We start from the raw sequence: 115,343 nt of genomic DNA, 5'->3' as shown, positions 1-115,343 counted from the left end.
TTCGATTTAACATTTATCTGCCTCCTTATCTCAGTTGAAGAATCGTGTTAAAGGTGTCGTTCGCCGCTTGCATGATGCGTGATGATGCCATGTAAGCTTGCTGAAACTTCATCATATTTGCCGCTTCTTCATCTAAATTAACGCCGGATATAGAAGCGATTCGCTCTTGTGCCGACTCTTTCTCTAATCTCGCGACGTCTGTCAGTCGAGAGGCGGTCGACATTTTAAGACCCACATTGGTATTTAGGTCATGGTAGATATCCAGAACCGTTGACTCACCATCATTGAGTTTTTTGTCTGTCTGGATATTCTGCATTTTTAATAGGTTACCGTTGTCACCTTCTGAGGGGACAAGGTTTGCCGTAAACTTGTCGTTCGGCAAAGCGCCGCCGCTAATGGTAAAGGTGGTGCCTTGAACTGTGACCGGGCCTGACGGTGGATATTGCTGAGGCTGTAGCAACACATTCCCCTTAGTATCTGTAACCGCAAACTCTTGACCTGTCGGAGAAACCACTACTTCAAACTCTCTAAGACTACCTGCTGCGTTAATTTCAAAGGTTGCACTGCCTTGTGCAAATGTGGTGGAAGCTTCATAACTTTGCGCTGCGATATCAGCTGGGTCATTGGTCTCCATCTGCATCTGAGCCGCGCCACTGCGCGTAGGGCGAATCAACACTCTTTCGCCCGCTTCTAATCCATTGCGTATTTCTATCCTGACCCCGTCCACCAATATTTCATTACCGACGACAGGCACAACGCTCTGTTCGCCATCCGGTCGAGTAATGTAGTAATCACTGCCGTTGTACTGCAATGAATACTGGCCACCGATGATTTTGCTTGTATCCTCGATAAACACCGCGAGATCAGCTTGTGAATTGGACGAAGTTACAACCCGTGATTTGGCAACCACTTCTGAGTTCACATCTGTGAAAATCAAACCACCTATGTTTCCTCTTAGGTCCAAACCTTGATCTTGAAGCTTGTTCACTTCATAAGAAAAGGTGGTTGCCAACTTACCTAGTTCGTCGACCAAGTGTGGCAGATGCTTATCTCGCATCTCCAGCATAGCGCCAATCTTTCCATCGATATCTTTACTGGTTATGGCTTTAACCCCTTCACCTTCGATCATTGCGAGGCGGCGCTGCTTTACATCGGGATAGCCATCTAGCATGGTCAACTGACTGGCCTCTGTACCAGAGACTAGAGTATGACCATTACCAATATGAATATTAAAACCTTCGGCATTAGCTCGAGGTGTCACCGTCACTTTAGTGAACTCGGACAGTTCTGCTACCAGCTTTTCGTGTTCGTCCATTAAATCGTTATGAGGACCGGGAGTGCGCATCATTAAGCGGTGAAGATCGCGGATCTCCAGCGCCAACTGGTTCATTCTTTCGATACCTAAATCGAGCTTTCTTGCCGTATTGTCTGATTGCAAACGAATACTTTCGTGGAAGTCATTAAAGTTTTGCGTAACCAGCCCTGCTTTCTCCAAAAGGACTTTTCGCGCACCGACATCATTTGGGCTATCAGCTAATGACTTGACCGCATCAAACCATTCGTTCATGTTTTCTGGGATTTTCTTGGAAGCAACCGAAGAAAGCATTCCAGATAGCATCTCTAGGTTTTCTTCTGTATCGCGTTTGAAAGCATAGCTAGTGGTCGACAAGTTGAGTTCGTTAACGGCAAACTGATCCCAAGAGCGGCGAACATTGTCCACATGCACACCCATACCATAGGTCTGGCCTCCGTATTGGCGCGGTGCATTCGTGCCTTGGATAACGGACTGGCGGCTATACCCCTCTGTATTCACATTAGAGATATTGTGACCTGTTGTATTGAGTTGTCTCTGAGCTGTCAATACGCTTTGCGTACCTAAATTCAGAAGATCAGACGCCATACTGCCCCCGGGTTAGTAAAAAAATCAGTGTTAACTGAAAGACTAACCAGTATTTTGCAAATTATGTGCCAAAGAATTATCGAAGAGAAAATAAAGGAAGACCCGTAGAACACGGGCCTTTAAAATTACATGTTATCAATGCGTTGCTTAACGCGGAGTACTTTGTCGGCGTACTGTGGATCAGTGGCATAACCCGCTTTGTGTATGCCGTGGATAAAGGACTCTGAGTTACCGCCGTGCTGAAGAGCCGTTGTGTATCTTGGGTTCTCTTGTAAAAACTTCACATAGTCTTCAAAGCTGTCCTGATAGTTAGCATAAGAGCGGAACGCTGCTCGCTCTTGTACTGGAACGCCTTGATGGTACTCCAGAGTTTGCGTGGCCACTTTACCGCCTTTCCAGCTTCTATCCGCTTTGATATTAAACAGGTTGTTACTGTTGCCTTGTGAGTTCTGAACCATTTTTTGCCCCCACCCGGTTTCTAGCGCCGCTTGCGCTAAAAGCAGTGAAGGATCGACGCCCAAGGTTTGTGCCGCGCGTTGTGCATAAGGTGACAAAGACGCAACAAAGCTTTCTGGGCTATCGAAACTAATTCCATCTTTGTCAACGTTTGTAGGAGCTGTTGAAGCTTGTACTGCCCTTGCCTCTTTGACGCGATTGACTCGTTCCATTATCTGTTCAAAGTTTTGCGTTTGATTTGCCGCGTTTTGATTCTCTACCTTGCCGCTACTCAGTTGAGCAACGATCATGTCAGCAAGTCCTAACGAGCCACTGGCACTCAGCTCACTCGACATTTGCTCATCGAGCATTTGACGGTAAAACTGCTGATTCTGGCTGTCCATTAGGCCGGATTCAAAGCTGGCGTTCGCATCTCGCATCGATTTAAAGAGCATAGAGGTAAAAATCGATTCAAACTGTTTAGCAGCCGATAGCAATGCTTTTTCTTCGCTGCCTTCTTCGCCGTTTACAGCTTGCTGACGCAGTTTATCCAAACCTGATATATCGTGGATAAAGCCGATGTCATTTCCGTTGTTAATCATCGCTCTCTCCTTAGATAATAATTAGCTGGCCTTCGATAGCGCCTGCTTGCTTAAGGCTTGTAAAATCGCCATTAAGTCTGAAGGGGCAGCGCCAACTTCATTCACCGCTCTAACGAGGTCGTCTAGTGTCAGGCCGGGTTCAAACTTGAACATTTTTCCCTGCTCCTCTGATACTTCAATATCCGTATCAGGAACGACGACCGTTTGGCCACCAGCAAACGCATTTGGCTGGCTTGCGTTAAGGTTTTCTTTGATCGCAACTGTCATACCACCATGAGTCACGGCAGCCGGCTTTAAACGCACGTGCTTGCCGACAACGATAGTACCAGTGCGCGAATTGACAATAATCTTTGCCGAACTGTCTGCGGGTTCAAACTCTAAGTTTTCTATCGCAGATAAAAAAGCCACTCGCTGAGTAATATCTCTTGGCGCGCGAACTCGAACAGATGTTGCGTCAATTGCCGAAGCCATATTTGGACCAAGGAAATTATTGACCGCATCTGCCATTCGTTGTGCGGTGGTAAAATCAGATTCTAAAAGATTGAAAGTGATAAAGTCGCCACGTCCAAAAGGGGAAGGAATTTCTTGCTCGACGATGGCACCATTTGAAATCATACCCGCTGTTGGGTTGTTACCAACGATTTTAGAACCGTCTGCACCCGAAGCACTAAAACCACTGACGACTAAATTTCCCTGTGCGATGGCATAAATTTGCCCGTCTAAACCTTTTAGCATTGTCTGCATCAAGGTGCCACCTCGAAGGCTCTTAGCCGAACCAATCGATGACACGGTGACGTCTATGGTTTGCCCCTGCTTTGAAAAAGCGGGGAGTTCAGCAGTCACAATGACCGCCGCCACGTTTTTACTCTTTGGTTTAGTGCCTGGCGGCAATTGAATGCCAAAATTTTGCAACATGGCATTAAAACTTTGATCGGTAAATGGGGTTGACTCACCAGTTCCGGGAAGACCAGTAACCAAGCCGTAGCCAACCAATTGGTTACTTCTGACCCCAGCAACTTGTGCCACGTCTTTGACTCGTGCCGCTTGAGCACTTGTTACCACTAAACACAAGCTGGTCAGTATCAGAAATAACTTTTTCATCGCATCTACCTTTCTTTAATCTATCAGTGCCAAAACTTCGACTTTCTGCCTTGGCTATAGAGCGACATTAAAGAATCGTGCCAAGAATCCAGGTTCTTGCATATCTTGATTAGTTCCAGTACCTGAATATTGAATTCTAGCGTTAGAAATACGATTCGACGCTATGGTGTTATCGTAGTCAATATCGTCGGGACGAATCGTACCGCTTAATCGAATGTATTCATCACCAGCATTCAGTGTGAGCCACTTTTCACCGCGGATCACTAGGTTGCCATTTGCCAATACTTCGATAACTTCAACCGTGATCGAACCCGTTAAGCTGTTACTTTGATTAGCCGCTGAGCTGCCACTAAAATTGTTGTCGTTGCTCAGGTTATAAGAGAAATCGTAGTCGCTGATGGTGACTGGTCTACCACCAACTTCTAATGGATCCATTGAGGCGTCATTGCTCTTTGAAAGATCCGCATCCGCACTTTTAGCCGCTTTGGTACTTTCCGATAGTGTGACAGTAATAATATCGCCAATTCCGCGCGGTTTTGAATCATCATATAAACTGCTAGCTTGCGCTCGATTAAACAGTGACCCTGTTTCTGCCGCGTAATGCTCTGGCTCGTGTTTAGGGTGAATTGGTGCCCAAGCTGGATCACCAGCGATGGGGTCAGAGCGACCTCTAAGCGTATCAACAATACCGCTGCTTTCTTCTTCGGCTTTGTCACCTTCTACCGCATCAACCGTTGTGGTACCTTGGACGACATCTGGCGTTTCTACTGGTGGTTCCAACATTGAACAACCCGATAAAATGGCAATCATCACCACTAAAATTAAACGAATCATAGCTCTCACCCTACCCCAATGATTACAGTTGCTGATTAACAAAGCTCATCATCTTATCTACCGCAGAGATGACTTTTGAGTTCATTTCATAGACGCGCTGAGCTTCAATCATATTCACCAGCTCTTCAGTGACATTCACATTCGACGTTTCTAACATCGATTGGCGGATCTCACCAAAACCATCCAAGCCCGGAACGCCTTCTTGTGGATCACCACTGGCACCGGTTGGTAGATAGAGGTTTTGACCTATGGGTTCTAGACCGCCGGGGTTAATAAAATCTACCGTGGTGATTTGACCTAATACTTGGTTGTCCTGCTGGCCTCTTACCCGAACAGATACTTCGCCATCATTGCCAACCGTAATACTAATAGCATCATCGGGGATCGCAATTTCTGGTTCGACTGCATACCCAGCACCAGAGGTGACAATCACACCTTCGTCATTGACGGTAAACTGACCGTTGCGCGTGTAACCTATATTGCCGTCAGGCATTAAGATTTGGAAAAAGCCGTCACCTTCAATCATCATATCCAGACTGTTAGTTGTCGTCTGCGTATTGCCTTGAGTGTGCACTTTTTGTGTCGCTACCACTTTGGAACCCGCACCTAACATAAGACCACTAGGCAGTTCAGTGTTTTGTGACGACTGACCTCCAGGTTGATTGATGTTTTGGTAAAACAGATCTTCAAACACCGCGCGGCTTTTTTTGTAACCAACGGTCGAGGCGTTTGCCAAGTTGTTTGAAATCGTTGAAATATTGGTTTGCTGGGCATCTAAGCCCGTTTTACTTACCCATAACGCCGGATGCATATCTCTCTCCTAAATCTGTTTAGCTAGTACGAAGCAGCGAGTCGGATGCTTTGTCCATCTCTTCTGCGGTGCTCATCATCTTCACTTGCATTTCAAATTGTCTCTGCAAGTCGATTAGGCTTGTCATTTCGCCAATGGCGTTGACGTTGCTCCCTTCAAGAGCACCCGTGAGCAGTTTTACATCGGCATCCGCTTCGTATGCCGCATTAGGATTTTTGGAACGGAACAGTCCGTTAATATCTTTGAATAGGGATTGGTTGTTGGTCGAAGTCAGTTTGATTCGGTCGACGATTTCTATCGCATCAGCAGGTGCCCCTTGTGGTACAACTGAAATAGTACCATCTGCACCAATTTCAACTTTGCTCACTGGGATAGGCAATGTGATTGGTGCCCCGGTTTCCCCTAGAACCAAATTGCCGTTGCCGCTGGTGAGTAATCCATCGGCTTCAATTTTAAGGTTACCGTTGCGAGTCAGCCCTTCTTGACCTGTTTTGTCCAGTACAGAGATCCAACCGTTACCTTGAATGGTCACATCAAGATCTCGACCTGTAGTGATGACACTACCTTGTGAGAAGTTATGTCCTGGGCGCTCTGTCATGCTGAACACACGAGTTGGCAAACCGTCGCCGTATGCCTGCATCGAACGGGCTTGCGCCAAATCAGCACGGAAGCCCGTGGTACTGACGTTTGCCAAGTTGTTCGCTCGCAGTTGTAGTGCTTGCATATTTTGCTTAGCGCCACTCATGGCTAAAAACAGAGAACGATCCATTACTTTACTCCAATGATCACTATTCTAAGGTCATTAAAGCAATTGGTGTGCCAGTTTTTATTTTCTTTATTTTTCAGATAGATAGACAAAAAGAGGGAGAGATAAGGCATGCTTGCCGCTAGGGAGGCAAGAAAAGCAAGCCAGTGTTTGCCACCGGCTTGCCCTTTCAGACGATTGCACGATAAGGAGATTATCGGATTTGCAGGATGTTTTGTTGTGTCTGGTTGTGAACTTCTAATGAACGAGAGTTCGCTTGGAAGTTACGCTGAGCTGAAATCAAATCCACCAGTTCTTGAGTCATATCGATATTCGACTGCTCCAAGGTACCACTGCTAATCGTACCAAAAGAACCTTTGTTAGATTCACCCCAGATCTTATCACCAGAGACTGCGTTGCATCCCACTGAGTACCACCTTTTTTGTCAAGACCTTGCTCGTTAGCCACTCGCACTAGAGCTACGCGACCTAGAGTAATGTTCTGACCGTTAGAGTAAGTACCCAATACGCTACCGTTCTCATCAAAATCGACTTTGGTCAGGAAACCTGTTGTCGCACCATCTTGATCAAACTTAGTCAGTTCAAAAGGAGCGGCAAACTGAGTTGCTGAGTCTAAACCAAAAGAGAGGGTTTGGTTTGCATCAGCACCGTTTAGATCCACCGCATTTGGACCTACACCAATCGCTTCTGAAACAATATTTTGTCCGTTATTTAAGCTAGCTAACGTACCGTCATTGTTAAACTTCATGGTATGACCGATATGGCCCGTAGGTGTTGTTGCGTCACCACCAACGATGTTGACAGGCTTCTCACCAACTTTATCAGTAATGGTGTAGTAGGTTTGCCACGTATTAGCTTGAGTTTGATCTTTCAAGTAGTACGTCGTCATTTTATACGCTTGCCCCATCGAGTCATAAATCGTCGATGATGTTGAGCGGTTGTACGTTTCTGGATCGGTAAAGTCAAACAGCGCAGGGTCTTTTAGCTCACCGTTTGCCGGCAAGTTAACGCCGACACCAATGTTTGCCGTCTGTTTTGGTTTACCGAACTCCGCTGGAATGTTAATAGGCTTTGGCTCGTATGAAAGCACATCACCCGTATCCTTGTTCACTTCATAGCCCAACAAGAACTCATCATTGGCCGAAACCATGTAATTGTCCTTGTTTAGGTGAAATGCACCGTTACGGGTTAGCTCGTTCGTTTGAGGGACAAGTCTGTCTTTCGCTACTGCGAAGAAACCTGTACCACCCACACGTAGATCCATTGGGTTGTTTGTGTATACGCTTGAACCCTCGTGGAACTGTTGAGCGACCTTCGCTGCTTGCACACCTTGACCTGGAGTCGTTTTAGCATGTGTGAACAGCGAGTTTGAATACACATCACCGAACTCAGCACGAGACTCCTTAAAGCCAAAGGTATTGGCGTTCGCGATGTTGTTACTGGTTGTATTTAGATCCAGTTGTGCCGCGGACAAGCCGCTTAATGCAATATATGACATTCCAAAATCTCCTATCTAGCCAGCGTAGTTACGCTTTGCCAACTTCTAGTACTTCAGCAAGTCGAACTGGCGACTCAAAGCCAGCCAGATTGAGCAGTACATTACCATCACCATTTCCAAGCAGAACACTGTTGACGTTCGCATAAGTCGAAACATCAAACTCTTTGTTCGCACCTTCCATCAAACCCGAGGCTTTCACCTTGTATTTTCCGGCAGGCAATGGATTACCATTTTCATCGTTTCCGTCCCATTCAACGCGGTTATCACCAGCGGCTTAGCGCCCACATCGAAGGTTCTAACCAACTGGCCAACTTCGTTTTCTATTCGGACAAACAAGTTGTCGATAGATTGAGGAAGCTTAACCATAGCGGCCATTCCCGCATTTTGTTGTTTAACACCTGCTGCACCCGGTACGAGTACATCACGACCGACTAAAGTCGACGCTTGCAGGGCTTGGTTTGATGTCATAGACGTATTAAGAGTCTCAAACTGGTTGTTCATCTTGCCTATGCCATCGACGGTGGCAAATGATGCCATCTGTGCAATCATCTGGTCATTGCTAACCGGCTTAAAGGGATCTTGCTGAGCCAACTGCTTGGTGAGAAGGGAAAGAAAATCTTCTTGTTTAAGATCTTGTTTACCCGTGGTCTCATCTGGCTTTTTCTGATCCTGTAAGGCTTTAAGCTGGTCAACATAGGACAAGCCGCTTTGACCAACGTTATTAATATCAGCCATACGTTACTCCCCTTATTGACCCATCTGCAGCGTTCGCAGCAGCATTTGTTTACTTGCATCTGCCACTTGCACATTCGTTTGATATGAGCGAGAAGCAGAAATCATGTTGGCCATCTCTTCCATAACATTGACGTTCGGCTTGTAGATATAACCTTCGTCGTTTGCTAAGGGGTGATCAGGGTTGTACTCCGCATTGAGCGGTTTATCGCTTTCTACAATTCCCAAAACCTGAACTGGCACCGTATGGTCACTGTTATACTTTGCCTTACTTAACTCTGCGCCGAATACGGCATGGCGAGCTTTATAAGTGTCTTTAGCGGAACTAGAAACACTGTCGGCATTCGCTAGGTTACTTGAAGTCGTATTTAGACGAACAGACTCAGCACTCATTGCAGACCCTGTCACATTGAATACATTGAATAAGCTCATCTATTGACTCCCTTTAATAGCCTTAGTTAAGTTTTTGAATTTACTTCCTAAGAAGTCCAGTGACGCTTGATGACGAATCTGGTTTTGCATAAACAAGTTACGCTCTAGATCCACATCTACAGTGTTGCCATCACCGGTATCAGGTTGGGTAGGAAGACGATAAAGTACCTCCCCAGTCACTCTTGAAGAGGCAGGAATGTGCCGACTATCGGTACGATTGAGACCAATACTTGCCTCTGACGTTGCCGCTTGCAGCGCACGCTTAAAGTCCATTCCCTTTGATTTGTATCCAGGGGTATTCGCTTGTGCAATGTTGGTTGAGATAACCTCTGCATTGCGCTCACGGACACCAACAGTGTGTTGATGGATACCCAAAGCATTGTCAAATGAAATAGTCATAATTGCCTCTACAAATAAAAATGACCGCTACTGATTATGATAAAAGCAATATGTGTACCAACTTTTAAAAAGCATTCACTTTTTGCTTTCACCCTTGTTTTATAAGCAAAAGTTAAGCCAAGAACGAAATGTGCTCTTTGCCGCTTTGCCGGAATGTCACCCAATATATATAGCTTAGCGGCAACAAAAAGCCCAGTCATAAGACTGGGCTTAGATATCGACTACTGCGCTGTAGTCACTATTTTAACTTGTAGATGATTCCTGGATTACATCTCACCATTTCAAATCGATCGGTCAGGCCAGTTAAAGACTCAGAGGCCCCTAACAATAAATAACCACCGGGATTGAGGCTGTTTGCCATTTGATTCAGTACTTGAGACTTCATATCTGGAGAGAAATAGATCAGCACATTACGGCAGAAGATGATATCGAACTTGCCTAACAGTGCGTAACTATCCATCAAGTTTTGAGGACGGAAGTTAACTAAGCGCTTGGCGTTGTCTTTGATCTTCATACGGCCATCGCCAGCATCTTCAAAGAAAGTACGACGACGTTCCGCAGATAGGCCTCTGCCCAAGGCTAAGTTGTCATAAACCCCCGCACGACACATGTCTAACATACTTGCTGAGATATCCGTTGCCGTGATCGACACATTAGGCAGCATGCCTGGTTTTTTCTGCTGAGTCTCTAAAATGGTCATCGCCATTGAGTAAGGCTCTTGGCCAGACGAACTCGCCGCAGACCAAATTTTTATTGGGCGCTTCGTCGCAGCAATCTCAGGTAACAGGCGATCAGAAAGCACTTGGAAGGGATAAGTATCCCTAAACCACAGGGTTTCATTAGTAGTCATGGCATCAACCGCCGCTACTCTGAGCTCTCGGTTTCTACCAGTAACCACGTCTCGCAACAAATCAGATAACGACGTAAGCTTGAATTTTGTTACAAGCGGGCTTAAACGACTGCGCACTAAGTATTGCTTACTGTCTCCCAATACAATTCCGCATTGAGACTCTAAAAAACGACTGAAGTCACGATATTCTTGATCGCTTATTGTTATCGCTGTCATTAATTTCTCTTATTCTGGCGTTACTGCAGCTTTTACTGCATTCCCGAGTTCATCAGGATTAAACTTCGCGATAAAGGAGTTAGCTCCCACTCGTTCAACCATAGCTTGGTTGAAGACACCGCTGAGTGACGAATGTAGAATAACATAAAGATCTTTCAAATCAGCATGTCTGCGAATTTCTGCAGTTAAAGTATAGCCGTCCATCTCTGGCATTTCGATATCTGATATCACCAGTGAGATTTGATCGTAGATACTGCCCTCTGAAGCCATCTCTATTAACTTGTCGTAGGCTTCTTTGCCGTCTTTTACAGAGACCACTTCAAACCCTATTGAGGTAATCGCTCGTTCAACCTGCTTACGCGCTACGGTCGAGTCATCTGCAATGAGAATACGACGAACAATCGGTTTTTCCACTTCGGCTTCGGCAATCTCTTGACCAATGCTTTCGTCCATCGATTCATCCATTGGCGCAATTTCTGCAAGGATTTTCTCGACATCGAGAATTTCAACCAACTCGTTATCAATGTTTGTCACTGCGGTCAGATAGTTTGCCTTACCCGAACCTTCAGGTGGAGGAAGAATCGCTTCCCAGTGCATATTGATAATGCGTTCAACTGAAGTAACCAAGAACGCTTGAATAGTACGGTTGAACTCGGCGATAACAACGAAACACTTTTCTACATCGGTGGTGGGTTTACCACCAATAGCAAGGCTTAAATCGATGACAGATACAGTGTGGCCACGAATATGGGCAACCCCTTTGACAAGTGGGTGTAAGTTGGGCATCGAAGTAAGCTTAGGACATTGTAATACTTCTTTAACTTTAAATACGTTAATACCATAACGCTGTCGTCCCATTAGACGAAACGTTAATAGCTCTAATCGGTTTTGACCGACGAGTTGTGTCCGCTGATTCACCGAATCAAGAATCCCCGTCATAAGCTCATCTCCATCTCAAACTTTCTCGCGAAAAAGTGGTAGTCTACGGTAGACATGAAAAATTAGAGAAACAGAATGACATATCCTAAATCATACATGTGCTCACATTCCATAACTAAGTGTAGAGCTTTCTATAAATTTTTTTCTAAGTCTATCGGCATTTTATTTATTTTCTTTAGTTTTTCAGCACTCTCAGCCACTCAAAACCAGATCGAACTCATTCAAAAAGCCGCCGAAGAATACATTGTTTCCAATGTTGAATGGCCTGTAAATGGTACTTTAGAAGCAAAAGCTTCTAATATTGATACCCGAGTGCACGCAACAGATTGTCCCGAAGGGATCGCCGCTTCATCTAGTTCGACTAACCCGACATCTAGCAATATCACCGTACTTATCGAATGCCCTTCCGACAGTTGGCGCGTCTATGTTCCATCAGATTGACCAGAACAGGACCGCAGGTCACGGTCAACAGCCCAATCAGCCGAGGACAAATTATTACTAAGCAAAATGTTACTATCAGTATGGTAGACTTGCAGCGGTACAGGCGGCAAGGATTTTCCTCGATAAATCATGTGGTCGGAGCGAAAACAAAGAAAAACTTACGCACTGGTGACATTATCGAAGCTAACGATATATGCGTAGTTTGTCGCAATGAAACAGTTGTAATAAAAGCGTCGAATCCGGGTATGACGATCACAACTAAGGGTCTTGCCTTGTCCGATGGTGGCTTTGGTGAACAGATCAGAGTGAAAAATAGTAAATCCAACCGTATAATTGAGGGAACAGTCACTGCAATTGGTGAAGTCACCGTTCGATTTTAGCGATTAGGCAAAGAAGTGAATAAAAATATTAAAGTTATTTCTCTTCGTGTCGATAGTGACAGTACAGGTAATTGATTAAAGCATAAGGCTAGTATATGGCAGGCATTGATAACATACGCTCTGGGCAAACGGTTACGACTTCTACGCGTAACTCTGCACGTAGCGAAACAAATGCAACCGGTAATTCAGAAAGTGCAAAAAAATCCGGAGTTGCAAAGGACGCAGTATCACTGAGCACTCAAGGTAAAGCAGTAGGTGAAATGCACAACCAAATGGTAAGCCAACCAAGCTTCGACAAAGCAAAAGTGGCCGCCATCAAAGAAGCTATTGCTAATGGCTCTTATACAGTTGACCCTGAAAAGTTAGCTGACAACATGATCAAGTTTGAAAAAGAACTTGGTGGACTGTAATACCAATCAATGTGAGTCTGCGGTATGGCTGCATTAGAAGGATTAGTAGAGTTCCAACTTAAAAACGCCGAAGATCTTTCTTCCCTATTGGAGAAAGAGAAGCACGCTATTACCTCAAGAACTGCCAAAGATATTGAAACACTAGCCAAAGAAAAAATAGCGTTAATCACTCAACTTCAGCAAACAGATGAAAGAATTGCCCGTCATCCAGATATCGAAACGTTAAAAACCGACCCCCATCTCGCAGACCTGACCGGAAAAATTCAAAACCTTATTGCCGAGTGTCAGTTAGCCAACCAAGTCAATGGTGAAGCCTTACAACGCGCTCAGCTCAGCTTTAACAAACTCAATAACCTGATGAAACAGAGCCAAGGAAAACTTGGCATGACCTATAATGCCGAAGGTCAAACGAAAAATGTTTCCACGTTGGGGACTAACCTCAAAGCTTAAATCAATTAAACCTCCAAAAAAAGAGCGGCTTTAGAAGCCGCTTTTTTTATTCGGAGATAGAGTGGAGAGTTAGAACAGAGTCTGCTGTCGCTTTTCAGGTACTTGCTGAATTTCGCCATAGTCTCTCAGTTTGTTCATCTTCTTGATGTCCAAACGAAGCTCAGTGACATAACTGTCGCCAACTTTATAGCTGCGTACGACTTCTGCTCCGCGAATAACGCCATCTACCGCTCCTGAGGTCAGTTCGGTACCCAGTCTCTGGTCTTTTAAGTCAGCACGACCACTCACCCTCATGCCATAAACCTGTTCAGCGAGTTCTCGATAAGCATCAATCTTAGATGCGCGCATCGCTCGCACTTGCTTCTCTTCTTCGTTGCGCCCTTTCTGCTCGCTGATGCTGGCATAACCAACTGACGTCAACCAATCACCTTGATCAATTGGTGTTAAAGGCTGACAACCGACCATCACAAGAGCCATGAAAATAAATAGTAATGTTCTCATGGTTCCTCCTATGGGCGCAGAATAACTGTCATTGGTTGAGTCATCGTTGGATCAGAGCGGATCAGCACGCCATCTTGGGTGCGAATGCTATTCAGGGTATCTAAATCTCGACCAATTCTATCAGCTGGCAAGAAGCCTTGAGCCGACGCGACCACAACGCGAGATTGCATACCAACCACACGCGCATTAACCAATACGCCGCCTTCTTGACGCAACATAGTACCGGTCAGTACGTACTGAATATCTTGCTCTTGAGCTAAGTCTTTCCAGTCTCGGCTAAAGGCAAAATCGCCTTGCTGAGTAACTTGAATAGAGCCAGTTGTTTTAAAATCAACCACCTTAAAGCCACGGCGTTGGAACTGGTGGATAAACCCTTCAGAAACCGAGTTCCCTAACCAGTTGGTCGCATCCATGTTTTGCAGGTCTACAAAAGAGGTAACCGCTATAGGTGTTCTCGCCGAGACGCTGGTATTAGAAACCATCAAGTCTTCCGTCATACTTTCGACAAAGAAGTCAAGAGTATGACGCGGACTTTCAATCAGCATAAATTGTGAACCCGAATACGGTTCTTTACCGTTGTATATTGGCGCATAGGCACAAGCGGTTAAAAACAGTACGGGTACAAGTGATAACCATTTTTTCATTCTCTAATCTCCGATACAGACTGGTATCTCAATGCTCAACTTTTGTCTCTCGTGCTAAAGTGGAACATTCCTTGCTTTTGTAAAACTGTTCATGTTTAAAAGCGATACCAAAATCAGTTAAGAATTGATAAGCAAAAACTATACCCAAATGGCGAACACGATGAAAAAATGGTTATTAAGTTTCTTTTTAAGTAGCTCTACACTCCTATACAGCGGTCTATCTCACGCTGGTTGGTATGAGGTAACGGGTATGGCTACAGTCGTTTCTTCCGAAGAGGTGGCACGCGTACACGCTCTTGAAGATGCTCTGTACAAAGCCATTAGTTTCTCAGGTGCTGATATAGGCAGTATCGCCAATTTGCGACCATTTTTAGAAAGCAACCGGACAGAGTATCAGTTTGCCAATCACGAAGTGCGCTATATTGTCATCAACGAGCAAGAAGTTCGCCGCAATGTCATGGTTGTTAAGGCAAGGATTGACATTTACCCATCGGCAACAGGTTGCCACGTGAGCCAATACAAAAAGACCTTTCTAGTTGGCAATATCGACCTCGTCTCTCCCCAGCAAGCGGTAATGGGGCAAGTTTACAAAATTGGTGATGACTTTGCCCAAGTGATTAACCGACAGCTCGACGCCGAATCCTCGAGCTTTGTATCGGTAGGGACCACGGACTACGAAATTAACAAGCGCTACCCTGATAGATTAAAAATGATCGCAGAGGATACCGGCGCTCAATACATCATCGGTGGCGTCATCACCGACTTAACGGCAACAATTGAACAAAAGACATTTAGTGACGATGTAATCAACCGACAATTTGCCCTTGAAATGACCGTATTCGACGGTAAAACCGGCAGTGAAGTTTACAACCGAAACTATCGAGAGGTGGCGCGGTGGCCGTTTGCAAAAACCAGTCAAGTCGATACCAAAAGCGCTCGATTTTGGGCCTCTACCTACGGGGATATGATGCTAAGAGTCAGCCGTAATATTATGCTAGACCTAGAGTCTGAGGTCTCTTGTAAAATTACCCTACCAGAGGTCGTCGCCAAATGGGACAACGTCATCACGATAGATTTAGGACGTATACACGGTGTGGAGGAAGGTGACAAGTTACAAGCGTGGCATACAGGATCCTTTATCGACCAAAAAGGATTGCCAAGAAACAAAGTGACTCAAACAGATATTACCCTAACGGTTTCTCGGGTATACGAAACGGAAGCGGAGTTGAAAGTTGATCAACCTGAGTTAGCGGGAAGCATTCAAATCGGTGATGTAATGCATAAATTACTGAATTGATGAAACTTTATACTTAACATCTAAACTTATTAACGTAAGATGTACGCCGTGCTCCCGTGGCACAGCTGGATAGCGCGGCCCCCTCCTAAGGGGCAGGTCACAGGTTCGAATCCTGTCGGGAGCGCCAATTTAACAAAGCCAAGCTCCTTTGAGCTTGGCTTTTTAACACTATGCGTACAGTGGTTTGTCGTAATCAGACGCTTCATCGGTATAGGCTGTTACCTTCACATCTTCTACCAAGCCATTTTCTGCCTGAACTTGTGTTTCAAAGAAGTTGTGAATTTGGAATCGTCGACCATGTGCCGCCCACGCTTCTCCATCTGCCCAAATTTCATTAAACACAATGCTGTACTCATTTCGTGTCGCACTCGGGTGATCTATCTGGCGCGTCACTATGTATTGAACGCAGCCCTCTTCGCGAACAGAGTCCGGCTCTAGTGCTTTCAAAACTTCAAATAGTTCATCTTCCTTTCCCGGTTTTGCTTTGAACTGAGCAAGTACATACACTCTATTACTCATAATTTTTTCCACTAATCATTACAACTTGAATAAAAGTACCAAATATAAATTTTTAGTGAAACCCAAAATCCAAATACGGTTTTTGCCATCGCGGATCAACCAAATAATGACAATTAAGAATATTTAATCTTTTCACTAAACGTTGTTAATCCCGCCTCCAGTACAATGCAAACAGTTACTTAATCTTATGATAATTATCTGTTTTGTAAGGAATAGTTATATTCACCTTAGGTTTTAGTAGCTTTTTAAACGGTTTCCCCCTAAATAACCGTTAAAGGCTCGCCCTAGTCAGGCGAGCCTTTCTTGTCTTTAAACAAATCCAAAATATATACAATTGCGTTACTATAGGCTTCGGAAAGGAGTCAAGTGCATGAAAATATTAATTATTGAAGACGACAGCACCACTAGAGAGTTCGTGGCAAAAGGCTTACAAGAGCATGGCTACTCGGTTGATCAAGCCGAAGATGGTAAAAAAGGCCTTATGATGGCACTAAGTAGCGAGTATCAGCTCGTGATCTTAGATCGCATGCTTCCATATTTAGACGGAATGAAAGTATTAGCTGCTATTAAAGCCGCTCAAGAAAGCCTTCCGGTACTCATTTTAAGTGCGATGGACAGTATTGAAGATCGGGTCGATGGTCTTCAGGCGGGCAGCGACGACTATTTGATCAAACCTTTTGCCCTTGCTGAACTCATCGCTCGTGTCGACATTATAATTAACCGCCAACGGGGTCTTACTTCTGAAAATACCAAGCTCGCCTACGATTGCCTACAAATCGACCTGCGCGCTCACCGCGTTACCTGTAATGATAAAGAGCTCTTGCTTCAGCCAAAAGAGTTCCAACTCATTCAGTATTTTATTGAGCACAGTGAGCAAGTGGTATCTCGTATGCGTCTCTTTGAGGCGATTTGGAGTTATCACTTTGATCCTAAAACCAATGTTATCGATGTCCATGTAGCCAATCTTCGTAGGAAGCTCGAAGAAGCGGGATGTACAGACCTACTCCACACGGTAAGGGGGGCTGGGTATGTCCTTCGTCGATGACTATGCCCTCACCCGTTCGTCCATATTTAAGATTTTAATCATGCTCTTTTTGGTTGTGGCGATCATAAACATGTTCGCCATACGCCAAGTGTTTGTTGAGTCGGACGAATTTCACCGCAACCAACTAGACAAGCAACTAGATGAAGAAATTCTGGAGTTTAAATACTCTGCTCGGTATGGCGACGGCATTGTCGTTCAATTACTTAACACAAAGAAATATAGTGAAACGCCTTTCACTTACCGCTTAATTGAAAACGACACCCCTCCTCCGCAATCTCTCTATCCTGTTTCCTATTTTATGCAGCGGCAAACAACTATACCGTTAACAGAAAAATACCGATTGGATATTGCTGTTAAGTCTGATTTTTTGGAGTCCTACCGAAGTGCATTAATTCCTTTGGTAATGTCGGGTATCGTGCTACCCACTGCGATTATGTTAGTCGCAGCCGTCGTGTTTACCATTATGATTTTGCGCAAACTAGAGCGAGTAAACAGTGCAATGAACAGGGTATTATGCGGTGAGCGCTCCGTGAAAATCCCTGTCTCTCAGCAAGATGATGAGTTCGACATCCTCGCCATCCACCTCAATTTTATGATTGAACAGATGGCGAAAAACGAAGCGACCTTAAAATCGTTAACCGTAGGTCTTGCGCATGATATGCGTACTCCTATGGCTCGATTAAAGCTGAGGTTGGAAGAGATGCTAGCCCGGCAAAATCTCACCCTTGAAGAAGAGGACCAAATCTCCGCTTGCCACGAAGAGTTAGAGCTTATTTTATCTTTGTTCAATAGCATGTTAGAAATTGCTCGTTTAAACAGTGGACAACAAAACATTGAACACCAAGCTATTGATTTAGGTAAAATTGCTCATGACGCCATGGAGTTTCTGTTGCCCCTCGCCGAGCAAAAAGATCAGATCTTAATTTATAGACACGACCAAACTTGTTTAGTGAATGGCGATCGCTCTCTTCTGTTTAGAGCCGTCTTTAACCTTATCGATAATGCCGTCAAATACACCCCTAAAAATGGTACTATCGAAGTGTTTATCGACTCTCTCGGGGTAACGGTAGCTGACAACGGTATCGGCATACCTAAAGATGAAATGCACAAGGTTTGCAAAACCATGTATCGCGCAGATAAGAGCAGAACCCAACAAGGCAATGGTATCGGACTATCATTAGTGGAAGCCGTCGTGCGAAGACACAAAGCTCGACTAATTATGAAACAAAACAATCCTGGTTTACGCGTTCGTCTTCTATTTGAACAGTAACTTACCATTTCATATAAATACCGGACAAAGCCCTATTAAGGGCTTTTTTATCAGGCAATTTCCCGTATACCTCGTTGCAAAAGATCAAACCTAAACTCTCCTTTTCTTTACTTCCGGCCATCGAATGCCAAAGTTAAAAAAGCCCCAAGCTGTTTCCAACTTGGGGCTTTTACTATTTCTGATTAATTATACTGCAGGGATCTTTTCCATTGCTGAGGCAACAAGTTCAGCTTCTGCACCGATGATAACCTGAAGGTTTTTCTCACCGACGTGAACGATACCCATTGCACCAAGCTCTTTGATGCGTTTTTCGTTGATGACAGACTTGTCTTTCAACGTTAGACGCAGACGAGTGATACAGTAGTCGATGCTTTCTAAGTTAGCGTGGCCACCCAACGCTTCTAAGTATTGAACGGCAACACCATCGATGTCAGTTTTACCCGCTGTCGCTTCACTTTCAGCATCGTCACTTTCATCTTCACGGCCTGGAGTCTTAAGGTCGAACTTGATGATAGCGAAACGGAATACTGAGTAGTATACGAAGGCAAAGACTAGACCTTGTGCGACCAGCATAAACGGTTTGTTTGCCAATGGCGTAGAGAACGACAAGATAAAGTCAATCATACCACCACTGAAGCCAAAGCCTGCCATCCAACCCATCGAAGCGGCGACGAACATAGATAGAGCCGTCAATGCTGCGTGGATAACAAATAGCACTGGTGCTGCAAACATAAAGGCAAACTCGATAGGCTCAGTTACACCTGTAATAAATGCAGTACCACCAGCAGCAAGCATTAATGAACCCACTTTCGCTTTGTTTTCTGGCTTAGCACATTGATAAATTGCAAAACCAGCCGCAGGAAGACCGTAACCCATTACTGGGAAGAAGCCTGCCATGTACATACCTGTTTCACCAAGTGTACCTTGACCACTCCAGAAGTTGCCCAGATCGTTGATACCAGCTAGGTCAAACCAGAAGATTTGGTTAAGTGCGTGGTGCAGACCAGTAGGAATAAGTAGACGGTTGAAGAAACCAAACAAACCAGCACCTGCGGCACCTAAATCTACAAAACTCTTACCAAACGCAACAAGTGCTCCATAGACTGTTGGCCAGATAACCAGAAGGAACAAGCTCAGACCCAATGACATGAAACAAGTCAACAACGGTACAAATCGTTTACCACTAAAGAAGGCTAGGACCGCTGGGAATTGTACATTTGAGTATCGATTGTAAAGTTCACCAGTAATAACACCGACTAGAACACCAATAAATGGGTTCGCGCGTTGGCTAAACGCCAAAGTGTCTTCTGTACTCATAAGATCAGCGGTAACGCCTGTAAACTGGCCGCTAACTGCTGGATCAAGTAATGTGTTTACAATGGTTAAGCCCACAAACGCAGAAAGCGCAGCTGCACCGTTGTTATCTTTTGCAAGTCCGTACGCTACACCGAGGGCGAAAAGCCAACCTTGTGCCCCTAATATTGCATTACCTGCTTGCCCAAGGAAGATACTTACCGCATTGCCCCCTTCCATTGCATAGTTTAAACCAATCAACAACGCCGCTGCTGGCATCACTGCGATAGGCACCATAAGCGCCTTACCGATTTTTTGCAGATATCCTAGAATATTCACCTTTATATTCCCTCTGTTATTTTTGTAAAGGGGCAGGCACAAGCTCGACCGGAGTGTAGTTTGATTTACCTATGCCTGCCCAATTTGTTAAGTGACTGATTTAGTGAGATGAAACCAAGCACTTTTTGTCCTAAATAGATTACGAAACGAAGGATTAATGGCCTGTTGGCAGTAGATTAACTTTTGTTAATTAAAAGCAAGCAAAGCATACGCAGGTCGCATTTTTACCTTCCGTTTCATTTGCCCTATAGATTTTGAACATCAGCAGACTTCCTTTTCATACTTTCAAAATCGCTTTTTATTGCTTACGCTTAATTTGTTAATATTTTTATCACTTATCACTATGGCAAAAAGCAATCTGATAACAAATACAGGTCATAGGTTTATCTCTAAAGCCCAAACCGCCTACAAGATCCATATCCACACCCCCGATGACACTGTGCTTCATCGCTCTGTTGGCTATGTGAAAATCGGTGAAAAAAAGGGACTAAAGAAAGCTATTCACTTAAGAAATGAGCTTGGAAAAGCCATGTGGGGAAAATTTTGGCGACGTCTATTAAAAGATCCCTATCTAATGACACGCCTGCCACACTCCCTTGAACCTAAAATTATCTTTAAGCCCAGGCCAACCAAAAGTGATCCCAAAGCGAAAGATGAGTGTTACATCGCGGCGTGGAGGCAATACGACGATAAGGGTAAGCTGGTCTACAAAAGCGTGGTGTGCTCGATCAATAAACACGGAAGACTCGGAGCCTATACAAAAACCAAAAAAGCACTTTTAGAAGCAAACAAAGAGAATATTGAAATTCTTGAGTTTATGGGCAGGTTGAACAGTATTGATCTCAAATAGAGGCATTCGTTTAGGCGAGTGCCCCATTTTGCACTCACTAGTACGAAACTAAAAAGCCCAAGTGCTTTCACACTCGGGCTCTCATTAACAGATACAAGCTAGATTGAGTTAAGCGTTCGCTTCTCTCTCAACGATAAAGCCAATAGCCATTTTAATTCGTGCAATCACTCGCTCTTTACCAACAAGCTCCATCACGGCATCGACTGAAGGAGACTGACCACCACCAGTTACCGCAACTCGCAATGGCATACCAACTTTGCCCATACCGATCTCTAGCTCTTCACAAACCGCAGCGATCACGTTTTGCTTAATGCTTTCTGTTGTCCAATCTTCAAGTTGTTCAACCTTTTGCAAAGCTAGCTCTAGTGGCTGCTTTGCCACGCCGCGCAAGTGTTTTTTCGCAGCACCAGCTTCAAACTCAGAAAAGTCCTGATAGAAATAAGCAATTTGATCAGCAAGCTCGACCAATGTATTACAACGCTCACCCACTAACGAAATAACGTCTGTAATTGCTGGGCCGTTGTCCGTTTTAAGTGCGCGCTGGTCTAAATGCCATTGAAGGTATTTTGCTACGTACGCTGGATCTGAGTTCTTGATGTAATGGTTGTTTAACCAAAGTAACTTATCAGTATTAAATGCAGACGCTGACTTAGAAATCGCGTTTAAGCTAAACAGGTCAATCATCTCTTGCTCAGAGAAGATTTCTTGGTCACCATGCGACCAGCCCAAGCGAACTAGGTAGTTGTTTAATGCATTCGGCAAATAGCCTTCATCGCGATACTGCATCACTGATACAGCGCCGTGACGCTTTGATAATTTAGCGCCGTCATCACCAAGGATCATTGCACAATGTGCAAATACTGGTACTGGCGCACCCAATGCTTGGTAAATATTAATCTGGCGAGGTGTGTTGTTAATGTGGTCTTCACCGCGAACAACATGAGTAATGCCCATGTCCCAATCATCAACCACAACACAGAAGTTGTAAGTAGGAGAACCATCAGTACGACGAATGATAAGGTCGTCAAGTTGGTCATTGCTGATTTCGATACGACCACGGATTTGATCATCAAAAACAACCGTCCCGTCTTTTGGATTGTTAAAGCGAATAACACAAGCATCACCATCTTTAGCCGCTTCGTTTGCCGCTTTGATTTTAGGGTGATTCGCATCGTAGCGTGGCATTTCTTTATTTGCTTCTTGCTCGGCGCGTACTTCGTCTAACAGCTCTTTAGACGCGTAACACTTATAGGCCTTGCCTTGTGCTAAGAGTTGATCCACGAGTTCGTTGTAGCGCTCAAAACGCTTAGTTTGGTAGTAAGGGCCTTCATCCCACTCCATACCCATCCAGCTCATTCCTTCAAGGATTGCATCTACTGCTTCCTGAGTGGAGCGTTCTAGATCCGTATCTTCAATACGCAATACAAATTCACCGCCCTGATTTTTAGCATAAAGCCATGAGTAGAGCGCTGTACGTGCACCACCTACGTGTAGGTAGCCTGTTGGGCTAGGAGCAAAACGAGTTTTGACCGTCATTTATCATACCTTGGTTAACTATACTGGTGGATACAGAGGTCGTCGCCTCTGTATCCCAATTTGCGCGCTATTTTAGCATTGCTACGCAAATCTACAATCAGTGGTTAATATGTTTTACCGCCCAAGATACAAACTCTTGTCTTTGCTCTGGTGTCATTTCTAAGAAACCTTGCTCCATATTGAAAAGTGATTGCGCCACTTCTGCTGGAGTGTCATCGGTTACTCTTGTTGTTGCTTCTTTCTTTAAAGTACTTTTAGGAGCAATAGAAGCTGGGCTTCCCGATAGGTTGTACTCAACCAACATAGCGTCGTAATCCTTAAAAATGCCGAATGATTTATCGATAATCACGTCCAGCTTTTTACTGACCTCTTGTCCTCTGCTGGAGATTTTCACATCGACATTATTATTAAAACGTTCTACATCTCTTTCGGAACGAATGGCAAAAGGACTCTCTAGCGTTAAGGTTTCATCGTTAGCTTCAAATACCAGTACAATTGGGTTTGAGTTAAACTTAGACTTACCGCCATTACCATCAACCATAGAGGTCACTCTCACCAATATCTGATTGATGCCATTTTCAATTTTTAGATCCCCAGCCCCTTTTTTAGGGACATTGTTAATCTCTTGATTCACCGCCAATATTTCGACACGACTATCCGTTTGAATGGTGATATTTGCCCAAGCCGATGTGCTTAAAATTAAAAAAGTGAGTGCTAGCGTAATTTTTTTCATTATGTCCCCGTTATGAGCAAGTTCTGAAAACTAGTAAAGCGGGCCATAGGCCCGCTGAATTAATCAGTGCGATTAATAAATTAGAATGTCCACTCTGTACCAACGCGAACCATTAGGTCATCGTAATCTGTACCTGCGTAGCCATTACCAGTGCGGTATGTACCACTGTGTTGAGCAATACGCAAGAAGGTGTATACAGAATTGAACGAGTAACCAAACTCACCACTTACTGTCGTGAAGTCAAGCGTTTTGTCTGATTCTTTATCTGTCTTACCGTCTTGGTCAGCATAACCTAGGCGGAAATTCATATTACCCATGTAGTAGTTAGTCTGGATAGAGAATGCATCGATCTCACGCTCTCTGTAAGCGCCGCCAGCTTCATTCGCTTCGAAGTCACCAGTTTTGTATGCACCGTGTAGGTTCCAGTTGTCCGTCATGCGGAATTCAAAACCAGCAAAGTAACCTTCGGTGTCACCGATTAGATCTACTTTGTTAATAGTGTCGAACTTAGTGTCTTCCGCTAATTCAAACGCAGCGTGCAGCGTCAGTTGATCAAGAGGAGTAACCGAGATTGAACCGCCAAAGAAGTTGGAGTCTTTGTCGTTTGAGCTACCGTTACCAGCTGCTAGGCTAAATTTAACAACATCGCTAAAGAACGGAGAATCGTAACGCGCCATTTGGCTCTTACGGTCGAAGTTGAAACGCTCACCTGCACGCCATCCACGGTCAAAAGTCATAGATAGGTTAGATGCAGAGTACGGCCAATCCACTAGCTCGTACATTGGAGTTAGCATACGACCAAAACGCACCGAACCCCAATCGTCACCACGCATACCAACGAAAGTATCGCGGTTACCAAGTTTTGCACCTTCGTCCAAAACCCAGCCAGATTCAATTTGAACAAACGCTTCTACGTCGTCAGTCATCGCTTTAGCAGCGCGGAAACCAACACGTGACTCGTTCTCAAATACGATGCCGTCTTCAGTGACTTCTTCACCTGCATCGTTGAATTTCTTTGAACCATAATCCACTGCTGAGATAGAAACGATACCGTAAACTTCTACGTTAGCATCATTTGGTTCACCAATAACGTAAGCATTCGCTGTACCCGCGGCCATGGTAGCAGTTGCGATTGCTGCGCCTAAAAGTGTTTTCTTAAACATATCAATTAACCCTAGTTTGTTTATATTTTTGTTTTTCCAGCCCCCGCATCACGCAGTCGTCAACACCTTGTTTTGCGGGGGACTATTTATGGACGAGGAGCATGTTGGCAAACTTTTTTCGGGTTAAAAAATCTATCGAGAATTTGTCTGATCCGCTTCAAAATCAACAAATCAAAAAATACATAAAACAAGTTAAAACAAAAACTTATGTCATTTTTGACAAATTATACAAACGTCAATTTTGGCCAAAATTCACCAGCTACTAACAAATCACACGTTTTTAGGTGAGCGACATCACGCACATTTTTTATCGTTTTACGGAACTTTATCTCTATAGATATTTATATTTGAACTGCTTCGCATTTTTCTATGCGGCAAGAGTCTTAATAAATGAAGTGAGAAACGCGCAGTTAACCCTTGACCTTACCCTTGCTGGAAGGTTTAAGCTGTCAAAAGTGAAATATAAGGACGAGAAAATGCAGCAAATTACTATGCCTTTGGCTGGGTTAAATTGTATGGGGTGTGCTCGAAAAGTAGAAAAGGCCCTTTTAGCAAATCATAAAGTTTCCTTGTCAGAGCTTTCTCCAAGTTCTGTTGAGGTAAAAAGTAATGAAACGTTTGCAGATATGGCGTTAACTATCTCTGAGCTCGGTTATCACGCTGGCCATCACTACCAGTTGAATCTCAGTGGTCTAAACTGCCAAAGATGCGTTGCTAAACTTGAAAATACACTAACTCAAAACTTTGACATTGGAGAGTTTTCAGCATCGAAAACCTTCTTGTCCTGTTACTCGATTCTGTCACAAGAACAGCTTATAGATCTTATTGCCTCTTTGGGTTATCAGGCTCAACCATTTTCCGAGGTAGAAAATACCGCGCCATCACAACCGAAAGAAGATAAACCTGAAGCGGCGGCTAACAAGGCTGTGGCTGGTGAACTTTCAGAAAGCTATTCCTTAATTATTGAAGGTATGACATGCGCTAGTTGTGTAGCATCAGTAGAATCTGCGTTGATGAGTGTTCCAAATGTCACGTCAGCGCAAGTTAATCTCGCTGAAAGTACCGCCATCGCTTGGGTGGTACAAAAAAGTAAAGAAACACAAAATGCGATAATCAAGGCCACTTCAAGTGCCGGCTATATAGCCGAAGTTTTAGAAGACCCGCAGATTCAACAGAACAAGCAATTAGAAGTTCAGCTTAAACTAAAAAAATCACATTTAAAAAATGCCACCTTAGGAATGTCCGTTGGTGCCCCTCTAATGCTGTGGGGTATGTTAGGCGGGAGTATGATGATTCAAACTCAAGGTGATCAAATTGGCTGGGGACTGATTGGAATAGTGTGCCTGCAGCTACTCGCGACTGCTGGACGTTCCTTCTTCGTTAACGCTTTCAAATCGATTACCTACAAGCGAGCCACCATGGATACCTTAGTTGCGCTAGGTACTGGTGCCGCTTGGTTTTACTCCATGTTGATCGTCATGTTTCCCGACTGGTTCCCAGCTCAGGCCCGACACGTCTATTTTGAAGCGAGTGCGATGATTATTGGACTGATTTCTCTTGGCCACTATATAGAAGCAAAAGCCAAAGCAAAAACTACTCGCTCTTTACAAGCTTTGCTCTCTTTACAGCCTAAAGAAGCCACTGTTATTGAAGGTGGTAAAGACAAAGTTGTTGCCATCGATACCATTGCGATTGGCAATCACATTCGAATCAAACCTGGCGATAAAGTGCCCGTCGATGGCAAAGTGCGATCGGGAGAGAGTTATGTCGATGAGTCCATGTTAACTGGCGAGCCCATTCCAGTAAGTAAAAGCATCGGTGATTCACTTTCTGCTGGAACCATTAATCAAGACGGTGCGCTTATCATCGAAGCGGTTGGGGTTGGCAACCACACTATGTTGGCTCGAATTATCACTATGGTTCGAAAAGCGCAAAGTAGTAAACCTCAAATAGCCAAACTCGCAGACCAAATTTCAGCGGTTTTTGTCCCCATTGTCGTCGTTATCGCGATTATCTCGGCCATAGTCTGGTACTTGTATGGCCCAGATCCCAAAGCAAGTTACATGTTAGTGGTCACTACTACGGTTTTAATCATCGCTTGTCCCTGTGCCTTAGGTCTTGCGACGCCCTTGTCGGTCACGGTCGGTATTGGTAAAGCAGCAGAGAAAGGCATTTTGATTAGAGATGCCGAGGTACTTCAGTCTGCAAGTAAAATCGACACGGTTGTATTTGATAAAACAGGAACGCTCACTCAAGGTAAACCAGAAGTGCAGTTAGTAGTAAGTGCTGACATAACACAAGGTGACTTGGTGCGCTTTGCCGCAAGTGCAGAGCAACACTCTGAGCATCCACTTGCCAAAGCGGTATTAAGATACGCCAAAGAGCAAAAAACACCCCTTGTCGATAGCCAAGACTTTATCAACAGAAGGGGGAAAGGTATTTCCGCAGTTGTTGAAAACAAACAGATAGAGGTGGTTTCACTTGCCAACGTTATCGAACGAAACATTAGTCTTAAAGAATTAGAAACAGAAATTGAAGAGAGTATTGATAACGCTTGGACACCGGTTTGTGTACTAATCGAAGGTGGGTTAGCCGGTTTTATTGCCATCTCAGACCCTGTTCGCCCCGACGCTAAACAAACGATAAAGCACCTTCAGCATATGGGAATGACAACCATAATGTTAACGGGCGATAACCAAAAGGTCGCCTCAGCTATCGCTGCTAATTTAGGTATCGATCAGGTGATATCCGAAGTGCTTCCCGATCAGAAAGCGTCTCATATCGACGCCTTAAAAAGCTCAGGTAAGATCGTCGCCATGGTGGGTGATGGAGTGAATGACGCTCCAGCTCTTGCAACCGCCAATATTGGCATTGCGATGGGCAGTGGCAGTGACGTTGCAATCGAAAGTGCTCAAGTCACTCTTCTCAACTCTTCTCCTATACTGATAGCGAATGTCATCGAGCTTTCAAAAGCAACCGTGAAAAACATGAAGCAAAACTTGTTTGGCGCGTTTATTTACAACTCTCTTGGCATCCCGATTGCCGCTGGAGTCTTGTATCCGCTGTTTGGATTTTTATTAAGTCCAGTAGTCGCAGGCGCTGCTATGGCACTGTCGTCGATTACTGTTGTGAGCAATGCTAATCGCCTCAGATTAGCCAAAATATCAGAACCTTTACAGAGGTCAAAATGAAAACAAAACCTTTAATCCTAATCGCACTATCAGCCTTCTCTTTTAATGCGCTGGCCAGTGAAGTGATCAATCACAAATCCCCCTATTGTGGATGTTGCGGCGAATGGACCAAACATATGCAAGAGTCCGGCTTTAATGTTACTGAACAGCTCCATAAAAATATGGACCCAATCAAACAAAAGTATGGCATCACATCACAGCTTGCATCCTGTCATACCGCAGTGATTGATGGCTATGTTTTTGAGGGTCACATCCCAGCGGCTGATATCGAAAAGTTTTTAGCTAACCCTCCTAAAAATGCACGTGGATTGGCGGTACCGGGCATGCCAATGGGCTCTCCTGGTATGGAGTACGGTGACAAAAAACACGAATATGTGGTTTACGCTTTTAATGAGTCAGGGCAAGTATTCGAGTTTAACCGCTATTCAGGCAACTAAAAAAAGGCCATTTCGGCCTTTTTTGCTAGATTATATAGACCAAATAACAATTCGTTTATTTGGTCTGATTTACCAACTCGGCAAACAGGGATATATGTTGCTCGTCATCGTTCAGACAAGGGATATAGCTAAAGCTCTCGCCCCCCGCTTCAAGGAAAATTTCTTTACACTCTTCGGAAACTTCCTCTAGTGTTTCCAAGCAATCGACGGAAAACGCTGGTGCCATAATATCCAATGATTTAATACCTTTACTTGGCATTGTCTCAAGCGTTTTATCTGTATAAGGTTGAAGCCACTCTTCTCGGCCAAAACGCGATTGATAGGTCATACCAATTTGGTTTTGATCTAAACCTAGCTCCTGCCTTAACAACTCCGTGGTCTGCTCACAGTGCAACGGATAGATATCTCCATTGTCAGCATAGCGCTTCGGAATACCGTGATAAGAACATAGCAAATAATCGCTTTTACCCTTTTTTTCCCAATGGCGTTTTACACTATCTGCTAGTGCTTTTATGTACATTGGATGTGAATAGTAGTCGCGAATAAAGCGGATTGCTGGTATTACTGGCAACGACTTAAACGCTTTGGTCAAGCCATCGGATACTGCTGCAGTTGTTGTTCCCGAGTACTGGGGATACAAAGGCAGGACAATGATCTCTTCAACGCCTTGGGCTTGAAGTGCTTCTACCCCTGACAACAAACTTGGATTTCCATAAGTCATACCAATTTCTACAGGCATAGGTAAAAGCTGTCTGAGTTTTTCCGCCTGCTTTTTCGAGTAAACCAACAGTGGAGAACCTTCATCTGTCCAAACTGTCTTGTAGAGTTTCGCCACTTTCGAAGATCGAATTGGCAATATCACGCCATAAAGTACCGGACACCAAATCAAACGGTTGGCATCGACGACTCGTTTATCTTGAAGAAACTGGGCTAAGAAGCGCTTTACTGCTGGTGCAGTAGGTTCATCCGGCGTCCCTAGGTTGACAAGTAATACACCCTGCTTTTTATTGTTTTTCATAGTATCCCGCTTTGGTGATCAAATAGGTGTTGTACGAACATAAACTATTTAAGTTCAGGCAATTGAGCATAAAAAAACGACCTCTTGGAGGTCGTTTTACTATATCAAACTTTTCTTTTTTGCAGTGAAGCAATTATGCCAGCGCTTTCTCAATATCTGCACTAACTTCAGCAACTTGTTTAGTACCGTCAAATTTTAGGTACTTAGTGTTGCCCGCTTCCGCTTCTTTTCCGTAGTAAGAAATAAGCGGAGCCGTTTGGTCATGGTAAACACCAAGACGAGCTCGTACTGTCTCTTCTTTGTCGTCATCGCGAACTACAAGGTCTTCACCAGTCACGTCATCTTTGCCTTCAACTTTAGGCGGGTTATATACAACGTGGTAAGTACGACCTGAAGGCAAGTGGGCACGACGACCAGCCATGCGCTCAACAATTACGTCGTCTGCTACGTCGAACTCGATAACGTAGTCAACATCAACGCCCATCTCTTTCAGACCGTCAGCCTGTGGAATTGTACGTGGGAAGCCATCCAACAAAAAGCCTTTCTCGCAGTCGTCCTCAGCGATACGCTCTTTGATAAGACCAAGAATGATTTCATCAGATACTAGCTGACCAGCGTCGATCACGGCCTTAGCTTGCTTACCAAGCTCAGTGCCCGCTTTGATAGCAGCACGCAGCATGTCACCAGTAGAGATTTGTGGAATACCGTACTTCTCCATGATGAATTGAGCTTGAGTGCCTTTACCTGCACCTGGAGCACCTAGAAGAATGATGCGCATGTTTAATCCTCTTTCGATTTGATGATTTTTATACCCAAGCTCACAGTGATAATCCGCTTTCCCTGCCGCTTACGGTAAGTTTGGGTATAAGGTTAAAAAGTTGAAGGCGAAAATACACGCCTTGCCAATCACATTCAAGTCCCCAAGTCTAACACACTCTGTGTTCCCCATAAGAGAATTAAGACTAAAGAATGCAATCGATAAACCAAGCAATTTGGCTTGCAGTTAAATGGAGACGCATTGTTTAATTTTCAATGCTATTCATATAAAAAGCCCGCAAATTGCGAGCTTTTTACGATTTTTACAACTATTACACCTTAGTCAAAAGGCTATTAATTGCTCCTAAGAACTGAGATGGGTCTTCCATCGAACCGCGTTCTGCCAACATCGCTTGGCCCAATAGGACTTCCACCCAACGGCCAAATGCAACTTCATCTGCTTCATCCGCCATGCGTTGTACAAGGTCGTGATTCGGGTTCAACTCAAGAATGTACTTCACTTCTGGCGCGGCTTGGCCTGCGGCTTCAAGTAGCTTAGCATCTGAGTCCCCATTTCAAAGTCATCGGTCACTACTACCGCTGGTGTGTTGGCCAGTTTAAATGTGGTACGGACTTCTTTAACTCGCTCACCAAGATAGTTCTGGGTGCGTTCAACAACCGATGTAAACTCTTCTTCCTGCTCTTTCTGCTTCTCTTTCTCTTGCTCGTCATCAAACTGACTTAGATCTAAGCCCGCTTTGGTTATCGACTGGAAAGATTTGCCATCGAACTCGGTTAGATAGTTCATCAACCATTCATCGATGCGATCAAACATGAGAATAACTTCAATGCCTTTCGCTTTGAACTGCTCCAAATGTGGACTATTTTTTGCCGCGGCATAGCTATCAGCAGTTAAGAAGTAAATCTTATCTTGACCTTCTTTCATGCGCTCAACATAAGATGCCAAAGAAATTGTCTGATCGGCAGAGTCTATCTCAGTAGAGGCAAAGCGAAGTAAGCCTGCGACTTTCTCTTTGTTCGCCATATCCTCGGCAGGGCCTTCTTTCATCACTAGGCCAAACTCTTTCCAGAATGACTGGTATTTTTCTTCGTCGTTTTTAGCCATGCGCTCAAGCATAGTAAGTACGCGCTTCGTACATGCTCCACGAAGTGACTGCGTTACCTTATTATCTTGAAGTATTTCGCGAGATACGTTTAGCGGCAGATCATTCGAGTCTATTAAACCACGTACAAAACGCAGATAAGACGGCATAAACTGTTCAGCGTCATCCATGATGAAAACTCGCTGAACATACAGTTTTAGGCCTGATTTATGATCGCGATTCATCATATCCCATGGTGCTTTAGCAGGGATATATAACAAGCTAGTGTAATCGTTTTTACCTTCTACACGGTTATGACTCCAAACCAGTGGATCGGCAAAGTCGTGTGACACGTGCTTGTAAAACTCTTGATATTCTTGCTCAGAAATATCGGATTTGTTACGAGTCCAGAGCGCTTGAGCTTTATTGATTTGCTCCCAAACTTTCTCACCAGTTTCTTTACCTTCGTCATCGCGTGCGTCGGTTTGGATGGATACTGGAATACCAATGTGATCAGAGTACTTGCTAATAACTTCTTTTAGACGCCACTCGTTTAAAAACTCTTTTCCTTCTTCGCGCATGTGCAGCACAATATCAGTACCGCGAGACTGCTTAGTAATGCTCTCAATGGTGTATTCACCCTCACCTGCAGAGTGCCACTGTACGGCTTCTTCTGCTTCGACAGTTGCCGCACGCGATCTCACTGTAACGGCATCTGCCACAATAAACGCCGAATAAAAACCAACGCCAAACTGACCGATCAATTGTGAGTCTTTACTTTGCTCTTCGGACAGATTCGAGAAAAAGTCTGCAGTACCGGATTTCGCAATCGTACCTAAGTGCTCAATCACTTCATCACGCGTCATACCGATACCATTATCGGAAATGGTAAGGGTATTGGCTTCTTCATTAAAAGCGAGCTTAACACCTAAATCTGCATCTCCTTGATACAAATCAGGCTGTGATAAAGCTTGAAATCTTAGTTTGTCGGAAGCGTCAGAAGCATTCGAAATTAGCTCACGTAAAAAGATCTCTTTGTTCGAGTAAAGAGAGTGAATCATTAGGTGTAGCAGCTGTTTTACTTCTGACTGAAAACCACGAGTTTCTTTGTTGTTAGTTGCAGTATCGCTCATGATAACTCCATAACTTCTATACTAATTCAGGCCATTAAGTGGTAGATTATTGACCTTACATGATGATTTGCTATTAAACATGAGGGTAGCAATTGTAAATTCAAGGTCAAAAGATATAAAAACGGTGTTTTTTTAAGTTCTTTTTGACTATGCTTGCCCACCCTTACATCAAAAATTATAAAGCCACTGACGCTAAGGTTCATGGATGATTGCAACCACTGGCTCTCTGTATTCAACCGTTTCCAATGGCCAATAGTATGAGTAACGTAGGTACAAAATTTATTATTGCGAATCGATTTATTTTCGATCCCAATACCAATTCTTTAGTCGATAAAGAAAACGACGACCAACTAGTCCGTTTAGGCAGTAATGAAAGCAGAATTTTGCTGATGTTGTCTGAAAAACCCAACGAAGTCATCACCCGGAATGAGCTGCATGATTTTGTTTGGCGCGAGCAGGGATTTGAAGTTGACGACTCCAGCTTGACTCAAGCGATTTCCACGTTGCGCAAGATGCTTCAAGACTCAACAAAATCCCCTCAGTTTGTTAAAACCGTGCCTAAACGCGGCTATCAACTGATCTGCCCCGTCGAAAAAACCACACCGCTAATGCAGGGTGCGGAAGAGGAAGACGTCACGGTTCAAGAACCTATTATTGAAGAACCGAGCTTCGAGGCCCTAGATGCTAACATTGAGCTATCGACGACTGAAGGCAACAAAAATTTAGATTCTAAAGAGGAGAACTTGTCCCGTTGGATATCTAGAGCGCTAATTTTTATATCCATTGTTCTCCCTGTTTCTATCATTCTATTCTGTAATCCAGCTGAAACCAGTTTTAGAGAAATCGAAACAATCGATGGTGTTGTTGTAAAAACTCCTTCCAATCACCCGGATCTATCTAGCTATCTTGAACCGATAGCGCAGTGTATTAAGAAGTACAACGAGTTCCACAAAGACTCTCTCAAACCAAAGGAAGTCATTGTCACTGGCCGTGGTCACAATCAGTTGGCACTTAATTATATTCACGCTTTTGAATATTCGTATGAGAACGTTACATTGCAGCTTTTCTCTGGAAGTCGCGATATGCCATCGGTCTGCCAATAGGAGCTTAGGACAATGAAAATAAACAAATTTCCAGTAATATTATTTCTGGCGTCTTTGATTACAAGTGCTTGGCTCTACTGGGGAAGCGATCTTAAAGTAGAGCAAATTCTGACCTCTAGAGAATGGCAAGCAAGTATGTCTATGGTGATTGTCGACAACCGCAAAGAAGGCTCTTTAGGTCCTCTTAGAAGAGCGGAGATTACCGCCAATGTTAAATACCTTCGCAACGGAACTTATATTCGTTCCTCTTCGGTTGACCTTTACGCAGAAGACAATACTGAAAAAGATACGGTTATTCACCTTGCTGAAAAAGGAGAGTGGACACTAAGTGATGATTACCTTCTTGTGTCCCCGATTGAGTTTAAAGATGTCTCATCTGAGATTTCGAAGGAATTTACTCCCGAGCAGCTCAAGGTCATTACCCAAATTTATAAGCTAGAGGCCCAGCAAAGCAGAAGAGTCGATATCGTTAACAATAAAACACTACTTCTAACCAGCTTAGACCACGGCTCAACCGTTCTCTTTTCTAATTAATCACTATTACGAGGGGCAGGATGCCCCTTTCTGACAACTTATGGATTTCATCTCATCCTTCGGGCTTTTTTTCGGCTCTGTTATTGCAAATACTCTCGCTTCGCTCTCTGGAGGGGGCGCTGGTTTATTGCAATTTCCTCTGCTGATATTTTTAGGTCTTCCTTTTGGGGTTGCATTGGCTACCCACAAAGTCGCCAGCGTCGCTTTAGGCCTTGGTGCGGCTTTTACTCATATCCGTAAAAAAACGTTTTCACTGCCTATTGCTATCTACTTGATATTAGTAGGAAGTGCTGGTGCTATCGTCGGCGCTAACCTTGTACTATTGCTACCAGAAGAAGTGGCCCGAAGGTTACTGGGTCTGATGATTTTAAGCTTAGGGGTCTACTCTTGGTTTAAAAAACAGCTCGGACAGGAAGAAAGTGCGACCAATAGAACGCTTCAAGGATGGATCATTGGTGGTATCGCCCTTTTCGCCATCGGCGTAATCAATGGTTCTCTTACTGCAGGCTCTGGATTACTCGTCACTCTGTTTTTGGTTCGCTACTTTGGGTATAGCTATAAACAAGCAGTCGCACTTACTTTAATTTGTGTTGGCCTTTTTTGGAACGGTATTGGCGGTATCGCCGTCGTTCAAGCTGGTGCTCCTATCTATTGGCCTTGGCTTCCCGTTCTTCTTTTGGGCTCATTTGTGGGTGGTAGCTTAGGCGCGTACCTCTCTACAAGGTATAGTAATCGCGTAATTAAAACGTGTTTCGAGATCCTAACCCTTGTTGTTGGGATAAAACTACTGTTCTAGGTTTAATATGAATAAAGCAAATATCGAAATTTACTATTGTCGCCAGTGTAATTGGATGCTGAGAGCAACATGGATGTCTCAAGAACTTCTCCACACCTTTAGTGAAGAGATTGAGGCACTTACATTACATCCGGACACGGGTGGCCGATTCGAAATACGGTGCAATGGCGACTTGATTTGGGAAAGAAAACGCGATGGCGGCTTCCCTGAAGCGAAAGAGCTAAAAAGAAGAGTGAGGGATCTCATCGACCCCGAACGGGATTTAGGGCACTCAGACAGAAAATAATCAGACGCTGTAGGCCGTTAATATCCCTACAGCGTTTGTCGTTTAGTGATTTTATATCGAACTTTGAACTATGGTCTCTCCATCGAACGAAACCACTCGAATCACATCGTTTTCTAACAACCCATAACTTGGCTTATAGCCCTCTCTTGGAAAAGTGGTCGACCCTGGGTTAAAGATAAAATGGCTACCCAATGATTGAGCTAGCGGGATATGGGTATGACCGTGAACAATCACATCCCCATCTCTTAGTGGTGGCAGTTTATTCCCATTGTATAGGTGGCCGTGGGTTAGGAACAATCGCTTACCGGACTCCAGAAGTAGCCAAGCATAATCAGACATCATAGGAAACTGCAAAAGCATCTGATCAACTTCGCTATCACAATTACCGCGTACGGCAATAATACTGTCTTGGTACTCATTCAACAGCTCAGCGACAGCCGGCGGATTGTAGTACTGGGGAACAGGGTTTCTCGGCCCGTGATTAAGAGAGTCCCCCAATAAGATTAAGTGCTTAGAACCCGACGCTTTGTAAGCCTCTAACATTCGTTTTGTTGCCGCTTCACAACCGTGTAAATCTGACGCGAAGAATAATTTCACTGCAAGTTACTCCTTAAAACAACTGAGGGTATTTTAAGGGTAAATAGGTTACTCGTCATCCACTGTCATGCCATTTATCACTATGTTGTTGTAACTCACCATTCCTATGATTGTGCCATCTTCTAAAACAGGGGCACGACTGATACCAAACCTTTCGAACAAACGCGCACAATATTTCACGTTCATATTTGGGTCTACACACAAGGCTGGTTTGGTCATAATTTCATAGATATTCGTTCTTTCAGGAGAGCGATTCTTCGCCAACACCTTCTTTGCAATATCGTTCATCAACACCACGCCAAATTCATCGTCTTCGTGGCGCTTGTTTACCACTAACGCTTTGACCCCTCGACTTTTTGCCAAGGCAATGGCCTCTTTTACCGTGGTTAAACCATCCACCATCACATAGGTGTTGGCCATTACGTCTCTTACAGAAACCTTTTTGTGACTATTCATAACTCGTCCTCAACCACTTTTGTCAGTTCTTCCACCTGATGCGCCACCCCAACCGCATCTTCAATATCGAGCTGAACCGCGATTCCTTGGCCAGATGTTTGGTCAAACTCACCAACATCACTGATCGTTTCAAGGATATGTCGCGATAGGTGCTCTTCAACAACAAAAAGTAACACGTCTTTTTGTACCTCTAACGTCAAACCAAAAAATGTTTTTTTCTGATTCAAACCTTGTCCACGAGCATTGTTAATGACGGTAGCGCCGGTAGCACCCGCTTCCCTTGCTGCATCCAAAACTTGATCTGTTTTGCTATCTTCAACAAATGCAATTATCAATTTAAAGCGCATTCTCATTTTCCTCTTCTGGTTTTGATCTTTGGTTTATCCACTGAGTCAATTGGGCATACGCCATCACTGAAATCATCGGGAATAAACTGGCAAACGCAATTAAGCCAAAACCATCTATCATCGGGTTTCGTCCCGGCACCGTTGATGCCAGTCCTAGCCCTAATGCTGCTACTAAAGGCACGGTAACGGTTGATGTCGTCACCCCGCCAGAGTCATAAGCTAATGGGACTATTAATTTGGGCGCGTAAAAGGTCTGTATTACCACCACGACATACCCAACAATGATGTAATAGTGAATCGGGTCTCCCACTACTATTCGATAACTTCCCAATGAAATACCAACTGCCACGCCTATCGCTACGGCCACTCGTAACCCATTGACGCTAATACTACCGCCAGAGACTTGATTGGCTTTAATTGCAACAGCGATAAGTGACGGCTCGGCAATAGTGGTACTGAAACCGATAAAAAAAGCAAACAGATAAACCCAGTAGTAATCTTGCCAACCTAGTTCACTCTCTTCACTAAAACTAAACTGTCGCAAAAAACTCGGCTCTGTTAGTTGCTGCGCCATTGTTTCACCCAGTGGAAAGAGTGCTTTCTCTAGCCCCATAAGAAATAGGGTCAATCCTACAACCACATAAGCGAAGCCGAGTAACACTCGGATGGGATTACTAATAGGTTTGCGCAGTACCGCAAATTGGAATCCAAAAATGATGGTCGCAATGGGGACCACATCTGCCAATGTGTCCAACAACGTTGAAAAAAATTGGGATAAGATCGTCATGCCACCACCATTCCGTAAACCATAACAAACATCATCGGTAGTAAGGACGCAAACGCGATAAGCCCAAATCCATCTATCATGGGATTTCGCCCTTTAATTGAAGATGCGAGGCCTACTCCTAAGGCGGTGACTAAAGGCACGGTAATTGTGGACGTTGTGACTCCACCTGAGTCATAGGCCACTCCGATAATACTTTCCGGCGCAAAGGCAGTCAGAATAACAACACCAATGTACCCTGCAATGATCATGTATTGTATTGGCCAACCTTTTAAAATCCTTAATACACCAATCACTATCGCCACACCTACTGATAGCGCCACGGTAAACCTTAAACCATCGGCATAAGACTCCATTTCATGCGCCATGTTGGGGATCATTCCCCCCTCCGCGGCGACCTCTGCCGCTTCTGCCGCAACGGCAGTAAGTGCAGGCTCAGCAATTGTGGTTCCAAAACCCAAGCAAAATGCAAAAACAAGTAACCAGAATACGCTACCTTTGCGAGCAACGCTTGGGCCATGGATTCACCAATCGGAAACAAACCCATTTCTAGACCAAAGATAAAAAATGTTAAACCGACCACGACTAGGACCAATCCAGCGAGAATGGAAAATAGGTTGGGCAGTGGCTCTTGTAAAACGACCAACTGAAAAAATGCAATAACAAGTACAATAGGTAGGAGATCTCTAAGGCTTCCTAATAGGGCTTTCCCTAGCGCCAATATTGCCTGCATAAACTCTCCCATGTCGATTCTAACCATTCAATAATGGCAAATCGTTAGTAGATTCGATGTGACCTAGTCTACGCAGCGTCCAACAGAGAACACCAAATGTAAAAAAGTGTGACTCCGGATAAACTTATCAAAACACGTACTATTGATGGTCTTTCACAATTGTTTTATATAAAGCACAAAAATATCGGCTATTATTCATAATGTTAGATACGTTTTTCCACTGACTAAAACACGTTCAAAAATTGAGGAATGTCCATGAAAGTGCTGTTGACCGGAGGTACTGGTTTTATAGGCAGGGAGTTGATCAAGCAGTTTGCTTCTGATCAAATTGTTTTGCTTACTCGTTCGCCGGAAAAGGCACGTAAAATCATTCATCACGCCGATCTTGGAAACATCACTTACTTGTCTGATTTGAACACGCTCAAAGACCTTAACGATATTGATGTAGTGGTTAACCTTGCCGGCGAGTCTATTGCCGACAAGCGTTGGACTGAGGTTCAAAAAAAGCGCATTTGCGATAGTCGTTGGAAAACAACTGAGAAATTGGTCGAGCTATTTCACGCAAGTACTGAACCACCATCGACATTTATCAGTGGTTCAGCGGTCGGTTATTACGGCGATCAGCAGTCTCATCCTTTTGATGAGAGTTTGCACGTTCATCACGACAATTTCGCTCACTATGTGTGTGCAAAGTGGGAGGAAATAGCCAAAAGAGCAAGCAACGAAAACACCCGTGTTTGCATTTTGCGCACGGGTATTGTGCTAGGACCCAACGGAGGAGCACTTAAAAAAATGCTTCCTCCATATCGAATGGGATTAGGTGGTCCAATCGGAAAAGGTAAGCAATATATGCCTTGGATTCATATGCTGGACATGGTTAAGGCTATTGTGTTTTTAGTCAACACCCCTCATGCGCACGGCGAGTTTAATCTCGTTGCCCCACACCCTGTAACGAATCTAGAATTTAGCCGAACTTTGTCAAAAGCCTTGCATCGCCCCCACTTCCTCTTTACCCCAAGATGGGTTCTACAGTTAGCAATGGGTGAAAGTGCTAGTTTGTTGTTTGACAGTATTCGCGCTAAACCCAAAAAATTAACTGAACTGGGTTTTAAATTTAGCTATTCGCGCTTAGAGCCCGCGATGAAGAACCTATTTCAAGATCACAACAGCTAGTTTCAAAACTCACTAGTGTGATTTTTTTGTCGGGTTTACAATGAGCTAAACCAAATCATTAGTGAGTCTCTTTATGAATAAATCCATCTTGATAACCGGCTGCTCTACCGGTATAGGATACACTTGTGCTCATGCTTTAGCTAAACGAGGTTACAAAGTCATTGCCTCTTGTCGGAAGACAGAAGACGTGGAACGACTCACCAGTGAAGGGTTGACCTGCATACAGCTTGATCTCAACGACAGTGAAAGTATTCGACGAGCGGTTGAAGTGACTTTGGAACTAACCAATGGTGAACTCTATGCCCTATTCAACAATGGTGCCTATGGACAACCTGGCGCGTTAGAAGATCTCCCTGTTGAAGCACTCAAAAAGCAATTTCAAACCAATTTCTTTGGTTGGCATGAGTTAGTTTCTCTCGTTCTTCCCGTTATGCGTAAGCAGGGCTACGGTAGGATAGTGCAAAACAGTTCTGTTTTGGGCTTTGCCGCGATGAAATACAGAGGCGCTTACAACGCATCAAAATTTGCTTTGGAAGGTTGGACCGATACACTCAGGCTTGAGCTTCACGACACGGATATTCAGATAAGCCTAATCGAACCGGGCCCTATCGAAACTCAGTTTAGAGAAAATGCCAAAGTCGCTTTTCAAACATGGATAGAGATAGATCGTAGCTATCACCGTGAGAAGTATCGCCAACAATTGACTCGATTAAATGCCAAAAACTCCGAAAACGCTTTTGTTCTTCCACCGGAGTCTTGTGTCACTCCTCTCGTGGACGCACTAGAGTCACCAAAACCCAAGCTGCGTTATCGGGTCACCACACCCACCAAAGTCTTTGCAATCCTTAAACGGCTGCTGCCAAGCCGATGGCTGGATGAATTACTGAGACGTGCAGCTTAAAAAATGTAATTTGATGTAATACGCTCGTCATAATTCCAATCGATAATGGCCAAGTTTTCAGTACTCGCTCCCTCATTCGGTGAAATTATGACGTTAAACCAGCTAAACTGGTTGAGTATAGGTGTAGCCCTCACCTTGTTTATCTTTTTGTAAAATCTCTCAGCCTATCAATTTCACATTAAATACGGCATACCTAGCTGTGTTTTTTATTGCCTGTTTACTTGAATTTAAATCGCTTTATCCCAATCTTTTTAGTATCCATATCAAAAGGAATAACGTGATGCAGTCCCCTTTTATCGTTGAACTTAACGAGCAAAACTTTAGGCAGGTGCTGGAAGGCTCAGTAACTACTCCAGTGTTAATCCACTTTTGGGCGCCTTCTCATCAAGAAAGTTCTGTCATTCGTCCCCAGCTTAATACGTTGGCTCAAAGCTATAACGGTGCATTTACCTTAGCATTTCTCGACTGTGAAAAAGAGCATCATATCGCTTCACAATTTGGCGTTCAGGCTTTGCCAACTATCGCTTTATTTGTCAATGGGCAACCAGCGGACGGGTTAGGTGGTCCACAATCTATCGAAGCAATACAAGCTATGCTGGCAAAACACTTACCCAGCCAAGACGAATTAGATTTTCAACAAGCGATGGCTCTACTTCAATCGCAAGAGCATACACAGGCTCTTACTATATTGGAGAAACTCGAAGACGAGTTTAAGCAAAAGGGTGAAGTAAAGCTGGCCTTGGCCGAATGTTATCTCGCTCTACAACAAGCGAGTTTTGCGAGTGAGTTACTAGCGCAGATCCCTCTAGAGTATCAGGATAACTATTACAAAGGACTCGTCGCCAAATTAGAGCTGTTGCAACAGGCGGCAAATAGCCCTGAATTACAAAACCTTGAGCAAAAACTCTCACTCAAACCAGACGATTTGGCCATTGTTTTAGAGTTATCACTTGCCTACCATCAGGTGAATCGCGATGAAGAGGCCTTACAATTACTCTGGTCTTTTCTTAAAGCTGATCTCAACACCAAAGATGGGGAACTTAAAAAAGCCTTTATGGATATCTTGGCTGCCTTGGGACAAGGACACCCCGTTGCTGGAAAATATCGTCGCCAGTTGTATTCAATGCTCTACTAACAGGCGTTACGTCTAGCTACTATTGATAAAACCGCTGCGCCGGTTTTTTTATAACGTTTTGCTGAACAATCACTTAAGGTTTGTTGTCCTAAATACCAAAGGCAGCGAAAATCAACTAAATACTTGTAAAGTTAGGAGCCCAAAATGGATGTCATAGCAGCTTTAGACACGATTATCGCCATTGGATTTGCGGTATTACTGGCTATTTTTATCCTTGTCTCAGCGGTAAAAACCGTACCTCAAGGAAACCACTGGACCGTTGAAAGGTTTGGCCGTTATACGGTGACTCTCAAGCCTGGCTTGAACATTATCATTCCATTTGTCGATAGAATTGGCCAAAAGGTCAACATGATGGAGCGGGTACTTGATATCCCTGCACAAGAGGTCATTTCAAAAGATAATGCCAATGTCACTATTGATGCAGTCTGTTTCGTTCAAGTCGTTGATGCTCCGCAAGCCGCTTACGAGGTTAATGATCTCGAACACGCGATTCGCAACCTAACCTTAACCAACATTCGTACTGTTTTGGGCTCTATGGAGCTCGACGAAATGCTCAGTCAAAGAGATATGATCAATACTCAGCTATTGACCATCGTTGACGAGGCAACCAATCCATGGGGTGTAAAAGTCACGCGTATCGAAATCAAAGATGTGCAGCCACCAAAAGACCTGACGGCGGCGATGAACGCTCAGATGAAAGCGGAGCGAAATAAACGAGCAGAAATTCTTGAGGCTGAAGGTATACGCCAAGCCGAAATTTTACGAGCTGAAGGACAAAAACAGTCAGAGATCCTTAAAGCTGAAGGTGATAAACAATCCGCTATCTTACAAGCCGAAGCGCGAGAGCGTGCGGCGGAAGCTGAAGCGAAAGCGACAACTATGGTTTCTGAGGCCATCGCCCGCGGAGATATGCAGGCCGTCAATTACTTTATTGCCCAAGCTATACCGAGGCATTAAAAACCATTGGTCAGGCCGAAAATGGAAAAATCGTTATGTTACCGCTTGAAGCCGCTGGTTTAATGGGCTCGATCGCTGGTATTGCGGAAATGTTCCAAACTTCAACCAAAAGCGACAAAACAAATTCTTAATTGAATAACAGTTAAATAAAACTAAACAAGGGAAGTAACAGGTTATGGCAGAGTGGTTAAGTGAACTCAATTATTGGCACTGGCTAGCATTCGGGCTGGCTTTACTCGCCGTAGAGCTGCTCGGTGTTGCAGGTTACTTTCTTTGGTTAGGTATATCGGCATTAGCCATTGGATTGCTAATGTTAATTATGCCTATTGGTTGGCAACTACAATGGCTAAGCTTTGCTAGTTTTTCATTGATGACCACTTGGCTTTGGTGGAGAAAGCAACACAAAATTGACATTAAAAGTGATGACGCTCGGACACTCAATCAGAAGCAAAAACAGCTTGTCGGGCAAGTTATTAGGCTTGAAGAAGATATTCAAGCAGGAAAAAATCGCATTAAAGTTGGAGATACAACATGGGCGGCGATGAGTGAACAAGATATCTCTAAAGGGGAAAACGTAGAGATTGTTCGATTGGATGGAATAATTTTACACATAAAAATTAAAAAAAATTAGCCCTATTCCCATCTATTACAGACAATAATCCCCTCCAGACTTGGGGAAAAAAGAAAATACAAACATTAGATATTGATATTTATATTACTTTCTTAGTTAATTAAGGGAATTAAGAAAGTAGTTTATGATAAAAAACCATCAACTTTTATTATTCGACAAAATTCCATGTTTTAAATTTCAGTTATTTATCTTATACAAAAACCAATTCACGCTACTTATTGTTTATTGCAAACATAAATAACTGAAATTTCCAGTGATCTTTTAAGGTCCTCATACATACTTAAAGCTATCTCACTCAGTGGGATATTTTAAAAGTGTAGGAGAACATGTTATGAGAATTGGATTACTTTTAATGATTTTGTCTTTTGCGGGTTTTGCTCAGGCCTCTAGTGTAGAGGTTGGGGCCGGTGTTTCAGGGAAGTACATCGAATGCATGCTGCCTGACGGCAAAGTTGTGTATGAACCTGAGATGATTTGCAAACGTCATGACGGCAAAGCTATGTAACATTTAAAAAGGCAGCATCGCTGCCTTTTTATTGTGGTCGACAACACATTATTGGAGTACATTTTTATAGTTTCTAATAGCTAAAGATAATACAATAAAGCTTTGTATGTCCATGTAGTTATGGAGTGACTATGTCCCTAAAAAAATCATTGATTGCAGCATCTATTCTGTTTTCTCCCCTAGCACTTTCAGAAGTAACAGTTAATATTCCTGAAGGTGTGCAAGTTTTAGTAATAAATGGCGAAGACGCCGGCTATTCTAGCTTTGGATTTGACTATAAAGAGAATATTACTGTTCCTAATGGTGTAAACCAAGTTGTTTATCGAATCAGTAAAGTGGTCAATGATGGTGGAAGTAAATTGACTAAGTTTAAGTCAACACCATTTATCACAACATTCGACGAGTCAAACTCAACACTTGAACTTGAACTCACTGAGCTAGAAACTTTGCAACAAGGCAGACGATTTAACTCTAAACCAGTACTTACTATGACTAACAATGGTAAAGAAATCTCATCTCTAAAAACTGACCAACTATCGACACTTCTAACTTTTGGTTCAGACTATGTACAAGCGACGGAAAACTATAACCGTACTAGTGAGCCAGCAAGCTTAGCACACTATTCAGAAACAAATGTTTTTGTCCCTCAACCAATTTATGTGAAAAAAAATCAGCCAGTGGAAGTACCGGTTAGCAAGAGTGTTGCAGAACTTCAGCAAGCATTTTCAAATTTCTCCGCTCAAGAAAAACAAGAGTTTATGAGTTGGGCTATTAAAAATATGTAAGCCGCTATTTTGTAAAAGATTAATTTGCGCTTGATGTAATTCATCGAGCGCTTTTTTTGCCGCAACCTCAATACTTATTGAAAGAAGTTTTTCTATTATTAAGTAAAACAACTCTCAATCCACACGTCACTTAGTCATAGTTTTATACCAGTGCTGAGCTCCTCTCTTAACTATATCTTTCAGGTTTTTCTCTCTACTCGTGATTCGTTCCATGGCTTAGTTTTTGTTGTGCACATCAACAAAAGATCTCCTTGTCAAACAAATTAAAGTACGAACATTAGAACATCAGCCCAAAAAAGCACTGACTATCGAGATCAAAAAAGCCAGCTCATAAGAGCTGGCTGTTTAAAAGCAGTTGATTAAGGGTCTTAGATTAGAAGTAGTATTCTACACCTAGACGCCAACCGAAATCACTGTGGCTGCCAGCTGCAACTTCGTTTTTAGCAGCTACTACACGAGCGTAAACTACTGCTGCAGGGTCAATTGAGTACATCGCCTGACCTGTCCAAGCAGAAGTATTGTTGATGACCTTACCTGATGCAGTCGGAGTTTCAAAATCAACATCTGAGTTGGCACCGTAGTTCAAGTTGAATGTCCAGTTTTCAACACCAGTGAAGTAAGCACCAACTTTGATAGCATCAGCTTCTGCGGAATGGCCAGAAAGATCTTTTTGACCTTCGATTTCACCAGCTAGGTAAGCAAGGTGTGCACCAAAGTTATCAAAGTCTAGGTTAACACCTGCTACTAGGGCATTTGACTTGATAGTTTTTCCAGCTAGAGAAGGAATAGTCTTGTCATTAGCTTTCTTTTCGTTGTTGTATTCGTAGCCGACTTTAAATGTAGCTACGCCAATACGGTACTGGGCACCCAAACCGTAAACGTTTGAACCTTTGGTTCCTTCGTCACCACGACCTAGTGCTAGGTCAAAGCTAAAGCCGCTTAGGTCTGCAGAATCGTAGCGGAACATATTTGGTTGACGCTCATAGTTCACGTTACCAGTGTTACCCATTGTGAAACCAGTACCAGAAGACTGGCCAGTATAGCCATCTACGATTTCAAACAGAGGAGTTAGCTGACGACCGAACTTAAGTGTACCGCCTTCCGCAAAATCGAAGCCGCCGTAAGTGTCACGAACACCAAGGCCACTACCGCTACCGTCGTCACCTACATCGCCGCCTTCAAGTTGCCAAATGAATTTTGGACCGCGTTCGAAGTCAACAGAACCACGAATACCCATACGAGATTCGTTGTCCATTCCAATTGTCTGCTCTTTCTTATCAACTTCTTTGTCTTTGTAACTAAGAACGTTTTGAGCGATAGAGATTGCAACCTGACCGTATAGGTCTACTGTATCTGTTGCTGGCTTAGCTAGAGCTGAGCCTGAGAATGCAACTGATGCCACTGCTGCACCGATTAGAGTGCGCTTAAACATTTTGTCCATGGAAAAACTCCTAAATATGGATATAGCTGTCTTTTCGTTTCTCACCTTAAGTTGGCCGCCGAAGGGAGAACTCATTTCCTATGTGAAAATCGCAATTAACCTTTAATTTTTGATTTTCAATTTCCTGCATACACACTGTGTATCCATGTGCTTAAGACTAACTTCGTGATAAAAAACATCAATCAGTTCTTTATTTCTTTCTAAAAAAATATGAGCTGCTACAAACTTTTCTAAAGATGATGATCTGCCTCGCAAAAAAATAGCCAACGAAATTGAACTTTAATAAAACCCTTTTATTTCAATGAGTTAAATTATACACAACTAACAGTACATTGAAGTGCGTCGCAATTTTATTTTTATTAAATAAGTAAAAACCTGGTTATTGAACTTGATCACTGTATTGAATATCCCGTGATCTTGGCTACATTTTTATCGTACAAAAAAAAGCCTCAAACATAGTGTTTAAGGCTTTTTTGTTTTGATTTAGATTTCTTCTATGGCATCAAATCTAATAAATCTTGTTCTGATTTAACTTCAATACCCAAGTCCTGTGCTTTGGCGAGCTTAGAGCTGCATTTTCGCCGGCAAAGAGAATATCGGTTTTCTTCGAAACACTACCAGTAACCTTAGCTCCTAGGTTTTGTAGGGCCGCTTTTGCATCACTTCGTGTTAACTGAGAAAGGGAGCCAGTTAACACGACAGTCAAGCCATCTAAGGGCAGTTCAACGCCTTCCACTCGATCCTCTATTTCCGGCCAGTTAATACCGTGGCCTAACAGTGACTCAATAACTTTTAGATTTTTTTCGCTGGAGAAAAAGGTCGTAATATGGCTGGCAACGATATCGCCAATGTCCTGTACTTGGATCAGTGATTCATGGGTTGCGCTTTGAATATTTTCTAATGACTTATAATGCAGTGCCAAGTTGGCAGCCGTTGCTTCTCCCACTTCTCGAATACCTAACGAGTACAAAAAGCGAGCTAAAGTGGTGTTTTTAGATTTTTTTAGAGCGTTGACAATGTTTTCCGCCGACTTAGGACCCATTCGCTCAAGCACGGTCAACACACCTGCGCGCAAGGTAAACAGATCTGCAGGAGTTTCCACCATCTCTTTGTCAACTAGCTGCTCTATCACTTTGTCACCGAGACCATCCACATCTAACGCTTTACGCGAAACAAAATGCTTAAGCGCCTCTTTTCGCTGAGCAGGACAAACTAATCCGCCCGTACATCGAGCTACCGCCTCTCCCTCAACTTTTTCTATTGGAGACCCACACACTGGGCAATGTGTTGGAAAGACAATATCTATAGCATCACTTGGACGTCGTTCTTTTATCACACTAACAATTTGAGGAATCACATCCCCTGCGCGTCGAATAATGACACTGTCACCAATTTTCACACCTAACCTTTCTATTTCATCGGCGTTGTGCAAAGTGGCGTTGCTTACTGTAACGCCACCGACAAAAACAGGCTCTAGTTTCGCTACTGGTGTAATAGCGCCCGTTCTTCCGACTTGGAACTCTACATCGTTTAATGTAGTTACCTCTTCTTGCGCTGGAAACTTATAGGCAATCGCCCACCGTGGAGCACGCGCAACAAACCCTAGTTGCTTTTGAATAGCGATCTCATCAGTTTTTATGACCACGCCATCAATTTCATAGGCCAGTGCATCTCGTTTATCTAAAATATTCTGATAATAAGCTTTTACCTCTTGTAAACCGTTTACCAGTTTGGTTTCTGGGCACATCGGTAAGCCCCAAGATTTCAACTGTAAAAATCGATGATAATGACTGTCTGAAAGTTCAACGCCTTCCACCACGCCAACACTATAGGCGTAAAAGCTCAAAGGACGGGTGGCGGTAATACGAGAATCGAGTTGTCTTAGGCTACCAGCCGCAGCATTACGCGGATTCACAAAGACTTTTTCACCTTTTTTCGCCGCTTTTTCATTAAGCGCGTCAAATCCAGCTTTAGGCATAAATACTTCGCCGCGAACTTCTAAACGCGCAGGCCAGCCTTCTCCTTGCAGCTTCAAAGGTACAGATTTAATCGTACGTACATTGTCGGTAATGTTTTCTCCGGTAGCACCATCACCTCTAGTTGCTGCTTGAACCAAAATACCGTTTTCATACATCAAGCTCACTGCAAGTCCATCTAACTTAGGCTCACAGCAGAAGGTCGCTACTTCTCGGCCAAGTCTATCTGTCATCCGCTTGTTAAAGCTGGTCAGTTCATCGTCATCAAAAGCATTGTCTAAAGAGAGCATTGGAATTTCATGCTGAACTTGTGTAAACCCATCTAAAGGCGCACCACCCACTCGTTGACTTGGTGAATCTGAGGTAATCAGCTCTGGGTTATTCGCTTCCAGTTCCATCAGTTCTCTCATTAACCTGTCATATTCCGCGTCTGGAATAACTGGTTTATCTTCCACGTAGTAGAGCACCGCATGATGGTGAAGTTCGTCTTTGAGTTGATTTAACTTTTGCTGAATATCTGTCGACATATAACTCTGGTTCGTTTTTATCAGTGTTGGTATCCGGTGAGTATGTACATTGTCCCACTCATCCGCAATCAATTTGCAAACTAAAAAGGGCTCCTAAGAGCCCTTTTTAATCATCAATACTCGTTAGCTTTCGCTACGAGCCTTAAATTCCTTAATTTGAGCCCGATAGGCATCAAGTCGGTTCGGTGTCATCAAATTACGAGCATCATCCAATACGTTGGCACTCAAATCATCAGCAATCTGCTGCGCCGTTTTTAGCATCAACTTGAAGTTTTGCTCTGGATCGCCAAAACCAGGCAACGTCATAAAGAAAGAAATGCCTTTGGTAGTGAAGGTGGCTGGATCATCGTGCTTTAATGTACCCGGCTGCATCATATTTGCAACGCTAAACAACACTTTTCCTGTGCCTGATATATCAGCATGGCGATGGAAGATATCCATTTCCCCGTATAAAAGGCCGTTTTGTTGCATACTTTCAAATAATTTAGTTCCAACAAAGGCTTGGTCGGAAGAACAATGCACGTTCAGAACAATAACGTCCAGGCGCTCTTCTTCGTCTTGCTTCTCACCAGAAGCGTCGATTACTGCCGCTTCCGATTCTCCCTCTTCGTGAGCATCGGCCCTTAGAACAGATTCTTCTTCAGTTAAAAGTGGCTCATTGGTATCAATGGAAATAGATGGAATATGATCGTCTTCTGGAACATCATTGATTTCCACAACGGGCTCTACGTAGTCATCAATTAATGGGTCCGCCACTTCCTCTTCATTATTAGAGCGTTTAGGTTTGCGGATGATTTCAAAGTCATCTTCAGGAGCAAAAGCGCGTTCACTGACGTTATCAGTTCCCTCTTCTTCTCCTTCCAATTTACCGAGTGGCTTATTGCCAAACTTCGCTTTGCCCTCTTTTTTACTAGTCCAAAGACCGTGGAACAGTAGCGCAGCTATGGCTAGTGCACCGACAATAATGAGTACGAATCGCAATTCCTGCATGTGTTGCTCTCAGTTGTTCAATACACGCTTAATCAATGATGTATTGAGAGAAATTAATTTATATCGAGTTACTTTACCAAATCTATCAACTGTTTTAGAACAAATTAATGTGAGAAGTTCCACTAATCTTGTGATTTTGAACACGCTTTTTTTCTTGTAATATAGTGAAAAGGTTATTTTCACAGCGAAACACCATGTCTCATACTCAACAAAACTGCTCAGGCTTCGGCTATTTTATACGTGGTATTCAACTTGCCACCACTCCTGGTATCCGACGTTTTGTCCTACTTCCACTAATGGCCAACATCCTGTTAGTTGGTGGTGCTCTCTTCTACTTGTTTTCTCACTTAGATACTTGGATCCAAGGATGGATGAATCAGCTCCCTGATTTTTTGTCGTGGCTCAGCTACCTTCTTTGGCCATTGCTTGTGATAACCATACTCGCAACGTTTTCATACTTTTTTAGTACACTAGCTAATTTCGTTGCCGCTCCATTTAACGGTTTACTCGCAGAAAAGGTGGAGGAACATTTAACAGGTAACAAAGTTAATGAAGCTGGAGCGCTAGCCATTATCAAAGATACACCACGTATTTTGGCTAGAGAATGGCGCAAGTTACTTTATGTCCTGCCCAAGGCTATTGGTTTGTTTTTACTGCTTCTCATTCCAGCTCTTGGTCAAACTCTTGGTCCTATCTTGTGGTTTATCTTTACCGCTTGGATGCTGGCCGTGCAGTATTGTGATTATCCGTTCGACAATCACAAAGTTCCTTTCAATTCGATGCGTAACAGTTTGAAACAAAAACAATCCAAGGCATATGGGTTTGGGGTTCTCGTCGCCCTTTTTACTACGGTGCCATTACTAAACCTGTTTGTCATGCCGATTGCGGTGTGCGGGGCTACATCTATGTGGGTGAATGAGTTTAAAAACCAACACCTCTAAACAGATAACATTTACACCAGCGATATAAGCGCCCAAACCAAGGGCGCTCTGACCTTTACAGTAGATTTTATGGGTGCACATCAAGCACTCTGCCCCAATACTTATTGCGCGTAAGCTTTAGATTTTTCTCCTTAATACGGTTCTTTCAGCAATGTAAGCTTTCAACAAACGTCTCTATTTTTTCTTAAGCCCGATAATTCGCTGTTGTGCCACAAGTAAAAGGTTCGCCGCACACTAATAAGATATAACTTTTTAATCCTTTTCCCTTTTTTCCATAGTGCGTATTCTTCTAATCATATTCACAAAGTGCATTAACAGACGTGTAATGAAGGAACATCACCATGAGCAAAATCTACGAAGATAACTCTCTAACTATTGGTAACACTCCACTAGTCCGCCTTAACAAAGTAAGTAAAGGCAAAGTGCTGGCTAAAGTTGAAGCTCGTAACCCAAGCTTTAGCGTTAAGTGTCGAATCGGCGCAAACATGATTTGGGAAGCGGAAAAAGCTGGCACGCTAAAAGAAGGCGTTGAGCTAGTAGAGCCAACAAGTGGTAACACCGGTGTTGCGCTGGCTTTCGTAGCGGCTGCTCGCGGTTACAAACTAACGCTAACTATGCCTGAGTCAATGAGCCTTGAGCGTCGTAAGCTACTAAAAGCACTGGGGGCAAACCTAGAGCTGACTGAAGCTGCCAAAGGCATGAAAGGCGCGATTAACAAAGCAGAAGAAATTGTTGCAAGTAACCCAGAGAAATACCTACTTCTACAACAGTTCAACAACCCAGCTAACCCACAGATCCACGAAAAAACAACGGGTCCTGAAATCTGGGAAGCAACCGATGGCGAAATTGACGTATTCGTATCAGGTGTAGGTACTGGCGGTACAATCACAGGTACAAGCCGTTACATCAAAGGTGAAAAAGGTAAAGCAATCACTTCAGTTGCGGTTGAACCAGCAGAGTCTCCAGTTATTGCCCAAGCACTAGCGGGTGAAGAAATCCAACCTGCTCCACACAAAATTCAAGGTATCGGTGCAGGTTTCATCCCTGGTAACCTAGATCTAGAACTTGTTGACCGCGTAGAAGCCGTAACTTCTGAAGAAGCGATTGAAATGGCTCGTCGCCTAATGGAAGAAGAAGGCATCCTTGCGGGTATTTCATCTGGCGCGGCAGTTGTTGCAGCAAACCGCCTAGCGGAACTACCTGAATTTGAAGGAAAAACAATTGTAACGGTTCTACCAAGTTCTGGTGAGCGTTACCTGAGCTCAGCGCTGTTTGCAGGCATCTTTACGGAAAAAGAAAACCAACAGTAATATGTGTTGAAATCAATTTTTCGTTTAAAAAAGCCCCGTTAAGGGGCTTTTTTGTTGATCCCTGCCGCACCTTTGGTAATATCGGGGCTGTATTATTTTTGGCTTCAAAATAAAGAAGCATAAATTGAATTTAATACAGGCGTATGAACCGAGTATTACAGTTTGCACGTCTGTAAAATTTAACATCAGTATCAGTTATGACACTTAATCGAGAATATGCTATTGGCAGTCACTTGGTTTAGCCGTTAAGCTAGAGCTGGTTAATAAACTATCAAAATATAAATCAATTGGGGTATACAACATGTACGAGAAGCAAGTAGAAATCACTGCAGAAAACGGTCTTCACACTCGTCCAGCTGCACAGTTCGTTAAAGAAGCAAAAGCTTTTGATGCGGACATCACTGTGACTTCTAACGGTAAAAGCGCTAGCGCAAAGAGCCTTTTCAAACTGCAAACTCTAGGCCTAGTAAAAGGTACAGTAGTTACTATCTCAGCTGAGGGCCCACAAGCTCAACAAGCTGTTGACCATCTAGTTGCTCTGATGGACAAGCTGCACTAATCCGGTCTCCTATATACAAAGCCATTTTGTGAAAGCAAAATGCTTTGTTGGAAATAGGTTACGAAATAAGCTAAACATTATCGTTAGCACACTCAATTAATCTCCCGTTTTATAAGTTGACCATTTTAAGGTAAGGCTATGATTTCAGGCATCCTAGCATCTCCAGGTATTGCGATTGGTAAAGCACTACTACTTCAAGAAGATGAAATTGTCCTAAACACAAACACTATTTCTGATGAGCAGGTAGAAGCAGAAGTACAGCGTTTCTTTGACGCTCGTAACAAATCTGCTGCTCAGCTTGAAACCGTTAAGCAGAAAGCTCTAGAGACTTTCGGTGAAGAGAAAGAAGCGATCTTTGAAGGTCACATCATGCTTCTTGAAGATGAAGAGCTGGAAGAAGAAATCCTAGCACTGATCAAGAACGACAAGCTGACTGCCGATAACGCAATCCACACGGTTATCGAAGAGCAAGCTTCTGCTCTTGAATCTCTTGACGACGAATATCTAAAAGAACGTGCGACAGATATCCGCGATATCGGTTCACGTTTTGTAAAAAATGCACTAGGCATCAATATCGTATCTCTAAGCGATATCGATCAAGAAGTTATCCTAGTCGCTTACGACCTAACACCATCTGAAACAGCTCAGATCAACCTAGATTACGTACTGGGTTTTGCGTGTGATATTGGCGGTCGTACTTCTCACACTTCTATCATGGCTCGTTCTCTAGAACTTCCTGCAATCGTTGGTACTAACGATATTACTAAGCAAGTGAAGAACGGCGACACTCTGATCCTTGATGCGATGAACAACAAAATCGTTATCAACCCATCAGACGCAGAGCTAGACGAAGCGAAAAGTGTTCAAGCAGCATTTATCGCCGAAAAAGAAGAGCTAGCCAAACTTAAAGATCTTCCAGCAACAACGACTGATGACCATCGCGTAGAAGTATGCGGCAACATCGGTACCGTTAAAGACTGTGACGGCATCATCCGCAACGGTGGTGAAGGCGTTGGTTTGTACCGTACTGAGTTCCTATTTATGGACCGCGACGCTCTTCCTACTGAAGAAGAACAGTACCAAGCGTACAAAGAAGTAGCAGAAGCAATGCACGGCGAACCAGTGATCATCCGTACTATGGATATCGGTGGTGACAAAGATCTACCGTACATGGATCTTCCTAAAGAGATGAACCCATTCCTAGGTTGGCGCGCAGTACGTATTAGCTTGGACCGTCGCGAAATTCTACGTGACCAGCTACGTGGTATTCTACGTGCATCTGCACACGGTAAGCTTCGCATCATGTTCCCAATGATCATCTCAGTAGAAGAGATCCGCGAACTGAAAGCGGCAATCGAAGAGTACAAAGCAGAACTTCGTGCAGAAGGCTTGGCGTTCGATGAAAATATCGAAATTGGCGTAATGGTTGAAACACCAGCCGCTGCCGCGATTGCACATCATCTAGCGAAGGAAGTGGCTTTCTTCTCTATCGGTACTAACGACCTAACGCAGTACACACTAGCGGTAGACCGTGGTAACGAAATGATTTCTCATTTATACAACCCTCTATCTCCAGCGGTTCTGACCGTTATCAAGCAGGTGATCGACGCATCTCACGCTGAAGGTAAATGGACAGGTATGTGTGGTGAGCTTGCAGGTGACGAGCGCGCTACTTTACTTCTACTAGGTATGGGTCTTGATGAGTTCTCGATGAGCGGCATCTCTATCCCTAAAGTTAAGAAAGTGATCCGCAACTCAAACTTCGCAGAAGTTAAAGCGATGGCCGAAGAAGCGCTTTCTTTGCCAACAGCGGCTGAAATCGAAGCTTGTGTAGAAAAATTCATCGCGGAAAAAACACAATAATCCGCAAATACCAATAAGATAGACGGCTAAAAGTAGTCGTCTATTGTTTGAGATTGGTATACTATATTTCGAAAGAATAAAACTAAACCTTAGGAGCACGACACAATGGGTCTGTTTGACAAACTTAAGAAGCTAGTATCTGACGATAGCGCGGATGCAGGCGCAATCGAGATCATCGCACCGCTGTCAGGTGAAATTGTAAATATCGAAGACGTGCCAGACGTTGTTTTCGCAGAGAAAATCGTTGGTGACGGTATCGCAATCAAACCAGCGGGCAACAAAATGGTCGCTCCTGTAAACGGTACTATCGGCAAAATCTTCGAAACTAACCACGCTTTCTCAATTGAGTCTGATGACGGTGTTGAACTATTCGTTCACTTCGGTATCGACACTGTTGAACTAAAAGGCGAAGGCTTCAAGCGCATCGCTGAAGAAGGTCAAGTAGTAAAAGCTGGCGAAACCATCATCGAGTTCGATCTAGCACTACTAGAAGAAAAAGCAAAGTCTACGCTAACACCTGTTGTTATCTCTAACATGGACGAAATCAAAGAGCTGAACAAGCTTTCTGGTTCTGTTAACGTTGGCGAAACACCTGTTCTTCGCGTAACTCGTTAATCGTTTGCTTGCAAAATGATTAAGAAAAAACGCTGCTCTAGAGCAGCGTTTTTTTATGTCCCGTTATTACTACTACACCCTATCTCTACAACCCCAGCGCGTATTTGAGCACTTGCTGCTTCACTGGCCCTGAATGCTCAGCCAGTTTTAATGCCGCATTTCGAATAGCTTTAAGCGGTGTTACGTCATTGCTAAACGTTTTATAGAAAAAGTCCATACCAGATTGCATCAACAAGTTGTCCGGTCTGCGAACTCTCTCATAAGCGTTAACCGCTTGATCCGTAAACGTCATTTCTTGGCATTTTTCTAGCAGTACTTTTACATCTTTGAACCCCAGATTGACCCCCTGCCCAGCCAAAGGGTTAATGGTATGGGCTGCATCACCGACAAGAATGCACTTTTGCTTAACGTAAGATTGAGCGTGTCTTCTCGTCAGAGGAAATGAACCTGATTGAAGTACTTTCACGTCGCCCAGCTCTTTAGGAAAGTGCGCTAGAATTTCTTCGCGCAACTGCTTGTTCGACATTCCATTGAGTTGGCGAATACGCGCAGGCGAGTCATACCAAACCAAAGAGCCTTGATGACCACACAAAGGCAAAAACGAGCGTGGACCAGAAGGCGTAAACTGCTGCCAAGTTATATCCTGTTGCGGTAACTCTGTTTCGACATTGATTAACATGCAATGCTGGCGATAATCCCATGCTGTCACGCCAATACCAACCATATTGCGAACTTTAGAGTTTGCCCCGTCAGCACCGATTACCCATTCCGCAGAAAGGCGTTGCCCACTAGACAAGGTTAACTCGTTTTCATCGCCAAATTGAATCTTGTCTAGCGTATCAGGACAACAGACCGTTAGGTTTTCATACTTGCTAAACTCTTGCCAAAGACCTAACTGAATGACACGATTTTCAACGATATAGCCTAGCTCCTCTAACTGCATGGAATCGGAAGAAAACCGAGTGCGGCAATCAGGGTGCTCCCACGTTTCTAGCCGTTTGTACGGGCAAATACGCATAGAACGTATTGCATCCCAAGCACCTAGCTCGTCGAGTAAATCTACCGAAGCGCGAGAAATAGCGGAAACTCGAACGTCCATTGGCTGATCCGCAGCAAATGCTTCTGGTGCGCTTCCTTCAATCAAAGCGACCTTTTTCCCTTGTTTTGCGTAGCCGATAGCCACAGCCGCACCGACCATGCCTCCGCCCACAACAGCTATCTCATATCTGTTCATTCTTCACTCTTTATCATATTGATCTTTGGCGACTTTCGATTATACACCGAAAAAGTTATCAGATGGACTTTGTGGCAGTGAGTTTATGACCACATCCTCAAACAAAAACCATAAGTGTAACGAGGTCAAACCCCTTATACAGTAAAGGTTTAAATAGAATTGACCTAACTACTAGTCAGGACAGATTGAAAGCAGTACAATACGCCGCTTACCACCAGAATGGTGACTATAATTTGAACAAGTGTACCCAAATGGTCTCGTCAAGCGAGCCCGTTTCCTTTTTGGGTATGAGTTTCTTTTTAGTAAAAGATTTAATACGAGCGAATGTGAGATGAGTAAGAAACTGCTAATAAAAACCTGGGGTTGCCAGATGAACGAATACGATTCATCTAAAATGGCTGATCTGCTTAATGCTGCGAACGGCTACGAGCTGACAGAAGAACCATCAGAAGCAGATGTACTACTACTGAACACCTGTTCTATCCGCGAGAAAGCGCAGGAAAAAGTATTCCACCAATTGGGTCGTTGGAAAACACTTAAAGATAGTAAACCTGGCGTTGTGATTGGCGTCGGTGGCTGTGTTGCGACTCAAGAAGGCGACCACATTCGCGAACGCGCCCCCTTTGTCGACGTTATTTTCGGCCCGCAAACGCTACACCGCTTACCTGAAATGATTAAGCAGTCTCAAAGCGATGACGTTCCAGTTATGGACATCTCTTTCCCTGAAATTGAGAAGTTCGATAGCCTACCAGAGCCACGTGCCGAAGGCGCAACTGCGTTCGTTTCTATTATGGAAGGCTGTTCCAAGTACTGTACTTACTGCGTTGTTCCATATACTCGTGGTGAAGAAGTTAGCCGTCCAATGGATGATGTGCTTTTCGAAATAGCTCAACTTGCTGAACAAGGCGTTCGCGAAGTTAACCTTCTTGGACAAAACGTAAACGCTTATCGCGGCCCAACACACGACGGTGATATCTGTTCGTTCGCCGATCTGTTAAGACTGGTCGCTTCTATCGATGGCATCGACCGCATTCGATTTACAACGAGCCACCCGATGGAGTTTACCGACGACATCGTTGCCGTATACGAAGACACACCTGAACTGGTTAGCTTCTTACACTTACCCGTTCAAAGTGGTTCCGACCGTATTCTAACCATGATGAAGCGCCCTCATACGGGTATTGAGTATAAGTCTACGATTCGTAAACTTCGCAAAGCACGACCAGGCATTCAAATCAGCTCTGATTTCATTGTCGGTTTCCCTGGCGAGTCAGACCACGATTTCCAGCAAACCATGAAGCTGATCCGCGACGTCGACTTTGATATGAGTTTTAGCTTTATCTTCTCTCCTCGCCCTGGTACTCCTGCAGCGGATTACCCTTGCGATCTAAGTGAAGATACTAAGAAAGAGCGTCTATACGAACTTCAGCAAACTATCAACAGTCAAGCAATGCGCTATTCAAGACTGATGTTAGACACAGAACAGCGTATACTGGTAGAAGGCCCTTCTAAGAAAAACTTGATGGAACTTCGTGGCCGTACTGAGAACAACCGCGTTGTGAACTTTGAAGGCCCAGCAGAACTTATTGGTCAGTTTGTCGATGTCAAAATTGTTGACGTATTTGCCAACTCCTTGCGTGGCGAACTGATAAGAACCGAACAAGAGATGAACCTAAGGGTGGTAACTTCACCAACAGAGATGATGGAGAAGACCCGCCGAGAAGACGAACTAGGTGTTGCTACATTTACGCCTTAAGTTCGTAGAATAGCCATTGAGAGTCTGGTCGTTATCAGGCTCTCATACAATGGCAACCATGAGAGGCAAATTTGAGTAATAAAATCGTTACCCTAGAAATCAATCTAGAACCTTCAGACAACCGCCGTCTTGCTAGCCTTTGCGGTCCTTTCGATGACAATATCAAACATTTGGAACGCCGATTAGGGGTTGAAATCAGCTACCGCGGCAATTTTTTTACCCTAGTAGGTAAACCCCACACCACTGCCGCTGCGTTAGAAATTATAAAGACCCTTTACGTCAATACGGCCCCTGTTCGCGGGGAAATTCCCGACATAGAGCCGGAAGAGATTCATCTGGCGATAAAGGAAACCGGAGTTTTAGACCAAAATCTAGAATCCGATATTGAGCACGGCAAAGAAGTCTTTATAAAAACTAAAAAAGGCGTGATAAAACCTCGTACTCCTAACCAAGCCCAATATTTAGTGAATATGGTTACTCACGATATTAGCTTTGGTATAGGCCCTGCCGGTACAGGCAAAACCTACCTCGCGGTAGCCGCTGCAGTCGATGCACTGGAAAGGCAAGAGATCCGCCGAATTCTTCTAACTCGTCCGGCTGTAGAGGCTGGTGAAAAGCTCGGTTTTTTACCAGGAGATCTCAGCCAGAAAGTGGACCCTTACTTGCGCCCTCTGTATGACGCTCTGTTTGAAATGCTCGGTTTTGAGCGAGTCGAAAAGCTCATCGAAAGAAATGTGATTGAAGTAGCACCGCTCGCTTATATGCGCGGTCGAACGCTAAACGACGCATTTATCATCCTAGATGAAAGCCAAAATACCACGGTTGAACAGATGAAAATGTTCCTGACACGTATTGGTTTTAACTCAAGAGCCGTGATAACCGGTGATGTTACTCAAATAGACTTACCTCGCGGAGCAAAATCTGGCTTGCGCCACGCTATTGAAGTCTTGAACGAAGTAGACGAAATCAGCTTTAACTTCTTCCAATCGGATGACGTGGTTCGTCACCCAGTTGTCGCTCGCATTGTTAACGCTTATGAGAAATGGGAAGCTCAAGATCAAAAAGAGCGCAAAGCGTATGAGAAGCGACGCCGCGAAGAGAGAGAAGCTCGCCAAGCCGAAAATTCTCACTCCTCGACAAGTGTGGAGAAGGAATAGCATGGCGATAGAACTCGACCTTCAGTTGGCCGTAGAACAGCCAGATCATCTTCCAACCGAAGTTGATTTTCAATCATGGTTGGACAAAGCCATCTCACCGTTCAAACCAGAAGCAGAGCTGACAATTCGCATTGTCGACGTGAAAGAAAGCCACCAGCTCAACATGGAGTATCGCGGAAAAGACAAGCCGACAAATGTGCTTTCCTTTCCGTTTGAAGCGCCGCCAGAGCTACCGATTAATCTGTTAGGCGACATGGTTATTTGTAAACAAGTGGTTGAGCAAGAGGCCATTGAGCAGAGCAAACCATTAAATGCGCACTGGGCGCATATGGTTGTACATGGCTCACTACATCTGCTAGGTTATGATCATATTGAGGATGACGAAGCTGAAGAAATGGAGTCCCTCGAAACAAAGATTATGCAAGACTTGGGTTTTGAAGACCCATATATTGCAGAAAAACAATAAGTTACTTCAATATCGTAACTTATAAGTGTGCTATCACACATCTGATAGCGTTAGTTTATTGAGATGAAATGAACGAAGACAATTCGCAAAACTCAGAAGGTCCGAGTAGAAAGTCCTTCTTTGAACGCCTAGGTCAACTTTTCCAAGTAGATCCTAAAGATCGCCAAGAGTTGGTAGATGTAATACGAGATTCTGAAGAAAATGACCTGATTGACCACGATACCCGCGACATGCTCGAAGGGGTCATGGAAATCGCAGAGATGAGGGTAAGAGATATCATGATCCCTCGCTCCCAGATGGTAACTGCAGACCGCAGCGACGATTTAGACGCTCTGGTCGCACTCATTACCGATGCCCAGCACTCTCGCTACCCGGTAATTAGTGAAGATAAAGACCATGTGGAAGGCATTCTACTCGCGAAGGACTTACTTAAATACTTGGGCTCAGATAGCGCGCCATTCGATATCGAGCAGGTAATACGCCCTGCCGTAGTCGTCCCTGAAAGTAAACGAGTCGATCGCTTACTCAAGGAGTTCCGTGAAGAGCGTTACCACATGGCAATTGTCGTCGATGAGTTTGGTGGGGTTTCTGGCCTTATCACCATCGAAGATATTCTCGAACAGATCGTCGGCGAAATAGAAGACGAGTTTGACGACGAAGAAGAACTCGACATCCGTCAACTGAGCAAACACACCTACGCGGTAAAAGCGCTTACTACTATCGACGAGTTTAACGAAACATTTGGTTCATCATTTAGTGATGATGAAGTCGACACGGTAGGTGGATTAGTTATGACCGCATTTGGCCATTTGCCATCTCGCGGTGAACTGGTCGAAATTCAGCACTACACCTTCAAGGTCACTGCAGCCGATAACCGACGAGTGGTACAACTGCAAGTCACTATCCCTGACGAGGTTCCTGCCGAAACAGAAACCGAAGAGTAGTGCTAAGTTTACCTATGATGACTTCCCTATTTCATCGCTCAAAGCGGCCCTTAGCGGCCGCTTTTGCTGGAGCGATAACCACACTTTCCTTCGCCCCCTACTCATGGTGGCCAGTAGCGATACTCAGCCCAGTACTTCTGCTGTTATTACTCACCGGAAGAACCGCAAAACAAGCACTGTTTATCGGCCTTTTTTGGGGGCTAGGACAATTTGCGACTGGATTGAGTTGGGTTCATGTCAGCATAGATAACTTTGGCGGTATGCCAAAACCCGCAAGCCTGTTTCTAATGGCATTGCTCATTTCGTATCTCTCACTTTACCCAGCGTTGTGGGCATGGAGCCTCAATCGCTTTTTCCCACAAACCAACCGAACACGTTACTTCCTTGCTGCGCCAGCATTGTGGCTTGTTTTCGACTGGTTACGCGGTTGGGTCATGACAGGTTTTCCTTGGTTATGGCTAGGCTATAGCCAAATAGATTCGCCGCTTTCTAACTTCGCCCCTATCGGTGGTGTTGAGCTGATCACTTACATTGTTATTGTGATAGCAACCAGTTCGAGCTATGCCGTTATCCGCCGCAAGCCATTCGTATTACTGGTACCAATCACGTTATTTGCCACTGGCTATGGTCTAAGTATCGCTCAATGGGTTACCCCACAATCAGATAAGACGACAGAGATTACGCTGATTCAAGGCAACATCGACCAAGCCATTAAATGGCATCCCAGTCAGCGTTGGCCAACCATAATGAAATACACGGACCTTTCCCGAGAAAACTGGGACTCCGATATTATCATTTGGCCGGAAGCGGCCATTCCAGCCTTCGAATTCGAAATTGCCTCCTATCTTCGCAATATCGACTATTCAGCCAAAAAACACCAAACTGCGATTATCACTGGGGTCGTCAATCAAGACCAAGATAAGCGCTTTTACAACAGCATTTTGACATTGGAGACAATGGAAGGGGTGAATACGAGTTCGATATGACTCAACGCTACCACAAACATCACTTACTGCCGTTTGGGGAGTTTGTACCATTTGAATCCATTTTAAGGCCGATAGCGCCAATATTTAACCTGCCAATGTCATCATTTAGCGCAGGTGAGTTCATCCAACCAAATATTGAAGCCAAAGGTCGTTATCTCGCACCAGCTTTGTGCTATGAGATTATCTTTAACGAGCAAGTTCGCCAAAATGTAAACGACCAGACAGACTTTATATTAACCCTGTCTAACGACGCTTGGTTTGGCCACTCAATTGGCCCATTGCAGCATATGGAAATAGCAAGAATGCGAGCTTTAGAGCTTGGTAGGCCCGTCGTCCGATCGACAAATAACGGAGTGACGGCAATCACGGATCACCGAGGAAAGATAGTCAAACAGATACCTCAGTTTGAAACTGCCGTTCTGACCGCGAATGTTTTAAGTGTGAAGGGTAGTACCCCTTACCATCTATGGGGAAGTTGGATGGTTTACTTCCTCGTCTATTCAAGCCTTATCGCCGCAGCTGTACTAACAAGAAAGCAAATCTAAAAAATGTCCAAAGGGAAGCCTAGCTTCCCTTTTTTATGGTTTTAACGGCTGACGACTAAATCCTTTGTGACCACATTTCACACATGGAATGATCACCGTTGGGTGGTTGTATTGGGTTTTATGTCCGCACTGGTCACACACTAGATTACCCAAGCCTATCACCTCTCCCGCCTCGTAAAGCCCCTGATGTTCGAGGTCGGCAAAGAGCTCCACCCACTCAACCTTAGTTCTATCGGTAATATCGAGCAGGCCTTGCCAAATAGAGTCGGTGATCATCAGATAGAAGGGGCCACTTTTGGAAGATTCATAACTATCGGCAAACTCCTTTAGGTCCGCTTTCATATAGGCAGACACCAAAGCCAGCTCGTCTTTGGTCAAATCATTGGCAGCATCCAGTACTTTTCCCGAGGTTTCAAATACATGATTAACCTCGTCAGGGCTGTGTTTAAGTGCCTCCACCACATCGTCAAACATATCTTCATATTCGGATTTGCGTTTAGGCATAATTTACCTCCATAACTCCCATGTGTAATTGCTCGACTCAAGCTAGAAATAATTCAAAACTCCGCCGGATCGATAAACCAAGTAATTCTCGGCAAACCAACATCTTGAGGTTACTTGGGGATAAGGTCTTATTTGCTATTGTTGTACACCCCTCCTTTAGGTATTCTATGACGATCTATTAATGTCTGTTCTAACTGAACTCACAAATTGCAAGTTAACCGGATTTCATCGATGCAAGAGCAATACAACCCGCAAGAAATTGAACAAAAAGTTCAAAAGCATTGGGACGAAAACAAAACCTTTGAGGTAAGTGAAGACCCAAACAAAGAAAAATTCTACTGTTTGTCTATGTTTCCGTACCCAAGTGGACGACTTCACATGGGACACGTACGTAACTACACCATCGGTGACGTAGTATCACGCTTCCATCGCCTGCAAGGTAAAAACGTCATGCAGCCTATGGGTTGGGATGCATTTGGTCTGCCAGCTGAAAACGCGGCGATCAAGAACAACACTGCTCCTGCTAAGTGGACTTACGAAAATATCGATTACATGCGCCACCAACTTAAGCAGCTTGGTTTTGGTTATGACTGGAAACGCGAAATCGCAACTTGTCACCCTGAGTACTACAAATGGGAACAGTGGTTCTTCACTAAGCTTTATGAAAAAGGCTTGGTTTACAAAAAGATGTCAACCGTTAACTGGGATCCAGTAGACCAAACGGTACTGGCTAATGAACAGGTCATCGACGGACGCGGTTGGCGTTCAGGTGCCGTTGTTGAGCAAAAAGAGATCCCACAGTGGTTTATTAAGATCACCGACTACGCACAAGAGCTACTTGACGACTTGGACAAGCTAGATCACTGGCCAGAGCAAGTGAAAACCATGCAGCGAAACTGGATCGGTCGCTCTGAAGGTGTCGAACTATCTTTTGAAGTAAAAGGTCAAGACAAACTCGAAGTATATACCACTCGTCCAGATACTCTAATGGGCGTGACCTACGTTGGCATTGCTGCTGGTCACCCACTTGCTGCGATCGCAGCACAAAACAACGCTGAACTTGCAGAATTTATCGAAGACTGTAAGAACAACAAAGTAGCCGAAGCGGAAATGGCGACGATGGAAAAGAAAGGCATGAATACAGGCCTAACAGCTATCCATCCATTGACGGGCCGTGAAGTACCTGTATACGTCGCTAACTTTGTACTTATGGACTACGGAACTGGCGCGGTAATGGCTGTCCCTGGTCATGACCAGCGCGACTTCGAGTTTGCCACTAAATACGGTCTAGACATTCTACCGGTTATCAAACCTGAAGATGGTAGCGAGTTAGATATCTCAGAAGCGGCTTACACTGAAAAAGGCGTTTTGATTAACTCTGGCGAATTTGATGGTCTTGCATTTCAAGATGCATTTAATGCCATTGCAGCCAAACTAGAATCTGAAGGCAAAGGTAAGAAAACGGTTAACTTCCGCTTGCGCGACTGGGGTGTATCTCGTCAGCGTTACTGGGGTTCACCGATTCCAATGCTAAACAAAGAAGACGGTTCTGAGCTCGCAGCGCCAAAAGAAATGCTGCCAGTGCGCTTACCAGAAGATGTGGTTATGGACGGTGTAACTTCACCTATCAAAGCGGATCCTGAGTGGGCCAAAGCCAGTGTTGATGGTGAAGCGGTATTCCATGAAACCGACACTTTTGACACCTTTATGGAGTCTTCTTGGTACTACGCGCGCTATTGTAGCCCTCGCTACGATGAAGGCATGCTAGAGCCAGGAGCAGCAAACTACTGGTTGCCAGTAAACCAGTACATCGGTGGTATTGAACACGCGATCCTTCACCTTCTATACTCGCGTTTCTTCCACAAACTGCTTCGCGACTTCGGTCTAGTTGATTCAGATGAACCATTTGAGCGCCTGCTATGTCAGGGGATGGTTCTAGCAGATACTTACTACCGCAAAGACGAAAAAGGCGGGGATATTTGGATCTCACCAACAGATGTTCAGACGGAAACCGACGACAAAGGCGAATCACTAAAGCATGGCACAAAGAAGATGGCCAGCCTGTGCTCTCTGCCGGTATGAGTAAGATGTCTAAGTCTAAGAACAATGGTATCGACCCTCAAACGGTTATCAAACAACACGGTGCTGACACTGTACGTCTGTTTATGATGTTTACCGCGCCACCAGAGCAAACTTTGGAATGGCAAGAGTCCGGTGTAGACGGTGCTAACCGATTCCTAAAACGCGTATGGAAGCTGGTAGGTGAACATACTGAAAAAGGTCAAACTGTCGCGGTTGACACAAGTGCGCTCTCTTCTGATCAAAAAGCACTGCGTCGCGATGTTCACAAGACTATCGCCAAAGTGACGGATGACATCGAGCGTCGCCAAACCTTCAACACTGCTATCGCAGCGATTATGGAGTTGATGAACAAGCTTGGTAAAGCTCCACAGGAAAGCGAACAAGATCGCGCAATCCTAGATGAAGCTTTGAAAGCAGTAGTGGTCATGTTGTACCCAATCACTCCACATATCTGTTATGAGCTATGGGCAGCACTAGGTGAGTCGGATGCAGATAACGCCGCATGGCCACAATACGATGAGTCAGCGCTAGTAGAAGACGAAAAACTGATTGTTGTTCAGGTTAACGGAAAGCTACGTGCCAAGTTAACTGTTGCGGCTGACGCGAGTAAAGAGCAAGTAGAAGAACTCGGCCTAAACGACGAGAACGTTACTAAGTTCACAGAAGGAAAAACGATTCGTAAAGTTATTTACGTACCGGGTAAACTACTGAACATCGTAGCGAACTAAGTTCCTATCTCGCAGTCTGTAAACAGGGTGGATTATCACCCTGTTTACTTATCTTATTCTACTCCCGAGTGGAATAAGATAAGTAGTCAAAACAACAGAGAGCCATAGAGTAATGCGCCTAACTTCATTTACTTCTTTTAAAATTACCTTAGTGTTAACTATTGCCAGCCTTCTTAGTGCATGTGGTTTCCACTTAAGAGGGGATTACTCTGTCCCTGACGAACTCAGTAAACTTTCACTTACTAGCTACGACCAATACAGCGCTTTCACTCGTATGATGGGTGCTCAGCTTAGATTAAACGAAGTAGACATTGTACCTCCGGCGGCAGATCTCCCTAACCTTCACTTACTCAGCGAAGGCGTTAGTGAGCGCACACTCTCGCTTTACCAAAACACAAGGGCCGCAGAAAAGGAACTCACCTTTAACGCTTCTTATCGCGTGACCATTCCTGACTTCGGTTCAAAAACTTTCTCTACTAGTGTTTCGCGTAGCTACTTAGATAACCCTCTCACGGCCTTAGCTAAATCTGTAGAACGAGATATGATTGAAGACGAAATGCGCAAGCTAGCGACTTCGCAGATCATTCGACAAATGGCGCGTATGAGAGCAGAAATCGCATCCCACGAAGCAATGTTGCAAGATCAAACTGATATGGACGTCGAATTTGAAGAATACTCCGTGGAAACGGAAGAATTTGATCCGAGCAGGATCAATAACCTTGAGTCCTCCGAGCAATAATCAGCACTTGTATGCGTTTATTTGCCGACCGTCTTAACGAACAACTTGCCAGACAGCTACATTCCATTTATATGCTGTTTGGCAACGAACCTCTTTTATTTCAGGAGTCGCGCGCTGCGATTCGAAAGCAGGCAGAACAATCTGGCTTCGTCGAACATCACAGGTTTTCTGTAGACAGCAACCTCGACTGGAATGACGTATTTGATGTCTGCCAAGCCATGAGTTTGTTCTCATCTCAACAGATCATAGAACTTGAGCTTCCCGATACTGGTGTAAATGCCACTATCGCTAAATCATTGACAGAACTGTACTCCTTTCTCCATCAAGACATCCTATTAGTGATAGTTGGAGGAAAACTTGCCAAAGCTCAAGAAAAAGCCAAATGGTTCCAGTTGTACGCTAAATCAGCGGCAGTAGTGAACTGTCTAACTCCTGATTTAAACCGCCTCCCTCAGTTCGTACATAACCGCTGTAAACTGCTCAACTTAAAACCCGATAACGAAGCGCTGCAGATGCTAGCTCAGTGGCACGAAGGGAATCTACTTGCACTCTCCCAAAGCTTAGAAAAACTCGCTTTACTCTATCCCGATGGCGAACTAAATCTAGTGAGGCTAGAGAGCGCTCTAAGCCGACACAATCACTTCACTGCTTTTAGCTGGAGCGACGCCCTGTTGGCTGGAAAAGCAAACCGAAGTCAAAGAGTCCTTCGCCAACTTGAAGCTGAAGGTGTCGAGCCCATCGTCTTAGCTCGTACAGTACAAAAAGAGCTACTTTTGTTGCATAACCTGCTTCAATCGCCGCCAGCTAATTTAGGCAACCTATTTGATAAGCATCGGATTTGGCAATCCAAAAGAGCGCTATACACTCAAGCCATTCACCGGCTATCAGCGGTCCATATCAGAGCACTTCTGTCACTGTTATCACGTATAGAAATACTGACTAAAACCCAGTACGAAGAGTCTCCTTGGCCACTATTGCACCAATTAAGCGCGGAAATGTGCCTGCCAAACGTGAACTTGGCAAAACAGTGATATACTGCCGCGCCTAAATTGCCCCCTATTCAAACACGAGGAAAACACTTTGCAACCTGAACAACTCAATGATTTTTTAGCCGACAAAGCAGATGATATGAAAGCACAAGATATCATCACCATTGACGTACAGGACAAGTCCAGCATTACTGACTTTATGATTGTTTGCACTGGAACTTCCCGCAGACACGTGGTGTCTATCGCTGATCACGTAGCCAAAGAAGCCAAACTAGCGGGTATGACTCCACTAGCCGTCGATGGCGAAAGCGAAGGGGAGTGGGTAGTGTTAGATATGGGCACGACTATTCTTCACGTAATGCAAGAAGATAAAAGAGAGCTATACCAATTAGAAAAACTCTGGGGATAATCCATGAAATTACAGCTAGTGGCAGTAGGAACCAAAATGCCAAAGTGGGTAGAGGAAGGGTTTAAAGAATATAAACGTCGCTTTCCCCATGACATGCCCCTAGAACTAATTGAAATTCCGGCCGGCAAACGTGGGAAAAATGCTGATATTGCTAGAATTTTGCAAAAAGAAGGCGAATCCATGTTGGCAGCCGTGCCAAAAGGCAATCGAATTGTTACTCTCGATATTCCAGGAAAAAAGTGGGATACCCCGCAGCTAGCAGAGCAGTTAGAAAGCTGGAAGTTAGACGGTCGAGATGTGTCAATATTAATCGGTGGTCCAGAGGGCTTAGCACCAGCGTGTAAAGCGGCAGCGGATCAAAGTTGGTCTCTGTCAGCATTAACACTCCCCCACCCATTAGTAAGAATTGTTATGGCGGAAAGTCTCTACAGAGCTTGGAGTATTACAACCAACCATCCATATCACCGAGAATAGGATAAGATGTTACGAAAACGTAGCCGATTTAGGGATTACCAAGAAGAAGCACGACTGTATCGCAGCCGTGCTATTTTCGCATTTTTGGGCATCATCGTCCTTGTTGGTTTATTGGTTGCAAACCTGTACAACATCCAAATCAATCAGTATCAAGATTACAAAACGCGTTCTAACGATAACCGGATCAAAGTCGTCCCTATCGCTCCTAACCGTGGACTTATCTATGATAGAAATGGCAAATTACTCGCAGAAAACCGCCCCGTTTTTTCATTAGAGCTAACACCGGAAAAAATACGCGATATCGATGAAACCATTACTCAGCTGCAATCTATTTTAACAATCACACCTGAGCAGGTAGCTCGCTTTCACAAAGAGAGACGTCACACTCGACGTTTTAAATCTGTGCCGATCTTAAGCCAGCTCACCGAGGAGCAGGTGGCTAAGTTTTCGGTTCAACAACACAAGTTTCACGGTGTTGCTGTTAACGCGAGCCTTAAGCGTTACTACCCATATGGAGAAGTACTCACCCATGTGATCGGATACGTGTCTCGTATCAATGACAAAGATATGAGTCGTCTGATCCGCGAAGAAAAAGACGCCAATTATCAAGCGACTCGCGATATTGGAAAACTCGGGATTGAACGCTATTACGAAGATTTATTACACGGGACCGCTGGCTATCAAGAAGTCGAAGTGAACAGTCGAGGACGAATCATACGTACCTTGAAGTACGTACCACCAGAGCCGGGTAAAGATATCGTTCTCAACTTAGACATCGACCTACAACTCTACACCCACAAGTTACTCGATGGCCGTCGAGGAAGCGCGATCGTACTCGATCCAAATGACAACGGCGTCTTAGCATGGTCTCTAGTCCGAGCTATGACCCAAATGCGTTTGTCCACGGTATCTCAGGTAAAGCCTATTCCGCATTACTGAAGGACAAAAATCGCCCTTTGGTTAACCGCGCTACACTGGGCATCTACCCTCCAGCATCAACCATAAAGCCTTTCTTAGCCGTCGCTGCTTTGCAGGAAGGGGTAGTCACACCATTTACCACACGTAATGACCCTGGCTATTGGCGAATTCCAAATTCAAAAACCCGACCATTTCGAGACTGGTTACCGTGGGGGCACGGAAAAGTCGATATCGTAAAATCCATTGAGGAATCCGTTGATACCTTCTTCTACCAAATCGCATACGACATGGGTATCGATAGGATCTCAAGCTGGATGATGATGTTTGGTTTTGGCGATTACACGGGTATCGATATCCACGAAGAGAGCAAAGCGAATATGCCCACTCGCGACTGGAAGATGGCAAGACACCGCGTTCCATGGTATCAAGGCGACACTATCCCTGTTGGTATTGGACAAGGCTATTGGACGGCTACCCCTATGCAGATCGCTAAAGCGACCTCGGTGTTGATCAATCGCGGTGTGCGAATCGCCCCACACTTACTTCGCTCAACCATAAATAATGGCGAGAAGTTCACCAGTCAAAAATTGACCGAATACGAAACTTACCCTCCAATTACTGATGTAAAAGAGCGTTATTGGGATCTCGCTTTAGAAGGTATGCGTTTGGTTAACCACGGTAAAAAAGGAACCGCAAGACGCGCTTTTAGCAATCTCAAATATGTCAGTGCAGGAAAATCAGGGACAGCACAGGTGTTTGGCTTGGGTGAAGACGAAAAGTACAACGCAGAGGAACTCGCCGAGCACTTGCACGATCACGCCCTATTTACCGGTTTCGCCCCATTTAACGATCCCAAGCTTATCGTAACTATAGTTTTAGAAAACGCAGGTGGCGGTTCAACAAACGGCGCACCAGTGGTCAGACGCCTATTTGATCACGTATTAAACAAAGAGGAGAAGAAATAATGGATTTTGATCCAGCAACCGGACAAAACCGTTCCCTCTTTGAGCGCTTTCACCTTGATATGCCTCTTTTGCTTGGCATTTTGCTGCTGATGGCATTTGGCCTAGTCGTCATGTACAGCGCCAGCGGGCAAAGTATGGCAATGATGGATAGACAAGCGATGCGAATGGGGCTGTCGCTGGGCGTTATGGTTTTACTGGCTCAAATACCACCCCGAACGTATGAGAGCTTAGCTCCTCTGATGTTCTTTGCCGGAATAGTCCTGTTACTCGGGGTACTCTTTTTTGGCGAATCGTCAAAGGGAGCACAGCGCTGGCTTAATCTTGGCTTTATCCGCTTCCAACCTTCGGAACTGCTCAAACTTGCTGTACCTCTGATGGTGGCAAGATATATAGGTAAAGGGCCACTACCACCGAGTTTTCAAACTCTGGTCATCTCCTTGGTACTCGTCTTTGTACCAACTATCTTGATTGCAAAGCAGCCAGATCTAGGTACTTCAATCCTCATCGCCGCTTCGGGCATATTTGTTATCTTCCTAGCGGGGATAAGTTGGAAGATTATTATCGCTGCTGTTTTAGCACTTGGAGCTTTCTTACCGATTCTTTGGTTTTTCCTAATGCGGGAATATCAGAAAGTTAGGGTGAGGACTCTGTTTAACCCCGAGTCAGATCCTCTAGGTGCCGGATACCACATTATTCAGAGTAAAATTGCCATCGGCTCAGGAGGCATATCAGGCAAAGGTTGGTTACAAGGTACCCAATCACAACTTGAGTTCTTGCCAGAACGTCACACCGATTTTATTTTCGCCGTAGTCGCTGAAGAGTGGGGACTGTTTGGAATACTACTGTTACTCGGTTTATACCTGTTTATAATTGGGCGAGGTTTATACCTTTCCAGCAATGCACAAACGGCCTTTGGCCGCATGATGGCGGGCAGTATTGTTCTTAGCTTCTTTGTTTATGTCTTTGTAAACATCGGCATGGTCAGTGGCATTCTTCCAGTTGTTGGCGTCCCGCTGCCATTGATTAGCTATGGTGGTACGTCAATGGTGACCTTGATGGCAGGATTTGGCATATTGATGTCTATTCACACACACCGCAAAGCATTCTCAAAGGCAACGTAATGACAGAAATTTTATCGCGTTTAGCACTATTAGCAGTGCTTGGTAGTATCCTATTTGGATGTTCCAGCTCGGACTCTAGTCGTTACAGCTTAACAGACGATGTAGCACCTGATACTCCAATATCCGTCGATCACATCGAAGATGCGATCCCTCAATACGAACCCTACAGCCGAGGCGGTAACAGTAATTACACACTACGAGGCAATAGCTACACCATTATTAAAAATGCCAAAGGTTTTAAAGAGAGCGGTATTGCCTCTTGGTATGGTAAGAAATTTCACGGGCACCTTACGTCAAATGGAGAGATTTACGACATGTACTCTATGACGGCCGCCCACAAGACGTTACCGATTCCGAGTTATGTAAAAGTCACCAATCTAGACAACAACAAACACACCATTGTGCGCGTGAACGATCGCGGGCCATTCCACCAAGGTCGAATTATCGACCTGAGCTATGCCGCAGCCATTAAACTCGATGTGGTTAAGACTGGCACCGCAAACGTTGCCATAGAAGTGATCACGGTTGACAAACCGACCGAAGCCCATAAGCAACAAGCGCTTCCTAATTACATTATTCAGGTCGCTTCCTCAAAATTTGAGGATCGAGTGAGAACTTTGGCTCAAGATCTCAGTCAAAGCTTATCAGTGAAAAGCTACGTTTCCGGTGAAGATGATCTGTATCGGGCTTATCTAGGTCCTTTTAATGACTATATGCTGACGCAAGAGACTCTAGAAAAGGTTAAAGTCCTCGGTCACCCCAGCGCTTTTATAAGAAATCAATAACGAGGTGGAAGCCCCTGCTCTAACTACTGGTTTGAAGCAAGGTTTCTGTTAAGATATAGACAGTTAACGATAAACTTGAATTCAAGATGAAAAAAACAACACTTTTTAAAACTGCATTGGCGTCTTCCTTTGCACTTTGCGCAACGCTCGCTTTCTCAACAAACGCTTCTCCTATCGTTGTTCCCGATGCACCTCAAATTGCCGCTAAAGGCTTTGTACTGATGGATTATCATTCCGGTAAGGTACTGGCAGAAAAAGAGATGAACACCAAGCTTTCGCCGGCAAGCCTTACCAAAATGATGACCAGCTATGTCATTGGCCAAGAACTTGCTCGTGGCAATATCAATCTAAGCGATGAAGTGACCATTAGTAAGAATGCGTGGGCGAAGAACTTCCCCGACTCTTCAAAAATGTTTATTGAAGTTGGTACAACTGTATCAGTAGAAGACCTAAACCGAGGCATTATTATTCAGTCGGGTAACGATGCATGTGTTGCGATGGCTGAGCACATTGCGGGTTCTGAAGATGCATTTGTTGATTTGATGAATGCTTGGGCAGACTCTATTGGCATGAACAATACTCACTTTGGTAATGTTCACGGTTTAGATAGTTCAAATCTCTACTCTACGCCTTATGATATGGCACTGCTTGGCACTGCTCTTATCCGCGACGTACCAGAAGAATATCGCATATACTCAGAGAAGAAGTTCACCTACAACGGCATCACCCAGTACAACCGAAACGGTCTGCTTTGGGATAAAAGCATGAATGTCGATGGCATCAAAACTGGCCACACAAGCAATGCCGGTTATAGTCTTGTAAGTTCTGCGACTGAAGGCAAAATGCGACTTGTCGCCGTTGTTATGGGTACAAAAAATGCCAACGCTCGTAAGTCAGAAAGCAAAAAGCTACTTAGTTACGGCTTCCGCTTTTTCGAGACGGTAGCACCACACAAAGCAGACGAAACCTTTGTTGAAGAAAAAGTCTGGATGGGCGACAAAGACACTGTTGCACTGGGTCTAGACCAAGATACTTACGTCACCCTACCTCGCGGCCAAGCAAAGAACTTAAAAGCAAGCTTTATCCTTGAGCGAGAACTAGAAGCCCCGATTATGAAAGGTGATGTTGTCGGTAAGCTGTTTTACCAGCTAGAAGGTCAAGACATCGCAGAATACCCACTACTCGCCCTAGAGGACGTTGAGCAAGGCAGTCTATTTAGCCGCATGTGGGACTACATTGTTATGTTGATGAACAGCTTCTTCTAAGCCAATGAAGCTATAAGAAAAAGAAAAGCCACCGCAAAAAATTCGGTGGCTTTTTCATATCAATAACAAACTGTTTAAAACAAGTAAAACTAGTTCAAGTTCAATACTTGTTTCATCTCTTCAATCATTTTCTCTGTCGCTCTTACCCCACCCATAGGAACATACCACGCATCAAGGCTTAAGCTTAAAATATGATCTTCTTTGAAGGCGACGGTGTTTTTAACCAAATCGTTATCGAACGCTTTTACCTGATTGTTCGACTTAGCATCCCACGCTTCCTCTCTCAACTTATCTGAGTCAATAATAAACAAATAGTCAGGGTTTACTTCTTGAATAAATTCAAACGAAATCAAATCGCCGTGATTGTTGGATCTAAGCTTTTGATCAACAGCCTGTTCAAAGCCAAAATCTTGGTAAATAGAGCCACCAAATCGCGAGCGAGTGGCAAATGCCGTGACGTTTCCACCAGAGCTCATGACAGTGAGTGCTTTGGGAGGATTCGCCTTATTAAATTCGCGAATCTCTTTAAAGTCTTTATCAATACGGGCAATTGTCGCTTCAACCTTATCGGAAACCCCAAAAATCTTACCAACAATGCGCCATTGCTGCTGAGTACTTTCCCAGTAGCTACCTTCAGCATGAGGCGTTAAAACAACCGTTGGAGCGATTTCCGACAGTTCGTCGTACTTTCCAGCAATACGAGGACCAGTAAAGATCAGATCTGGTTTTTGAGTAAAGATCGCTTCGTAGTCCGCTTCGAAAAGTGTGCCCGTAGAACCATAGGGTTCTTTAGTATATTTTCTCAGGTAATGCGGCTGATAGTCGTGATTAACCGCCACTGGATTAACACCGAAGTAATCCAACATATCAAGCGCTCCAGCGCCGATAACAACCACTCTTTCTGGTGTTTTTTCAATAATCGTTGTGCCAGAGGCATGTTCAACCGTAATACTTTTTGCGTAAGCCGCTGAAGAAATCAATGACAAGGATAGAAGCGATAGTATCAATTTACGCATAAATCACCTTTTTAAAAAAAAGGGTACACATAGTGCACCCGTTGTATCAATTAGAAGTTAAGTTCTAGTGAGGCACCAATCATTCTTGGGGTTTGATGCAAAGGAGAATCTAACATACGTGGATGGAAATAAGAGGTAATACTGTTGTCATCAAATAAGTTGGTGGCAAACAGGCTTGCACGTCCATTAGTGAACTCATAAGACAACTGAGTATTTACCGTCCAGTAAGAATCAACCTCCATCGCCTCAGTATTAGCTATATCACTGTAGTAAGAACCCGTGTAATTAGCATTGGCCGAAGCCTCAAAGCCCTCTGCGAAGGTGTAAAGAGCGGCAAAGTTACCCGATATACTTGGAGCACGAGACAATTCTTTGCGCTTTCCACCTTGAGCTTCAGTCTCGGTGTAATCGGTTTTTAATAAACCAACTGCCGCTTGCAGTTCAAGATCATAAGTCGCCAGCCAGCTTAAACCAAACTCCGCGCCATAAGTTTTCGCATCATCGAGATTCTGTATCACAATGAAATTATCAGGACGGGCTTGCGTTGCCTGCATGCCATCAAAATCGTTGTAGAACCAGTTAGAAGTAAGAGCAACACGGCTATCAGCTAAACCATGACGGGTATACAGTTCATAGTTCCAAACATATTCTTTATCGAAACCATACGCCAACATCGGAGCATTACCAGTCCTGTCCGTAGGGTCAAAACTCAATCCAGCTCCGCCATTGGAGTAACCTTTACCAACCCTAAAACCAATTGTTTGGTTGCTTTGTGGACGGTAAGCAAGTTCTATTTTCGGTAGGAAAACAGAAACATCTTCATCGTAGTCTAGGTCAAATACATACCATGGAGCCTCAGTACCCTTTGCCTTGCGCTTTTTGTTTTCTTTTTCAAATCGTGCAGCCAAAGTGACATCAAACTGTGGGGCGACGCTGTAAGTAGCTTCAGCAAATAGAGAAGCAGTTTTTGTTTCCCCAGACATGGGAATATCACTGTTGTTAGAGGAATAAACGTCATCCTGCTCAGAGCTAAAGTATCGAGCACCAAATAATGCACTCAAATTTCCATCTGTAGATTGGTAACGAATCAGAGGCTCAATTGAAAACTCATCACCTTCTACAACTAAGTCCCCCCTATCTATAGGACTACTAAAACGTTCGAACTCAAACTCAGTCACAATTAAGCGATTTTCAAATGTGAAGGCATCATTCAACTGCCAGTCTATAAACCAGTTTCCGTTGGTCGACTTGGTTTCGTAAACTGGGCGGTATTCATTTAGAGAGCCGATTTTGTTTTCGTTTTGTGGGGCACGAGTATCCGTGTGGTCAACCGCTAAAACCGATGAAAACCCAGTTAGTTTTTCAGGTTCGATAAGGAACTTGGCCCTTGCTATCGTCGTCTCAACTCTTTTGCTATCACCTGCTGGCTCATAAGATGCGATAGGCACTGCTGATTTGCGCTTTTGTTGATCAAAGCTCAAACGCACTGCCAATTGCTCTTCTACTAGTGGGACATTAATCATTGCTGCGTTTTGTGAGTAACGATTTTCTCCATACCCTGTTTTAACACTCGTCTCAAACTCATGAACTGGATCTTTAGACTTAACAACGATAGAGCCTGCGGAAGAGTTGCGTCCCTGTACATAACTCTGTGGGCCAAGAAAGACTTCTACTTGCTCAACATCCCACAAAGAACGAGGGCCAAAAGCGATTTCAGAATAAGTTAATGAGCGGCCATCGATAGATAAATTAAGTCGTGGATCGGCTCCTGCGAAAACTGACAAACCGCCATTTGACGGCCCGGAACCGTCAATACCTCGGACCGAAGGAAGGTCATTTCCGTGACCGGCATGTACCAAGTTTGGTGTAAGCTCTAGCAGATCTTCAACTTGGGTAAGTTTTGGCGTTGAGCGAATTGTGTCTTCATCAAATACGCGAACGCTCGAACCCGTTTCATAGATAGAACGTTCCACTTTTTCACCAATAACGGTGACTTCCTCTAGTTTTTTTACAGGCTGCTGCTCAGCATATGCTGGAGCACCAAAAAGTACACTACTGATACTAACTGCAAGTACTGTTTTAGCCGCGATTTTACCCTTAGGTAACTTCCCTGCGGCTTGGCTTTGGTTTGCCATTTTCTTCTCCAAATTTTCAACGTTGATATATAACCAAATAAAATCAATTGCTTAACAGTGATACATATTTATGTATTAATCATTGTTTGGCAGTTTTTATCACGCTGAGCTTTTCAAATACAAATGATAACTATTATGAGAAATCGCCACATAAGGCGCTTTGGGCATGAAGTAACACAAGCCTTTCCTCTTGTTGCAAGAAGTCGACATATTCCATCTAGCTGTAAATTAACGAGTTTTAATAGCCGAGAGTTCTAATCGAGAAGAGTAAAAACGATCTTCACATTAGATAGCGATGCTGAGAGTTGGCGTCACTTGAGATATACTTAAATTGTCAGTAATATTCCGCGCTACTTTAAGAAATGATTAACTGGGGTAACCAAGATGTTGAACATCAATTCTGATGCCAAATTGAAAGATTTGCTGGAGTTTCCTTGCTCTTTTACCTACAAAGTGATGGGTTACGCAAAGCCTGAACTACCAGAAAAAGTACTGGAAGTGATTCAACGCCACGCTCCAGGGGACTACAGTCCAACGGTTAAGCCAAGTGCAAAAGGCAACTATCACTCAGTATCGGTAACCATTAACGCCACCTCTATCGAGCAAGTGGAAACACTTTATAAAGAGCTAGGTGACATCGATATTGTACGAATGGTTCTATAATTTTTTGAATCTTTCAATTTTTTTTGAAAGCAGCGAAAGCTGCTTTTTTTATACATATCAAACAGATAAACAAACTGCATAGTTACAATAGTTAAAAATGTGTTACTAAGATATGGTCGCTAGGCCAGAACCAGTTTATAATCTCAAAACTTTATTAATGAATAAGGATCAGGAATGCCAGACCAGCTAGTAGTAAAGCGGCTAGGCAGACAGGATTACCTACCTGTTTGGCAAGCCATGCATGACTTTACTGATAATCGCACTGACGACACTTCGGATGAAGTTTGGCTGGTTGAACACAATCCCGTTTTTACACAAGGACAAGCTGGTAAAGCCGAGCATCTGCTCAACACCGGTGATATTCCTGTAGTAAAAAGTGATCGTGGTGGACAGGTGACATATCACGGCCCCGGCCAGCTAGTTGCTTACTTCCTGATAAACCTACGTAGAAAAAAGCTCGGGGTTCGCGATCTCGTCACCCATATAGAGAACTTGGTGATCAACACGCTCAAAACCTATGGAGTTGAATCCACGGCAAAACCCGATGCACCAGGCGTCTACGTAAACAATAAAAAGATATGCTCATTGGGGCTGCGCATCCGTAAAGGCTGCTCATTCCATGGTTTAGCACTCAACATAAATATGGATTTATCCCCATTCCTTCGCATTAACCCATGTGGTTATGCAGGAATGGAAATGGTTCAACTAAGCCAACTAGGTGGGCCTGATAATGTTGAAATCGTTGAAAAAAAATTAGTAGAAGAGCTCGTAGCACTCTTGGGTTACGAACAAGTAAAATTCAGCACAGAAGCATAAGATCATGAGTAAACCTATTCAAATGGAAAAGGGCGTTAAATATCGCGACGCCGATAAAATGGCTCTGATTCCAGTGAAAAACATGCCAGTTGAGCAGAAAGAAGTTCTGCGCAAACCAGACTGGATGAGGATTAAACTGCCAGCAGACAGCCAGCGCATCCAAGACATAAAATCTGCCATGCGTAAAAACAATCTTCACTCAGTATGTGAAGAAGCGTCTTGCCCTAACTTAGCTGAGTGTTTTAACCACGGTACCGCTACATTTATGATCTTAGGGGCAATTTGTACCCGACGTTGTCCATTCTGCGATGTGGCCCATGGTCGACCAATTGCTCCTGAACAAGATGAGCCGCAAAAACTGGCACAAACGATCAAAGACATGAAGTTGAAATACGTAGTGATCACTTCTGTAGACCGTGATGACCTTCGAGATGGCGGTGCAAAACACTTTGCTGACTGTAATGCAGCGATTCGTGAGCAGAACCCAAATATTACTATTGAGACCCTTGTTCCCGACTTCCGTGGTCGTATGGATGTCGCTCTTGAACTACTCAACGACAATCCACCTGATGTGTTTAACCACAACTTAGAGACAGCGCCACGCCTGTACCGCAAGGTTCGTCCGGGTGCAAACTATAAGTGGTCTCTTGAACTTTTGAAGAAATTCAAAGAGCAACACCCAAATGTTCCTACTAAGTCTGGTGTGATGATGGGCTTAGGTGAAACCAAAGAAGAGATTGTCGAAGTATTGAAAGATCTTCGCGCACACGGCGTAACCATGTTGACTCTAGGGCAATACCTAGCGCCTAGCCGTCACCATTTACCAGTAGAGCGCTACGTTCCGCCTTCAGAGTTTGACGAACTAAAAGAGATCGCTCTAGCCTAGGCTTTACACACGCAGCCTGTGGCCCGTTTGTACGCTCTTCTTACCACGCCGACCTACAGGCCAAAGGTGTAGAAGTCAGCTAATAGAGCTCGATACTTACTCGAAAGGGGCTGTTATCTTTAACAGCCCCTTTTTATTTCCCGCTTGCATTTACTTTGTACTGCCCTTGAATCACGCTAGATCCTTCTATAGTCTAGGAGTCTATAATCTAAACAAGGCAAGTAATGCCTGTTAACTACCAAGGAAGTGTCTATGAACAAGCTAGGATTCATTGCTGTCGCGTTGTCCGTGTTGGCCGCAGGTTGTGCTTCTAATACCAAACAGGACAACTACCGTGAAGCCTCATTTGAACTTTGTAATACAGAAGTGGATATCTACTCTGTTAGCGATGATGGCCGTGTTCGAATTGTTTGTTCTGATGGCTCTAAGTTCGCCCTTAACTCAGAAGAAACCTTAGAGACCATGCGCGATATAAATATTGATTACTGTGATGGAGAAGGACTAGGCAAGTTTAACGAAAGCCGCAAATACTACTCTTTCAAATGTAAGTCTGGAACTCTGCTTAGTATCTCTAAGTAAAGAGCAAATAGATTGACAGACAAAAAAACGCCGGACATAGTCCGGCGTTTTTATTGTGACCTATAAGATTAAGCGTAAACAGGTAGACGCTTACAGATCTCAAGAACTTTTGCTTTTGTAGACTCTACGACTTCATCGTTGCCGATGTTGTCTAGAACATCACACATCCAGTTTGCAAGATCCTTCGCATCTTCTTCAGAGAAACCACGACGAGTAATTGCTGGTGTACCAACACGGATACCAGAAGTGACGAATGGGCTGCGAGGGTCGTTAGGTACAGAGTTTTTGTTTACCGTGATGTTAGCACTACCCAGTGCAGCATCAGCCTCTTTACCAGTGATGTCTTTGTCGATAAGGTCAACAAGGAACAAGTGGTTTTCAGTGCTGTTAGATACAATTTTGTATCCACGCTCTTGGAACTGAGCAACCATAGCTTTAGCATTTTTAACTACGCGAGCTTGGTACTCTTTGAACTCTGGCTCCATCGCTTCTTTGAATGCTACCGCTTTACCCGCAATAACATGCATTAGAGGACCGCCCTGACCACCAGGGAAAACTGCTGAGTTCAGCTTCTTGTACATCTCTTCGCCAGCGTTAGACAGAATTAGACCACCACGAGGACCAGCAAGGGTTTTGTGAGTTGTCGTCGTCACGATGTGAGCGTGTGGAACTGGCGTTGGGTATACGCCTGCAGCGATAAGGCCCGCAACGTGTGCCATATCAACAAATAGGTAAGCACCTACTTTGTCAGCGATTTCGCGCATTCTTGCCCAATCAACGATTTGTGAGTAAGCAGAGAAACCACCGATGATCATCTTAGGTTTGTGTTCTACAGCAAGCGCTTCCATCTCGTCATAATTGATTTGACCAGCTTCGTCGATACCGTAAGGGATAACGTTGTAGTGCTTACCAGAGAAGTTTACAGGTGAACCGTGAGTTAGGTGGCCACCGTGAGCTAGGCTCATACCTAGAACCGTATCACCTGGGTTAAGCAGTGCCATGTAAACAGCAGAGTTTGCTTGAGAGCCAGAGTGTGGCTGAACGTTCGCATACTCACAACCAAACAATTCACAAGCGCGATCAATCGCTAGAGTTTCTGCTTTGTCAACATACTCACAGCCGCCATAGTAACGCTTACCTGGGTAGCCTTCTGCGTACTTGTTAGTCAGTTGAGAACCTTGAGCTTCCATTACACGCGGGCTGGTGTAGTTTTCCGAAGCGATAAGTTCAATGTGCTCTTCTTGGCGAAGAGTCTCTTCCTGAATGGCTGCGAATAGCTCCGCATCGTAATCTGCGATGTTCATATCACGCTTTAGCATCTGTATCTCCTGATTCAGATTTGTACTGAAAGTTTCAAAAAAACCACACAACGACCAAAAGCAAACGTTTTCGTCACCGTAATATGCCGCGCATTCTACATAACTTGATCTTGATCATAAAGAGAAAATTTCACTTTTTCTCATGCAGTTTTTTCATAATGAATTACAAGGCTGGTCATACGATGGTAAAGGATTGATTAACAAAGCCTCCCTCTGTCAACTTTTCCCTTTACACCCTGTAAAACGACAATTACATAGGTTTACCTTAATTTTGCCTATCAAGCTACCGAAAAACGCAACTTTTCCATACTATTCACGCCATTATTGAATAACGTTACCTGAAACTATGGAAAAACACTCATACAAAGAAGACTGGATAGCTATACTGACTGGCTCGTTTCTGGTTGCACAAGGAATATTCTTCCTTAAATCGGCTTCTTTGCTTACTGGTGGCACCGCAGGATTGGCGCTTTTGGTCGACCAACTTATCCCGCTGTCATTTGGTACCCTCTACTTTGCGATCAACCTGCCGTTTTACGTGATGGCGTGGAAGCGCTTCGGCTATCAGTTTGCCATTAACAGTGCTATTTCTGGTGCTTTGGTTTCTGTCATTGCAGACCACTTATATCTGGTTATTACGCTAGAAACCGTCAATGAGATCTATTGTGCTGTCGCGGGGGGATTATTGATGGGGCTTGGAATGCTCATTCTGTTCCGCCATCGCTCTAGCCTTGGTGGGTTCAATGTCATGTGCCTATACATCCAAGATAAGTTTGGCATTTCCGTTGGCAAATCGCAGATGGCTCTAGATTGTTTAATCTTGATGGCGTCTTTCTTCTTTGTCGCGCCATTTATCATCGCACTTTCCGTTTTAGGCGCTGTAGCGCTCAATGTCGTGCTGGCTATGAACCACAAACCTACTCGCTACAGTGTGACCTACACTTCTTGAACGCAAATAATATAGCCCGCAAATGCGGGCTATATTATTAGTGAGAACTTCTGGCTTTTACATCGTGGCTCAGCGCTTTGTTTAACTCTGCTTCAACATGACCCGGCGATTTGGTTTTCGCAGATATCAATCTGTACATAGCGGGAATCACAAACAAGGTGACAAACGTCGCGAATGCCATTCCAAAAAAGATCACCGTGCCTACAGCGACGCGGCTTTCATATCCTGCGCCAGAAGAGAGTATCAAGGGTATGGCGCCAGCTAATGTGGTAAACGCAGTCATCATAATAGGGCGCAATCGTCGCGCTGCTGCACTCACTATCGCTCTTTCAAACTCAAACCCTCTGTCCCTTAGTTGATTGGCAAACTCAACGATTAAAATACCGTTTTTTGTCACCATGCCTATCAGCATGATCATTCCGATCTGACTGTAAATATTGAGCCCCTCCCCCATAAGGAATAGCCCCATAAAACCGCCAAACACCCCCATGGGAACGGTAAACATAACCACTAGCGGATTCACAAAACTTTCAAATTGTGCCGCTAATACCAAATAGGCCACCAGCAGAGCCAGTGCAAAAACAATGGCTACACTCGATTGGTTCTCTTTAAAGTCTTTAGACTCTCCGGAATAGCTAACCGAGATATCTGATGGCAGTATCTCTATCGCTTTAGCATCGAGGTAATTAAGCGCTTCACCCAAGGTATACCCCTCTGACAAGTTGGCAGTCACTGTTACGGCTTTCTGCTTGTTGTAGTGAGCGAGTCGAATAGAAGAAGCCACCTCTTCTATTTTTGTTACCGCATCTAAGGTGACCAACTCTCCAGAACTGGTACGCAGATAGATCTGACTTAAATCGGCCGCGTTGTTAAACGCGTTCTCGTCACCGCGAAGATAGACATCGTATTCCTCACCCCGTTCAACGAACGTCGTCTCTTTTTTACCGCCGAGCATGATTTCTAACGTATCTGAAATATCGGAAACCTTGATGCCTAGCTCTGCCGCTCTTTGCTTATCCACACTGACAACCAGCTCGGGCGTTTTTTCCGAGTAGTTGATTTCTACTCCTTCCATTATTGGGGAAGCTTCTGCGTCATGTTTGAGCATCTCAGCCCATTTTTTTAGTTCGGGATAATCAGAGCCACCGAGTACAAACTGAACGGGCTCACTTGAACCGCCCCTAAAGCCCGGCATAAATGGGAAAACTCGCACGTCAGGTATACCAGCCAAAGCTTTGCGAACTTGCCCCAGAGCTTGGCTTGCGGTTACATCCCTCTCATTCCAATCTTCGAGAATCATAATCACGAAACCCGTTTGGTCGCCAGCATTACCACCAAACGCAGGGGATTGAATGCTGAAAGACTTTAAGAAGCCTTGCCCCAAAAGAGGAAGCAACCGATCTTCTACTAGATCCATATTGGCCGACATTCGGTTGTAACTGGTTGCATCGGCGCCTCGTACAAAGGCAAAAATTACCCCTCTATCTTCGGAGGGTGTCAGTTGGGCCGGTATTTGTTGCATCAACCCATAACTCCCCCCAACACAAGAGAGAATAATGAGCGGAGCCGCCCAACGACCTTTCATTGCCCAAGTAAGAGCACGTCGATAACCAGCTTCTAGTTTGCTAAATACCGTGTCTATAAAACGGTTAAATCGATTGGGTTTTACATTTGCTTTGAGAATCGTGCTTCCCAATACCGGAGTTAGGGTCAGTGCTATCAAAGAAGAGAAGATAACGGACATCGCCAAGAGCACCGAAAACTCAGTAAACAGCAGCCCGACCATACCATCCATAAACGAGATGGGTAGAAACACCATAACCAACACTAGCGTCGTTGCAATCACTGCAAAACCAACCTCCCTTGTGCCTTTGTAGGCTGCCAAAAGCGGTGTCTCACCTTGCTCGATATGGTGATAAATATTTTCAACCACAACAATGGCATCATCAACCACTAAACCGATGGAAAGGATCAGCGCCATCAAGGTTATTAAATTGATTGAGAATCCAAAATAATAAGCGGCAATAAAAGAGGAGATCAGTGATACAGGCACTGTCACTGCTGGAATTAAAGTTGCTCTGGCTTGACCGATAAAAATGTACAACACCAGAATAACCAAACCACCAGTAATAAACAGTGTGTTGTATACCTCGCTAATTGAACGGTCGATAAACACGGTGGAGTCGTAATCAATAGCCAATCGAGTTCCAACAGGGAGGAACTGTTGAATCCTATCGACTTCTTCGTGAACCCGAGTAGCCACTTCTAATGGGTTTGCATCAGATTGAGGAACAATCCCCATACTGACATTAACCACACCATCGCTTTTAAAGGTAGAGTTTTCGTTTTCTGCACCTAGATAAACATCCGCGACGTCTTTTAAATAAATCGGAGAGCTATCACTCGCGCGTTTGACCACAAGGTATTCAAAATCTTCGGCTTGGTTGTAGCTTCGAGCGGTGCGCACCGACATGACTATCGAGTCATTGCGAACTTCACCCCCGGGGCTTTCAATGTTTTCACTTCGCAACGCAGAAGTAATATCCGCCGTAGTGATACCGCGACCCGCCATCTGGTCAGGTTTAAGCTTTACGTACATCACTTTGTACAACCCACCAGACACATTTACCGAGCTGACACCGGAGATCAGACTAAATCTGTCCATCAAAACACGGTCGATGTAATCCGTTAGCTGGGTTCTGTCCATCTCTGATGAACTCAAATTGATATAGAGAGAAGCCTCTCCGCTGCCATTGTTTTTATATACAATGGGATCATCGGCTTGATCAGGCAATGCCCTTTGCGCTCTTGCCACAGCATCACGAACATCACTCACACCCGTGTTAAGGTCATAACCAAGTTCGAACGTAACCCTAATTCTGGAAGAGCTATTTCGCGTTGTAGAACTAATTTCATCAACGCCACTGATCCCAGATAACTGATCTTCTAAAACCGAAGTTATCTGGCTTTCAATGATAGTAGCAGAAGCTCCTTCGTAGCGAGTGCTAATAGAAACCACTGGACTTTCTATATCCGGCATTTCTCTTACTGCCAGCTTAGAGAAAGAGACAATGCCAAAAACCACCAGCAAAAGGCTTAGCACGACAGCAGCAACGGGGCGCTTCACAGCGACATCAGATAACCACATTAGTTACTTTCCTTTTCAACGGGTTGGCCATCCGTACCCACTTGGGACACTTTCACACCATCACGCATATTAACAATGCCTTGAACGACTATCTTTTCTCCAATTTCCAAACCTTTATCAATGACAACTTCGTTCTCGACTCTTGCCCCTAATACAACTTCGCGACGGGACGCTTTCATCTGTTCGTCAATGACGTAAACATATCGTTTAGTACCCGAGTATTCCAAGGCTTGAACAGGTACTATTGGCGCTTCAATCGCAGGGAAAGCCAAAGTAGCAGAAACCAGCATACCCGGCTTCAGCGCTTTGTCTTGATTGTCAAACTCTATGCGTACCCTTAGGTTTAGAGTTTCTTGGTTGATACGAGAGTCAATGCCGACCACTTCGCCTTGAAACACTCTATCCCCCCAAGCCGCATTGGTTGCCGTAACTCGCATACCGTTAGACAGCAAGGTGAGGTAACGTTCTGGAACTTGAATATCAAGGCGCATCAGTGAAAGGTTATCCAAGCTAACAAGCTCACTTCCAGCGTTGACTAAAGCGCCGCGACTAAAATCAATAAAGCCGACCGTACCTGTAAACGGGGCGGTAATATGAAGATCATTTAAGTTAGCACGTGCTGCATCTAAGCGAGCTTGCGCAATCTCTACGCTCGCCTTTTGCGCGTCTATTTCTGTTTGAGTAATCGCATTGCGAGATAACAAACGTTCGAACTCGCGTAGCTTTCTCCGCTCGTCATTGAGATAAGCTTTTGCTTCAGCAACCGCTGCTATTGCTTTGTCGTCATCGAGTTTAAAAAGCAAAGAGCCCTGCTCTACCAATTGGTTAGCTTTGATCGCTATTGTATCTAGTTTGCCCGTCACCTCTGGTGAGATCACGACAGACTGCTTGGCTTCTACTTTGCCAACGAGAGTCAAAGATTGAGACACTTGATGTATTGCTACGGTTTCAGTGACCACGCTGACAGCCTGATTTCCGCCGCCTCTTTTGGCCAGCGCAATAGATGGCACCATCACCAAACCTATAAGCAGCATAAATAAGATAACTGTTTGCTTCATAGTGAAAATTCTTAGTAATTATATTCTGCTCAATTGTACCTTTTTATACGTAACTCCAACGTCAAGGAGTGTAAAGACGGTACAGTTAACTGTAAGTTTAGGCCGATTTCGCTCACACAAAATCATACTTTCTAGCCACTCTGTCCAAAAAGGCAGCATTTGATTCAAAATGCCAAGAAAAGGCTTTACAGTATTCACGAGTTTGCTATGATGCGCTCCGCACTTGAGTGATGTGTTGGGAAAACAAAACTTAAGTATAAAAATACCCTGGAGGGGTTCCCGAGTGGCCAAAGGGAGCAGACTGTAAATCTGCCGGCACTGCCTTCGATGGTTCGAATCCGTCCCCCTCCACCATATTCAAACTTGGTTTTTCGCGTTGGGAAAACAAAAACTAAGTATAAAAATACCCGGAGGGGTTCCCGAGTGGCCAAAGGGAGCAGACTGTAAATCTGCCGGCACTGCCTTCGATGGTTCGAATCCGTCCCCCTCCACCATATTTTAAGCCAGCTCATCGAGCTGGCTTTTTTGCATCTGTAAGCGGCTAAAATTAAACCAATAAAAAAGGCCTTACCTAAATAAGACCTATAAGGGGGTGATGCCATCAATCACTCGCCATCAGTTATCGACTAAAATGACTTTTGTCTCGTATGGACGAAGGATTTGGTGCCTTGCCACACCGATACTATGTTCATAGTTACCCAAGATCACTCGTGCATCACTCAAATCAATATCTGTAGGCAAAACACATTCTGCTTCTTCGCCATAGTAGTTGTTTAGACAGATCAATGTTTGCTTGGCATTGGTTCTTTGGTAGGCAAAAATCGCTTTGTCTTGCGGTAGTAAGTCTTGATACTGACCATCAGTGATCACGGGTATTTCTTTGCGAAGTTCTATTAACTTTTTGTAGAAGTAAAATACCGAATTTTTATCACTTACCGCCTGATTAGCATTAATTTCACTGTAGTTCGAAGCAACTTCCAGCCAAGGTTCTGCTTTAGAAAAACCGGCATATTGAGTGCTGTCCCACTGCATAGGCGTACGAGAGTTATCGCGGGATTTTTGTCTCAATATCGCGAGCATTTCCTCACAATCAACACCCTGACTTTCGACCATAATTTCATACATATTAGTACTTTCGACATCTCGGTATTGCGCGATACTGGTGTAGCCCGGATTGGTCATCCCTATCTCTTCACCCTGATAGATATAAGGCGTGCCTTGCATCATATGCACACTAGCCGCTAGCATCTTTGCCGATTCCACACGGTATTGTTGGTCGTCACCTAATCTGCTTACTACGCGTGGCTGATCGTGATTACACCAAAATAGCGCCCCCCAACCTTTGCCGTTTAATCCGGTTTGCCAATGGTTGAAAATCTTCTTTAACTGAATGAAATCAAACGGCCCTGTCGTCCATTTATCTCCGTTTGGATAATCCACTTTTAAGTGGTGAAAGTTAAACACCATGGACAGCTCTTTGCCGTCCAGTGACGAATATTGCTGACAATGCTCTAAGGTCGTCGAAGACATCTCCCCAACGGTTACACTGCCGTACTTCTGAAATACAGAATCACTGATCTCTTGTAGGTACTCATGCACCCGTGGACCATCGGTGTAAAAGCGTCTTCCATCACCGGTATCATCATCAGCAAAATCTTGCTGTTTGGAGATAAGATTGATCACATCAAGGCGAAAACCATCGACACCTTTTTTAGCCCAGTAACTAATAATGCCCTTCACTTCCTCGCGAACTTTTGGATTCTCCCAATTGAGGTCAGCTTGCTGCTCTGCAAACAGGCGAAGATAGTATTGGTTGGTTGCCTTGTCTAATGTCCACGCGCTGCCACCAAACTTAGATTGCCAGTTGTTTGGAACCCCGCCATCTATTGGATCTTTCCAGATATAGTAGTCGCGATATGGACTACTCAAGTCACCTAACGCGCTCTTAAACCATGCGTGTTCTGTAGAAGTGTGGTTCACTACAATATCCATGATCACTCTGATACCGCGCTCATGGGCTAAAGCCAACAGCTGCTCAAAGTCATCCATAGTGCCAAAGTCGGGATTGATCTCGAAATAGTTAGAGATGTCATAGCCGTTATCCACCATCGGTGACTCATAAACTGGCGTTAGCCATATTGCGTCAATACCGAGCTTGTTGAGATAGTCCAACTTAGAAATGATACCCTGAATGTCACCCGTACCCTTTGCACCACTGTCGCAGAAACTCTTGGGATAAATTTGATAAACCGTTGCGGTTTTCCACCAATTCGCATCTTGATTTACGCTTGTCATGGAAGTAGCTCACTTACCGATAAAAATTGAAGAATAAAAAGTGAAGCGGCCAATCCGGCGACCGCTTCAAAAGGGGTGTTATGCATTTGCCGGTTCAAGCTCTCCCTTAGCTTGAGCTCGCTTGTAAAAGAAAAGTGTGAGTACAGCGGGAAGTAAGATAGCGACCAACATCGCAAGGCCAAATACGCCCCAGAATTGTGGCTGAATAGACAGAATACCCGGTAGACCACCTACACCGATGCCGTTGGCCATAACACCAGCACTACCACATACGGCCGCCGCAGCAGCACTACCAATCATGGCGCATAGCATAGGGAACTTGTATTTTAAGTTAATACCGTACATTGCAGGTTCAGTGACACCAAGGTAGGCAGAAATCGCTGCGGGAACAGAAATATCTCGTTCACCGTGTTTTTTACTGATGATGATAATACCAACCACGGCGGAAGCCTGTGCGATGTTAGAAAGAGCAATCAATGGCCAAATTGGTGTGCCACCTAGCTCTTGCATCAATTGAAGATCGACAGCGTTCGTCGTGTGGTGAATACCGGTAATGACAAGTGGTGCGTATAAGAAACCAAACACCATAGAACCAAGCACTGCAAAGTCACCTGTCATTGCCGCTTTGGCCGCAAATGCCACACCATCACCTAGAACACGACCAAGTGGGCCGATAAGTGAATGAGCAAGTACCACCGAAAGAATGATTGATACAAACGGTACCACGACTAAATAAAGGTAAGACGGCACTATGCGTTTTAGATTAGTTTCGATAAACGCCAAGGCCATACCTGCCAACATCGCAGGGATCACTTGTGCTTGATAACCCACTTTTTCGATAACAAACAGGCCGAAGTCCCATACCTCTGGCACTTGTTTACCAATCAGATAGGCGTTCATCAACTGCGGAGACACCAAGGTTACACCTAAGGTAATACCTAGTATTGGCGTTCCCCCTAACTTTTTCACTGTTGACCAACACACACCCACGGGTAGGAAGAAGAAAATCGCTTCACCAATTAACCATAAGAACGAGTGGACCGTCGCCCAAAACTGACTGATTTCAGTTAGAGACTGGCCGTCAAACATCTTGATGTCACCGATAACGTTTCGAAAACCAAGGATCAGACCACCGGTAATGATAGCTGGAAGAAGAGGTACAAAGATTTCAGCAAGGTGGGAAATACCTCTTTCCAGTATGTTCATATTTTGACGGGCAGCTTGTTTGGCTTCGTCTTTACTCGCCGCGTTTTTACCCGTAAGTTCGATGAGCATTTTGTAAACCTCATCGACTTCCGTGCCAATAACCACCTGAAATTGCCCTGCGTTAGTAAAACAGCCTTTTACCAAGCTCACTGTTTCCAGCGCTTTGGTGTCTGCTTTACTTGTATCATTGAGTACAAAACGCAAGCGGGTAAGGCAGTGACTCACGCTAGCAATATTATTGCTGCCACCAACCAGTTCTATCAGACGTTCAACGTCCTGTTTCGCAATCTTGCTCATAATCAAGTCCACCCTATATGGATTGTAGTTCTGAATATGTTTTTATAATATGGGAACATTCCCATTTGTGGTTTTTATGATGTCAGACAATGATAAAATTAAAAATGGGAACAGTCCCATTTATTGAGAATGATCACAGAGTGTTTTTTATTCGACGAGAAATCAGAAACTTAGTCGCGGATAGGTTTTTGGGTAAGATGAACGACTTCAGTATCACCATTCAATTGAGAGATCAGCAAGTTAGCCGCTCTCTCACCGACTTGGACGTAACCGGGATCAATGCTAAATACTTTAGGAAACAGGAAAGAAAGCAGTTCATTTCCCCCTACTCCTGTCACAATAACATCTTCTCGGTTTAGCTCTTGCAGGCGCTTAATAACCCCCAGAGCCAAGGTATCACTGGCACAGACAATAGAGTCTGTTTCTCGCTCCAGTACCTTATCAACCAAGGTATACGCACTTTCATGATGAAGGTGACCGGTTTGATAATTCGGGTTATAGCCTTGTCGCTCACACCATTGCAGATAAACCTCTAAACGCAGTTTGCCCGTAGTTTTATCTGAAGGGTCAACACCAATATAAGCGATATGCTCACGTTCTTCTTCAATCAGGTGAGCGATAGCTTGCTCGATAATACCTTGATTGTCATAGTTAATTGATGACACTTTATCGGTATCCATCGCGACCACTACGGCGCTATGTTGCCAAGGTGCGAGTTTCTCTACATCAAAGTCACTAAAGCCAAACACAATCACACCATCCACCTTACGGCGAGCGAGTACGTCTAAGTGCTCATTGGTTTTCTGGCGATCAAATTGGCTTTCCATAATCACCGCATCGTAACCAGAGCGATATAGAGTCTGAAGCAGACTACCAACCACGCGATTTTCCGAAGGAGAATCCAATCGGGAAATGATCACCCCAACTACCTTTTGACTGCCACCACGCATGGCCTGAGCGACTTAGAGGGTATGTAACCTGACTCTTGAATCACCTGTTCCACTTTAGCTCGCGTCGCTGGTTTTACTTTGGGATCATTCGTCAGAACACGGGACACGGTAGACTTGCCGACACCCGCCAGTTTCGCGATATCTAAGATGGTCAGTTTTTTAGTCATAAGAGTTGAGAGTTACCTTTGAGAACAAGCGAATATACGTTATTGGCTTTTCTACGAGTTGTAAATCTTTGTACGAGTTTAAGCCGTCGAAAACAGACTTACCGCATTGTTTTGCGTAACCGTATTTTTTTATAGTAAAAACGCTCCCAAAGGAGCGTTAAAAAGTCTCAATTAAGCGAATGGTATCAAGCTAAATACGAAGGTACATCGGCAATACTATCTAATACCGTGGTGGCGAGTTGTTCGCCTTTATCTGTCACTGCTTTTCCAGTTCGAACCAAAATCCGCGTACCAACACCTGCCGCTTCGGCTGCCATCATATCTTCGGCTTTATCACCAACCATCACCGAGTTGGCCATATCAATTTTTAGATGGTCACGAGCTGAGATAAACATACCCGGCTGTGGCTTTCTATTACCACAGTCGACTTTGTACTCTCCGATCCCATGCTCTGGATGATTAGGGCAATAATAAAAGCCATCAAACTCAACACCGTTGTCGATAAAGTTCCAATCCATCCATTGAGTAAGAGATAAGAAGCGGTCTTCGCTAAACAGACCGCGAGCAATACCTGACTGATTGGTGACTAATACTAGTATGTACCCCATCTCTTTGAGTTTTTTAGTGGCTTCAAACACCCCTTCAATAAACTCAAAATCATGTTCATCATGCACATAGCCATGATCGACATTGATAACGCCATCACGATCTAAAAAGACTGCTCGTTTTGCCAAAATTGCTTACTCGCTTTTGTTTTCACTTCGATGATTATTATACTCAAGTCCCTTTTAGATGCTAGCTAAGCCATCGAATACAACTCAATACTTGTAAAGGTCACACCCCCCTTAAAGCAGCTTAGCTATATATAATTCCAATTTGTTTAGATTTTAAAATGCGTTTAGACGTCTAGACGTAAAAATATCTATTGACTTCGATTCTGGAAACCCATAGCATCGACTACGAAATGAGACATTGCTCAATATAATATTCTGTTAAAGCCAAGGCTTTTCAGACAGACAGGCAACAAAATGATCGATATCAGACAAGTTAATAAGGTGTTCTATCAAGGCAGCAAGGAAATTCTTGCCCTGAAAGATATCAACCTTAACGTCCCAGAAGGACGTATTTTTGGTGTAATTGGTTCTTCAGGTGCAGGGAAAAGCACTCTGATCCGCTGTGTAAATATGCTAGAAGCGCCAACTTCGGGCTCTATCATCGTCGATGGTACAGACCTCACAAAACTCTCCAAATCAGAGTTGAGTAAAGCACGCCAAAATATTGGGATGATTTTCCAACACTTTAATTTGCTGTCTTCTCGTACCGTTTTTAACAACGTTGCACTGCCGCTAGAGTTGGCAGGCAAAGATAAAGCGCATATCGAACAGAAAGTAACAGAGCTTTTAAAGCTTGTGGGCTTGGCAGATAAACACGAAAGCTACCCAGCCAATCTAAGTGGTGGTCAAAAGCAGCGCGTGGCAATCGCTCGTGCACTGGCATCAGACCCTAAAGTACTGCTTTGTGATGAAGCGACAAGCGCACTTGATCCTGCAACCACTCAGTCCATTCTTGAACTGCTGCGTAAAATCAACCGCAAGCTAAACATCACCATACTGCTTATTACCCACGAAATGGACGTAGTTAAGAGCATCTGTCACGAAGTGGCGATCATTGGTGATGGCGAGCTAGTTGAAAAAGGCACGGTTGGCGAAATTTTTGCTCACCCTAAAACAGAACTGGCTCACGAATTTATTCGTTCCACCCTAGATCTTTCTATTCCAGAAGATTACCAAGCACGCCTTCAAGAGACTCGCGTGGAAGGAAGTTACCCTCTTGTACGTCTAGAGTTTACCGGTGAAACCGTGGACGCTCCGCTGATGAGTCAAGTGGCACGCAAATTTAATATTGATATCAGCATCCTCAGCTCAGATTTAGATTACGCTGGCGGTGTAAAGTTCGGCATGATGGTGGCGGAACTATTTGGTAACGAAGAAGACGATAACGCAGCGCTACAATATCTGCGCGATAACAAAGCAAAAGTAGAGGTGCTCGGTTATGTCCTTTAATACAGTATCTGAGTGGCTAAGCCTCAACGGCGACCTTTTAATTGGCGCAACTTGGGACACGCTATACATGGTTGCCGTGTCTGGGGCTGTGGGTTTCCTATTCGGTATTCCCCTAGGTGTTATTTTGCACACAACTAAAAAGGGTGGCCTGCTAGAAAACACTAAGTTAAACAGCATTTTGGGCGCCATTGTGAACGTTGGTCGTTCCGTACCATTCCTAGTGCTTATGGTTGCCATTATTCCCGTAACCAAACTACTTGTTGGCACCTTTATTGGTACAACAGCAGCAATTGTTCCACTTACTATTGGTGCGATTCCATTTGTTGCTCGCCTGATTGAAGGTGCGTTGTTAGAAGTTCCATCTGGTTTGGTTGAAGCCGCTCAATCAATGGGGGCAACACCGACTCAAATCATTTCTAAGGTATTGCTTCCCGAAGCACTGCCTACCATTGTGAATTCAGTGACCATCACTATGGTAACTCTGGTCAGCTATTCAGCGATGGCCGGAACCGTTGGTGGCGGTGGTTTAGGAGATGTAGCAATACGCTATGGTTTCCACCGTTACGACGTTGTCATTATGGCAGTAACCGTTGTGATGCTGATTGTTTTAGTACAGATTATCCAATCGATTGGTGACGCTATTGTTCGCCGCGTGGATCACAGATAACACTAGTCTTTGACTTTATAAGGAGATAGTCATGAAATTTAATTTAAAAGGTCTGCTAGCCATTGCAGCCGCCGCTTCTGCTCTTGTACTTTCTGGTTGTGGCGAAAAAGCCGCTGATACAAGCAAAATCAAAGTTGGTGTTATGGCTGGTGCTGAAGCTCAAGTAGCTGAAGTTGCCGCTAAAGTAGCAAAAGAAAAATACGGTCTTGACGTTGAACTTGTTACCTTTACAGATTACGTAACGCCAAATGCTGCGTTAGACGATGGTTCTATCGACATCAACGCATTCCAACACAAGCCATACCTAGATCAGCAAGTCGCTGACCGTGGTTACAAACTCACTATCGCTGGTAACACTTTTGTTTACCCAATTGCTGGTTACTCTAAGCAAGTTAAAGCAGTATCAGAGATCCAAGACGGCGCTCGTATTGCAGTTCCTAACGACCCGACTAACCTAGGTCGCTCTCTGCTTCTGCTTGAGCAACAAGGTCTTCTGAAACTTCGCGAAGGTGTTGGTCTACTAGCGACAGTACGCGATATCGTAGAAAACCCTAAAAATATCACTATTGTTGAGCTAGACGCTGCACAACTACCTCGTTCACTAGATGACGTAGCGCTATCAATCATCAACACTACATACGCTAGCTCTATCAACCTAACTCCTCAGAAAGACGGCGTATTTGTTGAAGATAAAGATTCTCCATACGTAAACCTAGTTGTTGCTCGTACAGAGAACGTACAAGCTGAAAACGTACAGAACTTCGTTAAAGCTTACCAAACTGACGAAGTTTACAAAGCTGCTTCAGAAATCTTCCAAGGCGGCGTAGTTAAGGGTTGGTAATCCACCCTAGCTAACAGCAAAAAATTTAAAGGCTAACCAGTTGGTTAGCCTTTTTCTTATTATTAACTTTTTTCTACTCGTTCGAGATACCACTCTCCAGCACAAGTGATGTTGTCTACCGACCAACGCCCCTCAATACGGTTATCCTTGCTTTGCCGTTAAAGTGATAGACCCACATAGGATTGTTGTCTTTAAGCTCGATATGCCCCCATTCATTGACGGTACCGCGCAGCAAAGTGTTATTATAGGCGAGCGTAAACGACACCTCTCCTTCCTTGATATCACCATAGATTGAAGTCGGTGAGCAAATGGGATTATTGTTCTCGTTAATTCGGCGTCCTTTCCACTCTCCATCAAAGTCTAAACTAATGGATTTCGGTGGCGGTTCAAAGCAACCCGCCAGTAATAATAGTGGCGTGATAGCGAGTATTTTGTGCATAGTTCCCTTCCCTTTTAAAGAGCACTTATCATCACAAATCATCTGAGTGAGTGCGAGTAAGATTAACAAATCTTAATCTTCAATAAGAGAAACAGGAAAAATTTGCGATGCACGTTGCAAGGGACAAACAAGAAAAACTCACTCATACAAAACAGGATAAGGTTAATAATTTCAAAATCTTATTGAAACACAGTCATTATGAGCATAAGCTCCTTCGCCCTTTCCGTCATGTAATTTCCTACGAGGTTTAAATATGATCCCTATTAATAGTTCTGTGGTATCTGGTATCGCACTCTCCGAAGTAGACGGCGAAATGAAAATGTTACTAATGAAACGCGTTAAAGGCGATTTCTGGTGTCATATTGCAGGTTCAATTGAACAAGGTGAAACTGGATGGCAAGCCATTGTCCGCGAGATTGAAGAGGAAACTCAGATTAAAGCAGTTGACCTATACAACGCACAGTATTTGGAACAGTTTTACGAGCAGAGACTCAATCGAATCGATATTGTTACGGTGTTTGTTGTGCAGTGCCCACCTAATCAAGCCATCACTCTAAATGAAGAGCACACCGAATATCGATGGTGCAACTTGGCCGAGGCTAAAGCATTAGCCCCATTTCCAAATCAGCACAAGGTGTATGAACACATCTGGACTCACTTTGTCGAAAGAAAAGCAAGCGATCTCTATCGAGTAAACCTCGTATAGTTTTACAACTCGCCCATTGATGTGGTTAGCTAGTCGGACAGTTATCATTCAAGAGAACACGCTATGCGCTTTTTATATGTAATGGACCCTATGTGTGGCTGGTGTTATGGATTTAGGCCAGAACTAGAAGCATTTTTAGCTAACCATTCAGGAATAGCGGTTGATTGGATAATGGGTGGGCTTGCTCCTGATGCCACACAACCGATGGAAGAAGGTCTTAAACAGACTATCTCTTCGTATTGGCATCAAATAGAAGCGCGTACTCAGGTGGCCTTTAATCACGACTTCTGGATGTTAAACACTCCATATCGCTCAACCTACCCCGCTTGTCGCGCGGTCATAAGCGCACAAAAGTTAATTGAAGATGGTGCGCCAAAAATGGCAAATGCGATTCAAGCAGCCTATTACCAACAAGCGAAAAACCCATCGCTGCAAAACATACTAGCTGAGTGTGCTCATACTATCGGTTTAGATAAAACGGCGTTTTTAAGCTCACTTGAATCGACTGAAACAGAGCAAGAATTGCAGCAGCATCTCGCTATATCTCATCAACTACAAGTCTCTGGATTTCCATCTCTGTTCTATCTCGACGATAACAACCACGCTCACCCTTTGGCTTTGGGGTTTTGTCACCACAAAGACTTAGAGCAGCGCTTTAGCCAACTCCAGTCCAAGTAACGGAAGCCTCATCAGCTCTCAAAGACAAAAAAGCCGAAGCAAAGTTGCTTCGGCTCTATCAAAACTGTTCGGTTTTTATGGCGTGTAGTAGGTTGCTGCGCCAGGACCAACAGGCAAACCAAACACAAATACCCATATGTAGAATAGGATACTCCAACCAACCATAAAGCAGATTGAGTATGGCAACATGGTCGCGATAAGCGTACCAATGCCCAAGTTCTTCATATAGCGCGTTGCTACCGCAAGGATAAGACCAAAGTAGCTCATCATAGGGGTAATAATGTTAGTCGTTGAGTCACCGATACGGTAAGCAGCCTGAATCACTTCTGGTGCATAACCTACCAACATAAGCATAGGAACGAAGATAGGCGCGGTTACCGCCCACTGCGCTGACGCTGAACCAATCATCAGGTTGATGAAGCCACACATGATAATGAAAGCAAAGAACAGCATAGGGCCAGTCAGACCAATGCTCTGTAGGAAGTCCGCACCTGTTACCGCAACAACTTGACCAAAGTTAGTCCACTTAAAGAAAGCGACAAACTGAGCGGCGAAGAATACCAATACAATGTACATGCCCATTGAAGACATCGACTTAGACATTGCGTCGATAACATCGCGGTCGGTTTTCATACTACCGACAACTTTACCGTAGACAAAACCAGGAATCGCGAAGAACACAAAAATAAAGGCTACGATGCTCTTCAAGAATGGAGAACCCGCAACTGTACCTGCATCGGAACGTAGAACACCATCCGCTGGAACGATAGTCCAAGCGAGAAGAGCAGAAACAGCGATCACCGCAAGACCTGCCATTTTTAGGCCTTTCTTCTCGATATCAGTCAGTTTACCCATGCTGTCATGGGACAAGTCTTCCGACGCTTCTTCATCGTTGTATTTGCCAAGTTTAGGTTCGACAATCTTCTCAGTTACGAATGCACCTGTAATCGCGATAAAGAAGGTAGAGATGAACATGAAGTACCAGTTTACTTCAGGGCCAACGCTATAGCTTGGATCAATCATCTGTGCTGCGGTTTCTGTAATACCAGAAAGCAGTGGGTCAACAGTACCGATCAGTAGGTTCGCAGAATAACCGCCAGATACACCTGCAAATGCCGCGGCAAGACCTGCGAGAGGGTGACGTCCTAAAGAGTGGAACAGCATAGCCGCAAGAGGAATTAGGACAACGTAACCTAGCTCGGAAGCCGTATTTGAGATGATACCAGCAAACACAACAGTAAAGGTCACCATGCGCTTAGAAGCGCCCATTACCATGCCGCGCATCGCTGCTGATAAAAGACCTGAGTGCTCGGCAATCGCGACACCTAACATAGCAACGAGAACGGTTCCAAGTGGCGCAAATCCAACAAAGTTTTTCACTAAGTTGGTGACAATTAGCTGAAGACCATCTGCATTCAGTAAGCTAACGACATGGATCATTCCATCTGCAGCACGACCTTTTGCACCTTCTGGACGCGGGTCTGCAACTGCAACTTCAAAAAATCCAGCAATGCCAGATGCGATTAGAATTGCCAAACAAAAGATGGCAAAAAGAGTAATTGGGTGGGGTAAAAGATTCCCTAAATATTCAACACCATCTAAAAAGCGAGTAAATAGTGGCTTTTTAGGTGATTGTTTATTAATTGAAGCAGATGAACTCATCTGTTCCCTCCTTGTAGTTTTTCCTGAGCTTTATAAGTCACTCCACTTTCAAAAAACAAGTTGTGTTTGAAAGGTTGAGGACTGGTATGGCGGGCCTGCCAAAAAGCTTGCGAAGGTTACTTGAGGGATGGGTGAATTAAAAGCCTAAAATGTTACAAAGATTTTCAATGCGAACAATAAAACACTATATTATAGAAAATAACCAGTTCTTACATCTATATATATTCAACATTTCAGACTTATAATTCACATACAAATCATAAGTCTGAAACATTTTTATGACTTACTTCTGAACCGCTTTAAAACGTGGGTTAGATTTGCAAATCACGTATAGACGACCACGACGTTTTACGATCTGGCAGTCTGGATGACGGTTTTTAGCACTCTTAAGTGACTTAACAACTTTCATTTCTATTTCCTTTACTTAGGGTTTTCCGTGCGCCCCAACTCTGAGATTGAGATTACTTAGACTTGAACTGCTGAAAACGACGGTTGAAGTTTGCAATACGGCCTTCTTTCTGGATAACGCGCTGTTTGCCCGTGTAGAAAGGATGAGACTCAGATGAGACTTCAATAGTCATATATGGGTAAGTTTTACCGTCTTCCCATTCAATGGTTCTGTCCGTTTGTAGCGTAGAACCAATGATGAAATATTTGTCTACACTCGTGTCGTGGAAAACCACTTTGCGATATTCAGGGTGAATATTCGACTTCATTCCGTTTTACTCCAACTGTTATGTTATAACGTGGCAAATGATAACGATTAGCATTCAAAAATACTAGCCTCAAATGTGATATTTTATTCAGCTTGGCTATAAAAACGGTTTTTGAGATGCACCGCATAGAACCAATTGGCTTTATAGAGAGCCCTTACAAAGAAAAATTCGCTGTCCCAAGACAGCCTAGATTGGTAAACAGCGCCACGCTCGGGTACGCCTGATCGGAGATGCAAACTGCCCTGAGTCGGTGAGAGGACTCAAAGGGTTTAGTCATGTCTGGCTGTTATTTTTGTTTGACCAAAACATTAACGCGGGCTGGAAACCAACAGTTCGTCCCCCGCGCCTAGGTGGAAATGAACGTATCGGCGTATTCGCTTCACGCGCGACATTCAGGCCAAATGCCATTGGTATGTCCGCCGTCGAGGTCATAGATGTCGTGAGCGAACGCGACCAAACCTATATAGAACTGGGCGGTGTCGATTTAGTCGATGGCACTCCCATCATAGATATCAAGCCTTACATCCCCTATTCCGATGCGATTCCAGAAGCAATAGGTGGGTATGCAGATTCAGAACCTGATACTTGTGATGTGTTGATTCACCGCGGTATACCCGCCATTGACAATCACCCCCAGCGAAGTGTCATTGAACCGGTAATTAAGCAGGTACTCGAACAAGATCCTCGTCCGGCATATAAAAAAGGAAAGAGCGACAGTAAAATCTATTCCGTTCGCCTATTTGATCTCGATATTAAGTTTAAAGCGGATGAAAAGAAGATTGAGGTCATTGGGGCGTCACTGGTATCATAGACGGCTAACTAAATGCCTGACTGTCGGGGTTCTTTATTAACTATGATGAACGGATACCATAAATGCGTACCAGTAACTATCTTCTTTCTACTCTGAAGGAGACTCCAAACGACGCGGAAGTAGTAAGCCACCAGCTTATGCTTCGTGCAGGTATGATCCGTAAGCTAGCTTCAGGTTTATACACTTGGCTACCTACAGGTCTGCGTGTACTGCGTAAAGTCGAAAACATCGTCCGTCAAGAGATCGACAACGCCGGTGCTGTCGAAACTTTGATGCCCGTTGTTCAGCCGTTTGAACTTTGGGAAGAGACAGGCCGCTCTGAAAAGATGGGCGCTGAGCTTCTTCGTCTTACTGATCGTCATCATCGTCCGTTTGTACTAAGCCCAACCGCTGAAGAAGTAATCACTAGCCTAGTGCGCAATGAGGTTTCTTCATACAAACAGTTACCACTTAACCTTTACCAGATCCAAACTAAGTTCCGCGACGAACGCCGCCCGCGCTTTGGCGTGATGCGTGCACGTGAATTCTGCATGATGGACGCGTATAGCTTTGATATCGACAAAGAAGGCCTGCAAAAGTCTTACGATGCAATGCACACGGCTTACTGTAAAGCCTTTGACCGCATGGGTCTAGATTACCGTCCTGTGCTTGCCGACACTGGTGCTATTGGCGGTAGTGGCTCTCATGAGTTCCACGTATTGGCAGAAAGCGGTGAAGATCTTATCGCCTTCTCTTCTGAGTCTGACTACGCTGCAAACATTGAAAAAGCGGAAGCCCTAGCACCAGCGGGTGAACTCGCTGCGCCTACTCAAGAGATGACTTTGGTCGATACGCCAAACGCAAAAACCATTGCAGAGCTGGTTGAGCAGTTTGACTTACCAATCGAGAAAACAGTGAAAACTCTGTTTGTGAAAGCGTCTGATGAAGTTGATGCGGAACTTATCGCACTTATCATTCGCGGTGATCACGAACTCAATGAAGTGAAAGCGGAAAACCTAAAAGAAGTTGCTTCTCCACTAGAGATGGCAACAGAAGAAGAGATCCGCGCACTTATCGGCGCAGGACCAGGTTCCCTAGGCCCAGTAGCTCTAAAACTGCCATTTATCGTTGACCGCACCGTGGCTAAGATGAGTGATTTTGGCGCTGGCGCTAATGTGGATGACAAGCACTACTTTGGCATCAACTGGGGTCGCGATGTTGAACTTGGTCAGGTAGAAGACCTGCGTAACGTGGTAGAGGGTGACCCTAGTCCATGTGGCAAAGGCACATTGTCGCTAAAACGCGGTATCGAAGTCGGCCATATCTTCCAGCTAGGAACTAACTACTCAGAGAAAATGAACTGTAACGTTCTCGGTCCAAATGGTAAGAGTGTGATCCTAGAGATGGGTTGCTACGGTATCGGTGTGTCTCGTGTTGTGGCATCGGCAATTGAGCAGAACCACGATAAGTACGGCATAATCTGGCCAGAATCGATCGCCCCTTTCCAAGTCGCTATCGTGCCTATGAATATGCACAAGTCTGAACGCGTGAAAGAAGCCGCAGAGAAACTGTACGCCGACCTTACAGCAGCAGGTATTGAAGTGCTATTTGATGATCGCAAAGAACGTCCTGGTGTCATGTTCTCTGATATTGAACTGGTCGGTATTCCTCATACTGTCGTTATCGGTGATCGCAGCATGGACGAAGGTAACTTTGAGTACAAAAACCGTCGCAACGGCGAGAAAACTCCTGTCGCCATTGAAGGTATTATCGAACACCTTAAAGCTCAATTGGCTTAACTGCGAATTGATTCAATAAACAAAAAGGGCTGGCGGTTCAAATCGCCAGCCCTTTTTCTATTCTTTTTCCGCTTGGTAAGTAACGGTGGGTGTTATCTGTTTTACAGACGTGATTTCACTGGTAAACCAACCAGTATCAAACTCGAAATCAGAAGGGTAATGAGCCGCGCGATAGAGCTTCTTTCCAACCTTATAAACAGGAAGTTTCATCTGATCTTTACCTTGAACGTACAGTTGCCCATCCTTTTCTGTCACGTCAATATAAAAGTCAGGTGAATAGATATAACGCCCTAAGTAGCTTTTCAACTCTTCTACATTTGGTCGTTCAACATCTAGCTTGTGTCTTTGATAATTTGGCCAATCATAAACAACGGATAGGCCTCTAATGATCTCCAAAGCCAACATATCCCCATTGACACCATTGGTCGCTACGACAGCTCCCGTCCCCTGTTCAGGATAGAAAGCAAAATGACTTTGAAACCCGTGGTTGATGCCGCCGTGAAAAAGATACGTACCTTTATCATCAGAATGACGGAAAAAACCCAACCCATAATTTGGTGTTATTGCCTCACTTAGCAAAGCGACCGACTCTGCTTTGAGAAAGTCATCGTTCTCTGCCAGTGAAGATTGGTGAGCACTTAGCAATATACGAGCAAAATCAGAAGTACTTGACCACAAACCCGCGCCCGCTTGACTGGTATAGCGATTCCAACCGCCAAGGATCCATTGATCAAATGAATAACCGTTAGCGAGGTCTATCCCCAGTCGCTCTGGATGTTTCTGCTCGAAAGTCGCAGTTTTCAAGTTTAAAGGATGGATGATTTGCTCGTTAGCAAGCTCGGTGAACGACTTTTTATAAACAGACTCCAACACTGACCGAACCATCAAATAGCCGACGTTTGAGTATGCAAACTCACCCATTTTTCCACTCTGCTCTAATGGATAGTCACCAAACTCGCCTGATGCGACCTGAGCCAAAGTCGGATAGTGTTCTCCGCGGGTAAAGCCGCCACCACCACCAGTGGGAAACCCTCCCGTATGAGAAAGCAACTGCCGCAGGGTTACCTTTTTAGTGATAATGCCTTGTAGCTCTGGAATAACATAAGGACGAATATCTTCGTCTAATGTAATTTTCCCCTGCTCGACTGCGCGAAGAGCCAATAAGCTAGAAACGGGTTTACTCATTGAAGCCAACTGAAAAGCAGTGGTGTCTGTCACTGGCTCATCGTATTGGTTCTTTACGCCCTGACTGTGAGTCCAAAGTACTTTACCGTGCTGAAAAACCGTAATACTGACACCGGGGATCTGCCAATATTTCAGCCTCTCCTCTAAAGAATGAGTGGGGGGCTCTTCCCCTTTAAATTGGTAAGCTGGAATTAGATGATTTAAAGCATCATCTGGCTCAGCGGCCGTTACCCAACCACTAAATAGCGCAAATGCTAATAGGTAATGACATCTCATAGACTTACTCCAAATGGAAATAACGACAAAAATCAAAATAAAACAAATAAATAAAAAGCCATTGATTAATAAATTATAATCAACAGCTTTTATATGATTTTTTTATCGTTTTTCGAGTGAACACTGGTATGGGAATAAGTTTTTAGAGTAATGTCTCAAATTTACTCTAGAGGCTCTTTTGGGGCCTGACAACCTGGTTTTCCTTCAGCATACGCCACATCGACCAGATCATTAGCATTGCCATGAATCAGCTCACCAAAATGGAAAATACCAACTCGCCCGGCTTCATTCGGTGCCAATCTTCGTTATCAGTGAGTGGCTGTGTCGCCACAACGGATACGACGTCGTTGGGTGTCGTTTCTTCTTGAAAGTTAATAGTAACGTCTTCGTCAATTAGCGAAGCCTTACCAAACGGTGCTCGACGGGTTATCCAGTACAAGTGATTAGTGCAGTACGTCATCACATACTCACCATCTGAGAGCAGCATATTGAACACACCTTTCTCTCTCAGTCCATCACAGCACTGCGCTAAGTACTCGAACACACCAACCATGTCTTGCGGAAACTCAGGAAATTGCTTGTCGAGTTTATCTAGCAACCAACAGAATGCTTTCTCACTATCAGTTTCACCCACTGGTCTATGACGACCAGAATCAAGACCTTGATAATCTGTTAACTGCCCGTTGTGAGCGAATGTCCAGTATCGCCCCCAAAGCTCTCGGGTAAATGGGTGGGTATTTTCTAAATTAACACCGCCTCGGTTGGCTTGTCGGATATGGCTGATAACCGCACAGCTTTTGATTGGATAGTTTTGCACTAACTCTGCTATCTTTGAATCACAACTGGGGTTGGGATCTTTGAAGGTACGAAACCCTTTGCCTTCGTAAAAAGTTATTCCCCAGCCATCGCGGTGAGGGCCTGTATTTCCTCCTCGCTGCATAAGACCTGTAAAACTAAAACAAATATCTGTCGGCACATTGGCGCTCATACCGAGCAATTCACACATGGTTTCTCCTTCATAAACCTTAGAGTGTGTGACTTATCTGAACCAACAAGCCACACCAAGCTAATGAGTAAAGCCTTACGCTTCCATCTCTTTTTCAATTAGCTGAATAACAATATGAATAATTTTAATATGGATCTCTTGAATTCGATCGGCATAACCAAAATGAGGAACGCGAATTTCAATATCGGCCAAACCCGCCATTTTACCGCCATCCTTGCCTGTTAACGCGATGGTTTTCATCCCCTTCGCTTTTGCGGCATCTATCGCGTTCAAGATGTTTCCCGAGTTGCCCGATGTAGAAAGACCAAAAAGCACATCACCTTTTGCGCCTACGGCTTCCACATAACGAGAAAAAACAAAATCGTAACCAAAGTCATTACTCACACATGATAAGTGGCTAGGATCCGAAATGGCGATTCCCGGGTAGCCTGGTCGATTTTCTCGGTAACGACCCGTTAACTCTTCAGCGAAGTGCATAGCATCACAATGCGAACCGCCATTACCACATGAAAGTACTTTGCCGCCTTGTTTAAAAGAATCGGCAATAAGTTTTGCGGCGGCTTCAATTTGAGAAATATTGTTTTCATCGCTAAGAAACTTGTTCAGCACGTCAGCAGCTTCGGTCAATTCGTTTTTAATCAGATCCTGGTACATAGGTCATTCTCGTCATTATTATTGATTAGTTCGGCAACCAATGCCGTTGTATAGCTTAGTTAACAATGCGCACTAGGCTATTTTTCTATACACCTGAGTTTACTAGAACCATTCTCGCTGTCGATAGTCATCCTTTAAGAATTGCTCTCCACAGGCTATTTACTTGTCACAAAATCTGCGGCCAAGTGAACTTTTAGACTATTTACTCCACGCCGATCACTTTTTGAACCTATTGGGGTTTTACATTTTATTATCAATTTGATTACAATCAACTGGTACGACCACATTAATAGGCAAACAATAACAATAGAGCCTGAACAAGGACATGAATATGGATATCTTGCTCTCTATACTTACTCTCTCATTGGTCTTGGCAGTCTGCCTCTACCAGCGAAGATCTCTCGTCGTCTCTATCACCGCGCTCACTACCACTATGATGCTTCTCAGTACTTTTGAACTCATTGGTTCTTTGAGCTGGCTAATTTTTATGACTATCACACTAATTGCTGGCATCCCTGCGATTAGGCTACCGCTAATTAGCAAACGGGCACTTTCAATGTTCAAAAAAGTGCTTCCAGCTATGTCTCAAACTGAAAAAGAAGCCTTAGAAGCAGGAACCGTTTGGTGGGAAGCTGAGCTATTCAAAGGCAAGCCAAATTGGAAGCAGCTTCAAGACATCCAAGCTCCAAGGCTGAGTAAGGAAGAACAAGCCTTCCTTGACGGGCCGGTTAATAAAGTGTGCGCCATGGTTAATGACTATCAGGTGACGCACGAGTTAGCAGACCTACCTGCTGAAGTGTGGCAATACCTTAAAGACAATAAGTTCTTTGCCATGATTATAAAAAAACAGTATGGCGGTTTAGAATTCTCTGCCTATGCACAATCACAAGTTCTACAAAAACTGACTGGCGTTTCCAGCGTGCTCTCTTCTACCGTTGGCGTACCTAACTCTTTGGGCCCCGGCGAACTACTGCAACACTATGGAACACAAGCCCAGAAAGACCATTACTTACCTAGACTAGCACGAGGTGAAGAGATCCCCTGCTTTGCATTAACTAGCCCAGAAGCGGGATCCGATGCGGGTTCAATTCCAGACTTTGGCGTGGTTTGCAAAGGTGAATGGCAGGGCGAAGAAGTACTCGGTATGCGATTGACTTGGAACAAACGTTACATCACTCTCGCTCCAGTCGCAACCGTTCTAGGTCTCGCTTTTAAGTTAAGGGATCCGGAACGGCTTCTCAGTGATAAAGAAGACTTAGGCATAACTTGTGCCCTTATTCCAACCGACCTAAAAGGCGTTGAAATTGGCAACCGTCACTTCCCATTAAACGTGCCATTTCAAAATGGGCCGACAAGAGCGAAAGACCTTTTTGTTCCCCTCGACTTTATCATCGGTGGTAAAGCAATGGCTGGTCAAGGCTGGCGAATGCTGGTTGAATGCTTGTCGGTAGGTCGTGGCATTACTCTCCCTTCCCACTCTACTGGAGGAATAAAAACTGCCGCTTTGGCTACTGGGGCTTATGCGCGTATAAGACGCCAATTTAAACAGCCAATTGGCCATATGGAAGGGATAGAAGAACCTTTGGCAAGGCTGGCTGGTAACGCTTATGTCATGGACGCTGCCAGTAGATTAACCGTTGCCGGTATTGATAGTGGTGAAAAGCCTTCAGTCATTTCTGCCATTGTAAAATATCACTGCACACATAGGGGGCAGCAAAGCATTATAGATGCCATGGACATCGCAGGAGGAAAAGGGATCTGTCTTGGCCCTTCGAACTTTCTTGCCCGTGGTTACCAAGGCGCACCGATTGCCATTACAGTAGAGGGCGCAAACATTCTTACGCGATCAATGATCATTTTTGGTCAAGGTGCCATACGCTGCCACCCGTATGTACTTAAAGAAATGAGTGCGGCTCATAGCGACAAATCTGACGCTCTACCTTTGTTTGATAAAGCGCTGGCTGGACATATCAGCTTCACACTCAGTAACCTTGTTCGCAGTATTTGGTTGGGCTTGACCGATGGTTTAGGCTCTAACTCACCCACCTCCGATGAAACTAAGCGTTATTATCAACAGCTCAATCGTTATAGTGCAAACCTTGCACTGCTTGCCGATGTTTCAATGGCTATGCTTGGCGGTTCTTTAAAACGCAAAGAACGGCTATCGGCACGACTAGGAGATATTCTTAGCCAACTCTATTTGAGTTCAGCAACCTTAAAACGCTTTGATATAGACGGACGTCCTTCTGAAGACTTGCCACTGGTTCATTGGGGACTACAAGATAGCCTGAAAAAGACAGAGGCCGCATTAGAAGAGTTTCTTAACAACTTTCCTAACCCTATCGTAGGAAAAGTACTAAAAACGTTATTGATGCCCTATGGACGCGTGCGTCGTTCACCAAACGATCAATTGGATAGTCAAGTCGCCCGCATTCTTCAAACCCCTTCTGCCACAAGAAGTCGTTTAGGACAAGGGCAGTATTTAAACAACAGTGAACATAACCCCGCAGGCAAGATAGAGAAAGCGCTAGAAGTGATCCTTAATGTTGAACCTTTGTTTGACAAAGTGTGTAATGAAACAGGACAACGAAAGCCCTTCCTATCACTTGATTTGATTGCCAAAGAAGGGCTGGAGAAAGGCATTATTACCGACAGTGAAGCGAATCTTTTAATAGAAGCAGAGGCGCATCGCTTATACGTCATCAATGTCGATGACTTTAAACCCAGTGACTTGGCGGCAAAGCCAACGCTGCCCGTGATGGATAACGCGGCATAGCGCATAAGGGAAAAAAGGGCAACCACTGGTTGCCCTTTCATTTTAATCTCTATTTTGAATCGAAAGTCATCCCTATTTTTTAGGCATTTCCAACTGCATTTCCGGAATCGCTTGTTTTTGGGCTCTTAGTTTTCTCATCACAAACCAAACAACCAAACCGAGAACAATGATGACAATATTTCCTACCGCAATAGCAATGATGCTTTTAGTTCGCTTTTCTTCTCGCATCTGGATAATTCGCATCTCTTCCATTAACTTTTGCTGTTTTAGTCGCTCTTGCTCTTGTAAGCGTCTGGTTTCGGCAATATCGACTTCTTCAACTACAGCGTAAGTTTGCTCAGAGAATGGGAAAATCAGAGGTCTTCCCGACCCAAGTTCGCTAGCATAAACAGTGGCATGCCAAGCATAGTTACCAACATCACCTTGGTAGGGGATATCCAAAGAAACTTTCGGGTCTTCTTCGCTAGACGTACCATTTAGAATGGTCTCAGATCCGTCTGCATTGCGGTGTTCAACTTGAGCGGCAATGCTTCCGGGAGCAATCATTCCCATCTCACCAGAAAAAACTATGCTATGAGGTTCGCCTTCTTCTCGTGACTGAATGAAAGTACTTTGAATAGGCTTCGGATAGACCAATACTTCTTGTTCTTGTGCGCGAAGAAAAACGCCATTGCCAGAGGTTATTCTCACTCGGTATTTTCCGGGTTGAGAAGTAATTGGCAAAGAAACGGTAAACACTCCGTCTCCGGGAACTTCATCTAACCCCTGCCCATCATCGGCAAATTCGCCAACAACCATAGGGGTAGGTTTTGCTTCTTTGATCAGCGTCTCTTCATTTTCAACGTACTTGGTAAAGGTCACTTTTAACTTAACGCGATCCAAAAAGTCGCGTAGGACTAAGGGCTTACCATCTGAAGTGAGTTGCGCGGTAAACTTGACCTCTTCGCCCAAAAATAGCCGGTGGGGCAACTGCTCTGTCGACAGTTTTAGGTGGGAAATGAGTTTAATTTTGTTATCAGTGGTTACCTTGCCAATGGCCTGCCAAGGGCCCGGCATAGGATCATCGATAGAGATGATATCCATCGCTGCTTCCTGATACCAGCGCACGTTTTCAGGGCTTCGCCACGAGTAATATTTCTTTCCGTCTGGTCGCACGAGAACAACTGGCTGAGAGCGCTCTTGTCGATAGATTACAAAGGTTATTTGCTTAATACTGGGATCGACGCGAAACCGGTTATCGAGCAAAGAGATGGTCGACTCTTGACTGGCCAATAGACCAGTGCTGAACATTAGGGTTAAAACCGCCAACCAAACTCTTTTCATCCTTTCTCCTACTGTCGCCAGAGGCAACTTCCACTCTTAGCTACTAAATCTAATCTTTTATCATGCGCATCTAGTTCATCGGCACAAGCTTTTAAAACCTTTAGTGTTTTTCTTCCACTAACCGCTCTTCTTATCCCTTCACCTGCACCGCCCGATTCACTGTCATCACCGCCAAACTGTAGTTTGGTCTGTCCACCAGTCATAAGAAGGAAGACATCAGCCAATATCTCAGCATCGAGCAAAGCCCCGTGGAGTGTACGGTGCGAGTTATCTATCCCGTAGCGATCACATAAGATATCGAGGTTGTTGCGTTTGCCGGGAAAGATTTTCTTGGCCATAGCCAAGGTATCGGTAACCTTACAGTACTGCTCTGTCTTTATCGCTTGGGCACTGTGCATCGCAAACTCGTGATCCATAAAGCCCACGTCGAAGGGTGCATTGTGCGCCACCAGCTCTGCGCCTTTGATAAAATCTAGGAACTCTTGGTGAATCTGAGAGTAGTCTGGTTTATCTCGTAAAAATTCATCGGTAATACCGTGAACCTCAACCGCATCAGGCTGGATCTCGCGATCGGGCTTAATGTAGACATGAAAATGTCTACCGGTCAGCTTGCGGTTTATGATTTCGACCGCTCCGATCTCGATAATTCTGTGGCCTTGATAATGAGGTCCACCTTCACGGTTCATACCCGTGGTTTCGGTATCGAGTACAACAATGCGTTGCTGCTGAGAATTGTTACTGGTATTCATAAGGATATGTATGTCAGACTATGCTAATTATGTGCTTATCCCAATAGTATCAAATCATGACGAAACAGGTGGAAATTTTCACCGATGGCTCTTGCCTCGGAAATCCCGGTCCCGGTGGTTACGGTATCGTACTTAGATATAAACAAGTAGAAAAAACCTTAGGAAAAGGCTTTTTTCTTACTACAAACAATCGGATGGAAATGTTAGCAACAATTGTTGCTCTACAGACACTTAAAGAATCTTGTCATGTGATATTGACCACAGATAGCCAATATGTTCGTCAAGGAATCACCCAGTGGATCCACAACTGGAAAAAACGCGGATGGAAAACAGCGGACAAAAAACCGGTAAAAAATGCCGATTTATGGCAACTTCTCGACAGCGAAACACAAAGGCACACCGTTGATTGGCGTTGGGTAAAAGGGCACGCCGGGCACCGAGAAAATGAAATGTGCGATGAGTTAGCGAGAACTGCCGCAGAAAATCCAACCGAAGAAGATACTGGCTACCAAAGCGAAGCCAAGTAACACTACCTTTCCGAATGGGGTTGTCGCTGTGAAACTTTGTAGTTTACGCCGATTGGCGACAATCTCCGTTTAAGCTTCCAGTGTGGTTTTATTGGCTTAAGCGGATAAGTCCGCTTTCTGGCAACAATAAAGTACAGACTGCCAAAGGGAGCACCAACTATCCCCAAACTGTTTTCTATCCAAGTCCAAAACGTCCCATATTTCTGCATGGGAAACAGCGCATATCTGTCACACTCCAGAACTTGATAGTTTAGTACCCCCAGCCAATCTTTAATTCGTCCGGGAGTAAACATTCGCCCACTCCAAGGTAGATTGTTTTTTCGCCAAGGCATCAAGCTTGATAAGCCAGTAAAACTAATTGGATTAAAACCAGTAATAAATATATAGCCATCGTCGATCATAACGCGATCGACTTCGCGCAACATTCGGTGTGGATCATTACAATAATCGAGCTGATGAGCCAAAATCACCGCATCAAAGCTCTTTTCGAGAAAGGGTAAATCATATCCATCAGCAATTACATTGTGTAACGGGTTCTGGATATCTAGTTTCACTTGATGTTGAATGTTACAGTTTGCGCTGGTGATCTCGCAACTGAGTCCACCGAGTTTGAGCATATGGTAACCAAACAGTTTTGGGCACCACTCATCCATCCGCGTCTGAATAGACTCGCTGACCCATGGACCATTTTTTAGTTGCTGCCATGAGTGGGGTTTTTCGAGTTTGCGTTCACTGCGTGCTGGTTTCATAAATAACCTGCTTTACCCTTGGTGATTGGAGAACCAACCATGTTAGATATCAAAAGCATACCCGCATTTAACGACAATTACATCTGGCTGATCGAAAATAGCGATCGCCGTTGTGCCGTTGTCGACCCGGGTGACGCAGAACCGGTCATCCGTTACTTAGAACAAGGCGGTTTAACTCTAGAAACTATCTTGCTTACCCATCACCACAAAGACCACGTAGGTGGTGTTTCGGAACTCGTACGCCGCTACCCAAATGTCACTGTAGTGGGCCCAAAAAATGACCCAGTTCCCCCTTTGACCCATTCGGTGAGTGAAGGGGATCAAATATCCCTGTTCGATGAAACCTTTTTAGTTGTCGATATTGGTGGCCATACACTTGGGCATATTGGCTATATTGGGGATGGCAAAGTCTTTTGCGGAGATGTTTTATTTGCAGCGGGTTGCGGCAGAGTGTTTGAAGGCAGTATGGAGCAGATGCATCATTCGCTGCAAAAACTCGCTACCCTTCCCAATGAAACGAAAGTGTACTGCGCGCATGAATACACCGCATCAAATGTCGCTTTTGCGTTAGCCGTCGAACCGGGTAACCATGCCTTGCAATCCTACCGCGAGGAGGTCAATCGATTGAGAGCGAGGGATTTACCAACGCTTCCCACAACAATAGGGCAAGAGAAAGCAATCAATCCGTTTCTAAGAGTAGAACAGCCAGAGGTGATGGCATCTGTGAGTGCAAGAACGGAAAAAAATGACCCAATCGCCATTTTTACCGCACTTCGTGAGTGGAAGAACGAATTTTAACGTTTTGCCCCTTGTCACTGCTAGGATCTGACCAGTATTATCACCAGCCATCGAAAAAAAGGGCAATATAATGCGATTAAAGTACAGCTGGGTCTTCGCTTTTGTTTTGGCAGGGTGCCAAACGACTCAGCCACAAAACCAAATACCGGAGACGAACACCTCTTCAAATGGAAGTAAAGAGGTCATTAATACCGTTTCTGTTAAGACTCCAGAAGTCGAACAACCGACACCAATAGCGACGCCGCAACAACAGCAAGACGTTTGGCAGCGCATCGCCATGCAACTGGATATGCCAATCCCTGAGCACAGCAAGGTTGATTACTACCGTACTTGGTACTTAAAGCATCCCAATCACTTAAAGACCGTTTCCAAACGCGCTGAGCCCTTTTTGTATCTAATCACCGAAAGAATTGAACAGCGCGGCCTGCCACTAGAGCTAGCCCTGCTACCTATTGTCGAAAGCTCATTTGACGCATTTGCCTATTCTCATGGCAGCGCAGCGGGGCTGTGGCAATTTGTTCCCGGTACAGGAAAAATGTACGGACTAGAACAGAATTTCTGGTATGACGGCCGCAGAGACGTGTCAGCAGCGACCGATGCCGCTCTAGATTACCTAACACATCTGAACAATCGCTTTGATGGTAACTGGAATCATGCTATCGCCGCTTACAACAGCGGTGGAGGTCGTGTTTCAAGAGCTATTAGAAAAAATGTCGAGCTAGGAAAACCGACCGACTTTTTCTCCCTTTCGCTACCTAAAGAGACCAGTGGTTACGTACCAAAGCTTTTGGCTCTTGCGGATATCGTTGCAAACCAACAACACTATGGCATCGAAATCCCTAGTATTGCCAACAAGCCCGTTGTTGCGGTGGTAGATCCTAAAGAGCAACTAGACCTTGCCATTGCTGCGAGTTATGCCGGCATCAGTGTTAAAAAGCTGCAAAGCCTAAACCCTGCCTACAACCAGTGGGCAACCGCACCCGATGGGCAACATCAACTGCTTCTGCCAATTGAATCCGTTGACACTTTTAATGCTAAAGCGAGTGAAAATCGCGGCAAGGGTATGAAGGTCGTTCGCTACAAGGTCAAGTCAGGCGATAGTCTCAGTGTTATTGCTCGCCGCTACAATACGACTTCTAATGTGATTCGCTCAGCGAACCAATTGAACAACAGTACGATTCGAGTAGGTCAGCACTTACTTATCCCTACATCAACTAAAGACGATAGCGCTTATACCTTAAGTGCCGCTAATCGCTTAGCTAAAACTCAATCGACTTCACGCGGCCAGATCAAACTGACCCACAAGGTAAAACGCGGTGATAGTTTATGGAGCATTGCTAGAGCCAATAAGGTCTCACATAAATCTCTTGCCAAGTGGAATGGAATGGGGCCACGCGATACTTTGAGTATCGGACAAGAGCTCGTTATTTGGAAAAACGCCTCTGAAGGCGCCATTATTCGAACTGTGTTCTACAAAGTGAGATCTGGCGATACCATCAGCGGTATTGCAACTAAGTTTAAAGTCCGCAGCAACGATATTGTTAAGTGGAACAGTCTGAATAAGAGTAAGTATCTGCAGCCCGGCCAGAAATTAAAGCTCTACGTTGATGTGACTAAGGTAAGCGTATGACCCCTTCTGCAAACCCTTTAATTATGCTGGTAGATATTTTCCGCGCTCCCAGCGCTGCATTTCTCGCTCTATACCAACGCGGTATGTGGGGTTGGCAGCCTTACGTATTTCTAGTTTTAGCGCCTTTTCTATTTTGGGGTGCTTATTTTGATATTGTAGATTTTGAGTGGCTAAAAGCCGAATTGACCGTTCAGCTTGAGCAAACCGCTCCTAATCAGTTGGAGCTGCTTGAAGCCAACACTTTAATGGCAAGCGAAATCATCAGTGATATCGTCAGTCGAACCCTCACTATCGTGATGCTCGCTTTTTGGTTCAACTTAGCAACAAAACCTAGCCAACATCAGCACGGGTTTTGGCGTTGGTTTGCCGCCAGTGCAGTCATCACTTTTCCAGCACTGATAGGCGATGTGGCGAGTTATGCTAGCCTGCTGTTAAAACACGGCCAAGTGATGACTTACGCCGCCGACTTAAATAGTTTAAACGGCTTGATAAAACTACCGTTAACCAATGACTGGTCTCAATTTTCTAGCGCCTTTCCTCTGCTTCTACCTTGGTACATAGTGCTGGGCTATGCCGCCGTTGGAACTTGGACTGAGTTTAACCGAGGACAAGCTCTAGTAATTTCAGCTCTGCCATGGGTGGCTTACTACCTCATTTGGGCACTGTATATTCTGGTAAGCTAAACTCAACTAACAATGGATTGTGATCAGAAGCGCCACTCGATGGCGCTTCTGCTTTTTCTAGGGTAAGACCTCGATAAAACACATGATCCAGTACCAAACCCGTTAAAAACTCGGTTCTATGGTCTGGAGAAAACTCTGCCTCTTTTAACCCTAAGCCTGAGATCTCCTGCTTAATGACTGCCACCCGCTCCTCACTCCAGCTATTAAAATCGCCCGCAACAATTATCGGCCAGTGTGATTTGTCAGAAGAGAGGCTAACGTCGAGATCTGTTGACGATATTCCACTGTACCGTAAGTAAAGTTAATGGCGTGAATATTGACCACGGCTAATGTCTGTCCATTAGACAAAGAGTAAGTCGAGTACAGCGCTGATTTTGGCAACCTTATCCACGGTTCTAATTCTGTATATGCGCAGGCTCGAAGAGGCAACTCTTTCGCTAAAGAGAGAACACCTGCACTAATGTCGAAGCGGCGAAAGGCATCGGCTTGATTGCCATTCCACTGCCCTTGTTCAACCCAATGTCGAAGCGGCTTCTCTAGTGCAGCCTCTTGAAGTAACAACAACTGCCTACCTTGACTGTATGTGTCTAGCGCTTTTGACCAGTCAGAGCGGCTTTGCTTGTATATATTCCAAACCAACAGAGATAGCTTGCCATCATCGTCTAATGCCGCTGGGGTTTTGTGCTCAATACAGCCAAACTGAGCTTTGACGCCAATTTTCGAGATCGCAGCAATTTGTGGGGAGTCCTGATATTTAAATACCGATGAAAACGTGACTAACGACATCAATACCAGAATCAATAGGGTTAGAAAGTAAGTTCTAAATTTCATAGCGATAATAAAGAAAAAGAGCCGTTAGGCTCTTTTTGCTAGATAGCGTCTTCGTCTTCTTCACCGGTGCGAATTCGCACCACACGTTCAACGTCAGTGATGAAAATTTTCCCGTCACCGATTTTTCCAGTTTGGGCTGTCTCTATAATGGTGTCAACACACTGTTCGGCCACATCGTCAGTGACGACAATTTCTAATTTTACCTTAGGTAAAAAATCCACCATATACTCTGCACCTCGGTACAGTTCTGTATGGCCTTTTTGGCGTCCAAAACCTTTGACTTCAGATACTGTCATACCTGTTATACCGACCTCAGCGAGAGCTTCGCGTACATCATCAAGTTTAAATGGCTTGATGATGGCTTCGATCTTTTTCATGTTCATCCCTTAAACGTTAGTTTATCGCTATTATCAATCAGCTGTTTACAACAATCAACCGACACAGAGGACTACCGGATTTTGGTCTCATCACTATGTAATATGAAAAAGCCCGGACACTAAGCCCGGGCTATTCGCTTTGCTTCATTTACTTCAAGCTTGAGTAAAAGGCCGCTAAGTTTGCGATATCTGCATCGCTCAGCATTGCGGCTTGAGCTTGCATTACCGCCGCCAAACCACCAGTGCGCTCTTTGTTTTTATACGCTTTAAGTGAAGAAACCAAATATTGTTCACTTTGCCCCTTAAGATGGGGGTAACCTGGAATAGTTGCCATTCCGTCAGCCCCATGGCAAGCAGCACAGACAGCGGCTTTCGCTTTCCCCGCTTCTGCATCACCAGCCATAGCTGATCCGCTGATTAGGCTTATGCCTAACATCATTCCGATTGCGACTTTGTTCATTGCTTTTCCTTATGTAATATCCACAGTTATTATGTGTTTTTATTTGTACGATTCTTACATAAAGAAAGGTCATTTGTCCCAGATTAGCTCACACTCTTGCCCATTGTAGGATTTGCTAACAAATAAGTCAGCAATGGCAACGACTTGTTGATCAAGCTTAATAATTGGTGTTCTTCGCCGCAGCCAAGTTGGGACACCATACTCCTGAAACAGCTTTTTAAGTTTTCTACTATGTGCTCGCTCTGCTGGATGGGCGGAAAGGCCAGTAGGATCAAAAACAACCTCAACGCTACTTACCCCTTTAGGTAACGCAATATTGCCATTTTTGCTTGGTTGTAAACTGAGTTGTCCTAACCCGTCAGGCAGCGCAATCGACTCGCCAACTGTTAAACGACAGCGCCAGTTGGAAATATCCTGCATACTAGGCACTAGATACAACCTTTTGTTAAAGCGCCTTACCTGACAGTCACTCAATTCAAGCTTGGGGTTCGCATCCTTCGAACTCAACGCGACTTGTTGCCAAATCACGGTTAAATGATCTTTTGCTGGCATCTTAAACCTGTGCAGTTCAAACCAATGGCGGAACAATTGATTTCGAACGAGTTCATCATAGGTTGATAGCGTCTCGATCTTTAGGCTTTTGTCTTTGTGGAGGCAGGAGCTCATAAAAGGCTCGAGTAATCGTTCAATCAAGCGCTCTTGCTGAGCACATACTTCTGCACTGCGCTGGACAGATTGGTAAATATGTGGCCAACGACTCGAAAGTACTGGCACTACTTCATGCCTAAGAAAGTTTCGGTCATAACGAGTATCTTGGTTGCTTTCATCTTCCACCCATTCAAGGCCAAGCTGAACAGCAAATTCATGCACTTGACGTCTAGTGCAAGTGAGCAATGGTCTGGACAACTGACCCAATCCAAAACTGCGCGTGATACCCATTGCACTCAGTCCCTTAGGCCCACTGCCGCGTTTCATGGCCAGTAGAAAGGTTTCTACCTGATCATCGGCGTGCTGACCAGTCAGCAATACATCATTGATATCAATGTGCTTTTTTAGCACTTGATAGCGCGCATCACGCGCTAGCTGCTCGACGCTTTCGCCAGCGGTTAAATCTAACTGGACGTGCTCTATAACACATGGAATACCTGCCTCTAAGCTCCACTGCTGGCATTGTTGCGCCCATTTATCCGCATTTGGGCTTAAACCATGGTGAACATGTACCGCTAGAATATCCAGTTTATCCTCTCGCAGTTTTGCCAATTTTAGGAGTTCGAGCAAAACGCGCGAATCCATACCTCCACTTAAGGCGAGTACAAGCTTCCCCTTACAAGGTAAGAAACACTCTAGTTGTTGTTGAAAAATAGTGGTAATAGCAGACATCGGATAAAACCTTGTAAACACTTAAGGCATCTTAGCGGAAATTGTATTTTCTGTCAGAT

Annotated in this window: 96 protein-coding genes, 3 tRNA genes and 17 pseudogenes (1 of these 116 running past the window's edge); 60 read left to right on the top strand and 56 right to left on the bottom strand. The window is 44.4% G+C overall.

Annotation, left to right across the window (positions count from 1 at the left end; genetic code table 11):
• The 13 genes and pseudogenes from flgL to BLO31_RS15710 form a co-directional block, all read right to left on the bottom strand.
• Positions 1-13 carry the 5' end (the start) of a flagellar hook-associated protein FlgL gene (gene flgL, locus BLO31_RS15770; protein ID WP_070968780.1) on the bottom strand. Its footprint begins 1,181 nt before the window's first position, so the window shows 13 of its 1,194 coding nt (coding positions 1-13); the start codon lies at positions 11-13; its stop codon lies off the left edge, out of view.
• A gap of 12 nt (positions 14-25) precedes the next feature.
• Complete coding sequence (flgK, locus tag BLO31_RS15765; RefSeq protein ID WP_070968777.1) at positions 26-1,900, bottom strand: flagellar hook-associated protein FlgK; 1,875 nt, start codon at positions 1,898-1,900, stop codon at positions 26-28.
• Positions 1,901-2,025: 125 nt separating this feature from the next.
• A complete protein-coding gene (gene flgJ / locus BLO31_RS15760) occupies positions 2,026-2,937 on the bottom strand; it encodes a flagellar assembly peptidoglycan hydrolase FlgJ (RefSeq protein ID WP_070968774.1) in 912 nt (303 codons plus the stop codon).
• Between the two features lie 10 nt (positions 2,938-2,947).
• Positions 2,948-4,038: pseudogene (locus BLO31_RS15755) on the bottom strand (flagellar basal body P-ring protein FlgI).
• Positions 4,039-4,092: 54 nt separating this feature from the next.
• On the bottom strand, positions 4,093-4,872 hold the full coding sequence (flgH, locus tag BLO31_RS15750; protein ID WP_070968773.1) for a flagellar basal body L-ring protein FlgH: 780 nt from the start codon (positions 4,870-4,872) through the stop codon (positions 4,093-4,095).
• 22 nt (positions 4,873-4,894) lie between these two features.
• Complete coding sequence (flgG, locus tag BLO31_RS15745; RefSeq protein ID WP_070968769.1) at positions 4,895-5,683, bottom strand: flagellar basal-body rod protein FlgG; 789 nt, start codon at positions 5,681-5,683, stop codon at positions 4,895-4,897.
• 19 nt (positions 5,684-5,702) lie between these two features.
• Entirely contained in the window at positions 5,703-6,452 is a 750-nt protein-coding gene (locus BLO31_RS15740) for a flagellar basal body rod protein FlgF (RefSeq protein WP_070968766.1), read from the bottom strand.
• A gap of 190 nt (positions 6,453-6,642) precedes the next feature.
• Positions 6,643-7,946, bottom strand: a pseudogene (flgE, locus tag BLO31_RS15735) (flagellar hook protein FlgE).
• 28 nt (positions 7,947-7,974) lie between these two features.
• A pseudogene (locus BLO31_RS15730) lies at positions 7,975-8,681 on the bottom strand (flagellar hook assembly protein FlgD).
• 12 nt (positions 8,682-8,693) lie between these two features.
• On the bottom strand, positions 8,694-9,110 hold the full coding sequence (gene flgC, locus BLO31_RS15725; RefSeq protein ID WP_070968762.1) for a flagellar basal body rod protein FlgC: 417 nt from the start codon (positions 9,108-9,110) through the stop codon (positions 8,694-8,696).
• Entirely contained in the window at positions 9,111-9,509 is a 399-nt protein-coding gene (gene flgB, locus BLO31_RS15720; protein WP_070968759.1) for a flagellar basal body rod protein FlgB, read from the bottom strand.
• A gap of 238 nt (positions 9,510-9,747) precedes the next feature.
• Positions 9,748-10,575: a protein-glutamate O-methyltransferase gene (locus BLO31_RS15715; RefSeq protein WP_070968756.1), complete on the bottom strand. Its 828-nt coding sequence runs from the start codon at positions 10,573-10,575 to the stop codon at positions 9,748-9,750.
• Positions 10,576-10,584: 9 nt separating this feature from the next.
• Positions 10,585-11,514, bottom strand: coding sequence for a chemotaxis protein CheV (locus BLO31_RS15710; RefSeq protein ID WP_070968753.1), 930 nt, complete (start codon positions 11,512-11,514; stop codon positions 10,585-10,587).
• A 75-nt stretch (positions 11,515-11,589) separates the two neighbouring features.
• Between BLO31_RS15710 and flgA the strand changes: the two are divergent.
• The 3 genes and pseudogenes from flgA to BLO31_RS15695 all read left to right on the top strand — a co-directional run bounded on the left by flgA (position 11,590) and on the right by BLO31_RS15695 (position 13,195).
• Positions 11,590-12,335: pseudogene (gene flgA / locus BLO31_RS15705) on the top strand (flagellar basal body P-ring formation chaperone FlgA).
• A 95-nt stretch (positions 12,336-12,430) separates the two neighbouring features.
• Positions 12,431-12,745 carry a flagellar biosynthesis anti-sigma factor FlgM gene (gene flgM, locus BLO31_RS15700; protein ID WP_070968749.1) on the top strand — a complete coding sequence of 105 codons (315 nt, stop codon included), beginning with the start codon at positions 12,431-12,433 and terminating at the stop codon, positions 12,743-12,745.
• A 24-nt stretch (positions 12,746-12,769) separates the two neighbouring features.
• Positions 12,770-13,195 carry a flagella synthesis protein FlgN gene (locus tag BLO31_RS15695; protein WP_070968746.1) on the top strand — a complete coding sequence of 142 codons (426 nt, stop codon included), beginning with the start codon at positions 12,770-12,772 and terminating at the stop codon, positions 13,193-13,195.
• 69 nt (positions 13,196-13,264) lie between these two features.
• Here the strand turns inward: BLO31_RS15695 and flgP are convergent, their stop codons facing one another.
• Positions 13,265-13,696, bottom strand: coding sequence for a flagellar assembly lipoprotein FlgP (flgP, locus tag BLO31_RS15690; protein ID WP_070968743.1), 432 nt, complete (start codon positions 13,694-13,696; stop codon positions 13,265-13,267).
• A gap of 8 nt (positions 13,697-13,704) precedes the next feature.
• The gene (locus BLO31_RS15685) at positions 13,705-14,340 is read right to left on the bottom strand and encodes a FlgO family outer membrane protein (protein WP_070968740.1); all 636 of its coding nucleotides are present in this window, start codon (positions 14,338-14,340) and stop codon (positions 13,705-13,707) included.
• A gap of 160 nt (positions 14,341-14,500) precedes the next feature.
• Between BLO31_RS15685 and BLO31_RS15680 the strand changes: the two genes are divergently transcribed.
• A complete protein-coding gene (locus BLO31_RS15680; protein ID WP_070968738.1) occupies positions 14,501-15,637 on the top strand; it encodes a flagellar assembly protein FlgT in 1,137 nt (378 codons plus the stop codon).
• A 50-nt stretch (positions 15,638-15,687) separates the two neighbouring features.
• Positions 15,688-15,764 (top strand) — tRNA-Arg (locus BLO31_RS15675).
• A 41-nt stretch (positions 15,765-15,805) separates the two neighbouring features.
• Here the strand turns inward: BLO31_RS15675 and BLO31_RS15670 are convergent.
• A complete protein-coding gene (locus BLO31_RS15670) occupies positions 15,806-16,156 on the bottom strand; it encodes a putative quinol monooxygenase (protein WP_070968735.1) in 351 nt (116 codons plus the stop codon).
• A gap of 370 nt (positions 16,157-16,526) precedes the next feature.
• Here BLO31_RS15670 and BLO31_RS15665 point away from each other — a divergent pair, with 370 nt between their 5' ends.
• Together BLO31_RS15665 and BLO31_RS15660 are read left to right on the top strand one after the other, a co-directional pair.
• Positions 16,527-17,201 carry a response regulator transcription factor gene (locus BLO31_RS15665; protein WP_070968732.1) on the top strand — a complete coding sequence of 225 codons (675 nt, stop codon included), beginning with the start codon at positions 16,527-16,529 and terminating at the stop codon, positions 17,199-17,201.
• The gene (locus tag BLO31_RS15660) at positions 17,185-18,471 is read left to right on the top strand and encodes a sensor histidine kinase (RefSeq protein ID WP_070968731.1); all 1,287 of its coding nucleotides are present in this window, start codon (positions 17,185-17,187) and stop codon (positions 18,469-18,471) included. Before BLO31_RS15665 ends, BLO31_RS15660 begins: the two co-directional genes overlap by 17 nt.
• 186 nt (positions 18,472-18,657) lie before the next feature.
• Here BLO31_RS15660 and nagE read toward each other — a convergent pair whose 3' ends face one another.
• Entirely contained in the window at positions 18,658-20,103 is a 1,446-nt protein-coding gene (gene nagE, locus BLO31_RS15655) for an N-acetylglucosamine-specific PTS transporter subunit IIBC (RefSeq protein ID WP_070968728.1), read from the bottom strand.
• 343 nt (positions 20,104-20,446) lie between these two features.
• Here nagE and BLO31_RS15650 point away from each other — a divergent pair, with 343 nt between their 5' ends.
• Entirely contained in the window at positions 20,447-20,953 is a 507-nt protein-coding gene (locus BLO31_RS15650; protein ID WP_070968725.1) for a Fe3+-citrate ABC transporter substrate-binding protein, read from the top strand.
• A gap of 108 nt (positions 20,954-21,061) precedes the next feature.
• Here BLO31_RS15650 and gltX read toward each other — a convergent pair whose 3' ends face one another.
• From gltX to BLO31_RS15635, 3 genes are all read right to left on the bottom strand, one after another.
• Positions 21,062-22,489 carry a glutamate--tRNA ligase gene (gene gltX, locus BLO31_RS15645; protein WP_070968722.1) on the bottom strand — a complete coding sequence of 476 codons (1,428 nt, stop codon included), beginning with the start codon at positions 22,487-22,489 and terminating at the stop codon, positions 21,062-21,064.
• A gap of 97 nt (positions 22,490-22,586) precedes the next feature.
• Positions 22,587-23,222, bottom strand: a complete 636-nt coding sequence (locus BLO31_RS15640) for a DUF2057 domain-containing protein (protein WP_070968719.1) — start codon at positions 23,220-23,222, stop codon at positions 22,587-22,589.
• Between the two features lie 80 nt (positions 23,223-23,302).
• Positions 23,303-24,385 carry a porin gene (locus BLO31_RS15635; protein ID WP_070968716.1) on the bottom strand — a complete coding sequence of 361 codons (1,083 nt, stop codon included), beginning with the start codon at positions 24,383-24,385 and terminating at the stop codon, positions 23,303-23,305.
• A gap of 476 nt (positions 24,386-24,861) precedes the next feature.
• On the opposite strand from BLO31_RS15635, the gene BLO31_RS15630 reads away from it, so the two are divergent.
• A complete protein-coding gene (locus BLO31_RS15630; protein WP_070968711.1) occupies positions 24,862-27,576 on the top strand; it encodes a heavy metal translocating P-type ATPase in 2,715 nt (904 codons plus the stop codon).
• Entirely contained in the window at positions 27,573-28,013 is a 441-nt protein-coding gene (locus tag BLO31_RS15625) for a DUF411 domain-containing protein (RefSeq protein WP_070968708.1), read from the top strand. The genes BLO31_RS15630 and BLO31_RS15625 overlap by 4 nt, the downstream gene beginning before the upstream one ends.
• 55 nt (positions 28,014-28,068) lie before the next feature.
• Here BLO31_RS15625 and hemH read toward each other — a convergent pair whose 3' ends face one another.
• The 3 genes and pseudogenes from hemH to htpG form a co-directional block, all read right to left on the bottom strand.
• Positions 28,069-29,031, bottom strand: a complete 963-nt coding sequence (hemH, locus tag BLO31_RS15620) for a ferrochelatase (protein ID WP_070968705.1) — start codon at positions 29,029-29,031, stop codon at positions 28,069-28,071.
• 133 nt (positions 29,032-29,164) lie between these two features.
• On the bottom strand, positions 29,165-29,809 hold the full coding sequence (adk, locus tag BLO31_RS15615; protein ID WP_070968702.1) for an adenylate kinase: 645 nt from the start codon (positions 29,807-29,809) through the stop codon (positions 29,165-29,167).
• A 310-nt stretch (positions 29,810-30,119) separates the two neighbouring features.
• Positions 30,120-32,023: pseudogene (htpG, locus tag BLO31_RS15610) on the bottom strand (molecular chaperone HtpG).
• Between the two features lie 257 nt (positions 32,024-32,280).
• On the opposite strand from htpG, the gene BLO31_RS15605 reads away from it, so the two are divergent.
• The 4 genes from BLO31_RS15605 to BLO31_RS15590 are packed head-to-tail and all read left to right on the top strand — an operon-like array spanning position 32,281 to position 34,742.
• Positions 32,281-33,126 (top strand): winged helix-turn-helix domain-containing protein, encoded by an 846-nt coding sequence (locus tag BLO31_RS15605; RefSeq protein WP_070968699.1) that lies wholly within the window; start codon positions 32,281-32,283, stop codon positions 33,124-33,126.
• Positions 33,127-33,138: 12 nt separating this feature from the next.
• Complete coding sequence (locus tag BLO31_RS15600; protein ID WP_070968697.1) at positions 33,139-33,660, top strand: regulatory protein ToxS; 522 nt, start codon at positions 33,139-33,141, stop codon at positions 33,658-33,660.
• A 40-nt stretch (positions 33,661-33,700) separates the two neighbouring features.
• On the top strand, positions 33,701-34,456 hold the full coding sequence (locus BLO31_RS15595; RefSeq protein ID WP_070968694.1) for a sulfite exporter TauE/SafE family protein: 756 nt from the start codon (positions 33,701-33,703) through the stop codon (positions 34,454-34,456).
• A 7-nt stretch (positions 34,457-34,463) separates the two neighbouring features.
• On the top strand, positions 34,464-34,742 hold the full coding sequence (locus tag BLO31_RS15590) for an Rdx family protein (protein ID WP_070968691.1): 279 nt from the start codon (positions 34,464-34,466) through the stop codon (positions 34,740-34,742).
• 51 nt (positions 34,743-34,793) lie between these two features.
• On the opposite strand, the gene yfcE is transcribed toward BLO31_RS15590, so the two are convergent.
• From yfcE to BLO31_RS15565, 5 genes and pseudogenes are all read right to left on the bottom strand, one after another.
• Positions 34,794-35,339 (bottom strand): phosphodiesterase, encoded by a 546-nt coding sequence (gene yfcE, locus BLO31_RS15585; protein ID WP_070968689.1) that lies wholly within the window; start codon positions 35,337-35,339, stop codon positions 34,794-34,796.
• Between the two features lie 48 nt (positions 35,340-35,387).
• Complete coding sequence (locus tag BLO31_RS15580; protein ID WP_070968687.1) at positions 35,388-35,795, bottom strand: CBS domain-containing protein; 408 nt, start codon at positions 35,793-35,795, stop codon at positions 35,388-35,390.
• Entirely contained in the window at positions 35,792-36,142 is a 351-nt protein-coding gene (locus tag BLO31_RS15575; protein ID WP_070968684.1) for a P-II family nitrogen regulator, read from the bottom strand. The genes BLO31_RS15580 and BLO31_RS15575 overlap by 4 nt, the downstream gene beginning before the upstream one ends.
• Positions 36,132-36,929, bottom strand: coding sequence for a DUF1538 domain-containing protein (locus tag BLO31_RS15570; protein WP_070968682.1), 798 nt, complete (start codon positions 36,927-36,929; stop codon positions 36,132-36,134). Before BLO31_RS15570 ends, BLO31_RS15575 begins: the two co-directional genes overlap by 11 nt.
• Positions 36,926-37,659, bottom strand: a pseudogene (locus tag BLO31_RS15565) (DUF1538 family protein). The gene BLO31_RS15570 and the pseudogene BLO31_RS15565 overlap by 4 nt, the downstream one beginning before the upstream one ends.
• 255 nt (positions 37,660-37,914) lie before the next feature.
• On the opposite strand from BLO31_RS15565, the gene BLO31_RS15560 reads away from it, so the two are divergent.
• The 7 genes and pseudogenes from BLO31_RS15560 to BLO31_RS15535 all read left to right on the top strand — a co-directional run bounded on the left by BLO31_RS15560 (position 37,915) and on the right by BLO31_RS15535 (position 43,746).
• A complete protein-coding gene (locus tag BLO31_RS15560; RefSeq protein ID WP_070968679.1) occupies positions 37,915-38,832 on the top strand; it encodes a TIGR01777 family oxidoreductase in 918 nt (305 codons plus the stop codon).
• Positions 38,833-38,905: 73 nt separating this feature from the next.
• Entirely contained in the window at positions 38,906-39,733 is an 828-nt protein-coding gene (locus BLO31_RS15555; protein WP_070968675.1) for an SDR family oxidoreductase, read from the top strand.
• 280 nt (positions 39,734-40,013) lie between these two features.
• Positions 40,014-40,868, top strand: coding sequence for a co-chaperone YbbN (locus BLO31_RS15550; protein ID WP_070968672.1), 855 nt, complete (start codon positions 40,014-40,016; stop codon positions 40,866-40,868).
• 144 nt (positions 40,869-41,012) lie between these two features.
• Positions 41,013-41,956: pseudogene (locus tag BLO31_RS15545) on the top strand (SPFH domain-containing protein).
• A gap of 44 nt (positions 41,957-42,000) precedes the next feature.
• Complete coding sequence (locus BLO31_RS15540) at positions 42,001-42,456, top strand: NfeD family protein (protein WP_070968669.1); 456 nt, start codon at positions 42,001-42,003, stop codon at positions 42,454-42,456.
• 331 nt (positions 42,457-42,787) lie between these two features.
• Positions 42,788-42,961 carry a hypothetical protein gene (locus BLO31_RS23885; protein ID WP_175443237.1) on the top strand — a complete coding sequence of 58 codons (174 nt, stop codon included), beginning with the start codon at positions 42,788-42,790 and terminating at the stop codon, positions 42,959-42,961.
• A gap of 131 nt (positions 42,962-43,092) precedes the next feature.
• Positions 43,093-43,746 carry a DUF2057 family protein gene (locus BLO31_RS15535; RefSeq protein ID WP_070968666.1) on the top strand — a complete coding sequence of 218 codons (654 nt, stop codon included), beginning with the start codon at positions 43,093-43,095 and terminating at the stop codon, positions 43,744-43,746.
• 373 nt (positions 43,747-44,119) lie between these two features.
• On the opposite strand, the gene BLO31_RS15530 is transcribed toward BLO31_RS15535, so the two are convergent.
• From BLO31_RS15530 to zipA, 3 genes and pseudogenes are all read right to left on the bottom strand, one after another.
• Positions 44,120-45,187, bottom strand: coding sequence for a porin (locus BLO31_RS15530; protein ID WP_070968663.1), 1,068 nt, complete (start codon positions 45,185-45,187; stop codon positions 44,120-44,122).
• 494 nt (positions 45,188-45,681) lie between these two features.
• A pseudogene (gene ligA, locus BLO31_RS15525) lies at positions 45,682-47,690 on the bottom strand (NAD-dependent DNA ligase LigA).
• A gap of 123 nt (positions 47,691-47,813) precedes the next feature.
• The gene (gene zipA, locus BLO31_RS15520; RefSeq protein ID WP_070968660.1) at positions 47,814-48,680 is read right to left on the bottom strand and encodes a cell division protein ZipA; all 867 of its coding nucleotides are present in this window, start codon (positions 48,678-48,680) and stop codon (positions 47,814-47,816) included.
• A 194-nt stretch (positions 48,681-48,874) separates the two neighbouring features.
• Between zipA and cysZ the strand changes: the two genes are divergently transcribed.
• From cysZ to crr, 5 genes are all read left to right on the top strand, one after another.
• Positions 48,875-49,621, top strand: coding sequence for a sulfate transporter CysZ (gene cysZ / locus BLO31_RS15515; protein ID WP_070968657.1), 747 nt, complete (start codon positions 48,875-48,877; stop codon positions 49,619-49,621).
• Positions 49,622-49,962: 341 nt separating this feature from the next.
• Complete coding sequence (gene cysK, locus BLO31_RS15510; RefSeq protein ID WP_070968654.1) at positions 49,963-50,931, top strand: cysteine synthase A; 969 nt, start codon at positions 49,963-49,965, stop codon at positions 50,929-50,931.
• Between the two features lie 301 nt (positions 50,932-51,232).
• Positions 51,233-51,490, top strand: a complete 258-nt coding sequence (locus BLO31_RS15505) for an HPr family phosphocarrier protein (RefSeq protein ID WP_070968650.1) — start codon at positions 51,233-51,235, stop codon at positions 51,488-51,490.
• Between the two features lie 138 nt (positions 51,491-51,628).
• Positions 51,629-53,353 carry a phosphoenolpyruvate-protein phosphotransferase PtsI gene (gene ptsI / locus BLO31_RS15500; protein ID WP_070968646.1) on the top strand — a complete coding sequence of 575 codons (1,725 nt, stop codon included), beginning with the start codon at positions 51,629-51,631 and terminating at the stop codon, positions 53,351-53,353.
• 105 nt (positions 53,354-53,458) lie between these two features.
• The gene (gene crr / locus BLO31_RS15495; RefSeq protein WP_070968643.1) at positions 53,459-53,968 is read left to right on the top strand and encodes a PTS glucose transporter subunit IIA; all 510 of its coding nucleotides are present in this window, start codon (positions 53,459-53,461) and stop codon (positions 53,966-53,968) included.
• Between the two features lie 85 nt (positions 53,969-54,053).
• On the opposite strand, the gene BLO31_RS15490 is transcribed toward crr, so the two are convergent.
• The gene (locus BLO31_RS15490) at positions 54,054-55,202 is read right to left on the bottom strand and encodes a 2-octaprenyl-3-methyl-6-methoxy-1,4-benzoquinol hydroxylase (protein WP_070968640.1); all 1,149 of its coding nucleotides are present in this window, start codon (positions 55,200-55,202) and stop codon (positions 54,054-54,056) included.
• 331 nt (positions 55,203-55,533) lie between these two features.
• Here BLO31_RS15490 and miaB point away from each other — a divergent pair, with 331 nt between their 5' ends.
• From miaB to lnt, 5 genes and pseudogenes are all read left to right on the top strand, one after another.
• Entirely contained in the window at positions 55,534-56,958 is a 1,425-nt protein-coding gene (gene miaB / locus BLO31_RS15485) for a tRNA (N6-isopentenyl adenosine(37)-C2)-methylthiotransferase MiaB (protein WP_070968636.1), read from the top strand.
• Positions 56,959-57,029: 71 nt separating this feature from the next.
• The gene (locus tag BLO31_RS15480; protein WP_070968633.1) at positions 57,030-58,115 is read left to right on the top strand and encodes a PhoH family protein; all 1,086 of its coding nucleotides are present in this window, start codon (positions 57,030-57,032) and stop codon (positions 58,113-58,115) included.
• 1 nt (position 58,116) lies between these two features.
• Positions 58,117-58,581, top strand: a complete 465-nt coding sequence (gene ybeY / locus BLO31_RS15475; protein ID WP_070968630.1) for an rRNA maturation RNase YbeY — start codon at positions 58,117-58,119, stop codon at positions 58,579-58,581.
• A gap of 68 nt (positions 58,582-58,649) precedes the next feature.
• A complete protein-coding gene (gene corC / locus BLO31_RS15470; RefSeq protein ID WP_070968627.1) occupies positions 58,650-59,525 on the top strand; it encodes a CNNM family magnesium/cobalt transport protein CorC in 876 nt (291 codons plus the stop codon).
• A 14-nt stretch (positions 59,526-59,539) separates the two neighbouring features.
• Positions 59,540-61,056: pseudogene (gene lnt, locus BLO31_RS15465) on the top strand (apolipoprotein N-acyltransferase).
• Between the two features lie 33 nt (positions 61,057-61,089).
• Here lnt and BLO31_RS15460 read toward each other — a convergent pair.
• Positions 61,090-61,560, bottom strand: a complete 471-nt coding sequence (locus BLO31_RS15460) for a zinc ribbon-containing protein (RefSeq protein ID WP_070968624.1) — start codon at positions 61,558-61,560, stop codon at positions 61,090-61,092.
• A 231-nt stretch (positions 61,561-61,791) separates the two neighbouring features.
• Between BLO31_RS15460 and leuS the strand changes: the two are divergent.
• The 9 genes and pseudogenes from leuS to BLO31_RS15415 all read left to right on the top strand — a co-directional run bounded on the left by leuS (position 61,792) and on the right by BLO31_RS15415 (position 72,035).
• Positions 61,792-64,370, top strand: a pseudogene (gene leuS, locus BLO31_RS15455) (leucine--tRNA ligase).
• A gap of 112 nt (positions 64,371-64,482) precedes the next feature.
• Positions 64,483-65,109, top strand: a complete 627-nt coding sequence (locus BLO31_RS15450; RefSeq protein WP_070968621.1) for an LPS-assembly lipoprotein LptE — start codon at positions 64,483-64,485, stop codon at positions 65,107-65,109.
• A gap of 11 nt (positions 65,110-65,120) precedes the next feature.
• Positions 65,121-66,140 carry a DNA polymerase III subunit delta gene (holA, locus tag BLO31_RS15445; RefSeq protein WP_070968618.1) on the top strand — a complete coding sequence of 340 codons (1,020 nt, stop codon included), beginning with the start codon at positions 65,121-65,123 and terminating at the stop codon, positions 66,138-66,140.
• A gap of 49 nt (positions 66,141-66,189) precedes the next feature.
• On the top strand, positions 66,190-66,507 hold the full coding sequence (gene rsfS / locus BLO31_RS15440) for a ribosome silencing factor (protein WP_070968614.1): 318 nt from the start codon (positions 66,190-66,192) through the stop codon (positions 66,505-66,507).
• Positions 66,508-66,510: 3 nt separating this feature from the next.
• Complete coding sequence (gene rlmH / locus BLO31_RS15435) at positions 66,511-66,981, top strand: 23S rRNA (pseudouridine(1915)-N(3))-methyltransferase RlmH (protein ID WP_070968612.1); 471 nt, start codon at positions 66,511-66,513, stop codon at positions 66,979-66,981.
• Between the two features lie 6 nt (positions 66,982-66,987).
• Positions 66,988-68,864, top strand: a pseudogene (gene mrdA, locus BLO31_RS15430) (penicillin-binding protein 2).
• Positions 68,864-69,985 carry a rod shape-determining protein RodA gene (gene rodA, locus BLO31_RS15425; protein WP_070968609.1) on the top strand — a complete coding sequence of 374 codons (1,122 nt, stop codon included), beginning with the start codon at positions 68,864-68,866 and terminating at the stop codon, positions 69,983-69,985. The pseudogene mrdA and the gene rodA overlap by 1 nt, the downstream one beginning before the upstream one ends.
• The gene (locus BLO31_RS15420; RefSeq protein WP_070968606.1) at positions 69,985-70,770 is read left to right on the top strand and encodes a septal ring lytic transglycosylase RlpA family protein; all 786 of its coding nucleotides are present in this window, start codon (positions 69,985-69,987) and stop codon (positions 70,768-70,770) included. The genes rodA and BLO31_RS15420 overlap by 1 nt, the downstream gene beginning before the upstream one ends.
• Positions 70,771-70,856: 86 nt before the next feature.
• Positions 70,857-72,035, top strand: coding sequence for a serine hydrolase (locus tag BLO31_RS15415; RefSeq protein ID WP_070968603.1), 1,179 nt, complete (start codon positions 70,857-70,859; stop codon positions 72,033-72,035).
• Between the two features lie 89 nt (positions 72,036-72,124).
• Here BLO31_RS15415 and BLO31_RS15410 read toward each other — a convergent pair whose 3' ends face one another.
• The gene (locus tag BLO31_RS15410) at positions 72,125-73,051 is read right to left on the bottom strand and encodes a siderophore ABC transporter substrate-binding protein (RefSeq protein WP_070968600.1); all 927 of its coding nucleotides are present in this window, start codon (positions 73,049-73,051) and stop codon (positions 72,125-72,127) included.
• Positions 73,052-73,101: 50 nt separating this feature from the next.
• Entirely contained in the window at positions 73,102-75,186 is a 2,085-nt protein-coding gene (locus tag BLO31_RS15405; RefSeq protein WP_070968597.1) for a TonB-dependent receptor, read from the bottom strand.
• A gap of 384 nt (positions 75,187-75,570) precedes the next feature.
• Here BLO31_RS15405 and ybeD point away from each other — a divergent pair, with 384 nt between their 5' ends.
• The 4 genes and pseudogenes from ybeD (at position 75,571) to BLO31_RS15385 (ending at position 78,130) form a co-directional block, all read left to right on the top strand.
• On the top strand, positions 75,571-75,849 hold the full coding sequence (ybeD, locus tag BLO31_RS15400) for a DUF493 family protein YbeD (protein ID WP_070968595.1): 279 nt from the start codon (positions 75,571-75,573) through the stop codon (positions 75,847-75,849).
• Positions 75,850-76,023: 174 nt separating this feature from the next.
• On the top strand, positions 76,024-76,665 hold the full coding sequence (lipB, locus tag BLO31_RS15395) for a lipoyl(octanoyl) transferase LipB (RefSeq protein WP_070968592.1): 642 nt from the start codon (positions 76,024-76,026) through the stop codon (positions 76,663-76,665).
• Between the two features lie 4 nt (positions 76,666-76,669).
• Positions 76,670-77,634 (top strand): annotated as a pseudogene (gene lipA, locus BLO31_RS15390) (lipoyl synthase).
• A 169-nt stretch (positions 77,635-77,803) separates the two neighbouring features.
• Entirely contained in the window at positions 77,804-78,130 is a 327-nt protein-coding gene (locus BLO31_RS15385; protein ID WP_070968589.1) for a hypothetical protein, read from the top strand.
• 68 nt (positions 78,131-78,198) lie between these two features.
• Here BLO31_RS15385 and glyA read toward each other — a convergent pair whose 3' ends face one another.
• Positions 78,199-79,449, bottom strand: coding sequence for a serine hydroxymethyltransferase (gene glyA / locus BLO31_RS15380; RefSeq protein ID WP_070968586.1), 1,251 nt, complete (start codon positions 79,447-79,449; stop codon positions 78,199-78,201).
• 346 nt (positions 79,450-79,795) lie between these two features.
• On the opposite strand from glyA, the gene BLO31_RS15375 reads away from it, so the two are divergent.
• Positions 79,796-80,398, top strand: coding sequence for a DUF6198 family protein (locus BLO31_RS15375; RefSeq protein WP_070968581.1), 603 nt, complete (start codon positions 79,796-79,798; stop codon positions 80,396-80,398).
• 37 nt (positions 80,399-80,435) lie between these two features.
• On the opposite strand, the gene vexH is transcribed toward BLO31_RS15375, so the two are convergent.
• Positions 80,436-83,546, bottom strand: a complete 3,111-nt coding sequence (gene vexH, locus BLO31_RS15370; protein WP_070968578.1) for a vibriobactin export RND transporter permease subunit VexH — start codon at positions 83,544-83,546, stop codon at positions 80,436-80,438.
• Positions 83,546-84,604, bottom strand: coding sequence for an efflux RND transporter periplasmic adaptor subunit (locus BLO31_RS15365; protein WP_070968575.1), 1,059 nt, complete (start codon positions 84,602-84,604; stop codon positions 83,546-83,548). The genes vexH and BLO31_RS15365 overlap by 1 nt, the downstream gene beginning before the upstream one ends.
• A 269-nt stretch (positions 84,605-84,873) precedes the next feature.
• Here BLO31_RS15365 and BLO31_RS15360 point away from each other — a divergent pair.
• Together BLO31_RS15360 and BLO31_RS15355 are read left to right on the top strand one after the other, a co-directional pair.
• Positions 84,874-84,958 (top strand) — tRNA-Tyr (locus BLO31_RS15360).
• Positions 84,959-85,013: 55 nt separating this feature from the next.
• Positions 85,014-85,098 (top strand) — tRNA-Tyr (locus BLO31_RS15355).
• Between the two features lie 121 nt (positions 85,099-85,219).
• Here BLO31_RS15355 and treC read toward each other — a convergent pair.
• The 4 genes and pseudogenes from treC to gmhB all read right to left on the bottom strand — a co-directional run bounded on the left by treC (position 85,220) and on the right by gmhB (position 90,253).
• Positions 85,220-86,899 carry an alpha,alpha-phosphotrehalase gene (gene treC / locus BLO31_RS15350; protein ID WP_070968572.1) on the bottom strand — a complete coding sequence of 560 codons (1,680 nt, stop codon included), beginning with the start codon at positions 86,897-86,899 and terminating at the stop codon, positions 85,220-85,222.
• A 78-nt stretch (positions 86,900-86,977) separates the two neighbouring features.
• Entirely contained in the window at positions 86,978-88,402 is a 1,425-nt protein-coding gene (treB, locus tag BLO31_RS15345) for a PTS trehalose transporter subunit IIBC (RefSeq protein ID WP_070968568.1), read from the bottom strand.
• A gap of 170 nt (positions 88,403-88,572) precedes the next feature.
• A pseudogene (treR, locus tag BLO31_RS15340) lies at positions 88,573-89,519 on the bottom strand (trehalose operon repressor TreR).
• 185 nt (positions 89,520-89,704) lie between these two features.
• Positions 89,705-90,253, bottom strand: coding sequence for a D-glycero-beta-D-manno-heptose 1,7-bisphosphate 7-phosphatase (gmhB, locus tag BLO31_RS15335; protein ID WP_070968565.1), 549 nt, complete (start codon positions 90,251-90,253; stop codon positions 89,705-89,707).
• Positions 90,254-90,547: 294 nt separating this feature from the next.
• Between gmhB and metN the strand changes: the two genes are divergently transcribed.
• Genes metN through metQ form a run of 3 tightly spaced genes read left to right on the top strand, consistent with a single transcriptional unit; the run spans position 90,548 to position 93,090 of the window.
• Positions 90,548-91,582 (top strand): methionine ABC transporter ATP-binding protein MetN, encoded by a 1,035-nt coding sequence (gene metN / locus BLO31_RS15330; RefSeq protein WP_070968562.1) that lies wholly within the window; start codon positions 90,548-90,550, stop codon positions 91,580-91,582.
• A complete protein-coding gene (locus BLO31_RS15325) occupies positions 91,572-92,249 on the top strand; it encodes a methionine ABC transporter permease (RefSeq protein ID WP_070968559.1) in 678 nt (225 codons plus the stop codon). Before metN ends, BLO31_RS15325 begins: the two co-directional genes overlap by 11 nt.
• Positions 92,250-92,280: 31 nt before the next feature.
• Positions 92,281-93,090 (top strand): methionine ABC transporter substrate-binding lipoprotein MetQ, encoded by an 810-nt coding sequence (metQ, locus tag BLO31_RS15320; RefSeq protein WP_070968555.1) that lies wholly within the window; start codon positions 92,281-92,283, stop codon positions 93,088-93,090.
• A 115-nt stretch (positions 93,091-93,205) separates the two neighbouring features.
• Here the strand turns inward: metQ and BLO31_RS15315 are convergent, their stop codons facing one another.
• Complete coding sequence (locus BLO31_RS15315) at positions 93,206-93,529, bottom strand: hypothetical protein (protein ID WP_070968552.1); 324 nt, start codon at positions 93,527-93,529, stop codon at positions 93,206-93,208.
• Between the two features lie 253 nt (positions 93,530-93,782).
• Between BLO31_RS15315 and BLO31_RS15310 the strand changes: the two genes are divergently transcribed.
• Together BLO31_RS15310 and BLO31_RS15305 are read left to right on the top strand one after the other, a co-directional pair.
• Positions 93,783-94,235 carry an NUDIX hydrolase gene (locus tag BLO31_RS15310; RefSeq protein ID WP_070968548.1) on the top strand — a complete coding sequence of 151 codons (453 nt, stop codon included), beginning with the start codon at positions 93,783-93,785 and terminating at the stop codon, positions 94,233-94,235.
• A gap of 63 nt (positions 94,236-94,298) precedes the next feature.
• Complete coding sequence (locus BLO31_RS15305) at positions 94,299-94,913, top strand: DsbA family protein (protein WP_070968544.1); 615 nt, start codon at positions 94,299-94,301, stop codon at positions 94,911-94,913.
• A 75-nt stretch (positions 94,914-94,988) separates the two neighbouring features.
• On the opposite strand, the gene BLO31_RS15300 is transcribed toward BLO31_RS15305, so the two are convergent.
• The 3 genes from BLO31_RS15300 to BLO31_RS15290 form a co-directional block, all read right to left on the bottom strand.
• Positions 94,989-96,575 (bottom strand): AbgT family transporter, encoded by a 1,587-nt coding sequence (locus tag BLO31_RS15300; protein WP_070968541.1) that lies wholly within the window; start codon positions 96,573-96,575, stop codon positions 94,989-94,991.
• A gap of 283 nt (positions 96,576-96,858) precedes the next feature.
• On the bottom strand, positions 96,859-96,984 hold the full coding sequence (ykgO, locus tag BLO31_RS15295) for a type B 50S ribosomal protein L36 (protein ID WP_070968538.1): 126 nt from the start codon (positions 96,982-96,984) through the stop codon (positions 96,859-96,861).
• Between the two features lie 52 nt (positions 96,985-97,036).
• The gene (locus BLO31_RS15290) at positions 97,037-97,291 is read right to left on the bottom strand and encodes a type B 50S ribosomal protein L31 (RefSeq protein WP_070968535.1); all 255 of its coding nucleotides are present in this window, start codon (positions 97,289-97,291) and stop codon (positions 97,037-97,039) included.
• A 116-nt stretch (positions 97,292-97,407) separates the two neighbouring features.
• On the opposite strand from BLO31_RS15290, the pseudogene tsaA reads away from it, so the two are divergent.
• The 3 genes and pseudogenes from tsaA to BLO31_RS15280 form a co-directional block, all read left to right on the top strand.
• Positions 97,408-97,872, top strand: a pseudogene (gene tsaA, locus BLO31_RS15285) (tRNA (N6-threonylcarbamoyladenosine(37)-N6)-methyltransferase TrmO); the annotation flags it as partial.
• Positions 97,873-97,946: 74 nt separating this feature from the next.
• Positions 97,947-98,102, top strand: a pseudogene (locus tag BLO31_RS25225) (hypothetical protein); the annotation flags it as partial.
• A 62-nt stretch (positions 98,103-98,164) separates the two neighbouring features.
• Positions 98,165-99,880: a proline--tRNA ligase gene (locus BLO31_RS15280; protein WP_070968532.1), complete on the top strand. Its 1,716-nt coding sequence runs from the start codon at positions 98,165-98,167 to the stop codon at positions 99,878-99,880.
• Between the two features lie 57 nt (positions 99,881-99,937).
• Here BLO31_RS15280 and BLO31_RS15275 read toward each other — a convergent pair whose 3' ends face one another.
• The 3 genes and pseudogenes from BLO31_RS15275 to lpcA all read right to left on the bottom strand — a co-directional run bounded on the left by BLO31_RS15275 (position 99,938) and on the right by lpcA (position 103,001).
• Positions 99,938-101,341: a serine hydrolase domain-containing protein gene (locus BLO31_RS15275; RefSeq protein WP_070968516.1), complete on the bottom strand. Its 1,404-nt coding sequence runs from the start codon at positions 101,339-101,341 to the stop codon at positions 99,938-99,940.
• Between the two features lie 161 nt (positions 101,342-101,502).
• Positions 101,503-102,347, bottom strand: a pseudogene (locus tag BLO31_RS15270) (class II glutamine amidotransferase).
• A 75-nt stretch (positions 102,348-102,422) separates the two neighbouring features.
• A complete protein-coding gene (gene lpcA / locus BLO31_RS15265) occupies positions 102,423-103,001 on the bottom strand; it encodes a D-sedoheptulose 7-phosphate isomerase (RefSeq protein WP_070968513.1) in 579 nt (192 codons plus the stop codon).
• Between the two features lie 331 nt (positions 103,002-103,332).
• Here lpcA and fadE point away from each other — a divergent pair, with 331 nt between their 5' ends.
• Positions 103,333-105,777, top strand: coding sequence for an acyl-CoA dehydrogenase FadE (gene fadE, locus BLO31_RS15260; RefSeq protein WP_070968510.1), 2,445 nt, complete (start codon positions 103,333-103,335; stop codon positions 105,775-105,777).
• A gap of 72 nt (positions 105,778-105,849) precedes the next feature.
• Here fadE and BLO31_RS15255 read toward each other — a convergent pair whose 3' ends face one another.
• Together BLO31_RS15255 and dnaQ are read right to left on the bottom strand one after the other, a co-directional pair.
• Positions 105,850-107,100: a TIGR03503 family protein gene (locus BLO31_RS15255; protein ID WP_070968506.1), complete on the bottom strand. Its 1,251-nt coding sequence runs from the start codon at positions 107,098-107,100 to the stop codon at positions 105,850-105,852.
• Positions 107,101-107,108: 8 nt separating this feature from the next.
• Entirely contained in the window at positions 107,109-107,849 is a 741-nt protein-coding gene (gene dnaQ, locus BLO31_RS15250; RefSeq protein WP_070968503.1) for a DNA polymerase III subunit epsilon, read from the bottom strand.
• 56 nt (positions 107,850-107,905) lie between these two features.
• On the opposite strand from dnaQ, the gene rnhA reads away from it, so the two are divergent.
• Complete coding sequence (rnhA, locus tag BLO31_RS15245; RefSeq protein ID WP_070968499.1) at positions 107,906-108,376, top strand: ribonuclease HI; 471 nt, start codon at positions 107,906-107,908, stop codon at positions 108,374-108,376.
• A 2-nt stretch (positions 108,377-108,378) separates the two neighbouring features.
• On the opposite strand, the gene BLO31_RS15240 is transcribed toward rnhA, so the two are convergent.
• Positions 108,379-109,125 carry a class I SAM-dependent methyltransferase gene (locus BLO31_RS15240; protein WP_070968495.1) on the bottom strand — a complete coding sequence of 249 codons (747 nt, stop codon included), beginning with the start codon at positions 109,123-109,125 and terminating at the stop codon, positions 108,379-108,381.
• 39 nt (positions 109,126-109,164) lie between these two features.
• Here BLO31_RS15240 and gloB point away from each other — a divergent pair, with 39 nt between their 5' ends.
• The 3 genes from gloB to BLO31_RS15225 all read left to right on the top strand — a co-directional run bounded on the left by gloB (position 109,165) and on the right by BLO31_RS15225 (position 112,236).
• Positions 109,165-109,923, top strand: a complete 759-nt coding sequence (gene gloB / locus BLO31_RS15235) for a hydroxyacylglutathione hydrolase (protein ID WP_070968492.1) — start codon at positions 109,165-109,167, stop codon at positions 109,921-109,923.
• A gap of 70 nt (positions 109,924-109,993) precedes the next feature.
• Positions 109,994-111,553, top strand: a complete 1,560-nt coding sequence (locus BLO31_RS15230) for a lytic transglycosylase (RefSeq protein WP_070968489.1) — start codon at positions 109,994-109,996, stop codon at positions 111,551-111,553.
• Complete coding sequence (locus BLO31_RS15225; protein WP_070968486.1) at positions 111,550-112,236, top strand: YIP1 family protein; 687 nt, start codon at positions 111,550-111,552, stop codon at positions 112,234-112,236. The genes BLO31_RS15230 and BLO31_RS15225 overlap by 4 nt, the downstream gene beginning before the upstream one ends.
• Here BLO31_RS15225 and BLO31_RS15220 read toward each other — a convergent pair.
• The 4 genes and pseudogenes from BLO31_RS15220 to tilS all read right to left on the bottom strand — a co-directional run bounded on the left by BLO31_RS15220 (position 112,205) and on the right by tilS (position 115,284).
• Positions 112,205-113,067, bottom strand: a pseudogene (locus tag BLO31_RS15220) (endonuclease/exonuclease/phosphatase family protein). The gene BLO31_RS15225 and the pseudogene BLO31_RS15220 overlap by 32 nt on opposite strands.
• Positions 113,068-113,105: 38 nt before the next feature.
• Positions 113,106-113,444 carry a nitrogen regulatory protein P-II gene (glnB, locus tag BLO31_RS15215; protein WP_070968483.1) on the bottom strand — a complete coding sequence of 113 codons (339 nt, stop codon included), beginning with the start codon at positions 113,442-113,444 and terminating at the stop codon, positions 113,106-113,108.
• 148 nt (positions 113,445-113,592) lie between these two features.
• A complete protein-coding gene (locus BLO31_RS15210) occupies positions 113,593-113,904 on the bottom strand; it encodes a c-type cytochrome (protein WP_070968479.1) in 312 nt (103 codons plus the stop codon).
• Positions 113,905-113,973: 69 nt separating this feature from the next.
• A complete protein-coding gene (tilS, locus tag BLO31_RS15205; protein WP_070968476.1) occupies positions 113,974-115,284 on the bottom strand; it encodes a tRNA lysidine(34) synthetase TilS in 1,311 nt (436 codons plus the stop codon).
• Between the last annotated feature and the right edge of the window lie 59 nt (positions 115,285-115,343).

This window comes from Vibrio sonorensis, assembly GCF_001854765.1.
Classification (GTDB): domain Bacteria; phylum Pseudomonadota; class Gammaproteobacteria; order Enterobacterales; family Vibrionaceae; genus Vibrio; species Vibrio sonorensis.
Note: the sequence above shows the minus strand (reverse complement) of the source record. Positions and strands in the feature narration are given on the sequence as shown.

Coding starts and splice junctions, on each gene's coding strand:
- BLO31_RS15410 (WP_070968600.1), bottom strand. CDS start 73,051: ATGCGTAAATTGATACTATCGCTTCTATCCTTGTCATTGATTTCTTCA.
- BLO31_RS15530 (WP_070968663.1), bottom strand. CDS start 45,187: ATGGACAAAATGTTTAAGCGCACTCTAATCGGTGCAGCAGTGGCATCA.
- fadE (WP_070968510.1), top strand. CDS start 103,333: ATGGATATCTTGCTCTCTATACTTACTCTCTCATTGGTCTTGGCAGTC.
- BLO31_RS15420 (WP_070968606.1), top strand. CDS start 69,985: ATGACAGAAATTTTATCGCGTTTAGCACTATTAGCAGTGCTTGGTAGT.
- glyA (WP_070968586.1), bottom strand. CDS start 79,449: ATGCTAAAGCGTGATATGAACATCGCAGATTACGATGCGGAGCTATTC.
- BLO31_RS15685 (WP_070968740.1), bottom strand. CDS start 14,340: ATGAAAAAATGGTTATCACTTGTACCCGTACTGTTTTTAACCGCTTGT.
- flgP (WP_070968743.1), bottom strand. CDS start 13,696: ATGAGAACATTACTATTTATTTTCATGGCTCTTGTGATGGTCGGTTGT.
- BLO31_RS15315 (WP_070968552.1), bottom strand. CDS start 93,529: ATGCACAAAATACTCGCTATCACGCCACTATTATTACTGGCGGGTTGC.
- flgC (WP_070968762.1), bottom strand. CDS start 9,110: ATGAGCTTATTCAATGTATTCAATGTGACAGGGTCTGCAATGAGTGCT.
- BLO31_RS15740 (WP_070968766.1), bottom strand. CDS start 6,452: ATGGATCGTTCTCTGTTTTTAGCCATGAGTGGCGCTAAGCAAAATATG.
- rodA (WP_070968609.1), top strand. CDS start 68,864: ATGGATTTTGATCCAGCAACCGGACAAAACCGTTCCCTCTTTGAGCGC.
- dnaQ (WP_070968503.1), bottom strand. CDS start 107,849: ATGAATACCAGTAACAATTCTCAGCAGCAACGCATTGTTGTACTCGAT.
- ybeD (WP_070968595.1), top strand. CDS start 75,571: ATGTTGAACATCAATTCTGATGCCAAATTGAAAGATTTGCTGGAGTTT.
- BLO31_RS15490 (WP_070968640.1), bottom strand. CDS start 55,202: ATGAACAGATATGAGATAGCTGTTGTGGGCGGAGGCATGGTCGGTGCG.
- BLO31_RS15290 (WP_070968535.1), bottom strand. CDS start 97,291: ATGAAGTCGAATATTCACCCTGAATATCGCAAAGTGGTTTTCCACGAC.
- metN (WP_070968562.1), top strand. CDS start 90,548: ATGATCGATATCAGACAAGTTAATAAGGTGTTCTATCAAGGCAGCAAG.
- miaB (WP_070968636.1), top strand. CDS start 55,534: ATGAGTAAGAAACTGCTAATAAAAACCTGGGGTTGCCAGATGAACGAA.
- BLO31_RS15385 (WP_070968589.1), top strand. CDS start 77,804: ATGAACAAGCTAGGATTCATTGCTGTCGCGTTGTCCGTGTTGGCCGCA.
- flgK (WP_070968777.1), bottom strand. CDS start 1,900: ATGGCGTCTGATCTTCTGAATTTAGGTACGCAAAGCGTATTGACAGCT.
- BLO31_RS15710 (WP_070968753.1), bottom strand. CDS start 11,514: ATGACGGGGATTCTTGATTCGGTGAATCAGCGGACACAACTCGTCGGT.
- corC (WP_070968627.1), top strand. CDS start 58,650: ATGAACGAAGACAATTCGCAAAACTCAGAAGGTCCGAGTAGAAAGTCC.
- BLO31_RS15255 (WP_070968506.1), bottom strand. CDS start 107,100: ATGAAAAGAGTTTGGTTGGCGGTTTTAACCCTAATGTTCAGCACTGGT.
- BLO31_RS15505 (WP_070968650.1), top strand. CDS start 51,233: ATGTACGAGAAGCAAGTAGAAATCACTGCAGAAAACGGTCTTCACACT.
- lipB (WP_070968592.1), top strand. CDS start 76,024: ATGCCAGACCAGCTAGTAGTAAAGCGGCTAGGCAGACAGGATTACCTA.
- BLO31_RS15540 (WP_070968669.1), top strand. CDS start 42,001: ATGGCAGAGTGGTTAAGTGAACTCAATTATTGGCACTGGCTAGCATTC.
- BLO31_RS15375 (WP_070968581.1), top strand. CDS start 79,796: ATGGAAAAACACTCATACAAAGAAGACTGGATAGCTATACTGACTGGC.
- BLO31_RS15560 (WP_070968679.1), top strand. CDS start 37,915: ATGAAAGTGCTGTTGACCGGAGGTACTGGTTTTATAGGCAGGGAGTTG.
- flgB (WP_070968759.1), bottom strand. CDS start 9,509: ATGACTATTTCATTTGACAATGCTTTGGGTATCCATCAACACACTGTT.
- holA (WP_070968618.1), top strand. CDS start 65,121: ATGCGTTTATTTGCCGACCGTCTTAACGAACAACTTGCCAGACAGCTA.
- BLO31_RS15605 (WP_070968699.1), top strand. CDS start 32,281: ATGAGTAACGTAGGTACAAAATTTATTATTGCGAATCGATTTATTTTC.
- BLO31_RS15230 (WP_070968489.1), top strand. CDS start 109,994: ATGCGATTAAAGTACAGCTGGGTCTTCGCTTTTGTTTTGGCAGGGTGC.
- ykgO (WP_070968538.1), bottom strand. CDS start 96,984: ATGAAAGTTGTTAAGTCACTTAAGAGTGCTAAAAACCGTCATCCAGAC.
- BLO31_RS15660 (WP_070968731.1), top strand. CDS start 17,185: ATGTCCTTCGTCGATGACTATGCCCTCACCCGTTCGTCCATATTTAAG.
- ybeY (WP_070968630.1), top strand. CDS start 58,117: ATGGCGATAGAACTCGACCTTCAGTTGGCCGTAGAACAGCCAGATCAT.
- rlmH (WP_070968612.1), top strand. CDS start 66,511: ATGAAATTACAGCTAGTGGCAGTAGGAACCAAAATGCCAAAGTGGGTA.
- BLO31_RS15365 (WP_070968575.1), bottom strand. CDS start 84,604: ATGAAGCAAACAGTTATCTTATTTATGCTGCTTATAGGTTTGGTGATG.
- glnB (WP_070968483.1), bottom strand. CDS start 113,444: ATGAAAAAGATCGAAGCCATCATCAAGCCATTTAAACTTGATGATGTA.
- flgG (WP_070968769.1), bottom strand. CDS start 5,683: ATGCATCCGGCGTTATGGGTAAGTAAAACGGGCTTAGATGCCCAGCAA.
- BLO31_RS15590 (WP_070968691.1), top strand. CDS start 34,464: ATGAATAAAGCAAATATCGAAATTTACTATTGTCGCCAGTGTAATTGG.
- BLO31_RS15300 (WP_070968541.1), bottom strand. CDS start 96,575: ATGAGTTCATCTGCTTCAATTAATAAACAATCACCTAAAAAGCCACTA.
- adk (WP_070968702.1), bottom strand. CDS start 29,809: ATGCGCATCATTCTTCTAGGTGCTCCAGGTGCAGGTAAAGGCACTCAA.
- ptsI (WP_070968646.1), top strand. CDS start 51,629: ATGATTTCAGGCATCCTAGCATCTCCAGGTATTGCGATTGGTAAAGCA.
- lpcA (WP_070968513.1), bottom strand. CDS start 103,001: ATGTACCAGGATCTGATTAAAAACGAATTGACCGAAGCTGCTGACGTG.
- BLO31_RS15625 (WP_070968708.1), top strand. CDS start 27,573: ATGAAAACAAAACCTTTAATCCTAATCGCACTATCAGCCTTCTCTTTT.
- treC (WP_070968572.1), bottom strand. CDS start 86,899: ATGACAAGCGTAAATCAAGATGCGAATTGGTGGAAAACCGCAACGGTT.
- BLO31_RS15275 (WP_070968516.1), bottom strand. CDS start 101,341: ATGAGATGTCATTACCTATTAGCATTTGCGCTATTTAGTGGTTGGGTA.
- BLO31_RS23885 (WP_175443237.1), top strand. CDS start 42,788: ATGAGAATTGGATTACTTTTAATGATTTTGTCTTTTGCGGGTTTTGCT.
- BLO31_RS15210 (WP_070968479.1), bottom strand. CDS start 113,904: ATGAACAAAGTCGCAATCGGAATGATGTTAGGCATAAGCCTAATCAGC.
- BLO31_RS15715 (WP_070968756.1), bottom strand. CDS start 10,575: ATGACAGCGATAACAATAAGCGATCAAGAATATCGTGACTTCAGTCGT.
- flgJ (WP_070968774.1), bottom strand. CDS start 2,937: ATGATTAACAACGGAAATGACATCGGCTTTATCCACGATATATCAGGT.
- BLO31_RS15570 (WP_070968682.1), bottom strand. CDS start 36,929: ATGACGATCTTATCCCAATTTTTTTCAACGTTGTTGGACACATTGGCA.
- BLO31_RS15450 (WP_070968621.1), top strand. CDS start 64,483: ATGCGCCTAACTTCATTTACTTCTTTTAAAATTACCTTAGTGTTAACT.
- BLO31_RS15680 (WP_070968738.1), top strand. CDS start 14,501: ATGAAAAAATGGTTATTAAGTTTCTTTTTAAGTAGCTCTACACTCCTA.
- BLO31_RS15650 (WP_070968725.1), top strand. CDS start 20,447: ATGGCAAAAAGCAATCTGATAACAAATACAGGTCATAGGTTTATCTCT.
- metQ (WP_070968555.1), top strand. CDS start 92,281: ATGAAATTTAATTTAAAAGGTCTGCTAGCCATTGCAGCCGCCGCTTCT.
- BLO31_RS15305 (WP_070968544.1), top strand. CDS start 94,299: ATGCGCTTTTTATATGTAATGGACCCTATGTGTGGCTGGTGTTATGGA.
- rnhA (WP_070968499.1), top strand. CDS start 107,906: ATGACGAAACAGGTGGAAATTTTCACCGATGGCTCTTGCCTCGGAAAT.
- tilS (WP_070968476.1), bottom strand. CDS start 115,284: ATGTCTGCTATTACCACTATTTTTCAACAACAACTAGAGTGTTTCTTA.
- crr (WP_070968643.1), top strand. CDS start 53,459: ATGGGTCTGTTTGACAAACTTAAGAAGCTAGTATCTGACGATAGCGCG.
- hemH (WP_070968705.1), bottom strand. CDS start 29,031: ATGAAAAACAATAAAAAGCAGGGTGTATTACTTGTCAACCTAGGGACG.
- BLO31_RS15415 (WP_070968603.1), top strand. CDS start 70,857: ATGAAAAAAACAACACTTTTTAAAACTGCATTGGCGTCTTCCTTTGCA.
- BLO31_RS15575 (WP_070968684.1), bottom strand. CDS start 36,142: ATGCGCTTTAAATTGATAATTGCATTTGTTGAAGATAGCAAAACAGAT.
- BLO31_RS15640 (WP_070968719.1), bottom strand. CDS start 23,222: ATGAAAAAAATTACGCTAGCACTCACTTTTTTAATTTTAAGCACATCG.
- BLO31_RS15555 (WP_070968675.1), top strand. CDS start 38,906: ATGAATAAATCCATCTTGATAACCGGCTGCTCTACCGGTATAGGATAC.
- gloB (WP_070968492.1), top strand. CDS start 109,165: ATGTTAGATATCAAAAGCATACCCGCATTTAACGACAATTACATCTGG.
- flgM (WP_070968749.1), top strand. CDS start 12,431: ATGGCAGGCATTGATAACATACGCTCTGGGCAAACGGTTACGACTTCT.
- BLO31_RS15580 (WP_070968687.1), bottom strand. CDS start 35,795: ATGAATAGTCACAAAAAGGTTTCTGTAAGAGACGTAATGGCCAACACC.
- BLO31_RS15460 (WP_070968624.1), bottom strand. CDS start 61,560: ATGCCTAAACGCAAATCCGAATATGAAGATATGTTTGACGATGTGGTG.
- BLO31_RS15550 (WP_070968672.1), top strand. CDS start 40,014: ATGCAGTCCCCTTTTATCGTTGAACTTAACGAGCAAAACTTTAGGCAG.
- vexH (WP_070968578.1), bottom strand. CDS start 83,546: ATGTGGTTATCTGATGTCGCTGTGAAGCGCCCCGTTGCTGCTGTCGTG.
- treB (WP_070968568.1), bottom strand. CDS start 88,402: ATGAGCAAGATTGCGAAACAGGACGTTGAACGTCTGATAGAACTGGTT.
- BLO31_RS15665 (WP_070968732.1), top strand. CDS start 16,527: ATGAAAATATTAATTATTGAAGACGACAGCACCACTAGAGAGTTCGTG.
- BLO31_RS15225 (WP_070968486.1), top strand. CDS start 111,550: ATGACCCCTTCTGCAAACCCTTTAATTATGCTGGTAGATATTTTCCGC.
- BLO31_RS15600 (WP_070968697.1), top strand. CDS start 33,139: ATGAAAATAAACAAATTTCCAGTAATATTATTTCTGGCGTCTTTGATT.
- BLO31_RS15635 (WP_070968716.1), bottom strand. CDS start 24,385: ATGTTTAAGAAAACACTTTTAGGCGCAGCAATCGCAACTGCTACCATG.
- cysZ (WP_070968657.1), top strand. CDS start 48,875: ATGTCTCATACTCAACAAAACTGCTCAGGCTTCGGCTATTTTATACGT.
- gltX (WP_070968722.1), bottom strand. CDS start 22,489: ATGACGGTCAAAACTCGTTTTGCTCCTAGCCCAACAGGCTACCTACAC.
- BLO31_RS15280 (WP_070968532.1), top strand. CDS start 98,165: ATGCGTACCAGTAACTATCTTCTTTCTACTCTGAAGGAGACTCCAAAC.
- BLO31_RS15670 (WP_070968735.1), bottom strand. CDS start 16,156: ATGAGTAATAGAGTGTATGTACTTGCTCAGTTCAAAGCAAAACCGGGA.
- cysK (WP_070968654.1), top strand. CDS start 49,963: ATGAGCAAAATCTACGAAGATAACTCTCTAACTATTGGTAACACTCCA.
- BLO31_RS15595 (WP_070968694.1), top strand. CDS start 33,701: ATGGATTTCATCTCATCCTTCGGGCTTTTTTTCGGCTCTGTTATTGCA.
- BLO31_RS15310 (WP_070968548.1), top strand. CDS start 93,783: ATGATCCCTATTAATAGTTCTGTGGTATCTGGTATCGCACTCTCCGAA.
- BLO31_RS15630 (WP_070968711.1), top strand. CDS start 24,862: ATGCAGCAAATTACTATGCCTTTGGCTGGGTTAAATTGTATGGGGTGT.
- zipA (WP_070968660.1), bottom strand. CDS start 48,680: ATGCAGGAATTGCGATTCGTACTCATTATTGTCGGTGCACTAGCCATA.
- flgH (WP_070968773.1), bottom strand. CDS start 4,872: ATGATTCGTTTAATTTTAGTGGTGATGATTGCCATTTTATCGGGTTGT.
- BLO31_RS15535 (WP_070968666.1), top strand. CDS start 43,093: ATGTCCCTAAAAAAATCATTGATTGCAGCATCTATTCTGTTTTCTCCC.
- BLO31_RS15695 (WP_070968746.1), top strand. CDS start 12,770: ATGGCTGCATTAGAAGGATTAGTAGAGTTCCAACTTAAAAACGCCGAA.
- BLO31_RS15405 (WP_070968597.1), bottom strand. CDS start 75,186: ATGGCAAACCAAAGCCAAGCCGCAGGGAAGTTACCTAAGGGTAAAATC.
- BLO31_RS15325 (WP_070968559.1), top strand. CDS start 91,572: ATGTCCTTTAATACAGTATCTGAGTGGCTAAGCCTCAACGGCGACCTT.
- BLO31_RS15240 (WP_070968495.1), bottom strand. CDS start 109,125: ATGAAACCAGCACGCAGTGAACGCAAACTCGAAAAACCCCACTCATGG.